Source organism: Psychrobacter sp. AT9 (assembly GCF_047272965.1).
Classification (GTDB): domain Bacteria; phylum Pseudomonadota; class Gammaproteobacteria; order Pseudomonadales; family Moraxellaceae; genus Psychrobacter; species Psychrobacter glaciei.
Map to the genome: position 1 here is coordinate 2479333 of NZ_JBKOTW010000001.1, position 115343 is coordinate 2594675.

At 45.3% G+C, this 115343-nt stretch carries 95 protein-coding genes and 6 tRNA genes (1 of these 101 running past the window's edge); 53 read left to right on the top strand and 48 right to left on the bottom strand.

The features are described 5' to 3' along the window. Window positions 1–285 precede the first annotated feature (285 nt). The 3 genes from frr to rimO form a co-directional block, all read right to left on the bottom strand. The gene (gene frr, locus ACMFL8_RS10345) at window positions 286–840 is read right to left on the bottom strand and encodes a ribosome recycling factor (protein ID WP_010200239.1); all 555 of its coding nucleotides are present in this window, start codon (window positions 838–840) and stop codon (window positions 286–288) included. A gap of 130 nt (window positions 841–970) precedes the next feature. Further along, window positions 971–1696 carry a UMP kinase gene (gene pyrH, locus ACMFL8_RS10350; RefSeq protein WP_010200240.1) on the bottom strand — a complete coding sequence of 242 codons (726 nt, stop codon included), beginning with the start codon at window positions 1694–1696 and terminating at the stop codon, window positions 971–973. Window positions 1697–1928: 232 nt separating this feature from the next. Continuing rightward, window positions 1929–3509, bottom strand: coding sequence for a 30S ribosomal protein S12 methylthiotransferase RimO (gene rimO, locus ACMFL8_RS10355; protein ID WP_413190906.1), 1581 nt, complete (start codon window positions 3507–3509; stop codon window positions 1929–1931). Between the two features lie 135 nt (window positions 3510–3644). On the opposite strand from rimO, the gene ACMFL8_RS10360 reads away from it, so the two are divergent. The 3 genes from ACMFL8_RS10360 (at window position 3645) to ACMFL8_RS10370 (ending at window position 7344) form a co-directional block, all read left to right on the top strand. After that, entirely contained in the window at window positions 3645–5048 is a 1404-nt protein-coding gene (locus tag ACMFL8_RS10360; RefSeq protein ID WP_413190907.1) for a two-component system sensor histidine kinase NtrB, read from the top strand. A 60-nt stretch (window positions 5049–5108) separates the two neighbouring features. After that, entirely contained in the window at window positions 5109–7040 is a 1932-nt protein-coding gene (locus ACMFL8_RS10365) for a sigma 54-interacting transcriptional regulator (protein ID WP_413190908.1), read from the top strand. Window positions 7041–7259: 219 nt separating this feature from the next. Next, window positions 7260–7344, top strand: a tRNA-Leu gene (locus ACMFL8_RS10370). 155 nt (window positions 7345–7499) lie between these two features. Here ACMFL8_RS10370 and ACMFL8_RS10375 read toward each other — a convergent pair. From ACMFL8_RS10375 to ACMFL8_RS10415, 9 genes are all read right to left on the bottom strand, one after another. Beyond that, window positions 7500–8639, bottom strand: coding sequence for a tyrosine-type recombinase/integrase (locus ACMFL8_RS10375; protein WP_413190909.1), 1140 nt, complete (start codon window positions 8637–8639; stop codon window positions 7500–7502). 187 nt (window positions 8640–8826) lie between these two features. Beyond that, window positions 8827–9465, bottom strand: a complete 639-nt coding sequence (locus tag ACMFL8_RS10380) for an AlpA family phage regulatory protein (RefSeq protein ID WP_413190910.1) — start codon at window positions 9463–9465, stop codon at window positions 8827–8829. Continuing rightward, on the bottom strand, window positions 9465–9665 hold the full coding sequence (locus ACMFL8_RS10385; protein WP_413190911.1) for a TraR/DksA C4-type zinc finger protein: 201 nt from the start codon (window positions 9663–9665) through the stop codon (window positions 9465–9467). The genes ACMFL8_RS10380 and ACMFL8_RS10385 overlap by 1 nt, the downstream gene beginning before the upstream one ends. Before the next feature lie 205 nt (window positions 9666–9870). Further along, window positions 9871–10083 (bottom strand): hypothetical protein, encoded by a 213-nt coding sequence (locus ACMFL8_RS10390; RefSeq protein WP_413190912.1) that lies wholly within the window; start codon window positions 10081–10083, stop codon window positions 9871–9873. Next, window positions 10080–10601: a hypothetical protein gene (locus ACMFL8_RS10395; RefSeq protein ID WP_413190913.1), complete on the bottom strand. Its 522-nt coding sequence runs from the start codon at window positions 10599–10601 to the stop codon at window positions 10080–10082. The genes ACMFL8_RS10390 and ACMFL8_RS10395 overlap by 4 nt, the downstream gene beginning before the upstream one ends. Next, a complete protein-coding gene (locus ACMFL8_RS10400) occupies window positions 10601–10954 on the bottom strand; it encodes a hypothetical protein (protein WP_413190914.1) in 354 nt (117 codons plus the stop codon). The genes ACMFL8_RS10395 and ACMFL8_RS10400 overlap by 1 nt, the downstream gene beginning before the upstream one ends. Then, window positions 10947–11843, bottom strand: coding sequence for a hypothetical protein (locus tag ACMFL8_RS10405; RefSeq protein ID WP_413190915.1), 897 nt, complete (start codon window positions 11841–11843; stop codon window positions 10947–10949). Before ACMFL8_RS10405 ends, ACMFL8_RS10400 begins: the two co-directional genes overlap by 8 nt. Beyond that, a complete protein-coding gene (locus ACMFL8_RS10410; RefSeq protein WP_413190916.1) occupies window positions 11840–12076 on the bottom strand; it encodes a hypothetical protein in 237 nt (78 codons plus the stop codon). Before ACMFL8_RS10410 ends, ACMFL8_RS10405 begins: the two co-directional genes overlap by 4 nt. A 100-nt stretch (window positions 12077–12176) precedes the next feature. Further along, window positions 12177–12905 carry an XRE family transcriptional regulator gene (locus ACMFL8_RS10415; RefSeq protein ID WP_413190917.1) on the bottom strand — a complete coding sequence of 243 codons (729 nt, stop codon included), beginning with the start codon at window positions 12903–12905 and terminating at the stop codon, window positions 12177–12179. A 127-nt stretch (window positions 12906–13032) separates the two neighbouring features. On the opposite strand from ACMFL8_RS10415, the gene ACMFL8_RS10420 reads away from it, so the two are divergent. From ACMFL8_RS10420 to ACMFL8_RS10490, 15 genes are all read left to right on the top strand, one after another. After that, entirely contained in the window at window positions 13033–13302 is a 270-nt protein-coding gene (locus ACMFL8_RS10420) for a transcriptional regulator (RefSeq protein ID WP_413190918.1), read from the top strand. Between the two features lie 41 nt (window positions 13303–13343). After that, complete coding sequence (locus ACMFL8_RS10425; protein ID WP_413190919.1) at window positions 13344–13847, top strand: phage regulatory CII family protein; 504 nt, start codon at window positions 13344–13346, stop codon at window positions 13845–13847. Next, window positions 13831–14025: a hypothetical protein gene (locus tag ACMFL8_RS10430; protein WP_413190920.1), complete on the top strand. Its 195-nt coding sequence runs from the start codon at window positions 13831–13833 to the stop codon at window positions 14023–14025. The genes ACMFL8_RS10425 and ACMFL8_RS10430 overlap by 17 nt, the downstream gene beginning before the upstream one ends. After that, entirely contained in the window at window positions 14015–15031 is a 1017-nt protein-coding gene (locus ACMFL8_RS10435; RefSeq protein WP_413190921.1) for a primase-helicase zinc-binding domain-containing protein, read from the top strand. The genes ACMFL8_RS10430 and ACMFL8_RS10435 overlap by 11 nt, the downstream gene beginning before the upstream one ends. Continuing rightward, on the top strand, window positions 15031–16734 hold the full coding sequence (locus ACMFL8_RS10440) for a DUF5906 domain-containing protein (protein WP_413190922.1): 1704 nt from the start codon (window positions 15031–15033) through the stop codon (window positions 16732–16734). Before ACMFL8_RS10435 ends, ACMFL8_RS10440 begins: the two co-directional genes overlap by 1 nt. A 352-nt stretch (window positions 16735–17086) precedes the next feature. Further along, on the top strand, window positions 17087–17488 hold the full coding sequence (locus ACMFL8_RS10445) for a hypothetical protein (RefSeq protein WP_413190923.1): 402 nt from the start codon (window positions 17087–17089) through the stop codon (window positions 17486–17488). Between the two features lie 128 nt (window positions 17489–17616). Continuing rightward, a complete protein-coding gene (locus ACMFL8_RS10450) occupies window positions 17617–18057 on the top strand; it encodes an HNH endonuclease (RefSeq protein ID WP_413190924.1) in 441 nt (146 codons plus the stop codon). A gap of 111 nt (window positions 18058–18168) precedes the next feature. After that, window positions 18169–18645 carry a phage terminase small subunit P27 family gene (locus ACMFL8_RS10455; protein WP_413190925.1) on the top strand — a complete coding sequence of 159 codons (477 nt, stop codon included), beginning with the start codon at window positions 18169–18171 and terminating at the stop codon, window positions 18643–18645. 5 nt (window positions 18646–18650) lie between these two features. Then, window positions 18651–20396, top strand: a complete 1746-nt coding sequence (locus tag ACMFL8_RS10460; protein WP_413190926.1) for a terminase large subunit — start codon at window positions 18651–18653, stop codon at window positions 20394–20396. 1 nt (window position 20397) lies between these two features. Continuing rightward, entirely contained in the window at window positions 20398–21633 is a 1236-nt protein-coding gene (locus ACMFL8_RS10465; RefSeq protein ID WP_413190927.1) for a phage portal protein, read from the top strand. Continuing rightward, complete coding sequence (locus ACMFL8_RS10470) at window positions 21626–22372, top strand: HK97 family phage prohead protease (RefSeq protein ID WP_413190928.1); 747 nt, start codon at window positions 21626–21628, stop codon at window positions 22370–22372. The genes ACMFL8_RS10465 and ACMFL8_RS10470 overlap by 8 nt, the downstream gene beginning before the upstream one ends. Before the next feature lie 78 nt (window positions 22373–22450). Then, a complete protein-coding gene (locus ACMFL8_RS10475; protein WP_413190929.1) occupies window positions 22451–23698 on the top strand; it encodes a phage major capsid protein in 1248 nt (415 codons plus the stop codon). Between the two features lie 94 nt (window positions 23699–23792). Further along, window positions 23793–24101 (top strand): head-tail connector protein, encoded by a 309-nt coding sequence (locus tag ACMFL8_RS10480; RefSeq protein ID WP_413190930.1) that lies wholly within the window; start codon window positions 23793–23795, stop codon window positions 24099–24101. A gap of 1 nt (window position 24102) precedes the next feature. Further along, window positions 24103–24441 carry a head-tail adaptor protein gene (locus ACMFL8_RS10485; RefSeq protein WP_413190931.1) on the top strand — a complete coding sequence of 113 codons (339 nt, stop codon included), beginning with the start codon at window positions 24103–24105 and terminating at the stop codon, window positions 24439–24441. Window positions 24442–24529: 88 nt separating this feature from the next. Continuing rightward, window positions 24530–24994 (top strand): Ltp family lipoprotein, encoded by a 465-nt coding sequence (locus ACMFL8_RS10490; RefSeq protein ID WP_413190932.1) that lies wholly within the window; start codon window positions 24530–24532, stop codon window positions 24992–24994. A 71-nt stretch (window positions 24995–25065) separates the two neighbouring features. On the opposite strand, the gene ACMFL8_RS10495 is transcribed toward ACMFL8_RS10490, so the two are convergent. Next, complete coding sequence (locus ACMFL8_RS10495; RefSeq protein ID WP_413190933.1) at window positions 25066–25383, bottom strand: Arc family DNA-binding protein; 318 nt, start codon at window positions 25381–25383, stop codon at window positions 25066–25068. 101 nt (window positions 25384–25484) lie between these two features. Between ACMFL8_RS10495 and ACMFL8_RS10500 the strand changes: the two genes are divergently transcribed. From ACMFL8_RS10500 to ACMFL8_RS10590, 19 genes are all read left to right on the top strand, one after another. Next, window positions 25485–25706 carry a hypothetical protein gene (locus tag ACMFL8_RS10500; protein ID WP_413190934.1) on the top strand — a complete coding sequence of 74 codons (222 nt, stop codon included), beginning with the start codon at window positions 25485–25487 and terminating at the stop codon, window positions 25704–25706. A 2-nt stretch (window positions 25707–25708) separates the two neighbouring features. Continuing rightward, window positions 25709–26668 (top strand): phage antirepressor N-terminal domain-containing protein, encoded by a 960-nt coding sequence (locus ACMFL8_RS10505; RefSeq protein ID WP_413190935.1) that lies wholly within the window; start codon window positions 25709–25711, stop codon window positions 26666–26668. Then, window positions 26655–26912 carry a hypothetical protein gene (locus ACMFL8_RS10510; protein WP_413190936.1) on the top strand — a complete coding sequence of 86 codons (258 nt, stop codon included), beginning with the start codon at window positions 26655–26657 and terminating at the stop codon, window positions 26910–26912. The genes ACMFL8_RS10505 and ACMFL8_RS10510 overlap by 14 nt, the downstream gene beginning before the upstream one ends. Window positions 26913–26979: 67 nt before the next feature. Continuing rightward, complete coding sequence (locus ACMFL8_RS10515; protein ID WP_413190937.1) at window positions 26980–27366, top strand: HK97-gp10 family putative phage morphogenesis protein; 387 nt, start codon at window positions 26980–26982, stop codon at window positions 27364–27366. A gap of 14 nt (window positions 27367–27380) precedes the next feature. Next, on the top strand, window positions 27381–27731 hold the full coding sequence (locus tag ACMFL8_RS10520; protein WP_413190938.1) for a hypothetical protein: 351 nt from the start codon (window positions 27381–27383) through the stop codon (window positions 27729–27731). A gap of 37 nt (window positions 27732–27768) precedes the next feature. Continuing rightward, window positions 27769–28203 carry a hypothetical protein gene (locus ACMFL8_RS10525; RefSeq protein WP_413190939.1) on the top strand — a complete coding sequence of 145 codons (435 nt, stop codon included), beginning with the start codon at window positions 27769–27771 and terminating at the stop codon, window positions 28201–28203. Between the two features lie 98 nt (window positions 28204–28301). Beyond that, window positions 28302–28658 carry a hypothetical protein gene (locus tag ACMFL8_RS10530; RefSeq protein WP_413190940.1) on the top strand — a complete coding sequence of 119 codons (357 nt, stop codon included), beginning with the start codon at window positions 28302–28304 and terminating at the stop codon, window positions 28656–28658. Window positions 28659–28699: 41 nt separating this feature from the next. Then, a complete protein-coding gene (locus ACMFL8_RS10535) occupies window positions 28700–29023 on the top strand; it encodes a hypothetical protein (RefSeq protein ID WP_413190941.1) in 324 nt (107 codons plus the stop codon). Window positions 29024–29032: 9 nt separating this feature from the next. Then, on the top strand, window positions 29033–32032 hold the full coding sequence (locus tag ACMFL8_RS10540; protein ID WP_413190942.1) for a phage tail tape measure protein: 3000 nt from the start codon (window positions 29033–29035) through the stop codon (window positions 32030–32032). Further along, window positions 32025–32363, top strand: coding sequence for a phage tail protein (locus ACMFL8_RS10545; protein ID WP_413190943.1), 339 nt, complete (start codon window positions 32025–32027; stop codon window positions 32361–32363). The genes ACMFL8_RS10540 and ACMFL8_RS10545 overlap by 8 nt, the downstream gene beginning before the upstream one ends. A gap of 8 nt (window positions 32364–32371) precedes the next feature. Then, a complete protein-coding gene (locus ACMFL8_RS10550; protein WP_413190944.1) occupies window positions 32372–33298 on the top strand; it encodes a hypothetical protein in 927 nt (308 codons plus the stop codon). Between the two features lie 6 nt (window positions 33299–33304). Beyond that, a complete protein-coding gene (locus tag ACMFL8_RS10555; protein ID WP_413191394.1) occupies window positions 33305–34105 on the top strand; it encodes a phage minor tail protein L in 801 nt (266 codons plus the stop codon). Window positions 34106–34108: 3 nt separating this feature from the next. Further along, window positions 34109–34849 (top strand): C40 family peptidase, encoded by a 741-nt coding sequence (locus tag ACMFL8_RS10560; protein WP_413190945.1) that lies wholly within the window; start codon window positions 34109–34111, stop codon window positions 34847–34849. Window positions 34850–34892: 43 nt separating this feature from the next. Then, a complete protein-coding gene (locus tag ACMFL8_RS10565; RefSeq protein WP_413190946.1) occupies window positions 34893–35483 on the top strand; it encodes a tail assembly protein in 591 nt (196 codons plus the stop codon). Continuing rightward, a complete protein-coding gene (locus ACMFL8_RS10570; protein ID WP_413190947.1) occupies window positions 35483–39445 on the top strand; it encodes a host specificity protein J in 3963 nt (1320 codons plus the stop codon). The genes ACMFL8_RS10565 and ACMFL8_RS10570 overlap by 1 nt, the downstream gene beginning before the upstream one ends. Before the next feature lie 234 nt (window positions 39446–39679). Further along, window positions 39680–40204, top strand: coding sequence for a hypothetical protein (locus ACMFL8_RS10575; RefSeq protein WP_413190948.1), 525 nt, complete (start codon window positions 39680–39682; stop codon window positions 40202–40204). After that, window positions 40204–40545 (top strand): hypothetical protein, encoded by a 342-nt coding sequence (locus tag ACMFL8_RS10580; RefSeq protein WP_413190949.1) that lies wholly within the window; start codon window positions 40204–40206, stop codon window positions 40543–40545. Before ACMFL8_RS10575 ends, ACMFL8_RS10580 begins: the two co-directional genes overlap by 1 nt. A gap of 63 nt (window positions 40546–40608) precedes the next feature. Next, window positions 40609–41103, top strand: a complete 495-nt coding sequence (locus ACMFL8_RS10585) for a glycoside hydrolase family 108 protein (RefSeq protein ID WP_413190950.1) — start codon at window positions 40609–40611, stop codon at window positions 41101–41103. A gap of 277 nt (window positions 41104–41380) precedes the next feature. Next, a complete protein-coding gene (locus ACMFL8_RS10590; RefSeq protein ID WP_413190951.1) occupies window positions 41381–42064 on the top strand; it encodes a hypothetical protein in 684 nt (227 codons plus the stop codon). A 418-nt stretch (window positions 42065–42482) separates the two neighbouring features. Here the strand turns inward: ACMFL8_RS10590 and ACMFL8_RS10595 are convergent, their stop codons facing one another. After that, the gene (locus tag ACMFL8_RS10595; protein ID WP_413190952.1) at window positions 42483–43478 is read right to left on the bottom strand and encodes a serine/threonine protein kinase; all 996 of its coding nucleotides are present in this window, start codon (window positions 43476–43478) and stop codon (window positions 42483–42485) included. Window positions 43479–43654: 176 nt separating this feature from the next. Between ACMFL8_RS10595 and ACMFL8_RS10600 the strand changes: the two genes are divergently transcribed. Next, a complete protein-coding gene (locus tag ACMFL8_RS10600) occupies window positions 43655–44626 on the top strand; it encodes an ATP-binding protein (RefSeq protein ID WP_194619061.1) in 972 nt (323 codons plus the stop codon). A gap of 7 nt (window positions 44627–44633) precedes the next feature. Here the strand turns inward: ACMFL8_RS10600 and ACMFL8_RS10605 are convergent, their stop codons facing one another. From ACMFL8_RS10605 to ACMFL8_RS10640, 8 genes are all read right to left on the bottom strand, one after another. Further along, window positions 44634–45752 (bottom strand): ribonuclease Z, encoded by a 1119-nt coding sequence (locus ACMFL8_RS10605; RefSeq protein ID WP_413190953.1) that lies wholly within the window; start codon window positions 45750–45752, stop codon window positions 44634–44636. A 43-nt stretch (window positions 45753–45795) separates the two neighbouring features. Then, the gene (locus ACMFL8_RS10610; RefSeq protein WP_010200262.1) at window positions 45796–46053 is read right to left on the bottom strand and encodes a hypothetical protein; all 258 of its coding nucleotides are present in this window, start codon (window positions 46051–46053) and stop codon (window positions 45796–45798) included. A gap of 92 nt (window positions 46054–46145) precedes the next feature. Continuing rightward, the gene (locus tag ACMFL8_RS10615) at window positions 46146–46814 is read right to left on the bottom strand and encodes a glutathione S-transferase (protein ID WP_189580454.1); all 669 of its coding nucleotides are present in this window, start codon (window positions 46812–46814) and stop codon (window positions 46146–46148) included. A gap of 362 nt (window positions 46815–47176) precedes the next feature. Further along, entirely contained in the window at window positions 47177–48247 is a 1071-nt protein-coding gene (rarD, locus tag ACMFL8_RS10620; RefSeq protein ID WP_413190954.1) for an EamA family transporter RarD, read from the bottom strand. 239 nt (window positions 48248–48486) lie between these two features. Continuing rightward, window positions 48487–49557 (bottom strand): EamA family transporter RarD, encoded by a 1071-nt coding sequence (gene rarD, locus ACMFL8_RS10625; RefSeq protein WP_413190955.1) that lies wholly within the window; start codon window positions 49555–49557, stop codon window positions 48487–48489. Between the two features lie 314 nt (window positions 49558–49871). Further along, a complete protein-coding gene (gene gyrA, locus ACMFL8_RS10630) occupies window positions 49872–52673 on the bottom strand; it encodes a DNA gyrase subunit A (RefSeq protein WP_413190956.1) in 2802 nt (933 codons plus the stop codon). 302 nt (window positions 52674–52975) lie between these two features. Beyond that, window positions 52976–53155 carry a hypothetical protein gene (locus tag ACMFL8_RS10635; protein WP_240215385.1) on the bottom strand — a complete coding sequence of 60 codons (180 nt, stop codon included), beginning with the start codon at window positions 53153–53155 and terminating at the stop codon, window positions 52976–52978. 112 nt (window positions 53156–53267) lie between these two features. Next, on the bottom strand, window positions 53268–54932 hold the full coding sequence (locus ACMFL8_RS10640; protein WP_413190957.1) for an alpha/beta hydrolase family protein: 1665 nt from the start codon (window positions 54930–54932) through the stop codon (window positions 53268–53270). 590 nt (window positions 54933–55522) lie between these two features. Between ACMFL8_RS10640 and ACMFL8_RS10645 the strand changes: the two genes are divergently transcribed. Next, complete coding sequence (locus ACMFL8_RS10645; RefSeq protein ID WP_413190958.1) at window positions 55523–56434, top strand: methyltransferase domain-containing protein; 912 nt, start codon at window positions 55523–55525, stop codon at window positions 56432–56434. Window positions 56435–56486: 52 nt separating this feature from the next. Here the strand turns inward: ACMFL8_RS10645 and ACMFL8_RS10650 are convergent, their stop codons facing one another. The 7 genes from ACMFL8_RS10650 to ACMFL8_RS10680 all read right to left on the bottom strand — a co-directional run bounded on the left by ACMFL8_RS10650 (window position 56487) and on the right by ACMFL8_RS10680 (window position 67097). Beyond that, window positions 56487–57827: an ABC transporter ATP-binding protein gene (locus ACMFL8_RS10650; protein ID WP_413190959.1), complete on the bottom strand. Its 1341-nt coding sequence runs from the start codon at window positions 57825–57827 to the stop codon at window positions 56487–56489. Window positions 57828–57975: 148 nt separating this feature from the next. Further along, entirely contained in the window at window positions 57976–59664 is a 1689-nt protein-coding gene (locus ACMFL8_RS10655; RefSeq protein WP_413190960.1) for an ABC transporter permease, read from the bottom strand. 188 nt (window positions 59665–59852) lie between these two features. Next, complete coding sequence (locus ACMFL8_RS10660; RefSeq protein WP_413190961.1) at window positions 59853–60977, bottom strand: extracellular solute-binding protein; 1125 nt, start codon at window positions 60975–60977, stop codon at window positions 59853–59855. 227 nt (window positions 60978–61204) lie between these two features. Further along, a complete protein-coding gene (locus ACMFL8_RS10665) occupies window positions 61205–61981 on the bottom strand; it encodes a 16S rRNA (uracil(1498)-N(3))-methyltransferase (protein WP_413190962.1) in 777 nt (258 codons plus the stop codon). Beyond that, entirely contained in the window at window positions 61978–63672 is a 1695-nt protein-coding gene (locus ACMFL8_RS10670; RefSeq protein WP_413190963.1) for a 3-deoxy-D-manno-octulosonic acid transferase, read from the bottom strand. The genes ACMFL8_RS10665 and ACMFL8_RS10670 overlap by 4 nt, the downstream gene beginning before the upstream one ends. Before the next feature lie 132 nt (window positions 63673–63804). Then, window positions 63805–65334 carry a tetratricopeptide repeat protein gene (locus ACMFL8_RS10675; protein ID WP_413190964.1) on the bottom strand — a complete coding sequence of 510 codons (1530 nt, stop codon included), beginning with the start codon at window positions 65332–65334 and terminating at the stop codon, window positions 63805–63807. Window positions 65335–65459: 125 nt separating this feature from the next. Continuing rightward, window positions 65460–67097 (bottom strand): cardiolipin synthase, encoded by a 1638-nt coding sequence (locus ACMFL8_RS10680; RefSeq protein WP_413190965.1) that lies wholly within the window; start codon window positions 67095–67097, stop codon window positions 65460–65462. 358 nt (window positions 67098–67455) lie between these two features. Here ACMFL8_RS10680 and ACMFL8_RS10685 point away from each other — a divergent pair. Continuing rightward, window positions 67456–67531 (top strand) — tRNA-Val (locus tag ACMFL8_RS10685). Window positions 67532–67586: 55 nt separating this feature from the next. Next, window positions 67587–67663, top strand: a tRNA-Asp gene (locus ACMFL8_RS10690). Window positions 67664–67859: 196 nt separating this feature from the next. On the opposite strand, the gene ACMFL8_RS10695 is transcribed toward ACMFL8_RS10690, so the two are convergent. Next, window positions 67860–68285: a PaaI family thioesterase gene (locus ACMFL8_RS10695; RefSeq protein ID WP_189580385.1), complete on the bottom strand. Its 426-nt coding sequence runs from the start codon at window positions 68283–68285 to the stop codon at window positions 67860–67862. 496 nt (window positions 68286–68781) lie between these two features. Here ACMFL8_RS10695 and ACMFL8_RS10700 point away from each other — a divergent pair, with 496 nt between their 5' ends. Continuing rightward, complete coding sequence (locus ACMFL8_RS10700) at window positions 68782–69525, top strand: siderophore-interacting protein (RefSeq protein ID WP_413190966.1); 744 nt, start codon at window positions 68782–68784, stop codon at window positions 69523–69525. 259 nt (window positions 69526–69784) lie between these two features. On the opposite strand, the gene ACMFL8_RS10705 is transcribed toward ACMFL8_RS10700, so the two are convergent. From ACMFL8_RS10705 to ACMFL8_RS10735, 7 genes are all read right to left on the bottom strand, one after another. After that, on the bottom strand, window positions 69785–71410 hold the full coding sequence (locus tag ACMFL8_RS10705) for a long-chain-fatty-acid--CoA ligase (protein WP_413190967.1): 1626 nt from the start codon (window positions 71408–71410) through the stop codon (window positions 69785–69787). A gap of 323 nt (window positions 71411–71733) precedes the next feature. Continuing rightward, window positions 71734–72879, bottom strand: a complete 1146-nt coding sequence (locus tag ACMFL8_RS10710) for a flavin monoamine oxidase family protein (protein ID WP_413190968.1) — start codon at window positions 72877–72879, stop codon at window positions 71734–71736. Window positions 72880–72905: 26 nt separating this feature from the next. After that, window positions 72906–73328 carry a tetratricopeptide repeat protein gene (locus ACMFL8_RS10715; protein WP_110924290.1) on the bottom strand — a complete coding sequence of 141 codons (423 nt, stop codon included), beginning with the start codon at window positions 73326–73328 and terminating at the stop codon, window positions 72906–72908. A gap of 253 nt (window positions 73329–73581) precedes the next feature. Next, window positions 73582–74040 carry an outer membrane protein assembly factor BamE gene (locus ACMFL8_RS10720; protein WP_413190969.1) on the bottom strand — a complete coding sequence of 153 codons (459 nt, stop codon included), beginning with the start codon at window positions 74038–74040 and terminating at the stop codon, window positions 73582–73584. Window positions 74041–74122: 82 nt separating this feature from the next. Beyond that, entirely contained in the window at window positions 74123–89632 is a 15510-nt protein-coding gene (locus tag ACMFL8_RS10725; protein ID WP_413190970.1) for an ESPR-type extended signal peptide-containing protein, read from the bottom strand. A 647-nt stretch (window positions 89633–90279) separates the two neighbouring features. Beyond that, window positions 90280–91152 (bottom strand): alpha/beta fold hydrolase, encoded by an 873-nt coding sequence (locus ACMFL8_RS10730; protein WP_413190971.1) that lies wholly within the window; start codon window positions 91150–91152, stop codon window positions 90280–90282. Window positions 91153–91159: 7 nt separating this feature from the next. Further along, entirely contained in the window at window positions 91160–91927 is a 768-nt protein-coding gene (locus ACMFL8_RS10735; protein ID WP_413190972.1) for a class II aldolase/adducin family protein, read from the bottom strand. 85 nt (window positions 91928–92012) lie between these two features. Between ACMFL8_RS10735 and ACMFL8_RS10740 the strand changes: the two genes are divergently transcribed. Continuing rightward, entirely contained in the window at window positions 92013–92702 is a 690-nt protein-coding gene (locus ACMFL8_RS10740; RefSeq protein ID WP_413190973.1) for a Crp/Fnr family transcriptional regulator, read from the top strand. Window position 92703: 1 nt separating this feature from the next. Continuing rightward, a complete protein-coding gene (locus ACMFL8_RS10745) occupies window positions 92704–93165 on the top strand; it encodes a sulfatase-like hydrolase/transferase (protein WP_413190974.1) in 462 nt (153 codons plus the stop codon). Window positions 93166–93301: 136 nt separating this feature from the next. Here ACMFL8_RS10745 and ACMFL8_RS10750 read toward each other — a convergent pair whose 3' ends face one another. The 7 genes from ACMFL8_RS10750 to ACMFL8_RS10780 form a co-directional block, all read right to left on the bottom strand. Further along, window positions 93302–93724, bottom strand: coding sequence for a tetratricopeptide repeat protein (locus tag ACMFL8_RS10750; protein WP_352311026.1), 423 nt, complete (start codon window positions 93722–93724; stop codon window positions 93302–93304). Between the two features lie 324 nt (window positions 93725–94048). Beyond that, window positions 94049–94537: a M48 family metallopeptidase gene (locus ACMFL8_RS10755; protein ID WP_240215372.1), complete on the bottom strand. Its 489-nt coding sequence runs from the start codon at window positions 94535–94537 to the stop codon at window positions 94049–94051. 196 nt (window positions 94538–94733) lie between these two features. Beyond that, window positions 94734–96779: a choline BCCT transporter BetT gene (gene betT / locus ACMFL8_RS10760; protein WP_194619092.1), complete on the bottom strand. Its 2046-nt coding sequence runs from the start codon at window positions 96777–96779 to the stop codon at window positions 94734–94736. A gap of 287 nt (window positions 96780–97066) precedes the next feature. Beyond that, a complete protein-coding gene (betA, locus tag ACMFL8_RS10765; RefSeq protein ID WP_413190975.1) occupies window positions 97067–98764 on the bottom strand; it encodes a choline dehydrogenase in 1698 nt (565 codons plus the stop codon). A gap of 126 nt (window positions 98765–98890) precedes the next feature. Beyond that, the gene (gene betB / locus ACMFL8_RS10770; RefSeq protein WP_413190976.1) at window positions 98891–100405 is read right to left on the bottom strand and encodes a betaine-aldehyde dehydrogenase; all 1515 of its coding nucleotides are present in this window, start codon (window positions 100403–100405) and stop codon (window positions 98891–98893) included. Window positions 100406–100626: 221 nt separating this feature from the next. Further along, window positions 100627–101202, bottom strand: a complete 576-nt coding sequence (locus ACMFL8_RS10775) for a TetR/AcrR family transcriptional regulator (protein WP_189580347.1) — start codon at window positions 101200–101202, stop codon at window positions 100627–100629. Between the two features lies 1 nt (window position 101203). Beyond that, complete coding sequence (locus ACMFL8_RS10780; RefSeq protein WP_010196452.1) at window positions 101204–101548, bottom strand: DMT family transporter; 345 nt, start codon at window positions 101546–101548, stop codon at window positions 101204–101206. Window positions 101549–102057: 509 nt separating this feature from the next. Between ACMFL8_RS10780 and ACMFL8_RS10785 the strand changes: the two genes are divergently transcribed. The 3 genes from ACMFL8_RS10785 to ACMFL8_RS10795 all read left to right on the top strand — a co-directional run bounded on the left by ACMFL8_RS10785 (window position 102058) and on the right by ACMFL8_RS10795 (window position 103738). Beyond that, window positions 102058–102133: transfer RNA gene (locus ACMFL8_RS10785), tRNA-Asn, on the top strand. 190 nt (window positions 102134–102323) lie between these two features. After that, complete coding sequence (locus tag ACMFL8_RS10790) at window positions 102324–102653, top strand: CopG family transcriptional regulator (RefSeq protein WP_352311015.1); 330 nt, start codon at window positions 102324–102326, stop codon at window positions 102651–102653. A 350-nt stretch (window positions 102654–103003) separates the two neighbouring features. Continuing rightward, the gene (locus ACMFL8_RS10795) at window positions 103004–103738 is read left to right on the top strand and encodes a hypothetical protein (RefSeq protein WP_413190977.1); all 735 of its coding nucleotides are present in this window, start codon (window positions 103004–103006) and stop codon (window positions 103736–103738) included. Window positions 103739–103830: 92 nt separating this feature from the next. Here ACMFL8_RS10795 and ACMFL8_RS10800 read toward each other — a convergent pair. The 4 genes from ACMFL8_RS10800 to ACMFL8_RS10815 all read right to left on the bottom strand — a co-directional run bounded on the left by ACMFL8_RS10800 (window position 103831) and on the right by ACMFL8_RS10815 (window position 107481). After that, window positions 103831–103921: transfer RNA gene (locus ACMFL8_RS10800), tRNA-Ser, on the bottom strand. An 83-nt stretch (window positions 103922–104004) separates the two neighbouring features. Beyond that, window positions 104005–104095, bottom strand: a tRNA-Ser gene (locus ACMFL8_RS10805). A 162-nt stretch (window positions 104096–104257) separates the two neighbouring features. Next, window positions 104258–105424 (bottom strand): type I glyceraldehyde-3-phosphate dehydrogenase, encoded by a 1167-nt coding sequence (locus ACMFL8_RS10810; RefSeq protein ID WP_413190978.1) that lies wholly within the window; start codon window positions 105422–105424, stop codon window positions 104258–104260. A 101-nt stretch (window positions 105425–105525) separates the two neighbouring features. Then, window positions 105526–107481, bottom strand: a complete 1956-nt coding sequence (locus ACMFL8_RS10815) for an AAA family ATPase (protein WP_413190979.1) — start codon at window positions 107479–107481, stop codon at window positions 105526–105528. Between the two features lie 377 nt (window positions 107482–107858). Between ACMFL8_RS10815 and ACMFL8_RS10820 the strand changes: the two genes are divergently transcribed. The 6 genes from ACMFL8_RS10820 to ACMFL8_RS10845 form a co-directional block, all read left to right on the top strand. Next, window positions 107859–109385, top strand: a complete 1527-nt coding sequence (locus ACMFL8_RS10820; RefSeq protein WP_210540193.1) for an aldehyde dehydrogenase family protein — start codon at window positions 107859–107861, stop codon at window positions 109383–109385. Window positions 109386–109522: 137 nt separating this feature from the next. After that, window positions 109523–109849 carry a DUF779 domain-containing protein gene (locus ACMFL8_RS10825; RefSeq protein WP_010196433.1) on the top strand — a complete coding sequence of 109 codons (327 nt, stop codon included), beginning with the start codon at window positions 109523–109525 and terminating at the stop codon, window positions 109847–109849. A gap of 204 nt (window positions 109850–110053) precedes the next feature. After that, window positions 110054–111697: a GMC family oxidoreductase gene (locus ACMFL8_RS10830; RefSeq protein ID WP_413190980.1), complete on the top strand. Its 1644-nt coding sequence runs from the start codon at window positions 110054–110056 to the stop codon at window positions 111695–111697. Between the two features lie 619 nt (window positions 111698–112316). Beyond that, a complete protein-coding gene (locus tag ACMFL8_RS10835; protein ID WP_194619103.1) occupies window positions 112317–113957 on the top strand; it encodes an ABC transporter substrate-binding protein in 1641 nt (546 codons plus the stop codon). A gap of 176 nt (window positions 113958–114133) precedes the next feature. Continuing rightward, the gene (locus ACMFL8_RS10840) at window positions 114134–115150 is read left to right on the top strand and encodes an ABC transporter permease (protein WP_189580197.1); all 1017 of its coding nucleotides are present in this window, start codon (window positions 114134–114136) and stop codon (window positions 115148–115150) included. 151 nt (window positions 115151–115301) lie between these two features. Continuing rightward, window positions 115302–115343: the start of an ABC transporter permease gene (locus tag ACMFL8_RS10845; protein ID WP_189580195.1), read on the top strand. The gene runs 873 nt beyond the window's last position; only the first 42 of its 915 coding nucleotides appear in the window; the start codon lies at window positions 115302–115304; the stop codon falls past the right edge of the window.

Sequence of the window (115343 nt, forward strand, 5' to 3'; positions counted from 1 at the left end):
CATTAAAAAAGCATAATGCCAGATATTCATAAACTTATCATAAACCAGTCTAGAGCTAATGAGGATTGGAAAACCATTTTTGTAAACTGTTAATGCCTATTTGCGAACTATTAAAGAAACGTTATAAAACTCTGTGCTTATGTCATCACAATCCATATAGAAATAGACAGCCAATAGTGATTGACCATTAGCTGTCTATTATTATGATATTGTCTGCATTAAAAAACTTAATTTTTAAGCGCTTGGTTTATTTTTTATTAATAAAAAATAAATCAAGGACAGTGCTTAAACGTCCATCAAATCGCTTTCTTTTTTGGTCAGACTTTTATCGATAGTTTCGATATATTTGTCAGTGATTTTTTGAATATCATCACTGGCGCGGCGCTCGTCATCTTCTGAGATTTCTTTTTCTTTGGCCAGTTCTTTGATGTCATTCATCATATCGCGGCGGATATTACGGATAGAGACTCGGCTATTCTCTGCTTCTCCACGCGCAAGCTTTTGCATATCGCGACGCGTTTCTTCGGTCAATGCTGGCATCGGTACACGAATCACATCAGCGGTCATTGGGTTCAGACCCAGATCTGCTTCACGAATGGCTTTATCAATCGCTTGTACCATAGTACGGTCAAACGGTTGAACAAGTAACGTACGTGAGTCTTCAACATTCACACTGGCTACCTGATTAAGTGCTGTATCAGAACCGTAATAGCTGACCATCACACCTGACAACATACCTGGATGCGCACGACCCGTACGAACTTTACTAAAAGTGCTCTCAAGCGCTTCCAATGTCTTTTGCATGCGTGCTTCGCCGTCTTGCTTAATCTCTTTGATCATCATGTATCCTTATTTATCGCTATCGACAAATCATTCATTGTTGTTAATTATTAAGGTATTAACTTTTAAACCAGTGAGCTACTTATTGCCATGGCTATGATAGTGCTAATGACCGCTGTATCATTATGAATTAATGAAAAACTCGTGTACCTTCATTTTCGCCCATAATGACATTCAATAAAGCATTAGGTTTGGTCATATCGAACACTTGTAGCGGCACGTTGTGCTCGCGGCATAAAGCAATCGCGGTCAAATCCATAACGCCAAGCTTTTGTTCTAATACTTCATCAAAAGTCAAACCGTCATATTTCACTGCGTCGTCATGTAAGCTTGGGTCTTTGTCATAAACCCCGTCTACTTTGGTGGCTTTTAGAATCAAGCCCGCTTCGATTTCAATACCACGTAGACAAGCAGCCGTATCAGTAGTAAAGAAAGGATTGCCCGTACCTGCGACAAAGATACATACTTCGCCATTTTTTAGGTAGCGAATGGCGTTGCGACTGCTATAGCTTTCGGTCACTTCGCCAATAGGCAAAGCTGACATCAAACGCGTTTTGATATTGCGACGCTCAAGGGCATCACGCATCGCCAGACCGTTCATGACCGTTGCTAGCATCCCCATCTGATCACCGGTGACGCGACCAACCAAGCCTTCTTTTTGTAACTGGGCACCGCGATATAAGTTACCACCGCCGACCACGATACCGACTTGTACCCCAAGCCCTCGCAAGTGCGCGATAGACAAGCTCATCTTATCGAGCACTTCAGTATCAATACCCATGTCTTTGCTACCGGCTAAGGCTTCACCAGAGAGTTTCAGCAAGATACGAGAGTAACGCGGGTTTTTGTCAGACATGAGGTCACCTTATTTCGTTAAACTATAGTTTCGTTAATTATAATTAAAATCATCGGTAAAACACAAATACAGTTAGCCTTTAAACTCGCTTATACCGCCATACTTGATGGCAGGCGTGTAAAAAGGCTAAATTGCTCTAATTGTAGCAAAAACTGCTTATCATTGGGCAATTTTCACTCACATATTATCGTAGTCATTTAACCTTTATAGCGGTCATTTAAATAGCACTCATCTAACCTTGGTAACTGGCAAACAAATCGTATTCGCTAGCATCATCAATCGTGACCGTGAGGAATTGCCCGACTTTGACTTGCGCATTGATATCATCAACATAGACATGACCGTCAATCTCAGGGGCGTCAGCATAGCTGCGGCAAATCGCAATCCCTTCTTCACTATCAATCTCATCGACCAATACCGTCAAGGTTTTACCGATTTTTTCTTGCAGCTTCTGTGCAGAGATGTCTTGCTGTAGCGCCATGAAACGCTCATATCGCTCTTGCTTAATCTCTTCAGGAACGTGGTCTGGCAAATCATTAGCCACTGCGCCTTCGACTTCTGAATAAGTAAAGGCACCCACGCGATCAAGGCGAGCCTCGACTAACCAATCAAGCAAGCATTGGAAATCTTCTTCTGTTTCACCGGGGAAACCAACCACAAAGGTCGAACGAATGACGATGTCTGGACAAATCTCACGCCACGCTTTGATACGCGCCAAGGTGTTTTCGCTGTGCGCTGGACGCTTCATTGCCTTTAGGATGCGATGGCTGGCATGCTGAAATGGAATATCAAGATAAGGCAGTAGTTTCTTCTCGCCCATCAACTCAACGACTTTGTCTACATGCGGATATGGGTAGACATAATGCAGACGCACCCAAATACCCAAATCGTTCAATGCTTGGCATAAGTCATAAAACTTCGACTTGAGCGGCATGCCATTCCAAAAACTGGTTCTATACTTCAAGTCCAGCCCATAAGCAGAGGTATCTTGTGAAATAATTAGCAGCTCTTTCACGCCAGCATTTTTTAGCGCCATGGCTTCATTCATGACATTATCAATCGGACGTGAGACCAAATCTCCACGCAAGCTTGGAATAATGCAGAAGGTACAACGATGATTACAGCCTTCCGATATTTTTAGATAAGCATAATGGCTTGGGGTTAATTTAATACCCGCTTCATTGATTAAATTTATCTTTGGGTCATAGTTTGCGTCCAAACTGCGGTTCGGCTTGGGTACATGCTGCGCCACTGCCGTAATCACTTCGTCATACGCATGCGCACCAGTCACGGCTAGCACGGCTGGGTGCATGGCACGGATTTTGTCCGCCTCTTTACCCAAGCAACCAGTGACGATCACTTTACCATTTTTGCTAATGGCTTCACCGATGGCGTCCAATGATTCTTGCACCGCAGATTCGATAAAACCGCAGGTATTGACCACGACGAGATCGGCACCTTCGTAATCACTGGCAACTTGATACCCATCGCGGCTCAATTCTGTAATAATACGCTCACTATCCACTAGTGCCTTTGGGCAGCCTAGTGATACAAAACCAATCTTTGGCGCGGCACTAACAGGCATCGTGGCAGTCGCATTGGCTGTCGTAACCTCACTGCTTTGCTCAACGCTACGGTTTTGATTGTGATTGGCTTTATGATGGTAAGGTTCACTGCTATCCGTCGAGCTTTGCGCAGGCGTTGCTGTCGGCTTGGCAGGATTAAAGAGGGTGGCAGTGTCTTTTGGGGCAATAGACGCTGACGAGGATGTTGCGATTGTCGTATTAATAGACTCGATAGAATTTTTGGGCATGGCTGACCTTGCTAGAGATAAATTGGCTGAGCGCATTGTACGTTTTTTTTGTGATAATCACCAGTTTTGCCGCGCTAGTGTATTGATTTATGGTTAAATATTACGTTCAGTATTATTCTTTATTAGGCACTGACAATGACAGCTGATTTTACAACCGCCAAACCGACTCCTGACTTAGCCTTTATATCACAGCATTTATTCACCGCTATCTTGTGGGTCAATGACGAGCTAGTCATTACGTGGCTAAATGCCCAAGCTGAACAACTACTAGCCATCAGCAGTGAACGATTACTCAATCAGTCAATATTGACCCTGCTCGCAACCGATGAATTAAAGCTCGATGAGCGCGCTGCGCTGGTTTTGAACCCTGACCAATTGGATAATCAAACCTGCGCCTTGACCGAGCGATTTCATCAAGCAAAGCAATATCAACAACCCTTTATCGATCATGATCACATCATCAAAACCCCACTCAATGGCAACTTACCGCTCTCAGTCGACTATAGCGTGACGCCTGTCATCTATGAGCAGCAACCTTACTTTATCATTGAGATGTGGGGTAAAGACCGTCAAAGCCGTATCTCAGAGGAGCAACGCCAACAGCAGCAATATAATGTTGCCCGTCATATGCTGCGTTCGGTTGCCCATGAAATCAAAAACCCATTGGCTGGTATTCGCGGCGCGGCACAATTATTACAGCGACAATTTATCAAATTCAGCGAGGCGACTGCTTTGCATAACGCTTTGTCTCCTGCTATTAGCGATATAAATTCTGGCGCAAGTTCAGCTCCGAATAGCGATAAACAGTTGCAAAAAACAGCGCAGAAGCTTCGCAGCTATACTGATATCATCATCTCAGAGACCGATCGCTTAACCCATCTTATCGGACAGTTTCTTGGCTCCAATCAGCTACCAAACTGGCAAATGCTTAACATTCATGAGCCACTTGAGCATGTTTTAACCTTAGTGCTCAATCAGTACCCCCAAGTTATACTGCAACGTGATTATGATTTGTCGTTACCCGAGTTATGCGCTGATAAAGATCAACTGATTCAAGTGTTTTTAAACCTAATTAACAATGCCTGTGAATCAATGACTGAGTTTGAGCAGACACTTCAACAAAACGCGCCAGCCAATGCTGATCAATTACCTTCAGATATTTTGCATAGCAATCTTGAGGTTGAGAAAACCTATCAACCAAAACTGCATATTCAAACGCGCGTTGCCTTCCAACATACGATTGGCAGCCAACAGCACAAACAAGCTTTGCAAGTTAGCATTACGGATAACGGCTCAGGGATAGATGCAGCGCTGATTGGGCAGATATTTTTCCCGATGGTGACCAGTCGTGCCGCTGGTACTGGTCTTGGCTTATCGATTGTGCAAGATATTATCAGCTGTCATCATGGTATGATTGACGTCAGCTCGAATCAAGCACAAAGCGCTAACCCAAATTCTAATCCCAGTTATAATTACAATAACAGTCAGACTCGTTTTACTCTGTACTTACCCTTTAAACAGCCCGCAATCGATGCGTAAAAATCATGGCTGAACCTATCAAACAACAACCCTGAATCACTTGCTCATTAGGCCTGATACATGACTGCATATAACGACAACCTTAAATCTAACAGCGACAATCAAGGCTCGAATGATAAAACATCTGGCAATCAAACATCTGACAGCCAAACACTTAATAACCAAGCACTTAACAATCAAACACTTAATAACCAAGCTATGAAAGTAACGGTCAATAATGCGCCTGCTGACAACCCTGCGACCTTATGGCTCATCGATGACGATGCAGCGCTGCGCTTGGTGTTGGCGGATACTTTTGAAGATGCTGGGTTGACGGTCATCAGCTTTACCCAAGCACAAGCAGCATGGACACGCCTCAATGATATCTTGCAGCAGCGCGAGTCAGCCACGCAGCTACCGGATGTGATATTGACCGATATTCGGATGCCTATGATGGACGGCTTGTCTTTTAGCGACTGGGTGCATAAGCACTTCCCTGCGTTGCCGATTGTCATCATGACAGCGCATTCAGACTTGACCTCTGCCATCAATAGCTATCAGACAGGAGCATTTGAATATCTGCCGAAGCCGTTTGACTTAGATGATGCAGTCGCTACGATTTATAAAGCGATTAATTTTCAACCAGACATGGTGAAAGCAGATCAACCAAATGAGTCGGATGCCAAAACAACTGCAAATAAATCACCTGAGACAGATACGAAATCCACTAGTAAAAATAAAGCCATTCATAACACTAAGACAGCCACCAAAGCCCATAAGACGACTAAAAACAAAGCTGAGATCAAAACTGATACACAAGCCAATGACAATCCCAGCGGCATCATTGGTCAGTCACAAGCGATGCAAACAGTGTTTCGTGCGATTGGACGATTGGCGCACTCACCTATTACCGTTTTGATTACCGGTGAATCAGGCACAGGGAAAGAGCTGGTCGCCAGTGCCCTGCATCAGCATTCACCGCGTCACCAGCAATCATTCATTGCCCTCAATATGGCCGCGATTCCGCACGATTTGATTGAGTCGGAGTTATTCGGTCACGAAAAAGGTGCGTTCACTGGTGCAACGACGACACGGCAAGGTCGTTTTGAGCAAGCTGATGGTGGTACGTTATTTTTGGATGAAATCGGTGACATGCCGTTTAGCACCCAAACGCGGCTGCTACGGGTATTGGCAAACGGTGAGTTCTTCCGTGTGGGCGGACAGCAACCGGTCAAAGTGGACGTGCGCATCATTGCTGCCACCCATCAAAACTTGGAAGAACTGGTCAAACTAGGTCGGTTCCGTGAGGATTTATTTTATCGTCTCAATGTCATTCGTCTACCGCTGCCACCACTACGGACGCGCCGCGAAGATATTCCTGCTTTAACCAGTTATTTTATGCAACGAGCTGCTAAGCAAATGAACACCGCCTTAAAACAGCTACAGCCTGCGGCGCTACAGATTATGCAAGCCTTTGACTGGCGCGGTAATGTGCGTCAACTTGAGAACGTCTGCCTATGGCTAACGGTCATGGCAACCGGAGATACAGTCATGGTTGATGACTTGCCGCCAGAGCTGCTTGAAGCGATGCCAGCAAACACAGAGTTGCAGCCACAACAAACGTCGTCCTCGTCTGAATTTGATCAGTACAACCAACAGCACAACGGTGATAGCTCACATAGCCCCAATATAGATAGCAATAATTTAAACAGCAACAATCTAAATAGCAGTAATCTAAATAGTCAAAATAATCAAACTCAAAATATCGCTAAAAATCCAAGTTGGCAGCAGGCATTGGCAGAGTGGGCCAAACAAGCGCTACAAACAGGCGAAACTGACATCTTGCAAACGGCAACGCCTGAGTTCGAACGAGTGTTACTTACAGCGGCACTCAATCATAGCGGTGGCAAAAAGATAGCGGCTGCCAACTTACTCGGCTGGGGACGTAATACGCTCACCCGTAAATTACAGCAGTTAGATATGTCAGCAGCAGAAACGCAGACCAAAGAGTAATAAAAGCGCAAAATCATTAAATTAATAATTCCAGTAAAATCAATTATTTATCATAGAAATCAGAAATAATCGTTAAATAATTAAAAATAATTGCAAAAAGGGCTTGTCAAACCATTCAAACTCTATATAATAGCCAACCACTGAGACGCACTACCGAATCAGTTAACTATCTATGTTGTGTTTGAGTTTAAACGCTAATAATGATAGAGTAACGAAAATGGGGCTGTGGCGGAATTGGTAGACGCACCAGATTTAGGTTCTGGCGCCGCAAGGTGTGAGAGTTCGAGTCTCTCCAGCCCCACCATTTTCGGATAGTGATAAAAGTTCTCAAACCTATACTAAACCTGCCTTCGGGCAGGTTTTTTTATTGTCTAAAATTTGATAAGTAAATAAGATAATCGTCTTTGTCGCAGTTTTGGCGCACTTTCTGCAATTCAACTACCGAGTAATCCTCGGTATTTAATCACCATAATCAAGCTTCATCATCTCAGCTTGCATACGCTCAGTATTAATCCACTTGGCATAAATTTTGGTGAACGTAATAATATCGTGGCCCATCTGATAAGCACCAGCAGAAACATCGATCATACTATTCAACATCGTCGTCGCATAAGTATGACGGCAATTATAAGCCGGTCGCACTCTTATACCAATTACTGGCAGTACTTCCTGAAACTTTTCAGACAATTTATCTGGTCGCGTCCACGGCTCATCGGTGTGTAAGCTGATAAATAGGCGTGACTGGTGACCAGTGAGTGCCTTGAGTCTATCGAGTACAGCCAAGATTTTATCATTCAGATAGATATTACGGATCTCATTGGTCTTAGTTGACAGCTGAACTTTACCACTGCTCAACGTCTTGCTTATTTTTGCTAGTCGATTGGTTATATCTATGTCGGCCCAGTCTATGGCCAATGATTCACCAGGGCGGCAACCTGTCCAGAATTGCCAGACAAAATATAAATACCAAATCTCTTTATCACCTGCCCAATGGCTTTGCATATAGTCAAGTATGGCCAAACGCTCATCAGGTAAAAAAGGATCGGGCTCATCCTTTTGAGTCTTCTTATTACGTATACGTTTAGTGGGCAACTCTTCAATAATTTCATCAATAAATGCTAAATCAAACACTCCGCGCAGTGGCGTGAGTGCGTCATTAGCAGTTTTAGCGCTGCTAAAGTCATTCTGTGCGAGTGCAGCGCGTACCATTGCTGGGGTTATATCTGCAATTGCCATAGATGCAAAAAAAGGCATCCACTTATTTTTGAGGATGCCTTTATATTTACGTCTAGTGCCTGTATTGCCGCTATCTAAGCTATCAAGATAAAGCTGTGCATAGTCTGCAAAAAGCGGTCTATCATCAGCTGCCGTCTCATCGATAATATTACAAGCCAATTCAACATCTGTTACCGTCAGATTTTCCCACTTTCTACGAGCCATCAAACTAGCTCGTAGCTTTCCCGCTTGGGCAATATTTTTTGGCGTCGCCGTGTACGGGAGGACGAAGTACTTGCGCCCTTCTCCCTTGACCGAGATATTAATTTCGACGCTTCCGTTTCGTACTCTAACGCCTTTTGGATACCCTGTTGGTCCAGCCATTCATTCCACCCGTTTAGACTAAAGTAAATCTTATTATTAACCCTTTTCCACACCTTGCCTTCTGGCCATTTATCTTTTGCCATATATAAGCGTTCGTGTGGTAGACCGATAAGTTTACCAAATTGGGGAAGCGTTACCCAGTCTAAAGGAACATTTGATTTGATAATTTCAATGACATCCATTTTAATTATTCTCCTTTTATTACTTTAATTGCTTCTATACAATCCTTTAAAGACAAGGGTGTATGCGCAGCATAAGGTGTTTTAGACTGACTAAACTTACCGTTAAGGCAAGGCTGATACTTCCAAATATACAAGCTTTCATATGCATCCAGCTCATCTGCTTCGCAACGGATTACCGACACAGCATCAAAACGCTTATCTCTTTCATGGGTGGAGATACGGCTTGCAACATCGATGCTTTGACCTATATAAACAATTTCTAACTTTCTTATTAAAAAATAAATACCAATAATTTTTTTGAAGCTAAAGCTGCTATCAATTATTTGTTTGGTGTCGGCAAGCATAAAGTCAGACTTCTGAACGAAAGTGCCTATATCCTCTATACCTTCAAACTCAATAACATTCTTAGATTCGGAAAAATGCTCTCTGGGTTTTATTTCAATCGGATCTATCCCATGGCTTTCAAACCACTCCCAAACTAATGCGTTATCCCATGCTGTTATGGTTTTAGATATGAGAGTAGGTTTAGGAAACCGCCCATCTTTAGACCATTTCCACAAGGTGCTTTTGGCAATTGGTAAGAATTTAACCAAATCACTCGCTCTTGTGAATCCGCTCCTAGGTAAAAAACTATCATCAACCATCACCGTCCCCTTTTCTCAAACACACTTTGGCAATCTACACAGAGCGTTACCCCACCCATTGATTGGCGTTTAGCGGAGATATCTTCGCCACATTCCATACATTCTGTCAGTGACGGTTTATCAAATTTTGGCGCTCGACTTAGGCAGTGAGCAAGTGTTAAATCAACATAGTCGTTTGCGCGATCAGCATCATCAGCCATAAATCACCCCATCTTCTCAACAGTCGCATTGATGGTCGTGTACGTTGACCCAGTGCGGTATTCGATTTTATTGCCACGGTCTACCAAGCGACATGCTCGGCCCACCAAGTGACGCCCTTCCCCACATGCGCTGACTATTTCCCAGCTTCGCATATTTACATCAAGCCATTTCAAGCCATAGTTGTTTGGCGAAAACGTGACTCGTTTAATCTGCTTTGACATTACTGCTCTCACTCTCTTCAATCTGTTTATCGATCCAATCGCGGATCTCTTTTAAGCGTTCTAACCCAAACTTTTTTATGATGTAATAATCATCGCGCTTTGGATCTCGTTGGTTCTGACGTTGCAGCTTGATAAATAATTCATTGTCTTTAACGAATAAATGCGCGCGACGGCTAAGAGATAATGTTTTACTCATTTCCGCAGCTCCTGCATTATCAAACTCTTAATCGTACCGGCTGCATATAGCTGACCATGCTTGCCGTAAACAGCAATGACATGATGATTCTTAGTGCCGTAGTGTCCTTTTTCTATTGACAGATACGCTTCGTGATGCGCTGCTTTTTTGTGCTTATCAGAGCGATTGCGTATCGCCCTGTTATAGCCATCTATTGATGAGCTAAGCAGCACGCTCAAGTCGGGCACGACCCCTTCCGTATCCCACAGCGGATAGGTCAATCGACGTTTAACGGCTGACGCAGCATTACGATGCTTATCAAACAAGATGACATCTAAATGCATATAGCGTCCCAGTAGATAATCATCATCAAAATTGATCACATCAATGCCGCGCTCAAGGGTGATGACGTCTGTAATGATGCCTTGCGCATTTAAGCAACGCTGTACACGCTCACAGGCGGTTGTCACACCGATATGCGGCGCACCGCATACGCTAATAAGCAATGTTTGCTTTGGTTTTTGATTGATTACAGGCATTACGCGACCTCGCTGTGTTGACTATTGGCAGCTACGATGTCAAGCAGCGGCTCAAGGTTGATGTTATGAGCATATGCCTTGCGTAAGTCAGCTTCTAAATGTACCAATGCTGCCCATTGCGGTGGATTGATGCGGCAACGACGCTGAGATACTTGCACGATGATTAGGCGCAATTGCTCAGCGACATCGAGCATAGTGTGCTGATCGCGTAATCGTGTCGGCTTGGCAATATGCGAGCACCACTGTTTATTCGCATCGCGCAAGGCGATACGGCTGACAGCGTTGCTGAGCTTGGCGTTTTGGATAAGTGATACGAGGATTGCGCTGGGCTTGATATTGGCGATATTACGCATAGCAAGCCTCCAACGCAGCCCGAAATGCTGGCAGCTGAGATTCGGTGATGGTACAAAATTCCAATGTCTTTAAATATTCGTTTGCTCGCTCTCCCGCCACGGTTTTAGCATGATTGCCTCGCGCGTATGGCACAAAGTACAAACCACCAAAATATCTTTTGTCTTGATTGTGGCCAGTAATGACAGCAAAATCCCCTTTAGGATTAGCGACAATATCCCACGGCATCAACTTATCACCGCCAATCGCATAATCATCTTCACTAAAGCGGTCCATGCTCTGCATGCGCTGTATAAGGCATTCAGATAGGTTTTTGATAAAGATAAGCTGCATATCAGCTTGGGTGATTTGCGGAACTGACTCAGATAGCCAGTCGCTTTGATCTATTGCGTCATCAATAGCTTGCACGCTTTCATCTAAGTCATTGCTTAGATAATCGACATCGTTGACGGTTTCACGGTCAATAGCACTGTTTTGCCAGTTGGTACTATCAAAAACGCCATCTATTTGACTGAAATCGCAACAATTGTCAATAAAATATCTTTTGCACGTACCCATAATTAGCTGTGATTTTTCATATCTATAATAAAAACCGCGACCATACATATCAACAGCTGCTGATTTTATATGATCGGGCTGCCCTTCAAATACCCACTGTCCCAGCTGCTTAAGCTCAGGCTGTGGCGCATCATTAGCAGCTGTATTTTGCATCGCAGCAAGCAGACCACCAGTGATGCTTCGCGGATGATTGCGCTCAGCTTGGCGATTGTATAGTTCGATAGCTGCACGCGTATGCGACATGTCATCTTTATGATCAGCAATTAACGCTTTCATCTCATCAGATGGCTGTATTTTGATGGTCAGCAGCTTTGTTTGTTTTGACTGGCTCACGCTGCACCTCCCATCACTAAAATAGCGATAAGGACAAATAATGCGAGCACGACGATACTAAGCACTTGACGATAGCCACGTACTTTGGTTTTTAGATGTTGTTTTGATTGAGTGAGTTGTTGCTCGGTGTTATGAAGCTGCTGGTTACGCTCGTTTAAAGCAGAGCTTAGACGCTCAAATTCTTTTTGAGCGCGTGGCGATTGCAGGATGTCTTGAGTGTTTGGATGTGACATGACGATATACCCGTTTTGTTGATTACGGGTATATAATTACAAATGTAAGTCGTAAGGTCAAGCAGTATTGTAATTATTTCTTAATTTAATAAGTGATTAATTACCATTTAGCTATAGTAGACCACCAGAAAACCCATCCAATGATGCGATACAGTTGTGAAAACTCATCCATACTATAGATTTCATCGTCATACATATCGTTTTCGCTGATCAACTTAACCTTACCGCCAGCTGCTCGTTGGATATATTTACACCGCAAGTCGCCACCAGACTCCAAAGCATAAATGCGATTGTCTTTTATTGGTTCGTTAGCCTTGCTGGTGTCAACGCCAATGGTCGCGCCATCTGTTATTAACCGCTCCATACTGTCACCAGCTACTTTCATAGTGATAGCGTCTTTTATATCAACCCCAGCCTTATGTAAGGTACGTTTGCTAAACCGCAACTTACGATTAGTATCTTCCACAATAGCTTTCCTTCCGCTTCCTGCTGACAATTCTACCTCCCTATAAAACGGCAAAGCTACTTCATCACCATTCAGTGGCGTTTCATCATCCCAAGGCTCAAACGTACCCACCTGTATTAAACCTGTGAGCTTGTCGTTAGCATCAGTGGCACTGCTAACGCCAGTAAGTAACCATGCGACATCGACACCGAGCGCTGTGGCAAGCTGAGGCGTATACTTGCTAGACTTACCATCGCGTCGCTCCAGATTGGCTATTACAGACTGATCTGCACCAATAGCATCCCCAAGTTGAGCTTGACTTAGCCCTCGCTTATCACGCATTGATTTAACGCGTTTCGCCAAGGTATTTAATTCCGTATCCATAAATAACCTCGCTCATTGTTTTTGTAATGATAATTACAACGGTAATATAAGTCTAATTACAAAACAGCTTGACCTATTCGATTACATTTGTAATAATAAATTCAAATATTAATCAGTAGGTATCTAAATGTGCCAATTAGAAAAATCCAATCCAATGCTAAACGCGCTCAATCGGGCAATCGAAGCGGTCGGCTCTCAGACAGATTTAGCTAAAAAAATAGGACTATCCAAAGCTTCCGGTATCAGTGTCATGGTGACTAGGGATAAAAAGGCGTCTGCTAAGTGGGTGGCAAAAATATCGCAAGCTACGGGTGTGCCATGCCATGAGTTACGTCCAGATATATTCCCCACCCCCGAACCAGCCAACGATCCAAGTAATCAACAATCGATAGCTTAACGCTAACGCCAAAATAAAAGAACGACAATAACGGGGGCAATATGTCGAAGCAAAAATACACAGCAGCAGAACGTGCCGAAAAGTGCGTACTAGATTTGGAAGCAGCAGTCTATCAAGCTGCAATGAAACCACGCGGCACGCTCGGCGGTATATGTGAGACATTTGGTCTGACTTACAACACAGCAGTGCTACAAGTCAATCCAAAGCGCACTTGTCACACATTGTCGCCATTACTTATTGAGCAAGTCTTAAGTGCAACTCAGTCATCTTTAATCATGGATGCTGTCTGTTGTGCTCACGGTAACGCTGGATGGTTTTTGCTGCCTGATGCGGATGATGAAAGCGAAATAATGACTGATATTGGTGAGTTAGCTCGTAAGTCAGCAGACGCATTGGCGACAATGCTACAAGCATATGCTGATCAAATTATTGAACCCGATGAGTTCAAAGCAATGGAAAAAGTTTCTGCTGCATTGATGAGGCAAGTCCAAATGATTATGGAACACGCTAAACGAAATATGGAGAGACATGATGGCAACGTTTAAGATTTCTGACCAAGCTTATCAAGGCATGATTATCGAAGTTGTTGAATATGGCGGTTGTTGGGCTTTCATGAATGATAATGAAACCATTTGCCAAAACGCAGATAACGTAGTTATCTCGATAATACAGCGTTTTGTAGATGACCAAATTGAACAAAAGGATGCTAATAATGACAGATAAACGCACTCCTTTAGATTTTGACGCCATACGAGCAGCAGCTGTCGGCAATTATGTCTCTACTATCTTTCCTGCCGCTGGCATTTCTTTTAGCAAACCAGCACATCAGCATCAAGCGTGCCCTATGTGTGGTGGCTCTAATAGATTTCGCTGCGATGACAAGCGCGGTGAAGGTACTTGGATATGCTCGCAGTGCGGCGCAGGTAATGGGTTCACACTGGTTAAGGAATTTACTGGGCTTGATGTCTATGAGACCAACAAGCTTATCGCAGGTGCTATCGGACTGGACGCAACGAGTGAAGTGACTGATGAGCAACGCGCTCAGTGGCAATCACAGCAAGTTGAGCGTGAAGCGGTTGAGAAAGCTGAAAAGCGTCAGGCTCGTATCGATGCCGCCAGTCGCGCCCAAAGCATGTGGGATAATGCTAAGCCTGCTGCTGACGACCATCCTTATTTACTACGCAAAGGTGTATCAGCTATCGGCTTGAGCCAAGATGCAAACGACAATCTGATTATACCGATGCATTACTATAATACTGATACCAAACAAACCACATTGGTCAACGTGCAGACGATTGCAGCGGATAGCGAAAAGCTGTTTTTGAAAGGCGGATTGGTCAGCGGCGCATATTTTACGATTGGCAGTTCAGTCATGTTTAGTGGTGGCGTGATATTGATATGTGAAGGTTACGCCACTGGCGCTACCATATTTGACGCAATGAGCTATAGCTTGCCTGTGATTGTCGCCTTTAACGCAAACAATCTTATTCCAGTCGCTCAGTCAATACGAGCTCAATACCCTGATCATCGCATTATTATCTGCGCGGATGACGACAGTGCAACTGCTATCAAGATGCGGGATAAAGACATTGCTGATGGCAAGGAGCCAAAATTACTCGTTGAATATAACGCAGGCATTCATAAGGCTCAGCAAGCCGCTATCAATGTCGCTGGTGAAGTAGTCACACCAAGCTTCGACACACTAGACATAGATAAGGATGCGGCGTAATGCAAGGCAAACAACATACAGATTTTAATGACCTCGCAGCAGCTGCGGGACTCAATGAAGTAGCACGCCAAATCAAGCATGCGCTAGCAAATCAGTCAATCGTGACCCAAGCTGCTAATGACGATCACAGCGCAGCTACATCGCCAACCGTACAGCACAATGGCAATATACCTGCTGATGTTGAGCGAGACATGCGCTTGGCTAATATGCTTAAGCGTTATGCTCAAATAATGGATATCGGCAAAGGCACCAATAAAGTATATGATCTCGAGCAAAAGATTGAGTATACAAAGACTCAATTTGTAAGCGAAGCTGGCAACAAAAAACTAGCAGACTTATGGTGGCTTGCAAAGCATAGCAAGATTAGCAAAGCAGAAGTCTCAAAAGACCGCGATGAGCTAATGGTAGTCGAAGCACAGTCGATGTTTGACCGTTACTTTCTCATTTATGGCACCAAAGAAGTTTGGGATGACGTTGAGCGTATTCGTTTGCCCGTCGATACCATCAAGCTTGCACGTCCTAATGAGTATGATATTTGGCTTAAGTCTGAGGCCCGCATCACGGTTAAGGCTGACAACATCTGGTTTGACCCGACTCGTACCAAAGTACCCAAGCACGACAAAGACATCGCTATCAATACATTTGATGGTCTCCCAATGAAACCTGTCGACAATATGACCGCTGACGATGCGCAAAAGCTATGCACGCCTATCATAGAGCTGCTATTGCATTTATGCGAAGGCGATCAGTCTATTTACGACTGGGTTGTTAGATGGCTTGCAATCCCATTACAGCGCCCAGGCACAAAGCTCGACACAGCTCTTATCTTTCATGGTGAGATACAAGGCGCTGGTAAATCGTTATTCTTTGACCGCATCATGACGCGCATATATGGCGACTACGGTGTGATATTGGGACAAGGTCAGCTTGAGTCACAGTACAATGATTGGGTATCAAACAAACTTTACGCACTGTTTGAAGAGATATTCAGTGGCTCTGATAGATACTCTCAAATGGGCATGGTTAAACAGCTCATCACTGGCAACACTATCTACATCAATCAAAAGTTTATGAGCGGTTGGAAGCAAGACAACTATGTCAATGCGATATTTTTATCAAACAACATGATGCCGCTATCATTAGAGCAGAATGACCGCCGCCATGTCGTCTGTTATCCAAAGAAAAAGATTCCCGAACCCTTATTAAAAGATGTCGCGAAAGCCTTAGATAACACAAATGATGACATGCTACGCGCGTTCTATACTTATCTTATGAAACTGGATCTTAATAGCCAAACGGCTCACTCTCCCGCAATCATGACCAGCAGCAAGCGCCAACTGATCAGACTCAGCCAACCAAACTGGGAGGTATTCTATGATGACTGGGTGAAAGGTGAGGCTGGCATCCCTTATTGCAGCTCTCTGACCGACGATCTATATGACTACTATCAGCATTGGTGTCGTAAGGGCGGCGAACGTGGTACCACCAAAACCAAATTAATGACATATATTGGTAGACGTGAGCACAAAGAGCGACTAAGATACCAAATGCAAGGCAGCGCGCGGCCTGTTCAATCGACAATTATTGCTATCGACATGCCAACGAACTACCCAACGCCTGATGCTGCTAACCAGCAAGCGTGGCTCGGTCTGCAAATTCAGCGCATGAAGAACGCTATTGGTCACAAACTTGACCCAAAATAGCCAACCATGTGCATAGTGTGCACCCCATGTGCATAGTCTGAAAACAAACTATGCACATCGCTAGACCATACACCGTAAGACTTAGAGTAACCCTGTGCATAGTGTGCAGGGTTTTTTCGTATGTGCGCGCGGGAAATAATTATTTATCTAATACAACTAAATATAAAACCTAAATATTTTTATTCCCATGCGTAGATATAACTATGCACACTATGCACACTATGAACATCATTCTTATAAGCCAGTAGTAGTAAGGGTTTCCGATGTGCATAGTTTAAAATCATACTATGCACATTTGACCTAACTATGCACACCACTCTATATTGGCTATAAATAACGGGGGATATTTATCATGAGACAAGAATACTTAAGAGCAGCTGCTGAAGCTTATGCAAACCTTAGCGATATCCAGTCAGACTGCTATCACTATCTGAACGATGGCTTTGATACAGTTATCCAAGCGCGACTATCAGCAGCCTACTCAGCTAAGCTTTCGACAGCAGTAGCACGCAAGCATATTGATAAGATAGTTTGCACCGCATTGGTAGAATGCCAGTACCCGATTAACGAAGTAACCGGCTATGCTTGGAGTGGTAACGAGCGAGCAGCATTTGCCAATATCCCCAAAGCCACATGGTCACGCAACCAGATGTCAGATCATATTGAATTTATACTAAATGATATGAACCTGAACGCAGCAGCTGCAAGGGCTAAGATACAATTACAAGTGCTTGGCTATTCAGAGGCTACTTGATTAATGGAACAGTTTCACTTAGTATTTCTCTTAATCGAAGTTCCTGCCTAATCACATGGCAGACTTAAACAAACATCACCAGTTAAGCTCGTTGCCCCCGCAGCGGGCTTTCTTTTTGGACAATCCTTATGCCATCGATGCCCACCACGCTTTGCAGCCACTCAGGTTGCAATGCGAATGCTGGCGCTAATGGTGTTTGTAGGATGCATAAGCCAAAACCAAAACGACAAGCATCGACCCAAATCAAGCAAGCAGAACCTGCCAAGCTTAAGCGTATTGACCACAGACTATCAGCCTCCCAACGTGGCTACGATGTTCGATGGCGCTCAGCTCGTTTACTATTTCTAAATGATAATCCGCTGTGCAAACATTGCGCGATGCAAGACATCACCAAAGGCGCTGATGTAGTCGATCACATCCTACCGCATCGCGGCAATCAAGAACTGTTTTGGGATCAGACAAACTGGCAACCCCTTTGCTACTCATGTCACTCAATCAAAACAACGACGATCGATAATAAATTATCTGATTATCAGGTTGCCCAGCTCAAGGCAGGGAGGGTGGGGTAAAAAGTAAACACGATACCCCACAGAGACCACCGCGCCAAGGAGAATCTTTGCATGGTCAAAACTCTTTAGGGGGTATACCCCCTCAAACAATAACTATTCTCAGGTGACACTATGTCTCGTCCACGTAAACCGACGCAGCTCAAAGTGTTGCAAGGTAGCCGTGTCCGTAGTGACCGTGAGGCTGCCAGCAATGCTGCACAACCAACAATAGCTATACCACCCTGCCCCGAATGGTTAGACGCAAAATCACGCAAGCAGTGGGACAAGATAGCCCCGCAATTGGTAGCCCTTGGCCTACTGTCAGTTATTGATGGTGACTTATTTGGCGCGTACGCAGAGACCTCCGCTCGCTATGGCGATGTATGCAGCAAGCTTGAGAATGTTGACACTTGGATTGGCAAAACGCCAAACGGATTTGAAGTCCAAACGGCACTGGTCAGCATCCGCAACACATTACAGAAACAGCTCATATCATTAGGCCGTGAGTTCGGCCTATCACCCGCTGCCCGCTCTAGTATCAAAGTCGATGTCTCACAGCCAGGTCTATTTGGTGACAACGAATTTGGAGAGTTTAACAAACAAGGTTAACCACTATGTCTGACGCTATTGCCTACGCTAATATCGCAGCGCAATATGCAACGGATGTAGTCGATGGCACCATCGATGCCTGTATCTATGTGCGTCAAGCGTGCCAACGTCACCTCACCGATCTCGAACGCGCAAAGAATGAATCTGCATTTGAGTTTGAATTTGACAGTGAACTGGCTGCAAAAGCTTGCCGATTCATAGAGCTGCTGCCACACGTCAAAGGTGAGCTGGCAAACAAACGCGAATTGATACTGCTTGAGCCTTGGCAAATATTCATCGTGACCAACTTGTTTGGCTGGGTAGACTTCGATGGCAAGCGCCGATATCGCTATGCTTATGTCGAAATACCTCGTAAAAATGCCAAGTCAACATTGGCTGCTGGTATCGGCTTATACCTATGTTTCGCTGACGGGGAGATGGGTGCGGAAGTTTACTCGGCTGCAACCACTCGCGACCAGGCACGTGTCGTCTTTGAGGTCGCTCAAGGCATGGTGCGAAAACGCCCAGATATGCAAAAAGCAATGGGTATAAGCGTCGCTGCACATGCAGTCAGCTCTATTACCACTGAATCTACGTTTAAAGCACTAAGCCGCGACTATGGCGGCAACTTGGACGGGCTCAATGTCCATGGCGCGATCATCGATGAGCTTCACGCTCATAAATCAAACGATACTTACGAGGTCATGGCGACCGGCATGGGGGCGCGTGAGCAGCCACTGTTATTTGCCATTACCACAGCAGGCTTTATCTTAGACGGTGTCTGCTATGAGCAACGCACGTTGGTTACCAAAGTACTGTCTGGCTTAGAGTCCCATGACCGCTACTTTGGCATTATTTATACCATCGATGATGCTGACGATTGGCGCGACCCAGCAAGCTGGCGCAAAGCCAATCCTAACTATGGCGTATCAGTACACAAAGAAGCTCTACAATCCGAATATCAACGGGCTGCCATCAGCCCTGACTCGCAAGCTGATTTTTTAACCAAGCATTTATGTGTTTGGGTAGCAGCTCGCAGCGGTTGGCTCAACATGCAAGACTGGGACGACGCTGCTGATAAGCTATTAGTCTCCGGTCTTTTTGATAAACACCCATGCTTTGGTGGGCTTGATTTGGCATCAAAAGTGGATCTGGCATCGCGCGTAAAATTGTTTGTCAGAAAAATAGACGATATATCTCACTATTACTTATTTGCAAACTTCTACATCAACCGTGCCCAATTGGACAACGCCAACAACCCAAATCAGAAACGTTTTATCGAATGGGAGCGACAAGGCTGGCTCACAGTCACTGACGGCAACATCACCGACTTTGAAAAGATTGAACGCGATATCATTCACGACTCATCAAAATACGACATGCAGGAAACGGGTTATGATCCTTTTAACGCAACATATTTGGCCATGCGTTTAAATGAGCAAGGTCTCAATATGGTCGAAGTGCCGCAGCGCGTTGCTTATCTAAGCGAGCCAATGAAACATTTACAAGCTCTCTTGACTTCAAAGCGGGTACATCACGATGGCAATCCAATCTTGCGCTGGTGTATGGGCAACGTCACTGTCAAAAAAGACGCAAACGATAACATATTCCCTCGCAAGGAATCAGACGCCAGTAAAATTGACGGCGCGGTCGCTGCTATCATTGCGACCAACCGCGCACAATACTACGATGAAACTGGCGACCTACCTAGCCAAGATTTTGAGACACAGCTTGGCGACTACTTAACCGATTTTGTAAGCTTCAGGGGATAACATGGCAATCATACAAACCGTCGCTGCATGGTTTGGTTACGCGCCGCGTGACCCCGTGGACGGCAATCAAAACGCTACTCGTACTGTCACTAAAACAGCCAAACCAGTCACCTTTGATACAGCAATGACCGTCACGGCGGTCTTCGCATCAATCAGATTGCTTGCTGAAACCATCGCTAGTATGCCTATTGATTTATATACAAAAGACAAAGATGGGTATTTAGACACCAAAGCAGATCATGACGTCATGAAACTGCTGAGATATAAACCCAATAAACGTCAAAACCGCATTGAGTTTATGGAACAACTGATGCTCAACTTGGTCAGTGACGGCAATGCATACGTCAGAATCACACGAATAGGTGACAAAAACTCTCGTATTCTTAGCTTAGATGTTATCAACTCTTCTAACATGACAGTCATTCTAAAAAATGATGAGCTTACATATCGGCATCAAGTCACCTCTGCATTCAGTCGAGACTTTAAAGAATCTGATATCTGGCATGTAAAGCTATTCGGTAATGGCATAAAAGGACTCTCACCGCTGCAACATGCCGCCAAAGCGGTCGCTGTGGCAGATGCATCAGACGATAAAATCACATCACTCATGCGCAATGGTGCTAAGCCAACGGGCGCATTAATGACAAAGGGCTCACCAACTGCCGAACAGCGCCAAGCACTTCGCGATGAAATGGGCGAATTAACCAGTGGCGATGAAACCTTTATGCCAGTGTTACCACTTGACATGAAGTTTGAAGCCATTAGTTTGACGCCTAGTGACATTGAATTATTAGCCACACGCAGATTTAGCTTGGAAGAGATTGCCCGTATGTTCGGTGTACCTAGTATTTTGATTAACGACAGCACGCAGTCTAGCAACTGGGGCAGCGGTATCTCAGCAATCATTGAAGCGTTTCATAAATTCAATTTGCGGCCCTACCTTGAGCGCCTTGAATTATCAATGCTAACGACACTGATTCCCCGCAAAGACTGGGACAAGTACCAGTTTGAAATTGACGCTGATGCTATTTTGCGATCAAGTCGTAAAGAGCGTGTTGAGATGTATAACACCGAGATCACATCCGGTCAGCGAACGCCCAACGAGGTACGACGCGCTGAAGGCTGGAAACCACAAGAAGGGGGCGACGAACTCTATATGCAGCTAGGCTTTGCGCCTCTTAATGTTGTCGCTAAACAATCTTCATTAGACCAAACTAAGGATATCAGCAATGAATAAACACTCACTGCAAACGCTGCACTGTCGCGATGGCCGCAGTGAGCTACTGCAATCTGTCAGTACACGCCGTATTCCAGTCATCGATACCAAGATACGCTTTGCCGAACCTGACAAAGACGGCGCTGCTACTTATACATTTGAAGGCTATGCAGTCAAATGGGATAGCATCAACTTACATGGTGAAAAGTTTGCCCGTGGCGCCTTCGCCGATATGATTAGTGCGTTCAACAATAGCGAAAAAACCGTGCATATGTATTACAACCACGGTTGGCGCAACATGTTTGATACGAATGCAGCTATGCGTGTTGGTCGATGGGTAGAATTTGAAGAGGATGATATCGGCTTACGTGTCAAAGGCGAACTCACCCAAGGTTTACCACTGGCCACTGCTGTTGCTGCAATGATGCGTCACCTTACGGTTGATGGCTTATCCATTTGTTTTTATAACCCAACTGAAATGGATTATGAAGAGCAAGACGGTCATATCTTAATCAAACGCGCAGATTTATTTGAAATCAGTGTCGTTGATGAGCCTAGTGACCGCAGTGCTCGTATCAACCGCCAAGCAGAAACAATCAATAACTTAGCTGATGAGCGTGACGCTTGCGACATGCTTACCAAGTTAGGGCTTGACCAAGCCGACGCAAGGCACTTTATTACCAAACTCGACAGCATCATGGGCACCAGCGCTGATGATACTAGCAAAGACAATGACCCCTTTGCATTTTTAGACAAATAACCCATCTTTTTTAACACCAATCAAACCCTAAACAATGCTACCAATCGGTAGCTATTTTTTTGCCTAAAGGAAAATATTATGCGTGATTTTAAAACTGCTGCAATCGCTGGCGCTATGTCTGGCATGGGTGTTATGACCCGTGATGCTGGCGGCACGTCTAAAGATGAATATGAAAAGCTCGCAGGTCAGCTTAAAACCCGCTTGGCCACACTCGATGAGCTGATTGAAAAAAAGCAAAAACTACTTGCTGAAAACAAAGACGATACTGAAACGCGCGATGCTATCGCTGAACTCCAAAAATCGGCTGAAAGCGTCAATGACTTATCAGCCCGCTTTGAAGAGTTTGAACAAAAGATGGTACGCGGTGTCCAAGACGGTGAACTTGATGCCAATAGCATCGGCGGCTTACTCTCACGTAATGAAAGCTTGTCGCAAGAGATTAAGGCAATCAAGCAGTCACGCGGTAAAGTTCAAATAGATGGCGTCTCGACCCGTAACACAGTAATGCTTGGTAGTATCAATACTGCGGGCAATATTAACGATTCAAAGATGGTCGCGGCTACTGAAAACCCACTGACCATCGTCAATATGATCAACTGGATACCAACCACCGTACCGCTTATCCCTTATGTACGCGAAAGCGCTGTTGATTTTATGGCGGATATCGTTGCTGAGGGCGAACTAAAGCCTGAATCAACACTTGAATTTGGTCCTGATTCACTAGAAATCGATGTTATCGCTCACTGGATACGTGTCAGTAACCAAGTACTAGCAGACGCCCCTGCATTGGCAGCTTATATCGAAGGCCGTATGTCTTATGGATTACGACTAAAACTTGAATATCTGGTCATCAATGGCGACACAAAAAGCTTCAAAGGCTTGATGAAAGTTGGTAACAGCCTAACTATCGTCGCCAATGACAACGCTATCGATACCATCAGTACTGCTAAAGCAAAAGCCTATGCCAATTTTCTACCACCTGAGACTGTCATTCTAAACCCGCAAGATTGGGCTGATATCGAACAAGTCAAAGGCAGCGATGGTCATTACATCTTTGGTTCGCCAGGCGCTGCTGTACAGCCTATCCTTTGGGGTCTCAAAGTCATGCAGTCACCAGCCATGCCAGTTGGCAAATTCTGGTCAGGCAATATCACGATGGCAACTGAAGGCTATATTCGCCAAGATGCTACTGTTGAATTGTCTACTGAAGATGGCGATAACTTCCGCAAAAACTTGGTAACTATCCGCGCTGAGATGCGTGCTGCCTTTGGTGTTGTCATGCCTGATGCCGCTGTGACTGGCGACCTAGTTAACGTCGGTCCATAAGATTAGATAATTATTATTTGAAACGCTTCTCCTAGCTGCTGGTAGCACGTCTACCAGCGGTCTTTTTTATCCTAACTCAATATAGGCATCATCTATGATCACTGCATCTATCACGCTTGAACAAGCCAAATCGCACCTGCGTGTCACACATGAGATAGATGATACGTATATTGCGGGGCTTATCCCTACATCATTTCAATTAATCGCTGATGAGCTTGATCGCGAGCTAACAGAGGATATCTGCTTAACACCATCTGGTCAATTGTCAGAATCATTAAGACACGCCGCGCTGCTTGTGATTGGTGATTTGTACCAAAACCGTGAGGCGCAACAAACTGAGCAGCTACACATGAACCACGCGCTCGATAGACTGCTGAATAAATATCGCAAGATGGGAGTATGACATGGCAAAGATCAGTCGAGGTCGGCTTAGTACACCAATTGGTGTCGTGCGAAAAATCACAACGAGAACCAACACTGGCGCCGTTAAGTCTACTAATAGCGTTATGTCACAGACTTGGTGTGAGCTACTACCCATCAGCACTCGGGACTTTGTAGAAGGTCATGCCGCTGGTTCGTCAGTAGATGCAAAAATACTCGTCGATATGGCAACAGACATTAAAGCAAGCGATGAGATACAGGTGTTAGATGGTAGTGGCTTCGTTTATGAAGTACTAGGGGTAATGCCCGTGCCAAAAGACAATAAAAAAATCGTAGTGTGTCGTACAAAAACAAACAGTTGATTATTTCTAGTTTGTTTCTGTGATTGATGGATTAATGTTGTTACTCGTAATATACTGACATATGTTTTTAACTGTTACAGGCATATTTATGAAAAAGATAATTAAGTGGATAGTTATTATTGTTATTGGGCTCTTTATAATTGGGCTTATCTTTGGTGCAGATGACGCCGAAACCACAACTGCTCAGACCGCAGTATCGGCTGAAACTGAAAATGCGGTGGTCGCAGAAGATAATGGCATGACTAATCAGCAGAAAAACGCAGTTAGATCAGCTAAAAACTACATCGGTCTTCAGGGTTTTTCGCGAGATGGTTTGATTAATCAATTATCATCTGATGCAGGCGATGGTTACAATATTGATGACGCTACTATTGCAGTTGATAGTTTGGGTATCGACTACAATGAGCAAGCAGGTAGGTCGGCTGAGAATTACTTATCACTTACAGGGTTTTCATGCGATGGTTTGGTAACTCAACTATCGTCGTCAGCAGGTGACAAATACACCAAAGAGCAAGCAGAATATGGCGCTAAGTTAGCAGGTGCTTGTGATTAAAATCCGTTAGTATTTTATTCAAAAAACCCACCAATCGGTGGGTTTTTTATTATCCAGTATTTGCCAAATCGCTAATCTTTAGGCACTGCATTATTATAATTCTTTTTGATGAAATCCATGTCCAATAGCTTTTTAACAGAGTCAGTAACTACTTGCTCGGCTTTTTCATGCGTATAACCTTCTTCTCTTAGTGTCTGGTACATAGCACTGATAATAAGCACGTTACTGCTGCTTGGGGTGGCGCTTTCTTCTTGCTTAAAAGTTTGCTCAACTCTGGCAACAATATCAGAACCCATAGAGCGGTTATGATTGTCAGCAGAAACACGGATTTTCTCCTTTAAGTCCTCTGGGATTCGAACTCTAAAGTCAGGTGGTCTTTTGTTTGTCATAGTAAACCTAAAAAAGTTGTTGACATGCCTCCATTGAAGGCATAATATACAAACACCTCCAACGGAGGCATTAACTAAAACTTATTTTATGGAAGGACAATATGGCTAATCGACAATCGTTACCAAATTTTAAAATGCGTTTTTATAGTGTTGAGCTCTACGATTGGGTTAAAGAGCAGTCGCAAATCAACTGTCGAACAATGACAGCTGAAATTAATTATCATATTCAGCAAGCTATGCAAAACGCAGGCACAAAAAAAGCAGACACCACCCGCCAAGATGAACCGTCTGCTTCTACCACATCTAATTCGGAAAGGAACTAAACATGACTATTATAGCAAAAGCCTCTACAGTAGGCAATAATATTAAAACTATCGACTTTAACGGCCAAACACTTCTTACTATCGAGATAGATGGCATTCACTATACTGCGATTAAGCCAATTGCTGAAAATATTGGCTTGGCATGGAACGCTCAATTCGAAAGAATTCAACGCGATGATGTTTTAAATTCAACTGTTCGTGTCATACGAATAGTTGCTGAAGATGGTAAAAAAAGAGAAATGATGTGTTTACCCATCGACTATCTAAACGGTTGGTTATTTGGTATTGATACCAAGCGTGTCAAACCCGAAGTTAAGGCACCACTCATTCAGTACAAAATGCAGTGCTATAAAGTCCTGCATGACTACTGGCACACTGGCTCTGCTGTCCATCCAAGCGTGAATGAAGATCTGCCATCTAGCGTCAAAGACCGTAATGGCTTAATCAAAACCGTCCACATGACGATGAAGCGACTCGACCTTGGATTCTCTGAAGCCTTTAACTTGGTGTTGCATCGATTTAATGTCGCTCATGTTGGCGACTTGACCCAATCACAAGTCGGTGAAGCGACAGAATACCTGCATCGGTTGATGTTCGCTGGTAGTGTAGATAAATTTCGTCAGTCTGACTATGAGCAAGTTGCTCTATCAGAAACAGATGAAGCGGATGTCGTCATCGAGCACGGCACTCCTACTACCATGGTCAATCAAACAATGGCATCTGGTAAATTCGTTGGTACTATCGATCATAACGGACGTATGGCCATGCGCGAGCTTGACGCTGAAGAAGTGATTATCACTGTTGATATGCTGCCGCATCTCATAGATAACCGGAAAATTAATATAAATGTGCTATCAAGGATTGTACTTAGTGCTAGTCATCAGCTCTATACAGCGACCTATTCTCAACGTCCACAGCAAGCTGTAGCTATAGCACAAGGGGGATATCATGACTCAATATAATATCAACAGTGTCAATACCCTGCATATCCACAATGCCAAGCCGACTCACCCCTACTTTGAGGTGAAGCCGCACAGTCAGATAGATAGAGCAGATGCTATCACAGCTTATCTGGACGGTACTATCGGTGTCGTACAAGAGCTAATCTCAAATGAGGAAAACCGCGAGCTGCATAGCTTGCTGTACTTAATCAATCTTAATCTAGATACCGTGCGCGATATGCTCAATCAACCAGTCGCCAAATAATTTATAACCCAATCAAAAAAGCCCCGTCATCCGATGGGGTTTTTATTGCCCAACATTAGGAGGTCTCATGAGCGCGGAGTTCCGAATAGAAGGACTGGACGAGCTCGACAAACAGTTTGATAGATTGGCTGATACCTCAAAAAAAAAGGTGATGCGAAAAGCACTGAACGCTGGTATCGCACCCATCAAAAAAGAAGCCAAGAGACTCGCGCCTGTCAATAAAGGCGTGCTAAAAAAATCGATTCGGTCCAAGCAAATGCGCTTTACCGCCAAACCTGCCGTTGGGTTATTCATAGGCGGTAAAGGCTTCTACTGGTATTTTTTAGAAAACGGTACCAGTAGCATCGCACCCACCCCATTTATCAGACCTGCCGCGGACAGCAAACACGAAGAAGGCGTCGAAAGGTTTAAAGACGTGCTCAAAGCCGAAATTGACAAGGTCATGATTGGATAAAAAAGGCGTAATAAATGAAAGCGAGTGAGGTTATCTATAGCACCCTAGGCGCGTTATTTGACAATAAAGTCTATCCGTTGGTCAGACCAAAGGGAGAAACAGGCACACCGTATCTGGTCTATACCGTGCTCAATGCCAATGCGACCAACGTCATAGCAGGCTATACAGGTCGAGAACTGGCTTATATGCAGCTAGATGTCTATCACAATGACTATGACGACTGTGAAGACACAACCAATCAAATGATCAATATCCTGAAAGATAACGTAAAGCCGTTTTACTACGACAGTCGTAAATACCTCCACGATGAGAAGTCTGGGTTATACAGACAAAGCATCGAGTGTCATATTTGGCAAACCAATTAAGCAACCCTACCCTACCACCAATAAGAGAGTGATGATTATGGCTATATCCGCTGATGAATTAGTAAATGTGCAGTTTAAATGGAGTATCGCGACTGATGACGTGCCTACTTTTAATCAAGTAGCGTTTTTGAACACCATGGAGATGCCCAAGCTGACTAAGGTCGTCGTCGATGTCACACCTACCGATGCAACCTCTACTGTCAATGCAGTACCTAACTTTCGAGAAACGTCAGAAATCCCCTTTACTTTGTATTACGTGCCAAGCGATCCACAGCACATGGAATTAAAAGCGGCCTATAACAACTCTACGGTCATCAAAAATAAGATTGAATTTATTGATCCTGCGGCCGCTAGTGAGGGCTATGTGTTCGACGGCATGATTAAAGAGTTCACTCTCATGGCAGAACAAAAAGACATGCTCAAAGTAGAAGGCGTGCTGGTCATTAGTTCTGAGATCAGCCAGACCCCTTAGTCAGTCAGGTCAGTCCTAAATCAACCCAAACCAAAGGCGTAGCGCACTGCCTAGCACTGCGCCTTTTCTTTATTTATATATCATAAGCGAGCAATCAAATGACCAAACAAGCCTCTAAAAAAATCCTAAGCAAAGCGGATTTTATGCAATTAAAAACCAGCGTAAAGCCGCTGACTATCCCTGAGCTGGGCGACGTATATATCAAGGTAATGACTGCTGCTGAGCGTGAAGGATTAGAGCACCAGATGCAGAAAGAGGTAGAGACCAATGGTGTTCGAGCGACTATCTTTGTCTATTCAGTCTGTGATGCCGATGGCGTTCTAGAATTCAACGATGCCGATATCGAGCTGGTCAAAGGGTTCCCATCTGCCATTGTCTCGAAAGTCTATGATTTCTCAAGCGCGCTAAATGCACTACAACCTGAGGCTACAGAGGACGCTGCAAAAAACTCATAGCCCACCCGCTACGCATATTTAAGTTCAAGCTGGCTGCTCATTTGGGTAAAACAGTCGAGTGGATAGACGGCAACATGAGCGCCCGTGAGCTGACTGAGTGGCAGGCTTTTAACTTATATGTAGAGCCGTTCGGTGGGGAGTTATTAGATATACATTTTGCCTCTCTGCGACATCAAAACTATGCAGGTAAAGAAAAGAAATTCATAAAAGATTTTATGTTGTATGACCATCGCCTGTTGACGCCTGCGCAAAAAGAGCAAGAAACGCAACGCGACAATAGATTGCAAACCCAAACGCAAGTCGCGGCACTAAGAGATTTCCTCGCATCGAAAGTCAACGAACAAAAAACTGCAAGTAAATCATAGGAGAATGTCATGGCTTCGGTACTGAGTAGAATCCAGGTAATCATGGAGGCAAATACTGCCAACTATAATAACGAGCTACGCAAAGCACGAAAAAACAGCAAATCAGCATTCAGTGATATTGGCAAGTTAGCAGGAAAAATGGCGCTAGGTGTTGGCGTTGCTGTCGCTGCTATGGGCGCTAAGACCTTGCAAACAGCAGGTAATTTCGAAGAAGCGATGGGGGCAATCAGCGCAGTATCAGGTGCCGTCGGTAAGGATTTTGACGACCTGCGCGAGAGAGCCAAGCAATTAGGATCAGAAACAGCCTATAGCGCTACTGAAGCTGCGAACGGCATGGAATTTTTGGCCAAAGCCGGATTAAACACTCAGCAAGTGCTGGCAACCATTCCGAATGCCTTGGCACTTGCATCAGCAGGCAGTATCGAACTGGCTATGTCAGCCGATATTTTATCCAACATCATGTCAGGTATGGGCATAGCAGCTGAGGAGTCGGGACGCGCAGCAGACGTATTAGCAAAAGCAGCTGCCAGCTCCAACGTAGATGTCGAAATGCTAGGTGAATCGATGAAGTATGTCGCACCTATCGCAAAACAATTGGGCATGAGTCTGGAAGAAACTACAGCCATCATCGGTGTAATGGGTAACGCTGGCATCCAAGCCTCGCAAGCTGGTACATCAATGCGAGCAATGTTTACTCGCTTTAATACGCACCAAAAAGCGAATGCTGCATTTATGGAGCTAGGTGTGTCACTAAAAGACGCCAACGGCGATATGCGCTCAATGATTGATGTGATGCAAGACCTATCCGTAGCCACGGATGGACTGCAAGCAGATAAAAAACTCGCTTACTTTAAAGATATGGCAGGTGTTGAGGCGATGAGTGCACTAGCTGTTGCCGTAGATGCAGCTGCTGATGGCAGCTTGCAAAACCTAACAACTACGCTAGAAAATGCCGCGGGCGCTGCCAAAAAGATGGCAGATATTCGTATGGAAGGCTTGAAAGGAGATGTCAAAGGTCTAGCTTCCGCTTGGGAGGGTTTTCAAATACAGCTCGCTGATAGCTCCGGCGCATTAACTGTTGGGTCATCATTAGTTAAAGCTCTGGCAAATGGGGTGCGGGATCTAACTAAAAACCTACCTGAAATTATTGCTAAAATGACCGCGTTTTTTCAAAGCGCGGAAGTTGCCGGAACTATCACCGCAACCATCGATGGGCTGAAGACGGCATGGGATATCTTAAAATCAGTCATCGTACGCACTGGCGAAATTATTGCCCCCGTTATCGGTTTTTTTATTGAGCATGAGGAATTAAGCAAATCGCTTGCTATCGCCATCGGCATCGTAGGCGGTGCTGTTTTGATTTATAACACAGCGATTGTCGTTGCTGCTGCTGCAACGGTAGCGTTCACTGCTGCGTTTGCATTACTAACCAGTCCTATCACCGCAACCATTTTGGTTATCACTGCCTTAGTTGCAGCGGGTGTTTATCTTTACCGCAATTGGGACGAGATAAAAGCGAAAGCGGCTGAAGTATGGGAAGGGATCAAAACAACGGTCGCAAATAAGATAGAAGCTACGAAGCAGGCGGTTATTGATAAGTGGAACACCTTAAAATCAATGACCGTCAATAAATTTAATGAGATAAAGAATAGCATCTCATCAGCATTGAATGCACTGCCCACAAAAATGCTGCAAATCGGCAAGCAAATTGTAGATGGTTTAATTAACGGTATAAAAGCAGGCGCAAGCAGTGTTGTCAGTGCTATCGGCAATATGGCATCAAGCGCAGTCGCCAAAGCTAAGAGCGTCCTTAATATCCGATCACCCTCTCGTGTCATGAAAACCGTTGGTGAGCAAACAGCAGAGGGCATGGCAGTCGGCATCAAAAAAGGTACTAAGACTGTTGTCGCCGAGGCTCAGCGGATGGCTGAGCAAGCCGCTAAAGCTGTTGAGGATGGTATTGATAGCTTTAGAAAACGCATCGCTTTGTTTGGCGACACCAGCGAACTGTCCTCTCTCATGTACGATATAAATGATGGCAAATTCAAGGGCGCTAGTCAGACTCGTATCAATGAATGGGTCAAACAAGCTGAGACGTTACAACAGTTAGAGTCTCAACTAAAGGCCACCAATGCACTAAAAGAAAGGTTTGATAAATGGCAAGATGAGCGCGATAAAATGCGTAGTAAGGCGACTGATTTAATATCTGGTAGAGCTGCTCAGTATCAAGCTGATAAAAAATCTATCGGTGTGGACTTCGACGGTTTAGACGTAAATGGCCCTCAAACCGAAGCTGAAAAGTTGCGTGCAGCCTATGAAAACAAGATGGCTATCGTTGATAAGTATGAGCAGACGCATACAGACAAACAAGCTCAAGCTGAGAAAGCGCGTTTGCGCTTGACTGAGCAATTTAACCAATCTACTAAAGATCTAGAACTGCAACGACAAGCAGCTAATTTAGGCAGCATCACCGCCCTATTTGGTATGGCATTGGGTGAAACCAGCAAAGGCTACAAAGGTATGTTTCTGATTCAAAAAGCCTTTGATTTCGCCAGTGCACAATCTGCCAGCTTCACTGCTATCGCCAAAGCATGGAGTTCAGCACCATTCCCTGCCAACATACCCGCCGTTGCAACCACTACGTTGCAGACAGGCATTATTCCCGCCGCCATTCAGTCACTAAACCCTAAAGGTTTTATGAAAGGAGGCTATACCGGTGACTACCCTACCAATCAAGCAGTTGGGCCCGTCCATGGTAAAGAGTTTGTTACGCACGCCGCAGCCACCACGAAGTATCGGTCAGAGCTTGAATCAATGAATAACGGCACATATGAACGGCCTACCTCAAGCTCTGGCAATATTAATGTAAATGTCACCGTGGCCAGTGATGGCCGGTCGTCAGTTGAATCCGATCAGCAAAGAGGACGTGAGTTTGGCACTGTGCTGGCGGCTGCTATAAAGCAACAATTAATCAAAGAAAAACGTCAAGGGGGCCTGTTATATGGTTGATACATTTCCGTGGCAAATGGATATGGGTGCTAGTGCCGACACTCAATATCGTGTTAATAAAACCCAGTTTGGCGACGGTTACTCACAACACTCATCGTTCGGTATCAATAACATAATCAAAAACTGGTCAGGCACCAAAACAGGTGACTGGGATACCGTCATCGCACCGATATTAGATTTTTTAGATGCGCATGCTGGTGTCAAATCATTCTTGTGGACTGACCCACACGGCAAGACCAAACAATACACTTGTGCTGGCGCATCGACGCCGCAGCGCAAAGGCAACTTTTGGCAGATCACGCTCAATTTTGAGCAGTTTATGAGCGTTTAGGAGATAGTATGACCATTCAAATTCCAAACCCCGGCACTGGCAACGGTGCAACAGGTGATAATGAGTTTGTGCTGTGGAGTAAAGTTAAAGATAACTTTGGCAATAGCAGTCATGCTGCGAGTCGGTTGGTGGGAACGCAAAACAGCAATGTCCCAGAATTTACCAGCTCTAGCGGAGTATCAGGACTCGGTTACGCAGGGGTAATGGCAACCTTTTCTGGTAATACTGATAATCCAACACTAAATCAAGTGCCTAGTTTTACTGGTATGCCATCTGGATTTTATTATTTTACTGGCAGTGCGGCTGGTGGTGCATCCGGCAAATTTTGTATGCACGCAGCGTTTGGTGCGACAAACTCGTCGGGGTTTAGATTGCTCAATGATTTTTATTCAAATCGCTACTACTATCAAGCAGCTAATAACGCGACGGGTGACTCATGGCGCACGCCAGTAGAGGCGTATCATAGCAATGCAACAATAATGTATACAACAACGACAGCAGCAGGTGCAAACGTTGTTGTGAGTAGCACTGGGCAACTAATGCGCTCAACATCATCCGAGCGTTACAAAGACATCTTAGCTAAAGTTGAGCTTGATGATGCTCGATATGCAGATGCCATGGCTTTAAAACCTATCGTTTATCGATCAACTGCAAATGCGGACAATCCCGACTATCACTACTACTCGTTCAGTGCTGAAGAGCTTGGTGCATACGATCCAGCATTTACGCTTTGGCGCGACACTGAGACAGTCACAGACGATGAAGGAAACACAACTGAGCAACCGCTTGCTGAGCGCGTCGCAGATGGTATCAATCTAAATGCTATCGTCGCTTTTTTACATGCAACAAATATCAAGCAAGGCAAGTTGATTGCTGAGCAGGCAGAGGCAATCGTGACACTTACTAAGCGCATCGATGATATAACCGTCGAATAAGGATACATCATGCTCGAATCAGACCTACAAAAACTGTCAGTCACAGGGCTTGTAACACTGTACGAATTAGATGCAACCTTGTTAGGCGCTGGCATCATGCGTTGGCATGGCCACGTAAGTTTTGAGGACTGGCAGTACTTATTTAAGTTTGCCAGTCAATCAGAGTTTGTAAACAGCGGTTATAAGGTGAGCAATACTGGCACAGAGGATATCGTTAGGCGTGACTTAATCTGGCAAGGGAAAGTTTATTCGCCCATGCCGATACAGTCTGACGGTTTAGAGATGCGCGGCGATGGTCGAGCATCAACACCAAGCCTTGCGTTAGCTAACAATATTAACGGTCTGCAAGGTGCTGTTAGTGCGATGTGCTTACAGTTTGATGATTTTGCAGGGGCAAAGCTGACCGTCATCAATACACTGGCCAAATATTTGGACGCTGTGAATTTCACTGAGGGAAATCCACAAGCTGCTAATGAGTACCGCAAGCAGTTATGGTATGTCGAGCAAAAGACCAGCGAGAACGCAAGTGCGGTGACGTTTGAGCTGTCAAACCCTGTGGACTTTGAGGGCGCACGCATACCGAGCCGTGAGATCACATCATATTGCCATTGGGCAGTACATGGGCGCTATCGCGGTGAGGAATGTGGCTATACAGGTACAACTATGTTTACTGAAGATGGCACGCCTACTGATGATCCGTCAAAAGATAAATGCGGTGGCAGACTAAGCGATTGCCGCCTGCGCTTTGGTGACAATAACCCGCTACCAATGGGCGGCTTCCCTAGCTCATCACTCATATCAGGATAAGCCATGCTAACCAAGTCTATAAAAGCTGCGATTATCGCTCATGCGTCTGCTGAGTATCCGCGTGAGTCCTGCGGTGTCATCGTTGGCAAAGAATACATCTCTTGCACCAATATAGCAGCAAGTAATGCTCAATTTGAAATATGTCCAATAGACCTGGTTGGAGCATCCAAAGAGGGCAAGATTAGAGCCTACGTTCATAGTCACCCAGACGGTAATGTACAGCCGTCAATGCCTGACAGAGTACAAATGAATCTACACGGTTTGCCATGGATTATTACCAACGGTGTTGAGGTGGCACTACACAAGCCCGATAGCTATCAAGCCCCGTTATTAGGCCGTGAGTATCATCATGGACTGATGGATTGCTATACACTGGTCAAAGACTACTATCAGCGTGAGCTTGGTATTACGCTTGGTGACTATCAACGCGATGATGTTTGGTGGGAGTTAGCAGACAACGAGCCTCTATATATTGATAACTTTAGGAATGAAGGCTTTATTGAGGTCGATACAATTCAAAAGTACGATTTGATACTGTGCCGTCTTGGACGTACTGAGCATGTCAATCACGCGCTAGTCTTTATCGGTGATGGTTCGCTATCAAGTGAGCACACAGACGACGTTATAGGTGATAGTTTAGTTTTACATCACCCTTATAATCGTGAGTCTCTACGAGAAATATATGGTGAGCAATGGCAGCGTAGAACAGCCGTTATAATAAGGCATAAATCACTAATCAAATAACACAAGTCGCTTAAATTAGCGGCTTTTTTTATAGGCGCAATTTATGAAAACCATCCATCTGCACGGTGTACTTGCTGATAAATTTGGTGAGTTTTTCAAGCTCGATGTCATGTCAGCAGCTGAAGCAACACACGCAATTGCCTCTCAAATCCCTGAATTTAAAATGTTTATGCTAAAAGCTGAACAAGACGGTATGCGCTTTGCCGTGTTTTTAGATGAGCAGACTGAGCAAGGAAATATTGGTGAAAAAGAGTTAGGTAATGCTACGTCTGCAAACATTATTCATATTGTGCCAAAGATCATGGGTGCAGGTGGTGATGCGTTTGGCTGGTTGCAAGTTGTCGTTGGCGCCGCATTGGTGGTTGTTGGATTGGGTTTAACACCATTTACAGGTGGTACGTCATTAGCAATGGTTGGCGCAGGTGTCGGCTTAATGCTTGGCGGCGCAGCATCACTGCTTATGCCAACGCCAGAGCTTGGCAATCAAGATGAGGACGGCAACCGCGCAAACTATGGATTTGGCGGTGCTGTGACAACGGTAGCACAAGGCAATCCAGTGCCTATATTGTACGGTGAGCGTTACATCGGCGGCTTCATTTGCTCGGCAGGCATCTACACAGAGGACAATCAATAATGACAGCTATCGCAATCAAAGGCGCAAAATCAGGTTCAAGCAAGCAGCGCAAGCCGTCAATCGCAAAGGACTCAGTAGCAAGCACCAGTACCGCAAAACTATTATACGGATTAGCCGAGGGTGAGGTTTGGGGCTTGGTTGATGGCGGTAAATCAATTCGTCTGGATGGCACGCCACTGGTTGACGATGCGGGCAATTCAAACTTTGAAAGTGTGACTTGGGATTTTCGCTCTGGCACCAATGAGCAGGAATACATCAAAGGCTTTCCTGATGTGTCTAATGAAACACCAATCAATGTCGAGCTACGCAGCTCACAGCCGTGGATTAAAGCATTCACTGACACGCAACTGAGCGCATTACGAATCCGTTTTAAATGGAATCGTTTGTCAAAAACCGACCCCGATAATGGTGATGTCAAAGGCTATAAAATACAATACGCTATTGATCTACAGACCAATGGCGGTGCCTATGTTGAGGTGCTCAATACCAAAATAGAGGATAAAACAAGCGTAGGTTATGAGCGCACACACCGTATTGATTTGCCAAAATCTACAACAGGGTGGCAGATACGTGTCAGACGCTTGACAGCTAATGACCCTAGTGAATACGTGCAAGATGAAATGTATATCGATGCTGTTGCTGAGGTTATCGACGTTAAGCTACGCTACCCAAACACCGCTTTGCTAGGCTTGCAGTACAATGCTGAAACCTTTAGCAGTATCGCGAAGCTAGAAGCTCATGTGCGCGGTTCAATTATCCGTGTGCCTAGTAACTATGATGCGGTTGCTCGCACTTATACCGGTATTTGGGACGGTACGTTTAAAGACGCTTATACCAATAACCCTGCATGGGTTTACTTTGATTTGTGTACGCAATGGCGCTACGGCTTAGGCGAGCGTCTTGATATCACAATGATTGATAAGTGGTCATTGTATGCACTTGGCCAATATTGCGATCAGAGGGTGTCAGATGGCCAAGGCGATTTAGAGCCTCGCTTTACTTGTAACGTCTATCTGCAAAAACAAGCTGATGCTTACCAAGTCCTATCGAATATCGCCGGTATATTCCGCGCCATGTCTTATTGGAATGGTGAGCGCGTCGTACTGGATGCAGACGTACCGCAAGACCCTGTATATACATTCTCCCGCGCTAATGTCATCGACGGTAATTTTGAATATACCGGCACAAGAGCGCGTGACCGGCACACATTAGCCAAAGTCGCTTGGGATAATCCGCTTAATGGTTTTGAGACCGAATATGAGTATATTCGTGACGAAAAAGCGATGGCCAAATTTGGCGTTAAAGTGCTCGATTTATCTGCGTTTGGTTGTACCAGTCAAGCACAGGCGCAGCGTGCAGGACTTTGGGCTTTAAAGACTGAGCAGCTAGAGACACGCCAGGTGTCATTTGGTGTCGGCTTAGATGGATTTATCCCAGCTGTCGGTAACATTATTAATGTATCAGATGAGTTGTTTGCAGGGCGTGCTAACGGTGGCCGTGTATCTGCTGTCAGCGATGCTCAATATGTTGTAACCGTTGATCGTGACGTAGAGGTCAATGTCGGTGATGTGCTTATCGTTAATGGCGGTGGTGGTCAATCTGAGCGTCGTAACATTAAGACAGTTAATGGCCGTAAACTGACAGTAACAGCACCATTTACAGCAGCAGAAAGTGAGAACGTCTGGGCAATTGAATCACCTGATTTAAAGCTGATGCGTTTTCGTGTCATGTCGATTGCTAAAAATGATGAAACGACATTTGCAATTACAGCAATACAGCATGAACCGCAAAAGTATGATGCGATTGATTATGGCACAGATGTTCAGCCGACTAACATTACTATCGTCAATCCTGATGTGGTCGATGCACCTAGTAACGTTACAATCACCAGTCGTCACCGTGTCGTGCAAGGCCAAACAATCACAACGCTTGTTATCGGTTGGTCGCAAGTTAAAGATGCCGTTGCTTATGATGTGGAATGGCGCAAAGATGATGGCTCATGGGTCAAAGTGCCGCGCACTGGCAATGTCTCGGTTGAGATTGAAGGCGTCTACAGTGGTAACTATATGGCGCGTGTGCGCTCAGTATCACCGTTTGATGTGCAATCACAGCCTAAAACGTCAACATTAACAGCTATCGTCGGCAAAGTTGGTTTACCACCTACTATCTTAGGCTTGGTGGCCACAGGTGTATTGTTCGGCATGGAAATCAAATGGGGCTTTGGTGTAGGTTCAGGCGATGCCGCTTATACCGAGATTGAAACTGGCAGCGCACCCAATACGAACGTCAAATTATTAGGTCAGTACAGCTACCCAACAAACACGCATACGGTCACAGGTTTGCAAGGCAACTTGTCACAGTCTTATCGTGCGCGTTTGGTTGATAAGCTAGGCTTTAAGTCTGCATGGTCAGCATGGGTGACGGGCACAACTGATGCAAGTGCCGATAAAGTCATGGACTTGATACAAGGTCAGATTGACGAGTCTTCACTCAACGCCAGTCTTACCAGTAAAATCGGTAAAATTAGCGAGAATGAGGACGCAATTAGTCAAGAGTCAGCAGACCGCATCCAAGCCATTATCGACACTAAGAAAAAAGCAGATGATGCACAACTGGCAGCGACCAATGCAGCTCAGTTGGCAGGTAACAAAGGTGAAGTGATTTACCAATGGCAAACACCATCCGCTGCTAGGCAGCTTCCACAAAATTTATGGATTGATACGACAGGAGGCAAGAACACCCCGAAACGTTGGGATGGTAGCGTATGGGTTGCGGTCACTGATAAAGCAGCTATTGATGCTCAACAAGCAGCAAATGCCGCCCAGCAAACTGCTAACGATGCGCTAGGCAAGGCCAATACTGCTAACAATAGTGTCATCACGATACTGGACGAGCAGGCCGAGATTAATAACGAGCTTGGCTTACAGTATGAGACGCTGACAGGTGTTATAGCAGACTACAAACCGCAATATGCAGATGCAACGCAGTATGCAAATGCCAGCCGGTCAACACAATGGACGTATGCAAAAACAGTTGCGCGTGATAACTACGCAACCAATGAGCGTATCACCAATTTGCAGTCAGAAGTTGCAGATAGTAATGCTCAAATTGTCGAAAATCTCACAACAGTCGCTACAGCTACGAGTGCAAACGCATCAAAAGTCACAACAATTGAGGCAACTGTTGGCGCAAATACCGCGTCACTGCAAGAAACAAAGCAAGTTTTGGATGGTGTTAAGGGTGAATACACTCTCAAGCTAGACGTTGATGGTAAGGTTGCAGGGTATGGACTTGTCAATAATGCTGGTCAGCCATCCGCTTTTGATATACGAGCTGATAGGTTTTCAGTATCAGCACCAGTCGGGAAGCCAAATGATGTAAATGGCTCAAGCCCTTGGATGGTTTTAACAACACCACAAGTCATCGATGGCGTAACTGTACCAGCAGGCGCTTATGCTCGTAACTTTTATGCGCCTCGTGCGTCTATCGACACTCTGCAAGTTAAAGATGGGGCTATTAAATCAGCTCAGATTGATATCCTTGCTGTAGATACATTGCATATTAAAGGTCAGGCTGTGAGCGTAACAGCGGTCACAGATAAAACTATTGTTGGAACTGGAGCAAACGGCAATCCTTTTGTACCTGACGGCTCAACAGTTGAAACAGAGAAAGTATATCTAAACTCAGGCGGTAACTCGGTCTTCGTAGAAATAAGCTTATTTGGTGTGAAATTTATAGGTACGGCAAATAAGAGAGTAGATATAGATTTTCTAATAGATGGTTTGTATTACAAAGGCTATATAACAAGCTCAGATCAGTCAGCAATGACAGCTACTTATACTGCTATGTGCACCACAACATCAAACAAGCTGCAAGGTTTTTCTGTGGAAATGAAAACGGCTGCTGGGTCTCGTATAGAAATAGCAGCATACGCCATAAAGGCGCAAACGCTGAAAAAATAAAGGAGTTCGCTTTGGCAGCAATCACTATATATATAGTAGATGATAGTAACCGTTACTCCCACGGTAGATCTGGTGACATAGATACTATTATGGAGACGGTTGAACTACTGAAAGAGAAGTACACATTGCAGCGCCCACCAGATACTTTGATACCGTGGTACTGGGTAGACAACAAATGGACAACCGAACCCGCCAACTAAGGCGGTTTTTTATTATCTGAAATTTGGAGGACGCATGGACATCAAGCAAACACTATTGAAAATGTTTTTGTTCAATAAGTGGTTATGCAGATCGGAATCAGCAAGAAACACGAGTAAGTTACTTATTAAATTAAAGCGTTATCTAGCAATCAGCATTACATTTGCGGAGCTGGTCAATGCGATATTTATACTTAGTTTCAGCGCTGTATTCATCTACAACAAGTCCATTAGTGACGATGGAATGACATTGCCAAGTTATCGAGTATTTGACGAAGTATCAATTTGGTGGTTTATCACTTTTCTTACTCTTGGCTTTATGCAAGTAATCTCTATGCTCGTACCATCGCTCAGAGCTGTCAAATCAAGCGGTCTTTGTATGATAGCGTCATCTTTATCGTGGGGCGTAATTACAGGCGCTTATTACGCATCTCAAAACGGAATGATAACACCAGCAACAGCCATCATCGGCACATGGTCGGCAGCTATGTTTTTTATGGGCAATAAAATCATCAAGCGGGCTATTTTAAAAGAGCGAGTCACTATTAATAAGGAGATGTAATGAGCTTAGTATCGGAGGTTATAACCTCATTCACTCCACAAGTTTTCTTCGGTATGTTTGGCGGTTTTGTTGGCGGTATTTATGGCATCAACAAAAAAGGCTATGACGTAAAAGTATCATTGATCCTAATTTTTACAGCGGTTGTAGCAGGTAGCGCAATCTCTGAGGTTTTACAAAAGAAATTCGGTTTGACTTACCTGTTGCCGCTTTGTCTGATCTCAATTCCAGCAGGTGCATTTTCTGGCTATTTAATGGTCGCACTAGACATTGTGAGTCCAAAGTTTGCGGCTCAAGTAGCGGACAAAATCGGCGAAAAAGTATTTGAAAACATAGACAAATAATGATCAATATTAATTATATCCCCAATTTCGGGGCTTTTTTACGTCTAAAATAAGGTAAAACGCATGAGTATTTACGACATGATTTTTGATAGATTGATGGATCACGAAGGTGGCTATGTCAACCATCCAAACGACCCCGGCGGGGAGACAATGTACGGTGTTACCAAACGAGTCGCTCAAGCGCACGGCTATCATGGCGATATGCGAAAGCTGCCCAAATCACTTGCCAAGCAGATTACTGAGAAGTCATACTATAAAGCAGTGAAGGGTGATGAGTTGAATCGATTGATTGCCTGGCAATTGACAGATGCAGCTTATAACCACGGCAACCGTCAGGCGGTCAAGCTTTTGCAGCGAGCGGTTGGTGTAAGTGACGATGGTTTGATTGGCCCACGCACATTGGCAGCCGTTGCAGCTATGGACAAGAATGATGTGGTGTTATTATTCAATGCTGAGCGCCTAGAGTTCTTTACTAACTTGAGAATTTGGCAGACTTTTGGTAAAGGATGGGCGAGACGAGTAGCGGGCAACTTGCGATTTGCAGCATCGGATAATTAAAAAAGACGGAGTGGTAAGCTTGATAAAAACCCAGTGACTCAAGTCGCCGGGTTATTTTTTTGATAAGCACTAATATATCTAACTAATGTTGTTCAGGTTTTAATTCTTATAAATTTCACAATACCAGTAATAATTCTTCGCTCTAGCTTGAGAGCTAGAGCGAAGCTTGGCTTATGATTAATAAACACTTGATTAGCTTCCTATGTTTAGCCTATATTCAAAAGTATATGGTAACTTTATAACAGCAATTGCTTTCAATAAGGTTATTAAATTTTCTATGAATGAAGGAGTTGATAGGATGGGAAAGATATGTTTTCTTTGTGATTATAATGGACCTGTTTACAAATTTTTTAGCAAAGAAAGGTATGCAGATTCTCTTGTTTCCGGCAATGTACATTTAGGTACGTTGAATAAATATAGAATTGATGAAGATGATGAGCAAGGAGACGTTGGCGAAGGCTGTCAAACATATTTTTCTGGAAATTTAGCAGGTGGAAGTAACGATCCGGAATTTGTAGAAAAAGCGAGACGAGCTAATATTGGCATTGGTGTTGGCTGCATTAATATAAAAGTTGAAAATTGCGCTAGTACGGAATTTTTGGAAGACGCATATGCCTTTTGCACTAGTACGGAATACTCGCCTGAGAATATGAGCAAAGCAATCGGTCAGGATTATTGTGTTAAAATAAAAGACCCAAGAAAATTTTTTGAGGCTGTTTCAAAGAAACTTAACTCCATATCTGCTATACGTAAAGCTGAAATGGGGAAAGTCATATATTCAGATAGACATTATACTGGATTAGAAGAACCTTCTGGACCAATCGGCTTTGTTAAACCTGTATTTCCATATGGAAAACAAAAGGAGTTTAGGTTTTTGTGGCATATGCAAAGCGTGGATAAGCTAGAATCTTTCCGAATAAGTTGTCCTGAAATAAGTAAATTATGCGAACGAATTTCATAATGAGGAATCTTTGACATGATTCTTGACAGCCTATGGTCATACGCTATCATATACAATCACATTGCATAACCGTAAGTCATTGATATTATTAATAGTGAATTTGATAGCATGTGATAGTATTTGATGTAATCGGGTTCAACTCCCGCCATCGCCGCGAACCATATTACCCTCGATACAAAGTTTAAATCATGACGCAGTTTTTGACGCAGTTTGTATACAGTCAGTTTAAATCAATCAAAACTGTTTAATTCAAGTGTATGATTTAATTGTATTTATTTTTGACTGTCTTATATTAACCTATATCAAAAAGAGTTCGAGTCTCTCCAGCCCCACCATTTTCGGATAGTACATCTTAGACCAAATATCAAAACCTGCTTTTTAGCAGGTTTTTTTGTGTCTGGAATTTGGCTATCTATTATCACAAACGCTCTAAACCCTCCAACACCTCTTCCATACTACGATACCGTCTCTCTACCCGCTTCGCCAATGCCTTATCGACCATACATTGGTAACGACTATATTCTGATGACAGCTTTGGAATAGGCTGTTGGCAATGCTGAATCGCCCACGCTTTTAATTTATCATTGCTGTTAGCACTTACCTGAAACGGTCGCACGCCCATTAATATCTCAACCATCATTATGCCAAATGCATAGATATCACTTTTCACCGTTGCACCCTGACCTTGCCAGCGCTCAGGTGCGAGATAGGAAGGTGTACCAGCAGGATTTTCCACACTTATTGCGTTGCAGCGCTGCGCTAAGGCAAAATCGGTCAACAGTAAATCAGGCATTACACTGCTATTATCCGCACTATTTGGCAACAAACCATCTAGCAAAATATTGCTGGGCTTAATATCATTATGTAGCCAGCTAGCCTGATGCAAATTGGCTATCAAGTATGCGGATTGCACTAAGAAATGATGCTTTTGTTGCACCGTCAATGAATACTGATTTCGATCACTCAACTGTCCTGCCAAGCTACCATTAGAGTAATAAGGCATGACTAATATTACCAGCTGTTGTAACTGCTCCAGTACTTGAACGTTTACGCAATGATGCGCCAATAGCGGCGGTGCGATAGCGATAGCATTATCTTTGATTTTCAATGAAGTATTTACAGCAGCTAAAACGTCTGCTTCATGAGTTAAATCGAAAGCGATAGGATAAGCGGCATCACTCAACTGCCATTTAATCATTACGCTACCAAATTGCGGATGCTGGGCGCGGGTTAAGCCTTGATAATAAGTATTTTCAATATTTTGCGTATGCTCATGATTTTGCTGAGTAATACGCTGGTGAACGACTTCGCTAAAATGCAGTGTGGTCAGTGATTGCGTAATAATGGGTAATAGCTGCTGAGATTGCGCCTGTAACGCTTGCTTAATAGAAAGATTACTGGCACTATTTTCCATGGTGTTTTTCTCATAATAGGGTGAGATTACTGCCTGCCTGTTCGTATCATTTCCAAAAATAATAATAACGCGAATAATTTTTACCAGTACTACGCTCAGTAGGTGCCAAAAGTTTAGCCACGTTAATGATATTTTTGGGTATGGTATTAAAGACAACCTTAAATACTTGAGCCACTATGTCACAACCAATCATCCCAACCACGCCCTCTAATCAGCCTACTTATGCCCTACCTCAACCGTTGTTAGATTTGCTCAGTCAGTACTTGCAAGAGCAGGTGACACCGACGATTGAAATCGATCCACGCCAGCTTGCTTATCGCTGGGTTGGTGGACGCACTGGTAATTTAGAGCCTTTGTCGGTCAATCTGTTTTTGAGCTTAGATGACTTGCATGGTATCGATACGCAAAAGTCTAAACTGGTACAAAACACGCGCCAGTTCCTAAAAGGCTACCCTGCCAATCACGTGCTGATGACGGGTACACGCGGTGCCGGTAAATCATCATTGATTCGCGCCTTGCTACAAGCCCATCATAGTGAAGGCTTGCGTATTATTGAAGTTGCTCGCGATGATCTGCAAATATTAGATAAGATTCGCGCTGCCATTAATGCCCTACCAGCAGATTGTAATTGCCGCTACATCGTATACTGTGATGATCTCGCGTTTGACGGTCAAGATGAAAGCTATCGTACGCTAAAGAGCGTGCTTGATGGCTCGCTAGACTCTGAGCAAGACAAGCTACTGGTCTATGCCACCAGTAATCGCCGTCGCCTGCTACCGCAAATGATGAAAGACAATGTCAATATCTACAATGGTCAGACGGATGAAGTCAATCCTTATGAGGCTATTGATGAGACCGTGTCATTGTCAGATAGATTCGGTTTATCACTCACTTTCCATCCTATGGATCAGCAGACTTATCTGCATATCGTTCAGCATTATCTGAATTTAGAGCAGCAGAAAATCTCAGCTGATATGGATAGCGATGCTAAGAATGTTTTGGAAAGTCAGACCATGCCTGACAAGATCAAAAAGGACGCGCTACGTTGGGCCTCTGAACGTGGTGGTCGCTCAGGACGAGTTGCTTACCAGTTCAGTCGATACTGGAGCGGTATAACGCAATTGGAAATTGCAGACGGTAAGCGCTAAGCCATATCTAATCACTGCGTGCAGAGCCTAGATACTGCACGCGATCCTCCTCTTGACTGCCCTCTTGATTACCTGCCAAGTCAACTGCACCATCGACCATATATTGGTCAAAATCTGCGGCCAACCAGAGATTACCTTGATATACACTTTGCGCGTCTAAGCGAATATGCCCCATGTTTGCCGTACTGCTATCTGGGTTATCAAAGCTTTGATAACGCGCGCTAAAATGGGTCAAAATCAAATTCTTAAGCCCGATATCTTGAGCAAATTTGCCCACCAATTGCGCACTACTATGCATGGGGTCAAAGTCTGGATTTTTGGCTTGAATCTTAGTCAACACCTCATGCGTATAAGTGGCTTCATGCACCAGAAAATCAGTATCGACCAACGCAGAGGTGAGACAAGCTGGCGTATCGTTATCTCCCGCTACCACTATCCGTGTGCGCTTAGCGTCATTATTGACATAATCTGCTGAGCGCAGCTCACGACCATCTTCGGTCATGACATCTGTACCTTGCTGCAGTTTGCCCCACAGTGCACTTGCTGGAATGCCGTCTGCGGTCAACTTATCCGTATTAAGCGTGCGCTGACTGATAGTCTGAGTGATACCAAAACCATGAGAGGCGACGCGATGTGATAGCAGTGTGATATCAATATCAAGCTGATGCTGGCTGTCTAAACTGATACTTACCTGACTGTTACTCCCACTATCTGGAGACAATAACTCTTCAATCGCCATAAAATTGATGGCAAAGGGCAAATACAACTCTGTGGGGGCGGTAATAGCTTCAAGCAATGTAGCGATGGCTTTTGGTGCGATAAGCATCAACGGTTCGCGGCGTCCAGACATAGCCGCACTCGCCAGCAATCCTGGCAAACCATAGCAATGATCGCCATGCACATGGGTAATACAAATGGCAGTTAATTGATGTAAGGAGAGCTTGGTGTGCAGCAATTGCTGCTGCGTACCTTCACCGCAATCAATCAATATCCACGGACGCGATTTTTTAGGCTGCTGACTAGCACTCGATGAATAAGGATTCAAGCATTCGATCGCTAAGGCAGTGACATTGCGCTGTTTGGTTGGCACCCCTGCTGAAGTACCTAAAAAAGTCAGTTTGAGCATGATTTAGCACTCATAGTACAAAACTATTAATGAATGATACGGCTTATGATAGTTGGCATATCATGGTTCGGTCGCCTGCTACCATCTGTCCACCATTGGCAGTACACTCATTGACCATATTGGACTCATAAGACTTCCAACCACCATAAAAACTCGCTACACATAGCAGCACGACCAGCAGTTTTTGTGACCACGCTTTGATAGACACCTGCTGGCTATTGATTTCTTGACGAGCAAGCGATGGGTTAGTATTGACATCGGTATCGATGCTTTTGTTATCAGATTTATTCAGGTCAGACATTACTTTATCCTAAAAAGGTTTTGTCTATACATAAACAAAACCTTTTATCAAAATATTAAATCAAGCGCTTATACATGTGTAAACGCCAGCAACTAGAACTTAAGACGACCGCCCTTTTCTTCTGCGCTCTTAAAGGCATCACGTTCTTCACAGCGTTTTAGCCAATTTAAAATATTGGTATATTTATTCTTATCTAAGCCCGGACCAGCATTGGCACCTACTACCGCTAGATGCATTTGAATGTCGGCGGCGCTAAAATCTTCACCAGCGAACCAATGATTGTCCTGTAGATGCTGCTCCATCATGTCGAGTATTTTGTTTAAGCTGTTAGCAATCATGCTTTTTTCGACTTTTGCTTTGATGCCCTTGCTAACAGGTTTAATCAACATCGGCGATTGCTCAACCACTTTGGTGAACACCAATCGCATGATGAGCGGTGGCATCACAGACGCTTCAGCGAAATGCAACCAAAACGTATAAGCTTCCCACGCTGCTTCATTGTCATCGGCAGGTTTGAACTGATGGGCTTTATCATAATGCTTGAGTAGATATTCGATGATAAACCCTGACTCAATCAGCGGGCGACCATCCACTTCCAATATCGGTGCATGACCGATCGGATGTATGGCTTTTAGACTCTCAGGCGCGCGGTAAGCTTTATTGCGCTCATAGCACGTCAGTTGATAATCAGCTTTGAGCTCTTCTAATAACCATAAAATACGAAACGAGCGTGAGTTTGCTAAATGATGAAGGTGTAACATAAACCATCCTAGTAATAAGTAATTGTGAGTCCGCTATACTATTTTAGGGTGTGTCCTCATTCTGAACATGGTGATAAAAATGAGATAAATTGCAGCCAAACGAGGAAAGTAGCACAGATAATATCGAGATATTAACCAGCTATTTGACACAGTTTGGCAAGATTTAGCCATTTTTGACCCATTTAAGTATTTTCGTTCAGCTTGAGGACACGCCCTAGATATCATGTGCCAAATTAGGTCGAGTGTGATACTGCTGCTACTGATAATAGCGTACTTAACGCGGCTTTGACACCACAACTGTGTAGAGTAGTTACGAAAAACAATGCCTGCCAAGTCAACTTTGGTTTTACAACAACCCCTAATTATTTGGCATGGAGCACTTCTATTTTTCGCGTCATTTTGTCTATTTTTTGCTGATACTTCTTAATCTTACGAAAACGATGCGCGGCCAACACGCCTTTAATACGGCGATTTTCTAGGCGACGGCGTGGTGGAAAGCTGCCCACTTGTGGCTCATTGTAGCCATGTAAGCGGTCATCACGTTTGCGTCCCAAGTAACCCAGCGCGCTATCAGCAATCATAATAAGCAATGCCACAAAAATCATGCTGTACATCAGCATGGATCCACCATCATGTAAGTTACGATCCAAAATCGCAATCGAAAATACGAACAAAAATATCGGCTCAAGGTAGCACAACGTTCCAAACAACGAGACTGGCAATTTCTGACTCGCTATCATTGTCAATGACATGGCAGCGGTACTAATAATGCCAAGTAAAGGCAACAGATACCACAGTTTATGGTTGGTTATCGCTACTTCAAAGCCACCATTCATATACAGCGCAACCAATACGACTGGCAATAGCAACACAAGATCTGAGATAAGACCAGTGATGGGTGGTACGGCTAGATAGCGACGCAGTAGGTAATACGGCGGGTAACCCAAGCAGACAAACAACGTCGCCCAAGAGATAGCACCATATTCAAAGATATCATAAGCGATACCAAGACCCGCACATACAATGGCAGCCCACTGAAGTAAGCTCATATCCTCATTATAAAAAAATCGACCAACAACGATCATAATCATTGGATATAAAAAGTAACCCAACGTCACTTCAAGCCCCAAACCATTCACTGGCGCCCACATAAATATCCAGATTTGTGCGCCCAAAATTGGGGTGGGCAATATAAATAAAAACCACTCTTTGGCGTTTTTTAATGTTTTTAGATAGTCAAAAATATGCTGCCATTGTTTTAATATACTTACCAATAGCACCAAACTAAAAAACATCGTTAGCACACGCCACGAAGCGACCTGCGTACCTGATAGCGGTTGCAGCAGCAAGCTGAATAAGAACAGCAGAGAGTATAAGAAATTTGCAGCCACAGCAGTGATCGTACCCTGCGAGGTTTGGTTAGTAGTCAGCATCACAGCAGCCTTTAGAGATTGGGGCACATCCTTGGCAATTTTAAAAAAAACAAAAGCCTCAGACGAGAACGTCTGAGGCTTTTGCATATAAGGTCGTCGCGCAATCCAAGATCAACGCTTTTGATATGTCGTGCTTATATCATGGGCTGCATTATGTCAAAGTCAGAATAGATAAGCAATACTGCCTTTCATTTAGTATATCAACTTCTTCGTTGAGTAAGTTTAATGACTCTAAGTGCTTATTTTAAATCAAGTTGCTCAATTTTTTGCTGTATTTTATTCATCTTTTTTTGGTAACGACGTATCTTGCGAAAACGATGCGCTTTTAGTACGCCATCGATACGCTGATTGATAAAATGGCGTCGCGGTGGGAAACCGCCCACTTGTGGCTCTATATAACCATAAAGATGATCGTTACGACGACGAACCATATAGCCTGTGGCACTATCAACCATCATGACCAGTAGCGCAAGTGTAATCATGCCATACATAAAGAGCGAGCCGCCTTCATCAAGGTTTTGACTCAGAACCGTAATGGATAACACAAACAACAGCATCGGTTCTATATAGCTTAACGCGCCAAACAATGACACGGGCAGCTTACTACTCGCAATCATCGTCAGTGACATCGCAAGCGCGCTAAAGGCACCAAGCAGCGGCAACAGATACCAAAACTTCATCTCTTGTGCCGCAACGTCAAAACCACCAGTCACATAAAGTATGATGAGCACTACTGGCATTAGCAGAGTCAAATCAAACAACAGCCCCGTCACTGGTGGCACAGCAAGTGTACGACGCAACAGATAGTAAGGTGGATAGCCCAAGCACACAAACAGCGTCACCCAAGATACCGAACCATACTGAAAAATATCGTAACCGATGCCTAATGCTGCAAATAGTGCGGCTGCCCACTGTAGGACGCTCATATGCTCATGGTAAAAAAATCGACCAAGCACAATCATCACAAGCGGCAATAAAAAATAACCCAGCGTGACGTCCAGACCAAACCCATTAACGGGCGCCCACATAAACAACCAAATCTGTCCACCCAAAATCGGTGCGGGCAATATAAATATCAACCATTCTTTCAGTGTCTTTAGCGTTTTTATATAATCAAAGACATGCTGCCACTGCTTGGTCAAACTAAGCAATATTACCAAACTTAATAGCATCATAAGGACACGCCATGATGCTACCTGTGTCCCCGTTAAGGGCAACATAAACAGCCCAAATACAAACATCATCGAAAATAAAAAGCTCGATGATACCGATGCGACAGTTCCCTGAAAAGTTTGATTGGTCGTAAGCATAACAACAGCCTTAAAAATAGAACCTTATTTACATTATTGAGAAAAATGAGAATCAAAAAATAAAAACCTCCGACGATAACGTCAGAGGCTTTTTTTAGAACAATCATATAAGACTAGGGCGTGTCATCATTTAGATTGTGAGGCTTAAAATGAGGAAAATTGCAGTCAAACAAGAAAGAAATTGCCGTAAATATGAACATATTGACAAGATTTCTGACGATGTTTGGCAAAATTTAACCATTTTATGACCACTAAATGTATCAATGTGCTAATTGATGACACGCCCTAGATCACAAAGCTAACTACTGAGACATTTATTCGCCGTCTAACTCATCATTATTTGCAATATCGATAGCATCATCAACTTCAGTTGTGGCTGTGTTGCCAGTTGCCGCATCGATGTCTATTTGCTCTTGGCCCTCTACATGCAACGTACCATCTTCTCTCATAGCATCAACTAGCTCATCATCGCTTTCTTCGTGCTCGACACGTGCCATAGCAACCAGTTTTTCATCTTTTGACAGACGAATCAGCGTGACACCTTGCGTATTACGACCAGAGCTAGCGACATGCTCAACTGGCGTACGCACCAACGTCCCTTTGTCAGATATCAAAATAATATCATCGGTAGAGTCAACCTTGGTGGCTCGTACTAACGCACCATTACGCTCACTGGTCTTAATCGCGATTACACCGCCACCACCACGATTTTGGGTATTGAACTCATCGATAAAGGTACGTTTACCAAAGCCTTTTTCACAAGCAATTAGGATTTCGCGGACATCATCTTCGATAACGACTAACGACTTAATGAATTCATCAGCAGCCAGACGCATACCACGGACACCTTTCGCAGTACGACCCATCGCGCGAGCATCATTTTCATCAAAACGAATGGCTTTGCCACTGGAAGCAAACAACATCACTTCTTGGCTACCATTGGTGATACGAGCACTGACTAATTTATCGCCCTCTTCTAATCCAACAGCAATCAAGCCGTTTGATCGAATATTGGCAAACTGCTTAAGCTCTACCCGTTTCACTGTACCATTAGCAGTTGCAAAGAATACAAAAGGTGGCTCTGCTTGATTGCTATCTTCTGATAACTCATCATCACCATCTATTGAGGTGTCTGTTAATGATGTGTCACCTTTTACCGGTAGCTCTTCTACTATCTTTGGAATAGGCAAGATAGTTGTCACGGTTTCATCAGGATTTAACCCAATTAAATTCACTAATGGACGACCACGGGCACCGCGACTGGCAATCGGTACTTCAAAGCCGCGTAGGCTAAAGACACGTCCACTATCAGTGAAGCACAATACTGTAGAATGCGTTGAGGTCACTACTAAATGATCAATCACATCGTCTTCTTTCATCGCAGTCGCAGATTTGCCTTTACCACCACGTTTTTGCGCGACATAATCATCAATTGGCTGGGTTTTTGCATAACCAGTACGAGAAACGGTCATGACTACGGTTTGCTCTGGGATAAGATCTTCACGGTTAAAGTCCATACGTGAATCAATAATATCAGTGCGGCGCTCATCACCGAAGTTCTCACGAATCTCAATCATCTCATTAGAGATAATGGTCATTAGCTTGTCAAAATCGCCAAGGATAGACTCTAAATGGGCGATTTCACGCAGTAAATCTTGGTACTCTTCGGTCAGTTTGTCTTGCTCAAGACCCGTTAGACGATGCAGTTGCATATCTAAAATAGCATTGACCTGTTCAAGCGATAAGCGATAATGCTCATTACCCTCAATCAGACCAAACGGTGCTTTTGGATCTTCGCCTTCGATGAAGTCAGGACGTACTGATTGACTGCCAGCAGCGGTTAGCATCGCCACGACACTACCTGAACCCCATGTGTTGTTTAGTAAGCTCTCACGTGCCAAGCCGCGGTTTGCAGACGCCTTAATCGCAGCGATAATTTCATCAATATTCGCCAGTGCAACGGTCAAGCCTTCGAGCAGATGACCACGGACACGGGCTTTGTTTAGCTCATAAATGGTCCGGCGCGTCACCACTTCTTGACGATGACGTACAAAAGCAGCGATTAATTGACGTAAGGTCAATAATTTTGGCTGACCATTATCGAGCGCCACCATATTGATACTAAAGCTAGACTCAAGCGGTGTTTGGAGGAATAAATTATTGACGATAACTTCAGCCGTCTCGCCGCGACGCAAATCAATGGCGATACGCATGCCGTCTTTATCAGACTCATCACGAATCTCAGTAATACCTTCGATTTTTTTGTCACGTACCAGCTCAGCGATACGCTCAATGAGCTTCGCTTTATTGGTCTGATAAGGTACTTCGGTAAATACAATGCGCTCACGATCACGGTTAACGCCCGTATCGCTCATCGCTTCAATGATATAGCGGCCACGTATGTGCAAGCGGCCTTTACCCGTGCGATAAGCATCCAAAATACCTGCACGACCGTAGATGATACCGCCCGTAGGAAAGTCAGGACCGGAGATATGGGTCATCAGCTCTTCAGCTGATATTTGCGGATTTTCGGCATATGCCAAGCACGCATTAATAACTTCGGTCAGGTTATGCGGTGCCATATTGGTCGCCATGCCGACTGCAATACCAGTCGCACCATTGACCAACAAGTTAGGCACACGCGCCGGCAACACGCTTGGCATGCGCTCAGAGCCATCGTAGTTGTCTTCCCAGTCGACAGTGTCTTTGTCGAGATCAGCCAGCATCTGATGGGTCAGCTTGGTCATACGTACTTCGGTATAACGCATAGCCGCCGGTGGATCATCGTCAATCGAGCCAAAGTTACCTTGACCATCAACCATCGGGTAACGCAAACTAAAGTCCTGCGCCATCCGTACAATCGCATCATAGACCGCACTATCGCCATGCGGGTGATATTTACCGATGACATCACCGACCACACGCGCCGACTTCTTATAGGCTTTATTGTAGTCATTAGACAGCACGTGCATCGCATACATCACACGGCGATGCACTGGTTTGAACCCATCACGCACATCAGGCAGCGCGCGCGAGACGATCACGCTCATCGCATAATCCAAATAGGATTGCTTTAATTCATCCACGATGGCAATAGGACTGATCGAGTCGCTCATATACACTCCTTCACTCACATAATTTCTCTAAGGGTTGCACGCCTTAAAAAGGTTTAAGCTGATACAAAAATATAGCTGCACAAATGCGCAACTATGATTGTTATATAAACGCTAAAAAACACCTCAAAACGTGCAAAACCATAGGAAAATGGCGATACGGTTTTTGTTAAAAGTAATGTTGAATAAAAGAAGCTATTTTAGCACAAATTTGTTGATTTAGGGGGTTCTGACTGTCATTAAAATCAAGCAAAACAGCTCATTAGCGCAGGTTTTTAGATCCAGCAATATCCGCCGAAATATCTTTAATGACATACTCGCTTAGACTGGCTAATTTTGCCATTTTTACAGACGAATTTACCATCTTTTGAACAATGGGAAACGCCGCCCATCTTACCAGAGCAAGGCGTATTTTTTGCTTGTGCTTGACTCATAGGCAACCATACAAAGGTGAGCGCTAGCAAAGATAACATTATTGACTTCATTGTTTTATCCTCCTAAAAAGCAATTGTTTTATACATAAAAAAAACTGCACCCAATGGGATGCAGTTTTTTGACATCATTCATCTGTAAATAACTTATTGCCGCTTGGTCATATTAAGTTCGATTGGCACTGGCACTGGCACTGAAGTCTTGATTAAAGAATTCACGAGTGGCGTCAGTACAAGCACTAGCGACTAAACCACCATGATAGCTAGATAAGAGGCCAGCTCCAGCAGCGTCGACATTATTATTAAATCGCGACTGAATATTATCAATAGTATTGGTCATTAGCCAAGGGTTTGCTAATGCTGATTGACCTAAAGGCAATAACGTTGGAATGCCACGACCCGCTTCATTTTCGTTGTCGACATCGAGAACAGTGACATTTAGATTGGCTTGTTGCAGCTGAGCCGTCATTGCACCTGTATTTAAATCATAATATACCGTTGGATCACGATGACCACCACATAACAATGTTGGCATCTTTGGTACATATCCTCGTAAATCGTTGTCTTTTAGGGCTTTACGAAGCTCGTTCTGTGGAGAAGCGGCTGGTATTCCAGCTGGTGTTGTTGCTGTCAAACCATCAGGATTTGCAAGCACATCTGTCACATAAGCGGCACGAAAGTCCGTCTTAATGAGATAGTTATCAGGAGAAAATCCTAAAAATGCAAAAGGTAGTGTACTAAAAGGTAGCTGATCAAGTACTGCATTGCCAGTAGATTTTGACTGGAACAGCGCAAATCCAGGCAGTTTATTATCCTCGACTAATTGCTCAAAACTTGAGTCACTTGGAAGGATAGTATTGGCATACTGGTCAGTGAAAATCTCATTAACATTATCATAAATACTTGGATACTTTTTCTGTAATCCTGTCGTTAATAATGGCGCAAATCGCGTTGCACCGAGGTTAACGCTCCCTGTAAAGATAGCATCACCAAAGGCGGCTAGAGCATAAGGGCCTGATAAAGGCGCAATGGCTGTCACTGGTTTGTTTTGTGCTTCTAGCGCTCTAGCAGTAGCCATAGCAACATGACCGCCCTGCGAATATCCTGAAATATATAGCTCGCCTGAATCATCGATATTGGCGTAATTGGTATTTTTCTCTCGTTTTTGTGCATCGATAACGATACGCGAGCTATTCAACGCATCAATCATATCAGTAGATTGCTGCTCAGCAACTAAGTACGGATGGTAATCAAGCTCTGAATCATCATAGCCAGCATAGTTAGGGGCTACGACGATATAGCCTTGCGCGGCAAAGTTTGCTGCTATCAAGGTGGCTTCACCCGAGCCTGAATTTTGAGGATTGCCAACTTGGCTAAAGTCATAGCTTTTATCGGTAGTCGTACCATGAGCATATAATAATACTGGACGATCACCCGAACAGTCTGCACCCTCACCACTAGGCAGCATTAAAGCAGCAGTTGCATTGGTAACCTCGCCTGCTGACCCTACCGTTTGATAGGTGACTTTCTCTACTTTAATATCACACTTAGCATCAGGCGTACCAGCATTTTCCAATCCAGGAATACCATCTATTTGAGCAGTACTGAAAGCACTAATTGTCTCAACGCTAGTAGGAAAAATGACGGATGCTGTGTCGTTATCATCGTCGTCATCTCCACAACCGGTGAGTAGTAAAGCACTGGCAACGGCTACTGACAATAAGCAGCGTGACATCGTTGGTGTTTTGGTAGTGATAGACATGGATTGATAAGTAGGGGCAGATGAAGGGGCAGATAATTTGCCGCTGGTATCCGTGGTGGATTTGATCATGGTTGCTGTCCTTAGCAATGGTAAATCAGACGTTTGCTGAAATTTTTTGGCAGTAAATGCCGTTTAGTTTGGCAGCTTTTTTCATCAATGATTTGTATTAAGCACTTTTTAGCAAAACTTGCTCAATAGTTATTGTTTCTTAAACCTTAGGGTCTGTTGAACATTCAAATATGGTACTGGCAGTGGCTATTTTTTAGACAATACGCAGTGAAATTTTTGACGCCTAGTCGTTCTAGGGTAGACAATTTCGCCATGTATTGGCAAAAAATAGCCCTGCCCCTGCTTGTATACTTGGGGCTGATGCTAAAATCACTCCAAACGTTGTTGTAAACCTAGCTAAGGTCTCGACATTATCGTCGGTTTACGCCTAGTTTGATGCGATTTTAGCGATCAGCAGTTCTAATATTTGAATGTTCAACAGACCCCACTATTTATACCGTAAAATTTTATGAAAAGCTACTGGAAAACATGCGCTGAGTGGCGTCTTTTACCTTATGCAGAAAATTTTGTTGCCGTTAAAGCAGTTCTAGCTTAGCTTTAGTCTTTGTTGTACGATGTTCCAAATTTAACCCTAATACAGATATCACCCTATGCAAACCAGCAGTCAAAGCACGAAAGAAACCAACAGCCAATCGACAGATCTAACAAAAGAAACGGCGATGCAAGACGAGACGCGCACTGATCGTAGCTTTGACACGATTGCCGATTATTTTGAAAAAAAGGTCTACGGTGGTCTTAAAGGCGACATTCGACTGGCAGTATTGCGCCGTGATATCTTTGCCTATACAGCGCAGATGAGTAAAGAGCTTGGGCGACCTTTACGAGTTTTAGATGTGGGTGCAGGACTTGCACAGATTGCGATTGAGCTTGCGGCTCAAGGGCATAGCGTGGTCATCAATGACATCTCTGCCAATATGTTAGAGAAAGCAAAAGCGAGCGCCGCAGAAATCGATAGGAATCTAGATATACGCTGGTATGTGTGCCCTTATCAAGAGATAGAGGATAAGTTAGCAATCGATGAGTTGCAGAATAAAGACAGTATGGCTAAGAATGCTGAGAAAACAGCTAAGTTTGATTTGATAATGTCGCATGCCCTACTCGAATGGCTCGCAGAACCAGCAGCGATTATGGACTTTTGTGATCGGCTATTGGCTGAGCATGGCGCGCTGTCATTGTGCTTTTATAATCCAGCGAGCTTTGACTATCGTAATCTGATTATGGGTAATTTTAATCTGCTCGATAACACGGATTATAAGGCTGACACTAAAAAAAGCCTGACGCCTAATTATCCGGTCGCCAAAGAAGAAGTCGAGTCTTGGCTCACCACACATCATTACCAAACCATTCTAACCAGTGGCTTGCGCGTGTTTCATGATTATGCACCGCTCAAGCGCGGTGGTCATAATGATCCTGATGCAGTCATACGTATGGAGCTGCGCTACTCACAACGAGAGCCGTATAAATGGCTGGGTCGCTATCTGCATATAATGGCAACTCGTTAAGTTGAATACGCTGAATGATGACGAGCGTTTAAATCATAATTTGCTAAAGCGACTATCTGGCTTCTGCCACGCGCTCGGACCGATCATACTCTGACCAAGTCGTCGCATTGATGTCTTTTTCATCAAAAACAACAACGTGCTCAAGTATCGGCAAAATCCCAATTTGCGAGCCAATTTCATGATTATGATGGCTAGCGACCAAGGATAAAACTGTCTGCCCATCATCGAGTTGCAAGCGATACAGATAATTGGCACCGCGAAAGACGCGCCCAATCACCAAGGCGGTCTGCGTACTATCATCATCATGGATTATATCGTCAGGGCGCACGAGCACCTTAATCGGAGTGCCATTGGGATAATCGTACTCACAATATTGCGGCTGCCCTGACTCATCATAAACTTCCATGCGACGGTAAATATCACCTAACGCGGTCTCGACGTGACCTTCTTTGATAATGCCATCTATCATCGCACCTTCACCGACAAACTCGGCGACAAACGGACTGATTGGCTCATGATATAGCTCGCTTGGTGTCGCCCATTGTACCAATCGGCCTTTATCCATCACGCCTACTTTATCTGCCAGCGCAAAAGCCTCATTTTGATCATGAGTCACCAAAATAGCGGTGGTATTGGTACGTTTGAGAATATCACGGACATTCATCGCCAATGACTCACGCAGTACCACATCCAAATTAGAAAACGGCTCATCGAGTAGCAAGAGTTTGGGATTGGGCGCTAACGCTCGTGCCAAAGCAACGCGTTGTTGCTGTCCACCTGAGAGCTCATTGGGACGTTTGTCAGCATGCTCCGTCAATTCAACGAGGCTTAGCATCTCAGCCACGCGGGCTTTTTTGTCAGCCGCTGACCATTTATTAAGACCAAAAGCGATGTTTTTTGCCACGCTTAAATGCCCGAATAACGCATAGTCTTGAAACACCATACCCATGCCACGTTTGGCTGGCGCAACGGCGAACGAGGTCGTCGGCGTCTGTTCTGTCAAGCGTTGGTTATTTAAGCCAATCGTGCCGCGACGACTTTGCTCCAATCCCGCAATGGCTCGCAATGCCGTGGTCTTGCCGCAACCGCTATAACCCAAAAAGCAGCCAATCTCACCTTGTTGTAAGCTTAGCGATAGTCCATTAACGATGATGGTATCGTCATAACCGACGATTAAATCTTGCACACTAAAGTAAGGATTGGTGGCGATATTTGTCTCAGTATGTGCGGTAAAGTTAGCATCGTGCTTATCGATATTATTATCCTGCATTTGGTAGACTTCATCTCTTGATACTGGTGATTTTTTTACATTATCAGCGTGCACTTCCACTTTAGCCGTCGCCGACTTAGGATTGGCTGGGTCTGTTGAGTCTTTAATCAAGTCAGTATACATAGATGGTACCAGTAAGCGATTAATGAATAAAACCAATAAATAAAACGGTAAAAATTATGGTGCTAATGAAGGCTTAAGCGCGAACAACTCTGTCTTTAACTTCTTAAATAATAAACGGCAATGTCTTAAATAATAAACTGTTTTCAACTTATCCCTGCTTATCACTTTGGCGCAGCAATATCCAAACGGGAATAAGACCGACCAACACAATCAGCAAACTTGGCAATGCTGCCCTGCCCCACATGCCTTCGCTGGTCATCTCAAATACCCGCACTGCTAGCGTATCCCAGCCTTGTCGCCGTGTCATCAAGGTGATCGGCATCTCTTTCATCACTTCGACAAAGCCCATCAATAAGGCCGTTAGCACCCCAGGGCTGAGTACGGGCAACATCACTTGCCGCCAACGCTGATAAGGGCTGTCACTCAATAATTTAGCAGCCGCTTCCTGATTGACAGTCAGTCGCTGTAACTGCCGATCGACTGGCTGAAAGCTTACGGTCATAAAGCGCGTCGATAAGGCAAGGAGCATCACGATCACACTACCCGACAGCACTTGCTCTGAGGTCACACCGAACGCAATCAGCTGATTGTCTATCCAAGCAATTGGAATAAATATGCCAACAGCCAGTACTGTACCCGGTACGACATAGCCTAGATTGGCTAAAGTCGTCATGAGCTTGGTTGATTTATCAGGATATTGGCGCTTGATCCACGCAATGATGATGGCTAAAAAAGCAATGAAAATGGTGGTCATGCTCGCAATCATAAGACTGTTGGTAACAAAATCAATATAACGGGCGTCAAAATCTTGGCGAAAATTCAACGCGGTCCAATAGATCAACTGCAAGAACGGTATTAGGAAAGCCAGCAAAAACACCAGTGTACATAGGAATGTCATGGCCAGCTTAGCAGACGCGCTGGCTTCAAAACGCTGATTGCTGCCTTGGGTAACTATATTACCGCGTTTGGCTTGCCAATACTGCTCAAACAATACGACGATAAATACCACACCGATTAATAAAGCGGCTAATTGTGCGGCAGTCGTTAGACTAAAAAAGCCAAACCAAGCCTTGTAAATAGCCGTTGTAAAAGTGTCTACATTGAAGACCGAAACCGCACCAAAGTCCGCAAGCGTTTCCATACTGGCGAGTAACAAGCCGCCAATTATCCACGGCAACGCTTGCGGTAATGCCAAGCGAAAAAACACGCGACTGCGGCTTAAACCAAGCATTTGACCCGCTTCAATCGCCCGCCTGCCTTGTGACAAAAAGGCCTGACGCGCTAGCAAATAAACGTAGGGATAAAATGCCAATGACAATACCAAACCTGCGCCCCAGACATTGCGTACTGACGGAATGGCTGTATCGATGCCTAACTCTCGTAAACCTGTCTGTAGCGGTCCACTAAAATCAACAATACCGACGGTAACAAATGCCAGCACGTAAGCCGGTATCGCGAGCGGTAGCATCAGCGCCCACGAAAAAAAGCGCTGTCCGGGAAAGCGATACATGCTGGTGATCCAAGCAAGTGCGGTGCCGATACTGCCAGAGATAACCGTCACCATCACCAATAAAATCGCGGTATTCTTGAGGACTTGCGGCAGCACATACTCGCGCATGTGCGTCCAGATGTCTGCCACTGGCTGCGTCCATGACAGCAGGACGATGAGAATTGGTACCAGCATAAACAACGAAATCAGTCCTAAGACTGATTTTGAGAGGATACGTTTGCGAACAGCATGGTCTTGACTAACAGCCAAACTACTATGGTCACTGCCATTGTTATGGTCGTTGGCTGTCCTGTCTTGACGAACAGACGCATTTGGCGTTGTTATCATATAATTATTACCATGTCATACGCATAGAGATCCCGATCTAATTCGCCTATCGCACACCCAAAAACACCATTTTCTCTGCCAAACTTGCTCAGCTTACTGTTCCGCTTACTGTTCCGCTTACTAAGAGTCATACTGACATTTATCTTATGGCTACTGTCATTTTTTGGGCGTGGTTGGCTTGTGATACTCTATTTATAACCTGCTTTGTCCATCATTTGAATCGCTTGGGTTTGACGCTCACCAAACTTTTGCACGTTGATATCATCTTTTTTGAATTCGCCCCACGATCTGAGCATATCTGACTCATCAACGCCTTCTTTGACTGGATATTCTTTATCAGAGCTGGCATAGAGACCTTGGGCTTTATCCGAAGACAACCATTCCATTAATTTGAGGGCGCCATCAGGATTGTCTGATCCTGTCACCACACCTGCTCCAGAAATATTCACGTGGGTACCAGTAGTGCCTTGGTTTGCCCAAAAGACTTTGACAGGAAAATCAGGCTGCTCATCGAGCAAGCGACCATAGTAGTAGCTGTTAGACAAGCCCACTTCACACTGACCGGCAGCGATAGCTTTTAGCATGCTAGTGTCATCACTAAAGACGTCAGTGGCTAAATTATCTACCCAACCACGAATGACGGCTTCGGTTTTTTCTTCGCCTAAGTTTTCAATCATACTGGCAACCAATGACTGGTTGTATACAGAGTTTGAGGTACGCAAACAAAGCTTGCCTTTCCATTTTGGATCCGCCAAATCTGCATAAGTGGATAACTGGTCGGCGCTGACTTTACTTGGGTCATACATGATAGTACGGGCACGTAATGACAGACCTGTCCACTGACCTTTTGGATCACGATATTTTGCAGGGACATTGGCTTCTAATACCGTCGATGCCACTGGCTGGAGCAATCCTTGTTCTGTAGCTTGCCACAAATTACCCGCATCTACAGTCAATAGCATATCCGCTGGCGTATTTTGACCTTCCGCTTGCAAGCGTGCCATCAATGGACCACTTTTATCAGTGACCAGTTCAATTTTGATACCTGTCTCTTCTGTATAGCGGTCTAGCAAAGGCTTGATCAGCTGCTCGTTACGTGATGAGTAGATCGTAATCGTTTGTCCTTCAGCACTCGTCGCGCCATCGTTAGCCACTTCTTGCTCGCTACTAGCTGGCGCCGCTTCAGCATCAACGCTTTCTTCTGGCGTAGAGGAATTACTACAACCCGCAAGCCCTAGCATCATGCCAAATACGGCAACAGGTAAAGTGAGCTTGGTAGAAGGTAAATTTGCGCTGAAAGCTTTCAATGACATGGTTTTCCCCATAATGGTGCTACGGATAAGTGAGAGATAAAAAAAACATTACTCATTAAGAGTAATAAGAGCATATTAGTTGAAAACAACATACTAATAGAAATGAGATTAATTATCAATACATTTATTTAACTGGATAAACTGGTGTTTGTTTGGCTAAATCATTGCTTTTAAAATACAATTTCAAAAGCAATGATTTAGCCAAATAGTGTTCGCTCAACACTTTTTTATAACAACCATTGCCCCAAAATTACATTGACTGCCGCTTCAGTACGCAATATGCGTGGACCTATATGTACTGGCTGACAGCCTTGACTGGCAAGCAGCTCAATCTCATAGTCGATCCAGCCCCCTTCTGCGCCGATACAAACGAGACTGGGCAAGGAGGTGCTATTAGCTGAGTTGGTTTCTACGAACGATGGCGCAGTTTGCTCTTGCTTTGCTAGCACTTGCTGCTGCACATATTGCGAAAATGACAGATCGCTGTAAGGGTGCGCGACAATAGCGCGGTTGGTGATTAGACTTGCCAGCTCATCCTCGACAAAGGGTTTAAAACGCTTTTGCAAAGTAATGCGCGGGGCAACAGTATCCACTCCTTGTTGTAAGCCTTCTAATACGAACTCATCGAGGCGACTCAACATCGGACTTTGCCAATAGCTCTTTTGCGTGCGATAGCTATTGATAAGGATAATATCGCGCACGCCAAGCGCCGTCATATCCATTATCAAGCGGCGCAGCACTTTTGGACGTGGTAATGCCAAGATGACCGTCAGATTTAACTTAGCAGGTGGCACAACTGACAATTGAACATCACCTAGCTGAATACGGTGAGCAGCAATCTCCTCAATCATCGCCGTACCAAGATTGCCACCGAGTTGCCCAATTTTAAGCGTATCTCCCACTGTTGCGGTCAACACGTCATTGATATGGTTAATTTGCGATAGATGATTGATTGTCGCAGAATTTTGCGAAAAGTTTTCGGCAGGCAGTAATAGACAATTCATAGAGTCTCTTGGTTTGAGTGTTGCTCAATCACCTTTTCGATCATGGCAAATTGACGCGTTAATACTGCTTGCTGCTGTACGGTCATCTGCTCGCCAGCTTGCCCTGCCTGTTTGGCTAATAGCGGATGGCTAAGCCAGGACTGTAGCTGATCATAAATGAGCGCCGTATCGTTAGCAGCCAATGAGGACTTACTGCGCGAGGATTTTTGCTTACCCTTCATATCTAGACTACTGATATCTGAGCGACTGATATCTGAATGGTCGATATTTTCATTATTGGTAGCAACATCATTGGCAGCAACATCCTCTATCGTCGTTGGCTTTATCGTAATTGGACGGTAAAACGCATTATTTGGCTGATATAACGCGCCCACACTCGCCAGCTTATCGACCACACTTTGACACGATTGGGTTTGGCGTCCCATTAGCACCGGTGTTGCCACACTCGCTGGCTCAACCGGATTATGTCCGCCCACATCGACCAACGAACCGCCCACCAACGCCACATCGGCGAGCGTATACCATGTCATCAGCTCGCCCATACTATCTGCTAAATAGACTTGCGTGTCCGCATTGATTATTTCTTCGTTACTGCGCCGTGCCATCATCAACGTGCTGTTTTGGATAAGCGTCGCCACTTCATCAAAGCGTTCAGGATGTCTGGGCACGATAATCAATAGCGTATCCGCCAGCGCTGGGTTGGACAATAGCTGCTCTTGTAATGACAGAGCGATGCTTTCCTCGCCATTATGGGTGCTGGCCGCGACCCAAATAGGACGATCCGCTATTCCCAACTCGACGGCAATACCGCTCTTTTGCTTTTGTATAGTGGCACGCTCATGTTCTTTCTTAGCAGCGTTGCTATCAGTCGCTTGTTCATCATCAATTTTGCTATCAATCGTTTCATTATTAAGCACTGGGCTATTAATGACCCACTTGAGTGAGCCCGCCACCCGAATTTGCGCACTATGAGCGCCCAGCTGACGAAAGCGTTTGGCAGACTCGTTGTCTTGCGCAATAATTAACGTCAGGTTTTTCATCATACTGGCGCTGACAGCAGCGATTTTTTGATAGCTTGTAAATGAACTGGCTGATAGACGACCATTGACTAAGATGCTCGGAATACGATGCTCGGACAGCTTGGTTAAAATATTTGCCCACAGCTCGGTCTCTACAAACAAGGCCGCGACTGGCTGCACGTGCGCTAAAAACGTTTCAATAACAGCGGGGCTATCTACAGGTACATAGCTATGGCTAAGCCGACCCTGAGCAATGTCAGCAGCGAAACGGCTGGCACCGCGAGCGAAACCCGTCTGCGTGGTATTGGTCAGCCAAATCTGATAACCATGCGCCAATAGCATGTCTAGCAACGGCGCTACTGTATTGGTCTCACCTAAAGACACCGCGTGGCACCAGATAACGTTATTATTCATCTCAGCTTTATGGTTTATTTCAGCTTTGATATCAGCTGTTGGCGCTGCAGGATAGTGCTTGCCAAAACGCTGCGCCACTTCTTGCTGATAGTTATCGCGCTTGTGTGAGCGTCGCCAAACCTGTAGGCGATATAGCGGCTTGAGTAAGCCAATGATACATTGATAATAAAAGGGTGGCTGATACACCGCTGGACTGGACAACGCGGTAGATGAAGACGCGGTGGTAGAGGGTTTGGATGGCGTAGGAGAAGATGGCATAGAACAGCCCAGATTAGTAATGAATCAGATAATACCATTCTCAAAAAAACTGATGGTAAAAAACGCGACAATTCTACCTGAATTTTCTGCTTAATAATAAGCTTTTACGCAGTATGAGCTAACAAAAATCGTTTAGACAATAATTAATATTAACACCGCCACTACTAGCACTACCGCCAGTAACAGCTGATAGCGCTTAATACTGTGTTGCTCTTGCTTTTGTGTCGTTATCAACGTTTGCGCTTGCTGCCACTGTGCCACCAAACTGGCCGCTTCCACGTGACCGTTTTGGGCAGCTTGCTCTAACCAATATTTACCGTTATTAATATCTTGCAAGACACCAACCCCTTGGTAATACATCTTACTGAGTAAGCGCTGCGCTCGGCTGTCGTCTTTGCTAGCGGCTTGCTTAACCCATTCAACACCTGCCTCTATACCAGCATTTTTATCAATCACCAAGCCTTCACCGAGTAGCTCATACATCGCCAAACGCAGCATAGCAGCGGTATTCCCAACATGCGCGGCCTCTTGTAGTTTCAACAACGCTTGCTTTTTTGCCGCCAAATGACTCTCTGAAAAGTTGATTTGCGCACGCGGTTTAGATTGCTTGGCAACATGCTGTTCAAACTGATCCAAGACTTTGCGGGCTTGCTGATACTCAGCATTGCCTGCAGTTTGCGGTCGTTCAATCTCATCTAACTCTATGAGTAATTGGCTAAAAATCTCTGGGGTTGGTGAGGGTTTGACAGAAGTAGCTAACTTAGTTTGCGTTAATGCCGGTTCCAATTTAGACAGCTCAGGCTTTATCTCACCTTGTTGTTCATTCGATAAGTCTTTATTTGCCAGTGGATCGGCTATCATTTGCGAAATAGTAGCTTCATTCAAAGCAGCTCTATTCAGATCATCTGCTGATGTGGTGGTTGTATTCTGCTTTATCAAAGAGTCTACGCTAGTGCCCACTGTCTGAGAATTAGATTCTATGTTACTTGAGCCTAAATCTACTTGAGGAGCCATGCGAGCAGCCACGTTAGATTTATTGTCTTGAGTGATAATGGTAGACACGTAATCATTATTAGCGACTGGCAGTCTGGCACTAACCGCTTGATACAAGCCACTAGCAACTTGACCACCTTGTACGGCAACAAAAGGTCTATCGACATGACCGAACAAGCGCAAACCTATCGGTTCTAGGGCAAAAAATATTGGTAAGCTGGCACTGTCATTAATATTGGCATTGGCATTAATATTGGCACTATTATTCTCACTATATAACACTGCCATATGCTGATAAAAATCATCGGTACTCAGCGACCATATTGGATAACGTTTACGCAGCTCGAATTGACCATACCAATGCGCTGTGGCTTGCCATTGCTGCGCCAATACTTGGCCGGCATAAAATGCCAAAAACATCATAAGATTACGATAGCGTTCATCCGTTAACAGCGCATCTTCATCCCAGTTACCCGTTTTAATCAGATCACGGCGTATCTGCGATAGCAAAGTATCTACCCGCTGTAAGCTCGATAGCGACTCATCCAAAGTGCAATCACGCAACTCCGCTTCATAGGCAATACCACCTGCGATAGGGCGTCCCGCTAAGAAATCTTGCCAATAGCCTGCGGCGATATAATCCAGTGGTGTTAGAGGCGATGCAGACATAAGACCAGCGTGTCCTTTTACAGTTAAGTAGGTAATGAATAGGATGAAATCGTTATGATGGCGACAGTAAGACAATGTGTAGATAGTTTACCTTAGCCTAAAATTCAAATAGCTACAATAAACCGCTACAATAAAGGACTAAACAAGCGTACCACATTATCAAACAAACGCTCATAGCCTGCGCGCTGCTGCCATTCTGCTAACGTTAAAAAATGACAGCTTTGTAGATAAGTCTCTTGACAGTTAGCAATTTGAGCGACCATTTCAGGGGTATAAATCGCCAAGCTGACTTCCATATTGAGATAAAAACTGCGCATATCAATATTTACCGTACCAAACAGACAATAATCATCATCGATCACCACGGTTTTAGCATGTAGCAGCCCGCCCTTAAATAAGGCAATAGTGACGCCCGCCTGCAATAACTCTTCATAATACGCTTGTGACGCATGCTGCACTAAAAACGAATCGACCTTTTCGGGAACGATAATCGTCACCTCTACCCCGCGCTTAGCCGCTATCGTCAGCGCACTTGATAGCGCCTCATCGGGTACGAAGTATGGCGTGGTAATACAAATGCGTTTATTGGCGCGATGAATAACCGTCACCAAGGTATTATAAATAACATGCGCTGTTACCTGCGGTGCCGAAGGTATCAACTGCGCGATCACGCCTTCTATTACAGGCATCTGTGGTATGACTATCGACATTGAGCCAGTATGTAGCGGCTCATCAGCATCGATACTATCACCCAAAAATTTTACCCGACTGTTGATGTCATTGATAGTCGGATCCATCACATATAGCTTACGGGTATAGTTATTGATTCGCTGGTTGAGCTCGTCTAGATTGTTGTTATTTTCAGCGCCGATATCGGTGACCACAACTTTTGCCATCGCCGTCGCTATACTGATGGTACGGTGGCTCACACTGCGTATCGCCACATCGATCCATTGTCCGACATTTTTATTTTTTTTAAAAAACTTAGGATCGACCAAGTTAAAGCTACCGATATAACCAATGTATTCATCAATGACTACCATTTTTCGGTGATTACGCAGATCTGAACGTTTAAATAAGGTCTTGAACAAACCTACTGGTAACGACTGATGAACAAAGGCACCTGCTTGCTCTAATATTCGATGCTCATTGCTATTAAAAAACCTAAAACTACCAACACTATCAGCCAATATATGACACTCAACCCCGCGCTGTACGGCAGCGACCAACGCCTCTATCACCTCTACTACCTGCCCCTTCGGATAGATGATATAAAACTCCATCAAGATGATACTCTTTGCTGACTCAATATCATCGATCAAACGCTTAAATATAGCACTGGGCGCGGTTAGTAGCTGCATCTGGTGATCGGGAAACACCCCGAACCCTGTCCAGCGCGTCCCTATTTGGCTGACACCGCGATAGTTATCAGGCAACAAATCTTGCCCTTTATCAAAGACCAAATGCTCCCGCTTTGCCATCTCATTCATCAGCAGGCTGGCTTGATCCATGCGTTCACGATAGCGACGTCCGATCATTGGCTCACCGAGCAGTATGTAGGCAATTAATCCTACGACAGGCAAGGTATAGAGCACAGCAACCCAAGCGATCGATACGCCAATATTGCGCTGTACCGATACAATTCGTAATGTCATGAGTATCATGAGCACGACATGTAATATCAGCCCCAATTCTGCAAAGTCACCCAATGACCATGTCGTAAAGTACTTTTCAATAGCAAAAGTGTCTATACCTGCCTCCATCAACCAATCAGTCAATTAATACAAATCAAATTATCCAATACCTGCACGTGCCACAAAGCATTATCAGTATAGTAGCTTTTGGCGCACACACAATAGGTAACTATGTACCCACCATATGGGCTGAACAAGTCTTAATGTCGCTGACGTAAAAGAAAGATAATCATTAATTTATAAAAAATATGAAATAACGTTTGACAGGCATATGTAAATCTATATAATACACACCCACAGCAAGGGGACTTAATTGAGTTCTATGTTGTTAGAATTTTTATTAATTTAGAGTGTGACAACTTTAAATGTTGGAATTTCTATAAGATTCCTTTTAAGGAATTTTAACTTGCGAAGCTAACGCTTCTCAGGGTGATTAGCTCAGTTGGTAGAGCGTCTGCCTTACACGCAGAATGTCGGCGGTTCGAATCCGTCATCACCCACCACTCTTTTAGCAAAGTGGGCTCTATTTATATGAGTAAGATGCTAAAAACGACCTAAGCAGCGGTAGTTCAGTTGGTTAGAATGCCGGCCTGTCACGCCGGAGGTCGCGGGTTCGAGTCCCGTCCGCTGCGCCATATTTAAAACGAATTTAAACTGTAAAGTTTAAGCAGGTTTCGCCTCAAGTATTAGTTTACTTGAGGTTTTTTTGTGTCTGTTAATTTATCTAAGCCTTTGATTTATCTATGGTTTATCTCTTGGATTTACCACTTGCCTTAGTCAGAAACTCAGTCAATAACATGGTTAAATAATATAGCCACATAATATAGATTGCTATAAGGTCGTCTGTCTCGGTTGTGGTGGTACAGAATAAGTGCCAACCACATGGGCGACCAAGTCGCTAGAGCCTTCTGAGTAAAGCGAAACCTCGCCCACGATTAATGTGCGCCCTACTTTCATTAACGTGCACTCGGCGATGATACGGGCATCTGCTGAGGGTTTACGCAAAAAGTTGATGGTTAAGCTCGTTGTCACAGTCAACGGTACAATACCGATTTTTCCCAATATTGCCACATAGATGGCCACATCAGCGACACTCATCAATACTGGCCCAGAGACCGTGCCCCCAGGTCGCAGCTCATTGATACCTATCTCGTGCGATAAGGTCGAACCCTTCTCATCTACTGACTCGACCCTACATTTGGTTTGCGGAAACTCCGCCTCTATAAAAGCGACGATTTCTTGTTTGCTTGCAGACATACCTACTCCTTGGTTTTAAGTGTGCTTACTGCCGACGTTTAGCCTTTCTCATTTAAGAGACGCTAATCAAAAACAGTTGCCTGATTATCTCCATCATCATTTATAGCATAATTCACATTATAAGCCGTATCTATATTAGGGCCTGTTGCCTTTAAGAACATCAAAACTTCATCTGCTTCATCTGCTATCTAATAGCACTTTTACTCAAGTATGAGAAGAAAATGATCAAGACCAACGACCAAACACTTACAACCCAATTGACATAAGTACCAATTAGCGTAATATACACATGTTAATGATTATCATTATTATTTAAACCTTAGCCATCGAACTTTTTATATTCAGTGTTGTTTTAAAAAGCATGCTACCAATAAAAATCAACAAGCAAGCAATGCTCTGATTCTAAAGGGCTTTCAAATCATCAAAAGTTGTTTAAATTATAATCATCATACTTTTTGATATACAACCAATCAGTTAAATGAAGGAAAGTATTAATATGGCAAAACCCACCCCAAGAATGCTAGAGGTTGTTCGCAGTAAATGCCTCACTCCACATATGTGCCGCGTCACACTTGGTGGTGCTGGACTGACTGATTTTCCAGTAGACCAAGAAAGTGCTTATATCAAACTGATGTTTCCTCAAGGTGAGGAGACTCGACCATTAGTGCGCACTTATACCGTTAGCGTTCAACGAGATGAAGAAATAGATGTCGATTTTGCTTTGCATGAGACAGAAGGCCCTGCTTCAACATGGGCACGCAACGCCCAAGTGGGTGAGCAAATATTGATAGGCGGCCCTGGACCAAAGAAGCTTATCAATAATGAGGCTGATTGGTTTTTATTGATCGGCGACATGACCGCTCTACCTGCCATTACCGTCAATCTTGCTCAGCTACCTGCTGACGCACACGGCTATGCAGTCCTTGAGATTACCACCGAAGCAGATAAGCAACTACTCAAAAAACCCGACAACGTCGACATTCATTGGGTGATAAATGCACATCCAAATGCACAAAGCAGCCCATTACTTGATCGTGTTAAAACGCTTACTTGGTTGACAGGACGACCTGCGGTGTGGGCGGCATGTGAATTCCATAGTATGCGTGCCCTGCGTCACTACTTTAAAGTAGATCGTTCAATACCAAAAACGCATTTATACATATCCAGTTATTGGAAAGTCGATAGCACAGAAGATCAGCATAAAGTTGTAAAGCAAAAGGATGCAGAGAGCGTATTATAATTTCGGTGTGCCAGCACGTATGAGCGAAACTGACATCGAAACTAATATCGAAACTAAAAAAGTCCGCTTATAGGCGGACTTTTTCGTCAAAAATATGATTAAGAATATCTATGTAACCTTGAACGAACCTCGAATCAATTAACCCCGATGCTATAGTTGGCTCAAGACCATTCAGGTACAAGGAAGGCAAGTTAAAGCACTACAAACAGTAGACTAAATGAGCCTGCCACCGTACCTGATTTATAGTGGATTGACTATATTAGTCAAGCAAGACATCACCATGCTCATCACGTAAGTTATTCTTCATCATTTTCCCTGCGCCGTTGAGCACGATATTATCTACAAAGACGACTTTATCAGGTATTTGCCAACTGGCCACTTTACCTTTATAGAACTCAAGAATCTGCGCTTCATCTACTGCCGAGTCCGCTTCTTTGACGACAATTAAGACTGGACGCTCGCCCCATTGCTTATGAGTCGCCGCAATCGCTGCGGCCATCTTAACCTCTGGATGCTCCACAGCGATATTTTCTAATTCTACAGAAGATATCCACTCGCCCCCTGATTTGATCAAATCTTTTGAGCGGTCACGGATATTCATATAGCCGTCAGCATCAATCGTGGCGATATCACCGGTATCAAACCAGCCATCTGCAGTGATGGTATCTTTATTTTCAGTAAAATAATCATCAATGACCCAATGCCCACGAATCTGTAAGCGCCCTTGTGACTCGCCATCTTCGGCGACTGGCTTGTCTTTTTGCTCCGTATCCATCAGACGTATCTTGACACCATAAGGAGGGCGACCTTGCGATTTACGCAGCTCGTTAATCTCTTCTTTACTGAGCGACTTGTGCTTGGCTTTTATCTGATTCATCGTGCCAAGTGGACTGGTCTCCGTCATGCCCCAACCATGTATCGCATCGCAGTTAAAGTCCTCTCTAAAGGTTTTGATGACTGATGGCGGACATGCTGCACCACCGACGATCGTACGCGTCATACTGTCCAGCTTACTGCCTCTGTTTTTGGCAGCGGTTAGCAGACTTTGCCAAATAGTTGGTACGCCCAAAGCCACAGTCACTTTATAATCATCAATCACAGACACTAAGCTGTCACCATCAAGATTTGGACCGGGTAGTATCAAAGAGCAGCCAGTCAGGGCAGCGGCATAAGGCGTGCCCCACGCGTTGACATGGAACATCGGCACTACTGGTAGCAAGACATCTTGGGCAGACAACGAGGACACATCGGGCATACACAAAGCCATCGCATGCAGAACTGAGGAACGATGAGAGTACAAGATACCTTTGGGATTGCCTGTCGTTCCTGAGGTATAACAGAGTGAGCTTGCAAGCTTTTCATCAAACTGCGGCCAGTCAAAATCAGGGCTATTATCTGCCAGCAACTCATCAAAGAACAGAGCATTCGGTAACTGCTCCAAGACTTTTTCGTCTCTATCACCCAAATAAATAAAGTGCTTAATGCCTTTGATGTGCTCTTTGATAGCGGTAATTAGTGGCAAAAAAGTAATGTCAAAGAATAAAGCTTGATCCTCCGCATCGTTAATGATGTAGGCAAGCTGTTCGGGGAATAAACGGGGATTAATAGTATGGCAAATCATACCGCTACCCGAGATTGCGTACCACGCTTCTAGGTGACGGCGATTGTTCCATGCCAAGGTGGCGATGCGCTCTGATGACTTAAGTCCCAGTGCTTGTAGCGCGTTTGCCAAACGTTTTGAGTTATTGGAGACGGTCAACCAATCACTCTTGGTCATCTCGCCATTGACTTCTTTTGACAAGATAGCGGTATCACCATGATATTGGGCGGCGTGCTCAATGAGGCTGCTAATGAGCAGCGGCTGATACATCATTTTTCCTAACATCTGAATATCCTTATATTGATTTTAGTGCTCGTCCGTGGGCATATTTTATATATGGAGCCTCATCAGTATACGTCAGTCTGAACATTTAGAAAAATTAATTTCGTCTGATAGAAATAAAGAATATATCTTTTTTTCTTAATTAAGTAGCCGTTGTAGATGTCCTTATCAGTCTCTTTATTAACACTTTCGAGACTGCCTACTACGTGTTCGTTAATCGGATGAACACGCTTATTTACACTTATATTTGCCCGTTATTTTCTAGAAATATACTGTCTCAACTTATGTTAAACCAGACATATTAGAAAACGAAAGCCTGCACCTGTTTACGATCCAGACTGCACTACAACATTAGGCAAACCTTGTACCGCTCTGTTTGCCGCGTCAATAGCACCAGCGACATAGCCAGGGAACGCCTCTGACCATTCGCTACCGCAACCAGTTAGACAGTTCTGCCACTCGCCTGTCTTTGGTTTTGATGGCGGGGCTACAGCATGCTGACCTGCGCCACTGGCATCAGCAGGCATCGCCGTAAATGGATCTTGCGCCCAGTCTTTGATATATTCAGCAGTTGGTGTGTTTGCCTGTGTACCGAAAAGCCGCACCATCTGCGCACGGCAATGCGCTTTTAGCGCCATCTCCGAAACATTTTGGCGCACTTGCGCAGGGACGCCAAAGAAACCAAACACAGCGCCTTTGCCTTCTATTAAAGAAGCATCGTGAATCTCAGTAAGCGGCCCTATCGCGCTGCGTGCTGCACCTGAAAGACCGTTATCTCGCCAAAAGGGCGAATCATAAACGGCCACATACTTGGCATGTGGTGCCATCCAAGTGTCGGTCTCTTGCCACTCTATCGCTAAATCTTGCGGTAAAGCAGGTTCGAATACGATATTACTAACCGCCAACCGCGGTGGTAGCGCAAGTAATACATGCTGCGCTCGCAACGTAGTCGCATACCTAAAGCTATCTTCGCTCTCTATTTCGATATGCTGACCAGTCTTGGTTAAACGCTTTACGATTTGACCGGTTATGACACGCTTGGCATCTAAGCGCGCGTATAAAGCATCAGTTAGAGCCGTCATTCCACCCACGAGGCGCATAGATGGTGGCGAGCTCTGATAGCCTTGCGTGCGGATAGGCATCTCATTGGCAGCACGCTCAACCATCATGTCGCCTTCTTCGAACTGAGCGAAACGTGTCAAATCTAATGCCTCAATCAAATCACTTAATTGCGACTGATACTCTGGCCAAAACCAAGACGGCCCTAAATCAAAGCCATCGTTTGATTTTTCATGATCAACACTTTGACTGCTAGCACTCAAGTCTACTGATGACTTGGCAACAGTGATACGCCCGCCCAATCTATCACGAGCTTCTATCAGTATATAATCGATGCCTTTTTGTTCTAATAAAAATGCCGCATACAGACCGCTTAGGCCACCGCCAACAATCACAATAGGTACGTCTTGCATATAAAATCATTCCTGCTTAATTGAAACTACTCACCCAACAACTTAGTCAGCATCTCATCTATCTCAACTTTAAACTCTTTATCTTCGATTTTATTTGCCGTGATTTTGGCATTTTGTAGACTTTGAATAGCCGCTTCTTTGTTACCTGTCTCAAGCTGTAACACCGCCATAGAAAAAGCAATCGACGACAGATGATCTTTTGAATTGATCGCCGTAGCTTTGGCTAGTGCTTTGTCATAAATGACCAGTGCTTCGTCCAAATCTTCTGTAAAGTCAGCCAACGTCTCCCACTGCTCTGGATGATCTTTGTCTGTGTTTTCGTTATCAGTACAGACGGCTTTTAGCTCAGCATAAAACGCATCAAATTTTTCTTGATTACCGATACGGTCAGCCTCTAGTAATTCTTCTGCCAATTTATAAATAGATTTATATATTTTGGTATTAATCATTGCTTACAACCTTTTTATAAGACTCATTAAATAGCCTTTGTCAAAAATGATAACAGACCTGAGACTGGTAAATAAAACTGACACTCAGCTCTCGTTCTATATACATGGATGTTTGTAGAATGAGCGTCAAAATAACACAATATCTGGTAAAGCTCAGTATTATACCTGTCTTATCCTGCCTAATTCTGAACCAAAAAAAGCAAGACACAAAATGCCTTGCTTGCTTCACTACTTTTTATGACTGTGATGAGCGCTAGAACTGTGAGTACTTGGCACAAGAAGCTGGTTGCCAATAAAACTGCGTGGCAAAAAACTCATCGTCGCGCATTCTACCTTCATAGCTATCATCAAAGATAACTTTATATTGACACGTCTCTACATTGTTATTGGCATCATAAAACTTGAGAATATAATCCCATTCACGAGCGTTAAACCCTTCGCTGAAATGAGGCGTACCAATCAGCTTATAGATTTCATCTTTGGTAGTACCTACACCGATTTTAGCAATATCGTCACGATTGACAATAGTGCCTCCTTTTTGCCATGCCTTGTTTGGATCAGGAAATACTAAATCATTAGAATCAACAGAGCCATGCTGAGCGCCAGGGGTCAAATGCCAAGTTGGCATTATGTTTTTTTGGGTACAGCCAGTGACTGTAAATAGCAACGCGGTTGTTGCTAATAAGCCGTAACGATATACAGATTTTTTCATTATCTATCCCTTAATATACTTTATGAGTAAGTTGGCAACGCCTATTTATAGATAAACGCTGCCATAAAATAATGTGGCTATCTTAGAAATGGAAGCCTGCACCAACTGCGCCGCCTGCATTTCCTTGAGTATCTGCTGTACCATTTACCTTGATTACCCAGCGACCATTGTCAGATACTTTTGATAAACCAATGGCAACTGCGCTTTGACCATTATAGGTCGCGATACCACCACCTACCATTGACTTACCAGGGATATAAGCTTGTGGTAGTGAAGACATTGCCATGGCAGCAGAGATACCAGCATTAGCATCGTCTTCTACTTCATTAATCTTATAACCCAACTCGTTAACACTGTTACTCAGCTTGCCATCTAGAGCGCTTAATTGACCGAAATTGACTGCATCATTGACCTCGACACCGTCAGCGACACCAGTGATCGTCTTACTACCTGCGTTAATGCCTTCAGTTGTCATGCTTGGACCGTTAGCTATCGTTACGCCATTTGTATTGACTGTGGTATTGCCAGTCGTCACCGTATCTGCAGTAACACTGTCTACGCTGATATTGCCACTCAAATCGAACTTGATACCGCTATCAGTCGTAGTAGTGGTGATGTTATCACTACCTTCAAAGCTAACGGCAGTGCTATCCCCTATTGATTTATCGACATTAGTTCCAGTGTCAGCACTAAAGCTTAATCCAGTATCCAGTCTATCGGTATTGGCTTGAATATCTTCATTAGCCTGAGCATTACCGTTATTTACAGCAGCAATCGCATCGTTAAGATTGTTTGCTCCCGTACCACCAATATTACTGGCTGTCAGGTTACCGTCAGCATCGAGTGCAGCGTCACCACCGATAATACCAGCAACATCATTGCCTAAGTCAAACAGCTGACCACCATTGATAGCATCGGTACTGCCTGCATTGATAGCGCCACCATTTACATTGGTGATGGTAGTGCCAGCAGCACCGCCACCTAGCGTAATGCTGCCTTTATTAACAGTATCGTCTGGGTTTGTGTCGTATTGAACGGTACCTGCTGTTAAATCTGCTAAGCCATCAGATACTGCATCAACTTGGCCTTTGGTTGCAGCATCTGTTGCTAATACACCATCAGCTACGTTGGTAATAACGGTGCCACCCGCGTTGAAGCCAGCTGCGGTCACACTTGGACCTGTCGGTGCACCTGCGCCATCAATGAAGCTGATGCCGCCTTGATTGACTGAGATGCCGTTGTTGCCAGCCGCATCAGTTGCGCTAAAGCCTTCTGCGCCATAGTTGCTGGTGTTCGTGCCGTCAGTGACGCTGGTGCCTGCACCCGTTAAGGTGGTGACATTGCCTGCGTCGTCGTCGATGATGTTGCCTGTGGCAGTGCTTACGTTGGTGTTGCCTGCACCGTCATCTAAGGTTGAGCCGATAGCGGTGTAGTCAGCGCTGTTGCCAGCTGTGTCTACAACATTGGTGCCGCCTGTGGTGATGGTGGTTGCGTTGCCTGCACCGTCATCAATAGCAACGCCTGCGTTGTTGACCACAGTGTCACCCGTGGTGACGCTGCCGTTAACGCCTAGGTCAATGTTCTCAGCAAGGTCGTAGTTGATACCGTTGTCAACATCGTTGGTTACGACAAGGTTGCCATCAGTGTTAGTGAAGTCAACAGTCTCGCCCAATTGAACGTTGTCATCAGCACCACCTGCAGCACTGACGTTAAAGCCTAGGTTCGACTGTGCTTGGATGTCAGCAATGTCGCCTGTGTTGATGGTGGTACGGCCGTCTAGGTTGCCAAGTGCATCTCCAACGTTGTCGAAGGCTGCAGTGGTATTTGTGTTGGTACCGTTATCTAAGGTGTAAGTTGGTGCGGTCACTTCTCCTGTCGCAGGGTCAAAGGCTGATCCACCACCTAAGTTAGCTGCTATAGAGTCCGCTGCTGTGTTCAACTGACTGCCGTTGATGGCGTCGGTTGAGCCATCAGCCAAACTGCCATCTGATACGCTGGTAATAACCGTGTCACCCGCATCGATACCTGTGGCTGTGATGCTAGGACCGACTGGCGTGTCTGTGGCATCTAAGAAGGTAATGCCTGCTTGATTAAAGACAGTACTGGTGGTGCCGTCCGTTGCGGTGAAGCCTTCTGCGCCATAGTTGCTGGTGTTCGTGCCGTCAGTGACGCTGGTGCCTGTGGCTGAGGTAATGGTTACATTGTCTGAGTCATCGAATATTACATTTCCTTGTGCACCACTGAGGTTAACGTTACCTGAATCGTCGAGTATCGCATTACCAATGGCACCACTTAAGTTAGCATTTCCTGAATCGTCAAATATCGCATTACCGATGGCAGCGCTGGCATTGGTGTTGCCTGAGTCATCCGTTAAGACTGTACTAGCAGCGCCGTAGTTACCAGTGTTGCCATTGCCGTCAGTGACGTTTGTGCCTGCACCCGTTAAGGTGGTGACATTACCTGCGTCGTCATCGATGATGTTGCCTGTGGCAGTGCTTACGTTGGTGTTGCCTGCACCGTCATCTAAGGTTGAGCCGATAGCGGTGTAGTCAGCGCTGTTGCCGGCTGTGTCTACAACATTGGTGCCGCCTGTGGTGATGGTGGTTGCGTTGCCTGCACCGTCATCAATAGCAACGCCTGCGTTGTTGACCACAGTGTCACCCGTGGTGACGCTGCCGTTAACGCCTAGGTCAATGTTCTCAGCAAGGTCGTAGTTGATACCGTTGTCAACATCGTTGGTTACGACAAGGTTGCCATCAGTGTTAGTGAAGTCAACAGTCTCGCCCAATTGAACGTTGTCATCAGCACCACCTGCAGCACTGACGTTAAAGCCTAGGTTCGACTGTGCTTGGATGTCAGCAATGTCGCCTGTGTTGATGGTGGTACGGCCGTCTAGGTTGCCAAGTGCATCTCCAACGTTGTCGAAGGCTGCAGTGGTATTTGTGTTGGTACCGTTATCTAAGGTGTAAGTTGGTGCGGTCACTTCTCCTGTCGCAGGGTCAAAGGCTGATCCACCACCTAAGTTAGCCGCTATAGAATCCGCTGCTGTGTTCAACTGAGAGCCGTTGATGGCGTCGGTTGAGCCATCAGCCAAACTGCCATCTGATACGCTTGTAATAACCGTGTCACCCGCATCGATACCTGTGGCTGTGATGCTAGGACCAACTGGTGTGTCTGTGGCATCTAAGAAGGTAATGCCTGCTTGATTAAAGACGGTACTGGTGGTGCCGTCCGTTGCGGTAAAGCCTTCTGCGCCATAGTTGCTGGTGTTGACACCGTCAGTGACGTTGGTGCCTGCACCCGTTAAGGTGGTGACATTGCCTGCGTCGTCGTCGATGATGTTGCCTGTGGCAGTGCTTACGTTGGTGTTGCCTGCACCGTCATCTAAGGTTGAGCCGATAGCGGTGTAGTCAGCGCTGTTGCCAGCTGTGTCTACAACATTGGTGCCGCCTGTGGTGATGGTGGTTGCGTTGCCTGCACCGTCATCAATAGCAACCCCTGCGTTGTTGACCACAGTGTCACCCGTGGTGACGCTGCCGTTAACGCCTAGGTCAACTGCTTCTGCCAGTTGGATGCTTAGACCGTCTGTACCATTGGCAACCACGCCGATGTTACCAGCGGTTAAGGTGGCGGTTGATCCGCCTGTGATGTCTAGTGTTGAACCTAGTGGACGGTTGACATCTGTACCACTGTCGCCTGCGAAGTTAAGACCAGCTGCTGTGACGCCATTGATTGCTGTATTTACGTCACCAGCATTAACGCCGTTGGTTGCATTGGCCGCGTCGGTCACGTCGCCGCCGCTTGCTACGTTGGTAATGACCGTGTTGCCTGCATTGAAGCCAGCTGCGGTCACACTTGGACCTGTCGGTGCGCCTGCGCCATCAATGAAGCTGATGCCGCCTTGATTGACTGAGATGCCGTTGTTGCCAGCTGCGTCCGTTGCGCTAAAGCCTTCTGCGCCATAGTTGCTGGTGTTCGTGCCGTCAGTGACGCTGGTGCCTGCACCCGTTAAGGTGGTGACATTGCCTGCGTCGTCGTCGATGATGTTGCCTGTGGCAGTGCTTACGTTGGTGTTGCCTGCACCGTCATCTAAGGTTGAGCCGATAGCGGTGTAGTCAGCGCTGTTGCCAGCTGTGTCTACAACATTGGTGCCGCCTGTGGTGATGGTGGTTGCGTTGCCTGCACCGTCATCAATAGCAACCCCTGCGTTGTTGACCACAGTGTCACCCGTGGTGACGCTGCCGTTAACGCCTAGGTCAACTGCTTCTGCCAGTTGGATGCTTAGACCGTCTGTACCATTGGCAACCACGCCGATGTTACCAGCGGTTAAGGTGGCGGTTGATCCGCCTGTGATGTCTAGTGTTGAACCTAGTGGACGGTTGACATCTGTACCACTGTCGCCTGCGAAGTTAAGACCAGCTGCTGTGACGCCATTGATTGCTGTATTTACGTCACCAGCATTAACGCCGTTGGTTGCATTGGCCGCGTCGGTCACGTCGCCGCCGCTTGCTACGTTGGTAATGACCGTGTTGCCTGCATTGAAGCCAGCTGCGGTCACACTTGGACCTGTCGGTGCGCCTGCGCCATCAATGAAGCTGATGCCGCCTTGATTGACTGAGATGCCGTTGTTGCCAGCTGCGTCCGTTGCGCTAAAGCCTTCTGCGCCATAGTTGCTGGTGTTCGTGCCGTCAGTGACGCTGGTGCCTGCACCCGTTAAGGTGGTGACATTGCCTGCGTCGTCGTCGATGATGTTGCCTGTGGCAGTGCTTACGTTGGTGTTGCCTGCACCGTCATCTAAGGTTGAGCCGATAGCGGTGTAGTCAGCGCTGTTGCCAGCTGTGTCTACAACATTGGTGCCGCCTGTGGTGATGGTGGTTGCGTTGCCTGCACCGTCATCAATAGCAACCCCTGCGTTGTTGACCACAGTGTCACCCGTGGTGACGCTGCCGTTAACGCCTAGGTCAACTGCTTCTGCCAGTTGGATGCTTAGACCGTCTGTACCATTGGCAACCACGCCGATGTTACCAGCGGTTAAGGTGGCGGTTGATCCGCCTGTGATGTCTAGTGTTGAACCTAGTGGACGGTTGACATCTGTACCACTGTCGCCTGCGAAGTTAAGACCAGCTGCTGTGACGCCATTGATTGCTGTATTTACGTCACCAGCATTAACGCCGTTGGTTGCATTGGCCGCGTCGGTCACGTCGCCGCCGCTTGCTACGTTGGTAATGACCGTGTTGCCTGCATTGAAGCCAGCTGCGGTCACACTTGGACCTGTCGGTGCACCTGCGCCATCAATGAAGCTGATGCCGCCTTGATTGACTGAGATGCCGTTGTTGCCAGCCGCATCCGTTGCGCTAAAGCCTTCTGCGCCATAGTTGCTGGTGTTCGTGCCGTCAGTGACGTTGGTGCCTGCACCCGTTAAGGTGGTGACATTGCCTGCGTCGTCGTCGATGATGTTGCCTGTGGCAGTGCTTACGTTGGTGTTGCCTGCACCGTCATCTAAGGTTGAGCCGATAGCGGTGTAGTCAGCGCTGTTGCCAGCTGTGTCTACAACATTGGTGCCGCCTGTGGTGATGGTGGTTGCGTTGCCTGCACCGTCATCAATAGCAACCCCTGCGTTGTTGACCACAGTGTCACCCGTGGTGACGCTGCCGTTAACGCCTAGGTCAACTGCTTCTGCCAGTTGGATGCTTAGACCGTCTGTACCATTGGCAACCACGCCGATGTTACCAGCGGTTAAGGTGGCGGTTGATCCGCCTGTGATGTCTAGTGTTGAACCTAGTGGACGGTTGACATCTGTACCACTGTCGCCTGCGAAGTTAAGACCAGCTGCTGTGACGCCATTGATTGCTGTATTTACGTCACCAGCATTAACGCCGTTGGTTGCATTGGCCGCGTCGGTCACGTCGCCGCCGCTTGCTACGTTGGTAATGACCGTGTTGCCTGCATTGAAGCCAGCTGCGGTCACACTTGGACCTGTCGGTGCACCTGCGCCATCAATGAAGCTGATGCCGCCTTGATTGACTGAGATGCCGTTGTTGCCAGCCGCGTCCGTTGCGCTAAAGCCTTCTGCGCCATAGTTGCTGGTGTTAACACCGTCAGTGACGCTGGTGCCTGCACCCGTTAAGGTGGTGACATTGCCTGCGTCGTCGTCGATGATGTTGCCTGTGGCAGTGCTTACGTTGGTGTTGCCTGCACCGTCATCAATAGCAACCCCCGCATTGTTGACCACAGTGTCACCCGTGGTGACGCTGCCGTTAACGCCTAGGTCAATGTTCTCAGCAAGGTCGTAGTTGATACCGTTGTCAACATCGTTGGTTACGACAAGGTTGCCATCAGTGTTAGTGAAGTCAACAGTCTCGCCCAATTGAACGTTGTCATCAGCACCACCTGCAGCACTGACGTTAAAGCCTAGGTTCGACTGTGCTTGGATGTCAGCAATGTCGCCTGTGTTGATGGTGGTACGGCCATCTAGGTTGCCAAGTGCATCTCCAACGTTGTCGAAGGCTGCAGTGGTATTTGTGTTGGTACCGTTATCTAAGGTATAAGTTGGTGCGGTCACTTCTCCTGTCGCAGGGTCAAAGGCTGATCCACCACCTAAGTTAGCCGCTATAGAATCCGCTGCTGTGTTCAACTGACTGCCGTTGATGGCGTCGGTTGAGCCATCAGCCAAACTGCCATCTGATACGCTTGTAATAACCGTGTCACCCGCATCGATACCTGTGGCTGTGATGCTAGGACCAACTGGTGTGTCTGTGGCATCTAAGAAGGTAATGCCTGCTTGATTAAAGACGGTACTGGTGGTGCCGTCCGTTGCGCTAAAGCCTTCTGCGCCATAGTTGCTGGTGTTCGTGCCGTCAGTGACGCTAGTGCCTGCACCCGTTAAGGTGGTGACATTGCCTGCGTCGTCGTCGATGATGTTGCCTGTGGCAGTGCTTACGTTGGTGTTGCCTGCACCGTCATCAATAGCAACCCCTGCATTGTTGACCACAGTGTCACCCGTGGTGACGCTGCCGTTAACGCCTAGGTCAACTGCTTCTGCCAGTTGGATGCTTAGACCGTCTGTACCATTGGCAACCACGCCGATGTTACCAGCGGTTAAGGTGGCGGTTGATCCGCCTGTGATGTCTAGTGTTGAACCTAGTGGACGGTTGACATCTGTACCACTGTCGCCTGCGAAGTTAAGACCAGCTGCTGTGACGCCATTGATTGCTGTATTTACGTCACCAGCATTAACGCCGTTGGTTGCATTGGCCGCGTCGGTCACGTCGCCGCCGCTTGCTACGTTGGTAATGACCGTGTTGCCTGCATTGAAGCCAGCTGCGGTCACACTTGGACCTGTCGGTGCGCCTGCGCCATCAATGAAGCTGATGCCGCCTTGATTGACTGAGATGCCGTTGTTGCCAGCTGCGTCCGTTGCGCTAAAGCCTTCTGCGCCATAGTTGCTGGTGTTCGTGCCGTCAGTGACGCTGGTGCCTGCACCCGTTAAGGTGGTGACATTGCCTGCGTCGTCGTCGATGATGTTGCCTGTGGCAGTGCTTACGTTGGTGTTGCCTGCACCGTCATCAATAGCAACCCCTGCATTGTTGACCACAGTGTCACCCGTGGTGACGCTGCCGTTAACGCCTAGGTCAATGTTCTCAGCAAGGTCGTAGTTGATACCGTTGTCAACATCGTTGGTTACGACAAGGTTGCCATCAGTGTTAGTGAAGTCAACAGTCTCGCCCAATTGAACGTTGTCATCAGCACCACCTGCAGCACTGACGTTAAAGCCTAGGTTCGACTGTGCTTGGATGTCAGCAATGTCGCCTGTGTTGATGGTGGTACGGCCATCTAGGTTGCCAAGTGCATCTCCAACGTTGTCGAAGGCTGCAGTGGTATTTGTGTTGGTACCGTTATCTAAGGTGTACGTCGGTGCGGTCACTTCTCCTGTCGCAGGGTCAAAGGCTGATCCACCACCTAAGTTAGCCGCTATAGAATCCGCTGCTGTGTTCAACTGACTGCCGTTGATGGCGTCGGTTGAGCCATCAGCCAAACTGCCATCTGATACGCTTGTAATAACCGTGTCACGTGCATCGATACCTGTGGCTGTGATGCTAGGACCAACTGGTGTGTCTGTGGCATCTAAGAAGGTAATGCCTGCTTGGTTAAAGACGGTACTGGTGGTGCCGTCCGTTGCGGTGAAGCCTTCTGCGCCATAGTTGCTGGTGTTAACACCGTCAGTGACGCTGGTGCCTGCACCCGTTAAGGTGGTGACATTGCCTGCGTCGTCGTCGATGATGTTGCCTGTGGCAGTGCTTACGTTGGTGTTGCCTGCACCGTCATCTAAGGTTGAGCCGATAGCGGTGTAGTCAGCGCTGTTGCCAGCTGTGTCTACAACATTGGTGCCGCCTGTGGTGATGGTGGTTGCGTTGCCTGCACCGTCATCAATAGCAACCCCTGCGTTGTTGACCACAGTGTCACCCGTGGTGACGCTGCCGTTAACGCCTAGGTCAACTGCTTCTGCCAGTTGGATGCTTAGACCGTCTGTACCATTGGCAACCACGCCGATGTTACCAGCGGTTAAGGTGGCGGTTGATCCGCCTGTGATGTCTAGTGTTGAACCTAGTGGACGGTTGACATCTGTACCACTGTCGCCTGCGAAGTTAAGACCAGCTGCTGTGACGCCATTGATTGCTGTATTTACGTCACCAGCATTAACGCCGTTGGTTGCATTGGCCGCGTCGGTCACGTCGCCGCCGCTTGCTACGTTGGTAATGACCGTGTTGCCTGCATTGAAGCCAGCTGCGGTCACACTTGGACCTGTCGGTGCACCTGCGCCATCAATGAAGCTGATGCCGCCTTGATTGACTGAGATGCCGTTGTTGCCAGCCGCGTCCGTTGCGCTAAAGCCTTCTGCGCCATAGTTGCTGGTGTTAACACCGTCAGTGACGCTGGTGCCTGCACCCGTTAAGGTGGTGACATTGCCTGCGTCGTCGTCGATGATGTTGCCTGTGGCAGTGCTTACGTTGGTGTTGCCTGCACCGTCATCTAAGGTTGAGCCGATAGCGGTGTAGTCAGCGCTGTTGCCAGCTGTGTCTACAACATTGGTGCCGCCTGTGGTGATGGTGGTTGCGTTGCCTGCACCGTCATCAATAGCAACCCCTGCGTTGTTGACCACAGTGTCACCCGTGGTGACGCTGCCGTTAACGCCTAGGTCAACTGCTTCTGCCAGTTGGATGCTTAGACCGTCTGTACCATTGGCAACCACGCCGATGTTACCAGCGGTTAAGGTGGCGGTTGATCCGCCTGTGATGTCTAGTGTTGAACCTAGTGGACGGTTGACATCTGTACCACTGTCGCCTGCGAAGTTAAGACCAGCTGCTGTGACGCCATTGATTGCTGTATTTACGTCACCAGCATTAACGCCGTTGGTTGCATTGGCCGCGTCGGTCACGTCGCCGCCGCTTGCTACGTTGGTAATGACCGTGTTGCCTGCATTGAAGCCAGCTGCGGTCACACTTGGACCTGTCGGTGCGCCTGCGCCATCAATGAAGCTGATGCCGCCTTGATTGACTGAGATGCCGTTGTTGCCAGCTGCGTCCGTTGCGCTAAAGCCTTCTGCGCCATAGTTGCTGGTGTTCGTGCCGTCAGTGACGCTGGTGCCTGCACCCGTTAAGGTGGTGACATTGCCTGCGTCGTCGTCGATGATGTTGCCTGTGGCAGTGCTTACGTTGGTGTTGCCTGCACCGTCATCAATAGCAACCCCCGCATTGTTGACCACAGTGTCACCCGTGGTGACGCTGCCGTTAACGCCTAGGTCAATGTTCTCAGCAAGGTCGTAGTTGATACCGTTGTCAACATCGTTGGTTACGACAAGGTTGCCATCAGTGTTAGTGAAGTCAACAGTCTCGCCCAATTGAACGTTGTCATCAGCACCACCTGCAGCACTGACGTTAAAGCCTAGGTTCGACTGTGCTTGGATGTCAGCAATGTCGCCTGTGTTGATGGTGGTACGGCCATCTAGGTTGCCAAGTGCATCTCCAACGTTGTCGAAGGCTGCAGTGGTATTTGTGTTGGTACCGTTATCTAAGGTATAAGTTGGTGCGGTCACTTCTCCTGTCGCAGGGTCAAAGGCTGATCCACCACCTAAGTTAGCCGCTATAGAATCCGCTGCTGTGTTCAACTGACTGCCGTTGATGGCGTCGGTTGAGCCATCAGCCAAACTGCCATCTGATACGCTTGTAATAACCGTGTCACCCGCATCGATACCTGTGGCTGTGATGCTAGGACCAACTGGTGTGTCTGTGGCATCTAAGAAGGTAATGCCTGCTTGATTAAAGACGGTACTGGTGGTGCCGTCCGTTGCGCTAAAGCCTTCTGCGCCATAGTTGCTGGTGTTCGTGCCGTCAGTGACGCTAGTGCCTGCACCCGTTAAGGTGGTGACATTGCCTGCGTCGTCGTCGATGATGTTGCCTGTGGCAGTGCTTACGTTGGTGTTGCCTGCACCGTCATCAATAGCAACCCCTGCATTGTTGACCACAGTGTCACCCGTGGTGACGCTGCCGTTAACGCCTAGGTCAACTGCTTCTGCCAGTTGGATGCTTAGACCGTCTGTACCATTGGCAACCACGCCGATGTTACCAGCGGTTAAGGTGGCGGTTGATCCGCCTGTGATGTCTAGTGTTGAACCTAGTGGACGGTTGACATCTGTACCACTGTCGCCTGCGAAGTTAAGACCAGCTGCTGTGACGCCATTGATTGCTGTATTTACGTCACCAGCATTAACGCCGTTGGTTGCATTGGCCGCGTCGGTCACGTCGCCGCCGCTTGCTACGTTGGTAATGACCGTGTTGCCTGCATTGAAGCCAGCTGCGGTCACACTTGGACCTGTCGGTGCGCCTGCGCCATCAATGAAGCTGATGCCGCCTTGATTGACTGAGATGCCGTTGTTGCCAGCTGCGTCCGTTGCGCTAAAGCCTTCTGCGCCATAGTTGCTGGTGTTCGTGCCGTCAGTGACGCTGGTGCCTGCACCCGTTAAGGTGGTGACATTGCCTGCGTCGTCGTCGATGATGTTGCCTGTGGCAGTGCTTACGTTGGTGTTGCCTGCACCGTCATCAATAGCAACCCCTGCATTGTTGACCACAGTGTCACCCGTGGTGACGCTGCCGTTAACGCCTAGGTCAACTGCTTCTGCCAGTTGGATGCTTAGACCGTCTGTACCATTGGCAACCACGCCGATGTTACCAGCGGTTAAGGTGGCGGTTGATCCGCCTGTGATGTCTAGTGTTGAACCTAGTGGACGGTTGACATCTGTACCACTGTCGCCTGCGAAGTTAAGACCAGCTGCTGTGACGCCATTGATTGCTGTATTTACGTCACCAGCATTAACGCCGTTGGTTGCATTGGCCGCGTCGGTCACGTCACCGCCGCTTGCGACGCTGGTAATAACCGTGTCACCTGCATCGATACCTGTGGCTGTGATGCTAGGACCAACTGGTGCACCTGCGCCATCAATGAAGCTGATGCCGCCTTGATTGACTGAGATGCCGTTGTTGCCAGCTGCGTCCGTTGCGGTGAAGCCTTCTGCGCCATAGTTGCTGGTGTTAACACCGTCAGTGACGCTAGTGCCTGCACCCGTTAAGGTGGTGACATTGCCTGCGTCGTCGTCGATGATGTTGCCTGTGGCAGTGCTTACGTTGGTGTTGCCTGCACCGTCATCAATAGCAACCCCTGCATTGTTGACCACAGTGTCACCCGTGGTGACGCTGCCGTTAACGCCTAGGTCAATGTTCTCAGCAAGGTCGTAGTTGATACCGTTGTCAACATCGTTGGTTACGACAAGGTTGCCATCAGTGTTAGTGAAGTCAACAGTCTCGCCCAATTGAACGTTGTCATCAGCACCACCTGCAGCACTGACGTTAAAGCCTAGGTTCGACTGTGCTTGGATGTCAGCAATGTCGCCTGTGTTGATGGTGGTACGGCCGTCTAGGTTGCCAAGTGCATCTCCAACGTTGTCGAAGGCTGCAGTGGTATTTGTGTTGGTACCGTTATCTAAGGTGTAAGTTGGTGCGGTCACTTCTCCTGTCGCAGGGTCAAAGGCTGATCCACCACCTAAGTTAGCTGCTATAGAGTCCGCTGCTGTGTTCAACTGACTGCCATTGATGGCGTCGGTTGAGCTGTCAGCTAGACTGCCGCTTGCGACGCTGGTAATAACCGTGTCACCTGCATCGATACCTGTGGCTGTGATGCTAGGACCAACTGGTGCACCTGCGCCATCAATGAAGCTGATGCCGCCTTGATTGACTGAGATGCCGTTGTTGCCAGCTGCGTCCGTTGCGGTGAAGCCTTCTGCGCCATAGTTGCTGGTGTTAACACCGTCAGTGACGCTAGTGCCTGCACCCGTTAAGGTGGTGACATTGCCTGCGTCGTCGTCGATGATGTTGCCTGTGGCAGTGCTTACGTTGGTGTTGCCTGCACCGTCATCAATAGCAACCCCTGCGTTGTTGACCACAGTGTCACCAGTAGTGACGCTGCCGTTAACGCCTAGGTCAATGTTCTCAGCAAGGTCGTAGTTGATACCGTTGTCAACATCGTTGGTTACGACAAGGTTGCCATCAGTGTTAGTGAAGTCAACAGTCTCGCCCAATTGAACGTTGTCATCAGCACCACCTGCAGCACTGACGTTAAAGCCTAGGTTCGACTGTGCTTGGATGTCAGCAATGTCGCCTGTGTTGATGGTGGTACGGCCGTCTAGGTTGCCAAGTGCATCTCCAACGTTGTCGAAGGCTGCAGTGGTATTTGTGTTGGTACCGTTATCTAAGGTGTAAGTTGGTGCGGTCACTTCTCCTGTCGCAGGGTCAAAGGCTGATCCACCACCTAAGTTAGCCGCTATAGAATCCGCTGCTGTGTTCAACTGACTGCCATTGATGGCGTCGGTTGAGCCGTCAGCTAGACTGCCATCTGATACGCTTGTAATAACCGTGTCACCCGCATCGATACCTGTGGCTGTGATGCTAGGACCAACTGGTGTGTCTGTGGCATCTAAGAAGGTAATGCCTGCTTGATTAAAGACGGTACTGGTGGTGCCGTCCGTTGCGGTGAAGCCTTCTGCGCCATAGTTGCTGGTGTTAACACCGTCAGTGACGCTGGTGCCTGCACCCGTTAAGGTGGTGACATTGCCTGCGTCGTCGTCGATGATGTTGCCTGTGGCAGTGCTTACGTTGGTGTTGCCTGCACCGTCATCAATAGCAACCCCTGCATTGTTGACCACAGTGTCACCAGTGGTAACGCTGCCGTTGATGCCTAGGTCAATGTTCTCAGCAAGGTCGTAGTTGATACCGTTGTCAACATCGTTGGTTACGACAAGGTTGCCATCAGTGTTAGTGAAGTCAACAGTCTCGCCCAATTGAACGTTGTCATCGGCACCACCTGCAGCACTGATGTTAAAGCCTATATTCGACTGTGTTTGAATGTTAGCGATGTCACTTGTGTTGGTTGCGGTACGGCCATCTAGGTTGCCTAATGCGTCACCAACGTTATCGAAGTCTGCAGTGGTATTTGTGTTGGCACCATTATCTAAGGTGTAAGTTGGTGCGGTGTAGGTATCAGTTGCTGCATCATAAGCGGCATTGCCACCTAAGGCAGCTAAGTTACCAGTTGAGCGAGTGGTGTTGTCATCAACCGTAGTACTCAACCCTTCCAATTGGCTGACGTTGACAGCATCGGTATCAGCGCCGCCTGCAGCAACGTTGGTTAGCCGACGTTCACTGCCTGCATCACCGATACTGACAACATTACTGCCTACTGCTGTTCCTACGACGGTTGCTCCTGTCGGAACAAAGCTTGCGACGGTAGACTCAGCCACAGTAGTATTATTACCGATACCTACTGCCCCATCCAGCCCTGCTGCAATACTGATGTTATTACCAATAGCAAATGCATTGTCAGCATCGATGGTATTATCGTTACCTAGTGAGTAGCTACCTGTCCCCGTGATAGTGCTAGGATCACCAATAGCACCTGAGTTATTGCCTGAGACGATGTTGCCTGTACCTATACTGATAGTAGACGAACCTGTAGCCTGACTGCCTGAGCCTATTGCCACAGAGTTAACATCGCCTGCATTGGAATTGGTCCCAATTGCAATACTGTTGACGCCTGCTGCTGCAACGTTAGAACTGGTACCTAACGCAATACCATTAGTTGCCCCTGTTCCAACCGTCGCGGTACCACCTGCGGCGATACTAAAATCTGCCAAAGCGTATGACTGACGTCCAATGGCAACCGAGCTGTTACCAGTTGATCGGTTAGATGTTCCTAAAGCTACTGACGAAGTATCGCTAGCCAAGTTACCAACACCCAAGCCTACTCCATAACTACCACTTGTAAGGTTACCTTGACCAAGTGCAATACCATGAAAATCACTGGTTACTTGGTTATTATTACCCATTGAAACACCGCCACCCAAACCCGTCGAGTTTGAATTACCAATAGCAACTGACTTAGCCGTATTTACCGTCGTACCAGTAGGGTATGCAAAAACAGGATCAACCGCACCTCTTCGATCACCAATTTGCTGATTTGTTACATTATTGGTAGCATTAACAGTGTTTTGGCTACCCATCGCTACTGAATCAGGAGCATCGTTGGCAATCGTGGAGTTTTGACCCAAAGCAACACTATTGACACCGTTAGCTTCAGCATTTAGACCAATAGCAACTGCTTGATCAGCGGTAGCTTTTGCACCACCACCAAAAGCGATCGTATTATCAGCAGTGGCTCTGGTAGCGTCTGCTTCGTTATAGCCATAACCACCATAGCCCAAAGGATCATTATTTAAGTCTGTAGCACCAATAGCGATACTACGATAACCGGAAGCATTGGAGGAGTGACCAATGGCCGTAGAGCCATCTCCAGTAGCGGAAGAAACCACACCACTCGCTTGTGAGAATCGACCTGTTGCTGCAGACTGTAGCCCTGTAGCGATAGCGCCATCAGCAGTAGCAACAGCCGCTACGCCTAAAGCGACAGAAGACCCACCAATAGCTCTTGCCTGACTACCATAAGCCGTTGATAAATTACCAGTAGCAGCTGCATTGCTACCGACTACGGTTGAAGAACTAACAGTATCTGAGTTTGCACTAGAGTAAAGAACGCCGCCAGGGTTACTAGCTCCAGGATTATTTGGGTCTCCTGCATCACCATTATTAGGGTTTCCTGCATCGAGAAGATTGAAATCCCTATCACCTGTGCTTGTATTACAACCGATCGCGATTGAGTTTGGAGTAACTGCATTGGCTGCATTATCAGTATTAACGACTCCGTCAACTGGTATTCCTGTACAGACAGATATCGCTGTACCATCTCCTACTCCCCCAAGTGTCCCTGTTTCAGCTAGTACCTGCGTTGACAGCGTGAGCCCTGTCGCGGCCAGTGCCACCGTGAGACTACTCAAGCGCAGCAATCGTGCCCCTGTCGATACAGCGGCTGATGCGCTAGAAGTAGAGCTTACAGCGGAGTTGGAAGACTTGCCACGGCTCTTTGCATATTCTGCAACTGCAGTAAAGCATCCCAGTGATTTATTCCAAATAACTTTATAATTACGGTTCATAATAAATATTCCTTTATCTATGAAGAGAACTGATGTAAGACGACAAGATCTAAATGTATTTACTGCAAAAAAGGCAACCTTGCTCTAGGCTTGAAACTGGTATTTTTTATGTTGAAAAAATTCAGATATATCATTAACAAATTGTATACCCATGTTTATTATTCTATTACAAAGAAAAAAATAATCAATAACTAAAAATACTATATATAAACTTTGTGTAATTATTATTAATTTAATCACAACAAAAACATTGCTATGATGCAATTATTACGATAATTTATGTAAATAAATACAATATTTACCCTTAAAAATATTTGCATAATATATATTTGTAACACACCATTCGGCATCTAAAAAACTCTAGCCGTTTTTTGATTTCAGGCCTTTGTATACAAGACAATCGAGTACATAAAAATAAAATATATGCAAAAAATACTGATGTATAAATACGTGTATTTAAAATATTTATACGACTAAATTCATATAACTTACCTATAGTATTTTTTAATACTTACTCTTTGGCTCATTGCTGCTTTTATCAGTTGCTATGGTTTTATTATCGATCATGATGAACAAAAAAAGCAGGGCATCGATTGATGCCCTGCTTTTTTATAGGTGCTTTATTGCTTAGATTACATTGTTATTGCTTAGTTGATATTATCCCTAAATCGCAAGTAAACAGCGGTAATAGCCCCAGCATCTTCGACTTGCGGATAGTGACCTAACATAGGCATTTCCGTCGCGTTAGCATTTGGTATCAACTTACGATAATGGTCAATCATATGCTGACCTGAGATAGGGTCTTTTGCACCAGCGATCAGTTTTACAGGTATAGTACTATTGATAATGGCACCTACCCAACGCTCGCGGTATTGCTGACGTTGAGGGATGTAATTAATCAATCTGTGCATCACTTTTAACCCCTGATTGTGTGTCAGCAGTTGCCATAGGGCATCGATGACATCAGGAGTTGGCTGTGTATTGGGCCCAAATACTTGCTGCAAGCTGGTCGTGAATTTCTGCTTGTTGATGAATTTTGATACCAAAGGTCCAAGTGGCGATAGTAGCAGTTTTTGTATCAAGATAGGTTTGTGCATTTCAGGAAAAAGTCCACCGTTTAAAAAGCAAACACTGGTAATATGCATGTAGTTATTGCCTTCTACTTGCCTCGCTAGCAGCTCTTGCGCCACTGTGTCACCATAATCATGCGCCAATATATGGTAATCACTGACATCAAGCTTATCCAAAAGACACTCGTAGATATCTGCTTGTTGGCGAATTAAATAACAGGCGTTTTTGGGTTTGTCTGAAAAACCAAACCCAAGCATATCGAGAGTAACCACATAATAGCGTTTAGTGAGTGCATTCCACATGCCCTCCCAGTCCCAACTGGCACTAGGATAACCATGAATCAATAGCAACACGGGTGCGCGTTTGTCTCCGGCATAACGCGTAAAAATTTGATGCCCATGAATCGATTCATATTGTCCCTGCTGCTCCCACTCACTCAAGGTGATCATTGCTCACTTACTCCTCAAATGATGGGTCGGTGCGGCGTAGTTTTCTTAGCAATGCAGGCCATGCGATGTCGCCATTTGCGCCTTTGGTGACTTGTTCTGATGCAGCTTTGATACCCGCCAGTATTTGTGCTGGTATTGGGGTCAGTACGCTGCCACCGCTTTGCGCTTTGATTTGAATCTCGCAGGCTCTTTGCATGAGGTACATATATAAGAATGCATTTGCCACGGTATCAGCACAGGTAAGCAGACCATGGTTGCGCAGAATCATAAAGTGCGCATCACCTAAGTCGTCAACCAAGCGGACTTTTTCTTCTGGGTTTAGGGCGACACCTTCATAGTTGTGATAGGCCAAATTAGAGAGTGGAAATAATGACTGCTGCGAGATAGGCAGTAGGCCTTGCTCTTGGGTCGCGATCGCGACACCATCGTTTGTGTGCAAATGGATGACGCAATGAGCATCATGGCGGGCTTCATGTACAGCACTATGAATGATAAATCCAGCTGGATTGACGTTGTATTCTGATGGCGATATTTTTTCGCCCGCTTTGTTGACTTTGACTAAGCTAGAAGCGGTGATTTCCTCGAATAGCATGCCATAAGGATTGATTAAAAATTCATCCTCAGTGCCTGGTACACGGGCAGAGATATGCGTAAATACCAAGTCGTCCCAGCCATAGGAGGCAATGATTCGATAGCAAGCAGCAAGATCGACTCGCATTTGCCACTCTTGTTCGCTCACATTATGGTGTACACTCGATGTTGAATCAGTTTGCATGGTGTCATCCTTTACTGTCTTAAATATCCTGAATGATCACTCTATACCATTTTATAAAACCAAATCTGTCAAAAACATTACACTTATGAATATCAATTATATTTTGAATAACGACCCATGGTTTACACAATTGCTAGCCGATGTGCAACCACTGTTGGCACGTGCTGCTGTGCTAAAAGTATACCAAAAAGGTCAAATGATTCATGCTATCGGTGACAACGAGGATGCCGCCCTACATTTTATTGTGTCAGGTACCATTAGAGTATGTAATGTGAGCGTTAGTGGACATGCCATGACACTGGCACACCTATCGAGTGGTGAATGGTTTGGTGAGATATCTATCATCGATGACAACCCACGTACCCATGATGCGTGGACCATCAACAAAGTTACTCTGATTTCTATCCCTAGAAGTATGGTGGTTCAGACGGCGCAACAGCATCCTATTCTATACAAGCATCTCGCACTCATTACTTGTGCACGCATTCGCAGAGCGTTTGAGTGGATTGATGATGCCACCTCATTAAACACCTCAGCACGACTGGCTAGCATGCTCATTGGGCTCATTAGTAATTATGGCGAGCAGGTGGGTGGCGATATCAAAATAGACTTACGCTTATCACAAGAAGAGCTTGGCTTTATGCTGGGTACCACCAGACAAACCATTAATAAAATCATTCAATCGTGGCAAAAACAGGGCACTATCGATATGCACTATGGTTTTATCACCATAAAGAACAAACCTCAGTTGTTGGCAATGATGAACCCTGCATAAGATGGGCAGTTACGGCCTCGCCTACTATCAGCGCTACCCTAAAGCATTTAAAGAATACAAATCTGTCTGTATGACCAACGAGCGGTCTAAATGTGATGCGCAGTCAGTAATAAATGGCGACGATACTGCCATTCGCTATACTGACTACTTTTTAAGTACCATGATCGATACTTTGAAACCTTATGAACAAGGTTATGATGTAGTGATGATATATATTAGTGATCATGGCGAGAGCTTGGGTGAAAATGATATTTATCTGCACGGTCTGCCATATAAGTTTGAACCAGATATCCAAAAACACATACCTGCAATTATTTGGTCGCCAGATAGTAATAATATCGATGCAAACAGTCTTTCTACTATGATCCGCCAGCCTGTGTCACACGATTTCATTACACCGGCGTTGCTTAGCTTTTTTGGTATCACAACTGACGAAGTCAAATCAGCGCCAACTTTTTTTTAAAACTAATCATTAAAGCTTTAAGTAACTCATTAACATCACGTTTAATCCTCATATCGCCTGCTTCAAACTGAGCGAAACGTGGTGAAGTTATTGATAGGTCTATCTTGCATATAAAATCATTCCTGCTTAATTGAAACTACTCACCCAACAACTTAGTCAGCATTTCATCTATCTCAACCTTAAACTCTTTATCCTCAATCTTATTTGCCGTGATTTTGGCATTTTGTAGACTTTGAATAGCCGCTTCTTTGTTACCTGTCTCAAGCTGTAGCACCGCCATAGAAAAAGCAATCGACGACAGATGATCTTTCGAATTGATCGCCGTGGCTTTGGTTAGTGCTTTGTCATAAATGACCAGTGCTTCGTCCAAATCTTCTGTAAAATCAGCAAGCGTTTCCCACTGCTCTGGATGATCTTTGTCTGTATTTTCGTTATCAGTACAGATGGCTTTTAGCTCAGCATAAAACGCATCAAATTTTTCTTGATTACCGATACGGTCAGCCTCTAGTAACTCTTCTGCCAATTTATAAATAGATTTATATATTTTGGTATTAATCATTGCTTACAACCTTTTATTGACTTGGGGTATAGATTATTTGGTTAGGATTATAACGTAATTCTAGGGCGTGTCCTCATTTTAAAAATGGTGATAAAAATGAGATAAATTGCAGTCAAACAAGGAAAATAGCGCAGATAATATCGGGATATTAACCAGCTATTTAACGATGTTTGGCAAAATTTAGCCATTTTTAGCCCGTTTAGATATGATCAATTGAATTGAGGACACGCCCTAGCGGCTCAGATGATTGCCACAGAAAAGGACACGATATTTATGTGGCTGTTATTAAGATTACTATGAACCTTATTAATGTTGCTATTAATGCTACAACTCTCGCCAGTGCAACCAAAGCCGTGTATCTAACTCAAACTGGTGATATTCAGGCTCCATATGGCAGCATAATTGATAAAATGCTTTGTTGTGCTCATGCTCTTTAAAATGCGCCAACTCATGCACGACGATCATGCGCAAAAACTCAGGCGGTGCTTCTTGAAATAAGCTCGCCACGGTGATGCTATTGTGCGATTTCAGCTTACTGCCCTGTACGCGAGACTGAGTGGTATGAATACCCAGCGCATGTTTTAAGACTTTTAATTTGCTGCTATAACTGACATTCGATAACGGGCCAACTTTGCGCATATACTGGTTTTTAATGTCATTGATATATTGATAAAGCACCTTATCGCTTTGCACCTGATGCTGAGTGGGATACTTTTTTTCTAGATAAGCGCCCAGTTTACCTTCGCTAATGAGTAACGCGGCTTGGGTTTGAATTTGCTCAGAATAATGAGCGATGTACTTTAATGTGGTCACAAATTTATCCTTTGCTGAATCGTTACCACGTATCGACGCGGTCTAAATGAATTTTACCTTATATTGGTGCGCTTTATTAGAGCGTGTCATCATTTAGGTTGTGAGGCATAAATAAACCCCATAAGCTGTATTCAACTTATGGGGTTATTTCTTACAATATTTTTACTTAAATATTCAGAACGTATTTGTAAATCAATTAACGCTCTAAATGTAGATACTGCAAATGACGCTCGTACTGATTTAAGATATCGACCAATACTTGCTCTTTGGAGTAGCCAACCAAGTCATACTCTTGCGAGCCTTCGCTCAAGAACACTTCCGCACGATAATAGTACTCTGCGTTCTTAGTTGACGTGCTCAATGTAAAGTTAGGACGCTCAGCTTTAATCAAGTTAACTTCATAAATAAAGTCGTCTTCATCGCCATGTCCAACTCGCAATTTGAGACCATCTATTTGACCGCTACTCTCGTCCATACCCTCATCTATATCTTGTCCGATATGTTCAGGGTTACGGATATCCAAAGAGGTTTTTAGACCACCTGCGGCAAACTCTTTTTCAACTTCCGTCATGGCAGGTCTGACCACATTTTGTAAAAACCGTTCAACTTGTGCATGTTTAGGGAAGCTAACAATACGTTGCAAGCGAGCTTTCCAGCTCTTACCGCTATCTAGCACGTTAGCCGTACCAATCGTACTGGCTTTGCGCTTATTGCCCTCTTCTTTTAATGATCTCCACATCGCCACCATATAGAGCACAAGGATAAGTGAGAATGGCAAACCTGCAATCACAGATACTGACTGTAATGAGGCAAAACCACCAGCAAACAATAAGCCTAAGGTAATAAGACCGGTTGCCGCTGCCCAAAACAGGCGCAACCAAACTGGTGCGTCGGTATCATTGGTCATTCCTCTTGAGCTTAGGTTCGCCAATACTAAAGCGCCTGAGTCAGCTGAGGTCACAAAGAATACTAACCCGATCACAACACCTGCAAATGATAGCACTTCACTGTAAGGAAAATACTCAAACAAGGCAAACATGCCCATTGCCGCATCATTGACTGCGATTTCACCAAGTTCAGTGGCACCATTGGCAACCAAATCTATCGCTGAATTACCAAAGATAGAGAACCAAGCAAAGATGAAACCAAGTGGGATAAACATCACACCAAATACGAACTCACGCAGGGTACGACCACGGCTAATACGCGCAATAAACAGACCTACGAACGGTGCCCAAGCGACCCACCATGCCCAGAAAAATATCGTCCAGCCTGACTTCCAGTCAGCGCCAGCTTGACCATCATAAGCATAAACATCAAAGGTTTTGAAAACGATGGTTTGGAAGTATTGACCAATATTTTGGGTAAAGGTATTCAGCAAATAAACCGTGTTACCCATCACTAATATCGCGATTAATAGCAATATCGAAGACAGCATGTTGAATTCGGATAAACGGCGGACACCTCTTTCTACACCAGTCATCGCAGAGATCGCCGCGGCAGCGACCACACCTATGATGATAAAGGTTTGAACCATTTTGCTAGATTCAATCCCAAACACATGAGTCAAACCCGCATTGGCTTGCAATACACCAATACCCAAACTGGTCGCGATACCCATCAAGGTACAAACCACACCAAAGGTATCGATACCATCACCAAGCCAGCCTTTAATTAAGCGCTCGCCAAAGATAGGCGTCAGTGGTGAACGTAACGCGAGTGGCATGTTTTTACGGTAAGCAAAGTACGCCAATGCCATCCCGATTAAGGCATAAATGCCCCAGCCATGTAGACCCCAATGTAAAAAGGTCTGCGCAAGTGCTTCACGCATAGCCGCCTCACTGGCAGGCTCGAGCCCCGTATGCGGCGTCAGGTAATGCATCAACGGCTCAGACGCACCAAAGAACAATAAATCAATGCCGATACCAGCGGAGAACAGCATCGCGGCCCACGCTAAAAAGGGAAATTGCGCTTTTTCGTGATCTTGACCAAGCTTGATATCGCCATACTTAGAAAAGCCAACAAACAAGGCAAATATACTATAAGCGGCAACCACCAGCATGTAATACCAGCCAAAGCTCTCTGATACCCATGCCATACTTGAACTTAATAATGCCTCACTATAATCTGGAAACGCAATCGTCCAGATTATCAATAAAATAGAAATAATAGCTGAGCCTAAAAAAACCGTCTTATTTAGAGTCAGGGGTTTCGTCGCATCCTTTGATGGCGAGCTGTACATAAAAGACCTCAATAGGTAAATTAAACAGGGTCTGATATTGCTTTGTCCGTCATAACTTTATGACTGATAACCGCGTGACATACAAATAACTGCATGACGCACAAAGCAGTACCAATAAATAAAAATTTGTTGCTCAAGTAATGACCACTTCCATAATGGCTACTTCAGTAATTACTTAAACAACAAGGTAAGTCATTAAAAAATCAATTTTAATGGTGTTCGTTTTCTAAAACAGTAGCACGGATAAAAAAGACCTTTATAAAAAGGCCTTCTTATTAATATTTAATTTAAACAGAGCCATAAGCACGCATCGGCTCAGCTCTCAATGGCGCACCATTGGCAGTAAAATAATCTACCGTCGAGCGTGGCAGCTGTACGCCGCGCATTTTATCAACGATTTTTTCTGCCAACATAATAGTCGTCGCGTTGAGATTACCACTGATGATATTTGGCATGATAGACGCATCAACGACGCGCAAGCCATCGATACCATGTACTAACCCTTCACCATTGACGACCGAATCGTTGTCTTCGCCCATCGCACAGGTACAAGAGGGATGATAAGCCGTCTCGCTGTGATTACGGACATATTCGTCCAACTGCGCATCAGTCACTAGATCATCCGTTGGTGCAATCGAGCGACCACGATAAGGGTCTAGCGCTGGCTGATGCATAATCTCACGAGTGATGCGCATGGCAGCACGGAACTCTTGCCAATCTTGATCATGAGACATATAGTTAAACAAGATACTCGGATGCGCACTTGGGTCTTTAGAGGTCAGCTTGACACGACCGCGACTTGGCGAGCGTAATGAGCCCACGTGTGCTTGGAAGCTATGAGACTTCACGGCACTGCGACCATCATAACGTACAGCCAATGGCAAGAAATGGTACTGAATATTAGGATGCGTGAACTTCTCATCGGTACGAATAAATCCGCCACCTTCGAACTGATTTGACGCGCCAAGACCCGTACCATTGAATAACCACTCCGCGCCGATGGCGGGCTTGTTCCACCATTTATTGGCAGGTGCAATCGACACTGGCAGCTTACATTCATACTGCATATACAGCTCTAAATGATCTTGCAGATTATTACCAACGCCTGGTAAATCTATAATCTCATTAACACCTAGATCTTTTAGCCATTGACCAGGGCCAATACCAGAGCGCTGCAATAATTGTGGCGAAGCAATCGCGCCCGATGAGACAATCACTTCACGAGAGGCATGAAAGTTCTTAGTTTGACCTTGATGCTCGACTTTGACACCGATAGCACGCTTACCATCAAACAAAATCACATCGGTCAATGCACCTGTCAAAATCGTGATATTGCTGCGCGGCTTAGCACGGTCAAGATAACCACGAGCCGTTGAAGCGCGGCGACCATTGGGCGTCACAAAACGATCCATTGGCCCGAAGCCTTCTTGCTGATAACCGTTTAAATCGTCGGTACTTGGATAGCCAGCTTGCACGCCAGCTTCAATCATCGCTTGAAACAGTGGATTGACCCCAGGTTTTGAGGTGGTCATCTCAACAGGACCACCCACACCATGATAGTCATTCTCGCCAGCATCGCGGTTTTCTAACTTTTTAAAATAAGGCAGGCAGTCCAGATACGTCCAATCTTCTAAGCCTTTAATCTCAGACCAATCATCAAAATCTAGTGCATTACCACGGATATAACACATACCGTTAATCAATGACGAGCCGCCAAGTCCTTTACCGCGACCGCAGTCCATTACACGATTATTCATATTCGGTTCAGGATCTGTCTTGTAGCCCCAGTTATAAGTCGTTCCTTGCAACGGCATGGCGAGCGCTGCTGGCATCTGCGTACGAAAATCTAAGCGATGGTCTGGACGACCCGCTTCTAGCAGCAGCACCTTAATGTTGGCATCTTCGGTCAAACGCGTGGCTAGCACATTGCCTGCTGATCCTGCACCAACGATAATGTAGTCATACTCAGGTGTGGTCGATGTCATAAAACGCTCCATAATATTGAAAAATAAATCATTTACTATCAGTAAAGTCGAACAAAGAACAAATTAGCTCTAATGAACTACTTTACTGATTAAAAAACTGATCAAAAACTTTCTCAATAAGATTGATTAAAAGACAGATTCAAATGCGCCCAACTCTACTTGGATAGATTTGGTCTGCGTATAATGCTCAAGGGCTTCAATACCGTTTTCGCGGCCAACACCTGAATGCTTGTAACCGCCGACTGGCATTTGAGCGGCTGATTCGCCCCATGTATTTAACCAGCAGATACCCGCTTCAATTTGAGCAATGACTCGATGTGCTCGGGTCAAATCAGCAGTCACGACGCCAGCTGCCAATCCATAATCGGTATCATTGGCACGGCGAATGACTTCTTCTTCGGTCTCATAAGTCAATATCGACATCACTGGGCCAAAGATTTCTTCACGTACGATAGTCATTTCATCAGTACAGTCAGTGAATACCGTTGGGGCCACGAATGCGCCATTTGCCAATTCGCCTGTCGTCACACGGTCACCACCTGTTAGCAAGCGTGCGCCACTGGCTTTACCTTGCTTGATATAACCAAGCACTCTTTCCATATGCGGGAAGCTGACTAGTGGGCCCATGTTGATGTTTTCATCCATTGGATCACCTAACTTAATACGCTCAACACGCGTTAAGATAGCCTGCTCAAACTTAGCTTGCATCGCTTTAGGAATGAACACGCGCGTACCATTGGTACATACCTGACCACTGCTATAGAAGTTCGCCATCATTGCGATGTCCGCAGCTGTATCGATGTCCGCATCATCAAAGATAATTAATGGCGATTTACCACCCAGCTCTAATGTCACATCTTTAAGAGACGATGATGCCGCGCTCGACATGACTTTTTTACCCGTCGGTACGCCACCGGTAAACGATACTTTGGCGATATCAGGATGCTGAGTTAATGCCTCACCCACTTTATAATTGCCTTGCACGACGTTGAACACGCCATCTGGCAAGCCTGCTTCTGTCAAAATTTCTGCCAGTTTCAATGCAGTTAACGGTGTCACTTCTGACGGCTTGAAGATCATCGCGTTACCAGCAGCTAGTGCTGGTGCTGCCTTCCACATCGCGATTTGAATCGGATAGTTCCATGCACCAATACCAGCGACTACGCCAAGTGGCTCGCGGCGAGTGTAGACAAAGCTAGTATCACGCAATGGGATCTGACGACCTTCAATCATCGGTGCCAGACCCGCATAATATTCAACGACATCCGCACCGGTGACGATATCGACATACTTGGTTTCAGAGTACGCTTTACCTGTGTCTTTGGTTTCGAGCAATGCCAGTACGTCATTGCGCTCGCGTAATATCTCAACGGCCTTTGATAGGATTCGACCACGCTCAACCGCTGTCAATGCTGCCCAAACTTTTTGACCTTTTTGTGCTGCTTTAACAGCCTCATCAATTTGCTCATTGGTCGTTTGTTGGATGGTCGCCAGCACTTCACCCGTCGCTGGATTGATATCTTCAAAAGTCGTCAGCGTTTCATCTACCGCCAAGTAACGGCCGTTAATATAAGCCGTTTGAATTTGTTCTAAGTCGATAATGTCTGTTAAGTTATTTGAGTTTGTATTAGTAGCTGTCATGCAGTGCTCCTATTGACGACTGGCAAAGGCCTTATGAACAAGCTAGTACCGAATAATGTCATCATGGTTTAAGTTTTAAAAATAAAAGTTATATCGTTATGTGATTAAAAGTCGTTGTGTGACTAAAATTTGTTATATGGCTAAAAATCGTTATGTACTTATCAATTGTTCTTTAATAAATTATTTGAGCGCAGCGTTTTAATAAACGTGCTGCACCATCTTTATGCATCGAAGCCACGTTGTGTCATTTTTATCAAGCGATCACGTAATGACTGTTTGTCTACTATGTCAATGCCGGAAAAATCTGAGAGCCAAATCCCATCAGCGACCAAACGTGCCATACATAAGGTCTCGGTATTATCAGTTGGCTCATGCTTTTTCAATTGCTGATTTGACCACTCAGCCCATAATTCGCGCAGCTCACTATCGCCTAGCATCAAGACATACAACGTTGCTTGGCTATGAAATTCTGCCTGTCCTTTTTCGCCTAGGCTAATCGTGGCATCGATATAAGCGCGGGTAAAAGAGCCATAGCGCACGGGGTCTTTAGCCATTGCTGTATCTACTTCTGCCTCAAACTTCGCCATCGCATCATGAAACACTTCCAAAATAAGCGCGTTTTTAGTGGCGAAATGATGCATAACGCCACCTTTAGTTACCCCAACGGCATCAGCGACTGCTTGAAAGGTCACTTTAGACAACCCTTGCTCTAGCGTTATTCGTGCTGCCTGATCGAGTAGTGCCCGACGCACAACTTCTGGCTGTTTTTTACGTTTGTAAGCGTTTTCCACTTCCATATCAATGCACCACAGAATTAGAGAATAAGTTCATCACCATCACACCGCCCACAATCATAGCGATACCAACTGCTGCTGCTGTATCGAGGCTTTGCTTAAAAAACACCAAGCCCACGAGTGATGTCAGTACGATTCCGAGTCCGCCCCACAGCGCGTAGGCAATACCAAGCGGTATGGTTTTAAGGGTCTGCGTCAACAAATAAAACGAGATGACATAAAGCAAACCCATAATGAGCGTCGGTACCAAACGCGTAAACTGCTCTGACTTCATCAAGAAGGTAGTGCCGATCACTTCACAAATGATGGCAATGGCTAAATATCCATAAGCAATAGTGGTAGGACTCATATTTGGAACACCCATAACAATTTATGGCACATAGCGACAAAGCACCGTATACAAAAGAAACCATACGGTCGGTATTCTATAGAAATAAACTAGCAATGTGAAGGTAATTTTACAATTTTATATTTCTAGGAGATGTGCAAATTCTCTTAGTATTCAAAAAGATAGGCAATTCATCTAATCAAATATGATTGTAAAGACTGATAACTAACACTGATAAACCTTTGTTCTAGGCATTTATCAAAAGCACTCAAAACTTTCTATAAGGCATAATGATTAACGTGTGTCTTAGTCATTTGATAAATATTTCGGATGCAGAAGTTCATCAAAACAGCCCGTTTAATAAAGGATTACGGGTTATTTTTGATAAGTTACGACAATATTTATTATTAATGTCATAATAAGGTTGACAGCCTCGAACGACTTGGCTAAAATGTGCCCCACATAACGCAAACAAGATAAGTAATCGCTTTGATATAAAGCATGAATAATCTGCTGTTATGACCATCTATTCTCCAATAGCTCAGTTGGTAGAGCAACGGACTGTTAATCCGTGTGTCCCTGGTTCGAGCCCAGGTTGGAGAGCCATATACTAAAGACCTTCATCATAATTTGATGGAGGTTTTTTTATTGTTGCCCTTTTTATATTTACTTCTAATAATATTAGCACAGCTGCGGTGTTCTTTTAGACATTTTTGTTGTATGGTAAGGTTAGTCTTGATTGGGTTTGTTTTTGTTTGAGTGCTTTGCTCCTACTCACTAAAAGTAATGGTTTATTATGATACCTGTACGTATAAAAAATAAGTTTTCTGATCATCCGCAAAAAATCATGCGGCCAGTCAGCATTCGTCTGTCTGAAGAAATGATTTCGCTATTAGAAGCGACTTCGTCTGAGTTAGGTTTCAAACGTATTCAAGGTCTTATACGCTTGTATATTCGCCAAGGTCTCGATCGTGACCATCAGGATTACACCCTAGCCCATGATGAAGTGTTTATCGAAACCCTCCGTAAGCGCGGTGTGAGCCAACATATCATCGATGAGGCTATTGTGCTAACGCACAATAACAATATTACTCATCCTTTGTCTGAGCTACAGAACAACGATTAGTAGCACTGCCATTAAATGCCATTAGAAGAGTACATTTAAAAAGTCACTGGTCGGTCGTATAAAACCTCACAATGATTTTTATTAGAAAAGACCAAGTTTGCTACAGCGAACTTGGTCTTTTTTTGTCTGTTATAAAGATTAAAGCATTATTGATATTTTTTAAATCCGCTTCTCGTTATGTGCTTCCCTTTCGTACTTAAAGTCACTCGTCTTTTTTAGCGCTCTATTAAATTTGCTACCGTATTTAGCCATAATTAAACACAAGTTGTCATTAAACGAGGTATATTAATAAAATAATCGCGACTATTTATTGGGTTTCAACATAATAAAGATTTACAAGGAGGTGTACGATGACGAGCTTACATCAGCGTTTCAACAAAACTTTGTTTTCAACCATGACGGTAGCAATGCTAGTAATTGCGACTGGCTGCTCATCGCCGCAGACTGACCCAAGTAAAACAACCATACCGACAGATTCAGACCAATGGCAAAAGAAATTGGGGCAAACTTTTGAGCAATTATCCCAGCCCGATCAACAAGTACTTAGCCGATATATGCTGCGAATGAAGCTCAGTGACGCATACGAATCTGGTGCGATGCCGCGTACCACCATCAAGCAAGCCCTTGTGCAACAGCGTGAATATGAACGCTTGCACCCAAACAACCCTACCGGTAAAAAAAGCCCTATTGTCAGCAGTCAGCCAACTTATAGTGCCAATGCACAGAATTACCCTGTCGCTCTATTACCAGTCAAGACCAGCGACGACGATAGCTTAAACCAAGTAAAACTACAGTTTATGCTATCAAATCACGGTCAGGCAGCCATCAAAAGCTTTAAAGGAACACTGACCATGCAAGACACTAAGCTGGCGCAAGGCAAAAGCTTTAACGTACCACTAACCCAGTTTAATCCCTCTATCAAACCAGAACAGTCTGGCAAAATCATCATTGAAAGTAGTATTGAGGACATTAACGTCATGCGTGCCATTAAGAACACCAAAGACATGACTGTTATGATCAGTAAAGGCACATTGATATTGGAGAATGGGCAAGAAATTGAGTTCGATGAGTCGCTGATAAAATAAAAGCAGTCATTCAGATAATTGATAAAAGTGGTGTTATAAAATTCATCATAAAAAAAGCCCCAATCATTGCTGATTGGGGCTTTTTTCGAATTTGGAGGAGACGGAGAGATTCGAACTCTCGAAGGGCTACAAACCCTTGTCGGTTTTCAAGACCGGTGCATTCAACCACTCTGCCACGTCTCCATTGGTGGATCATTATAACGATATAAAATAAAAATGCAACAAAAAAAGCCGCAATCATTAATAATAATTGCGGCTTTCGAATTTGGAGGAGACGGAGAGATTCGAACTCTCGAAGGGCTACAAACCCTTGTCGGTTTTCAAGACCGGTGCATTCAACCACTCTGCCACGTCTCCATTGGTGCAATATTATAGCGATATAACATGAGAATGCAAGCAATTAATTGAACGAATTTAAATTATTTTGATGCTATCGTTGATTCAGTTTAGAAGAGAGTTAAGGCAACTGAGTGCAGAGGTATAAGTCATACTTCAAGCGAGGTTAACGCTGCCACTCCTTTATATAGAATTAACGATAGGTTTTTTATGAGATGCCAGATGCAAACACATATCTAGCAGTCTATTGGCATAGCCCCATTCGTTGTCATACCATGCAAAAACCTTGTATTGCCCGCCCACTTGCATCAGCTGTTGCCCATCAATAATCAGCGATTCAGTTTGATGGATAAAATCGCTGGAGACCAGTGGTTCTTCGGTATAAGCCATGATGTCATGCAAATGTGCCTGACTGGCCGATTTGAGTACCTCACGAATTGATTCAATACTAACATCTGGTGTATCAAACACAAAAGTGACATCAATCGCTGCCACATCGATGGTTGGCACGCGTATCGAATGTCCATTTATCTTGCCCACCATCGCTGGTAGCACACGCTCTGTCGCAGCGATACTGCTAGAGGTGGTGGGAATAATGTTGTAGCCGGACGCGCGCGCCCGTCTTGGATCACGGTGCGCCTGATCTAGCACGGTCTGATCAGCGGTGACCGCATGAATCTCCGTCATCATGGCAGACGTCACGCCAAACGCCTTATCAAGGGTGTCAATCAATGGAACCAAAGCCTGCGTGGTACAAGAGACACTCGATATAATCGGTAGCTCAAGCGTCAACGCCTCCGTATTCACACCCATAACGATACAGGCATCCACATCATCGAATGGTGCAGCACCGATAATCACTTGCTGCGCGCCAGCGTCGATATGTAGCGTCGCTTGCTCATAAGAGCGAAAGTGTCCAGTACATTCTAGCACCACATCGACACCCAGCGCCTGCCAAGGTAGGTTTTGTGGATCAGGCTCTGATAGCATATTGATGCAGTAAGTCAGATTGTTCTTGGTCAGGCAAAGCTGGGTTTTGCTGGTGTCGTCGGCTCCACTCTCTACAAGCTCAGCATTGACGCCCAGTCTGCTGAGGCGACCGTGCGTGCTGTCAAATTTTAACAAATGAAGGAGTATGTCCGCTGGCGCTAAATCATTAATCGCCACCACATGAATGGCACGGCCTAACACTTCAAAGCGCTCTAACAAGGCGCGAAGTACATTGCGCCCTATACGTCCAAACCCATTGATAGCAACCCTCAGTGGCTGCGCGTGCTCACCAGTGGTACGATAGCTCGCTGCTATCGGGTCAGAGGTCAATTGATAAGTGGCGCTAGAAAAATCAGGCATAACAAGTTATCGCTATTTTATAAAGGGCGGTAGGATCGGCGCGCTGTCACCTTGAACGTACTTTGCTTTGATGGCTGCTGCCTATCAAAGCTTAATAGACGTTATGGCGTGATAAAAATCAGCGCTAAGCGAATGGTGTTGTAGTCAATACTTTGTTTAAGATGATCAAATATCGGACGCAGTTTGATACTACCATCATCATTAAAGTCGTTTGGATTATTGGCAACCTTGATGGCGACATAAGCATTTCCAACGGCTGTCATCACTTCATCCTCTGGGCGCAGATGGTCACAGGCGAGGCTTGGGTCTTGTGCCTTTAGATCGCCAATATGACGCATGATGGTTGATTGTGACAGCTGGCGCGCTTGCGAGATTTCTGCAATGGTCAAGCTCTCTTCTAACAACACTCTGGTCGCAAGTAAGGTGCTGTCTGACTTATCAGAGACCTGATTGCCAAGCTTCTGTTTTTTATCGAGCTTCGCATGCTGTTGTTCGCGGCGCTTTTTTTGTAGAGTGGCATAGGCATCAATCACCGACTTACTCAATGTACCCCCTGACTTCAAGGTGAACTTCTCATGTGCCTGCTGCATGCTCTCTTCATCTAGCATCGCATAATTGGCATCGGCTTCGTCAGACAGTACCAAAAACCGCTTGTCTGCCCCGCGTGCCAACGGGTCAAGTTGCAAGCTCATGTCATTCATACCCAGCAGTTGCAAGCCAGACAGCGATTTGAGTCGTGACAGTGCCACATAGCCCTGCCCAAGCTCAAAGGTACGTGATAAGTCAATTTCAGCCGCATCGAGGGTCATGCCTTGCGATTTGTGAATCGTAATCGCCCATGCTAGACAGAGCGGCACTTGCTCATAGCTTGCCAGCACATCACCGGTTTCATCTTCGATCATCCATTCTTCAGGCTCGGCGATGACTTCACGGCCTGAGTTAAGCCTAACCACCGGCATTTTTTGCGTGGTTGGTTTTTTGGTCTTTGGTTTTTCTTTATCTTTTTTGGCAGCACTCTTTTTACCTTTAGCGGTATTTTCGACAGCATCATCTTCATTGGCATTGTCTTCATTAGTCTCGTCACTACTATTATCTTCGATTAACGCCTCACTGCTGTCCTTGCTCTCATCGATTTTAACAGCAGCAAAACCAATCAGCTCGCCCATCGTACCGTTAGAGACGCCAAGCTCGGCATTGTTTTTGATAAACATCACCTTTGCGCCCACTTTGAGAATCAGCTCATCTTGGGTACGTACCGTCTTCTTTAGGGTCTCAACCAGCTTACTGTCGCCTGTCGCAGTCGCCTCAAAGCGCATCATCTCTCCATCTAACGCGGCCAGCTCTTTGTCATTAATTTTATTGACGTTGAGATTATGTGTATAGAGACGAGTGCGCTTGATATCGACGCTTTGATCATAGGTGGCTTCTAACGCAGCAATCGCCTCAAAAGTCACTTCCTGACGACGGATTTGGTTAAGAATATCGTCTAAATCAAGCCCGCCATTTGCCGCGTCGCTGACCTGCCGATGCTGCTCAGACAAGTAGCAGATGTGGAACTTAGCATCGAGCCAAGCTTCCGACATAAAAGCAAACTTTTCACGATTGCTCTCACCTTTACTACCAATCGGTGGTAACTGAAAAAAGTCGCCTGCCACCACTACCTGAATACCACCAAACGCTTTGTCATTTTTGCGTACATGTTTGAGTACTTGGCTGACCAAATTGATCTGCTTGGCGTGCAGCATCGATATCTCATCGATGACCAATACCGCAGTATCTTTTAAGCGGTCTGCTAAAAATTGCTTACGCGCTAAATTGCTCAAGTCGCGATCAGACAACTCATCTTTGATACCAATACCCGACCAACTATGAATCGTCGTACCATTCATGTGCGTTGCGGCAATGCCCGTACTCGCGGTGACGGCAACCGGCACACGTCGCGCACGAAGATAGTCGATGTACTGGTTGAGAGTATAAGTTTTACCTGAACCTGCTGAGCCAGTCAAAAAGACATTTTGACCTGTTTTTAGGATATCAAGAGCAGAAGATTGACGCATAGATCCAAACCAATTAAATGAATAGTAATAAGAAGAAGAGCATAAAAAATAAAGTATAGAAAAAGAAAGTTGCCATGTCTAAGTAAAGAATCCTAGCAAGCCGAGATAGCAAGCCAAAATAGATGGCAACAATTATAACAGCTGCATTCGCTTTGCGAACCACTTTAACCGTCACATATCACATAACTTAAAGTTATGTGATACAAAATATATCATTATAAAAAGTCATTATCGTTCCGCACCAAAGCTCAGTACGATAGGGTGATAACTTGTTCAGGAAGACCAAGTATTTATCTTCATGTGACTATACGCTTCACCTGACTATACTTTAAGTAACCCTATTTTAAATAGCCATAATACACAACAAGGAGTGGTTAATGTTATACGCTTATCCCAATACTGAAAACAGTCCCGTCCAGTTCCGCGAAAAATACGACAACTTTATCAATGGTGAATGGGTAGCCCCCATCGATGGCGAATATTTTGACAACTCAAGTCCAATCGATGGTAAAACCTTCTGTCAAATCGCACGCTCTAAAGAAGCAGATGTTGAAGCTGCCCTAGATGCCGCTCATGCAGCAAAAGACGCGTGGGGCAAAACCAGCGTTACTGAACGCTCTAATATGTTGCTCAAACTTGCCGATGGTATCGAAGCCAATTTAGAGGCTATCGCTATTGCCGAGAGCTATGAGAATGGCAAACCCGTACGTGAAACCCTCGCCGCAGATATTCCAATCGCCATCGACCATTTGCGTTACTTCGCTGGTGTGATTCGCGCACAAGAAGGCGGCATTAGCCAAATTGATGAAGATACGGTCGCTTATCATTTTCATGAGCCACTTGGCGTCGTCGGTCAAATCATCCCTTGGAACTTCCCTATTCTAATGGCGATCTGGAAAATTGCGCCTGCACTTGCAGCGGGTAACTGCGTCGTCCTAAAGCCTGCCGAGCAAACTCCTGCTTCTGTCTTATTTATGCTTGACATAATAGGCGCAGCGGACATTCTGCCTAAAGGTGTACTGAACGTCATTAATGGCTTTGGTGTAGAAGCTGGTAAACCAATTGCTTCAAACCCACGTATCGATAAAGTGTCCTTTACGGGTGAGACCACCACTGGTCGCTTAATCATGCAATACGCCAGTGAAAATATCATTCCCGTAACGCTAGAGCTGGGCGGTAAAAGTCCAAACATCTTCTTTGCCGATATCATGGATGAAGACGATGACTTCTTAGACAAAGCCGTCGAAGGTCTGGTCATGTTTGCGCTGAACCAAGGCGAAGTTTGTACTTGCCCATCACGCGCGCTCGTACACGAAAGCATCTATGATGAATTTATGAAACGCTGTATCGCCCGCGTTAAAGCCATCAAAATGGGCAACCCGCTTGATACCGATACCATGATTGGTGCTCAAGCCAGCTCAGATCAGTTAGAGAAAATCCTATCTTATCTTGATATCGGTAAAAAAGAAGGTGCCAAAGTCTTAGTCGGTGGCGAACTTGCCAAACATGATGGCGACATGGCAAACGGTTATTATGTGCAGCCAACCATCTTTGAAGGCACCAATGACATGCGCGTGTTCCAAGAAGAAATCTTTGGTCCTGTGCTTGCTGTCACTACCTTTAAAGACGATGAAGAAGCGATGGCGCTCGCCAATGATACCTTATATGGCCTAGGTGCTGGTGTCTGGACACGTAACGGCACTCGTGCATATCGTTTCGGTCGTGGCATCAAAGCCGGTCGCGTTTGGACGAATTGCTATCACCTTTATCCTGCGCATTCAGCATTTGGCGGTTATAAGCAGTCTGGTATTGGTCGTGAAAACCATCTAATGATGCTCGATCATTATCAGCAGACCAAAAACATGCTGGTTTCATACAGTCCTAAAGCGATGGGTTTCTTTTAAATCAGTCTTTGGTTGTTTTCTAAATAAATCAATGCAATCTGTCGCAAGGTAGGTTGCATTTTTGCTTTAATGAAGTCTCGATAAGAGTGAAAAGTGTCGATAAGAATGAGCCATTCATAAGTTACAAGGAGTTAGTTATGAAAGTCACGGCGACAGAATCCTGCAAAGCATTAATTGAATTACTAAAGTCTAAGCATGGCGAGCTGATGTTCCATCAATCGGGTGGCTGCTGTGATGGCAGCTCGCCCATGTGCTATCCATTGGGCGAATTTAAAGTGGGCGGACAAGACGTCCTCGTCAGTGAGCTGGTTGGTTGTCCATTTTATATGGGCAAAGCACAATATAACCTATGGCAACATACCGATCTAACCATTGATGTCGTCAATGGACGCGGTGCCAGCTTTTCGCTAGAAATACCTGAAGGTAAACGCTTTATCGTACGCTCAGAAGTCTGTACGGTATAAGGGCGTTCGGTACAAAATCAGTCAGCATAAACTCTAAACGATGAGCTTAATATCCTTAAGACAGTCTGTTCTATAGTGCTTACGCAAATAGATACCGCAGAGTCATTTTTATTTTATTATTTCAGCAAAATAATAGATATTGTAAAGCGTACCCTACTTTAATGTGCGCGTTTTAATTAGCATGGATGCTATAAGGAATATGAAATGGAATTTGACAAAAATTTTGATTACGTCATCGTTGGTGGCGGTTCAGCAGGCTGTGTGCTCGCCAGCCGTCTCACAGAAAACCCAGATATCAGTGTTTGCTTATTAGAGTACGGTGGTGACGGCAAAGACTTGGCAGTTCGTGTCCCTGCTGGACTGATTTTAATGGTACCGGGCAAGCCACTAAAATTAAACAATTGGTGCTTTCATACCACCCCTCAAGAACACCTTAATAACCGACGCGGCTTTCAACCGCGCGGTCAATGTTTGGGTGGCTCCTCCGCTATCAATGCCATGATTTATACCCGTGGCAGTGCGCTTGATTATGAACGCTGGGTCGAGCAAGGTTGCACAGGCTGGGGTTTTGATGATGTACTGCCCTACTTTATTAAAGCAGAAAACAATATCCATGGTAGCGACGAGCTGCATGGTGATAGTGGACCACTCCATGTCAGTGATTTACTAAGTCCACGCGATATCTCAAAAGCCTTTGTAGAAGCTGCCATTGCCAATGGTTTAGATAAAAATGATGACTTTAACGGCAAAAAACAAGACGGTGCAGGTCTCTATCAAGTCACCCATTTCCACGGAGAAAAACAAGGGCAACGCTGCTCTGCCGCAGCCGCCTATCTGCATCCCGTCCAAAATCGCCCGAACTTAACGGTCATTACTCATGCGCAAGCCAACCGTGTCATTATTAAAGACAATCAAGCCGTCGGGGTGGCGTACGAAAAAGACGGTGTCGAGCATAGTGTGATGGCGCACCAAGAGGTCATACTATCAGGCGGTGCCTTTGGCTCCCCTAAAGTCTTGATGCTATCGGGCATTGGTCCTGCTGAACACTTGCAGTCTCATGGCATCGAGGTGGTGGTAGATGCACCCGACGTTGGCGGTAACTTACAAGATCATTTAGACGTCGTTTTTGATTACGAGGTCAATACGACTGATGTCATCGGTCTTGGTATGGCGACTATTTCAACCTTGACCAAAAGCATTCGTCAATGGCGAAAAGATGGCACAGGTCTGTTATCTACCAATTATGCAGAAGCAGGCGCGTTCTTTAGTGTCGGTGACGACCCAAAAGAATGGCCAAATACTCAGCTGCATTTTGTCATCTCTCGCGTAATTGAACACGGACGTGATCTTAGACGTGGTTTTGCCGTTTCTTGTCATACCTGTTATCTACGCCCTGAAAGCCGCGGTACCGTCAGGCTTGACTCTGCCAATCCCTCAGACGCGGTATTGATTGATCCAAACTATCTCTCTGACCCCAAAGATGTAGAGTATATGGTGGCAGGCGCTGAGCGTACGCGAGCCATTATGCAAGAATCGTCAATGGCCAAATATATTACCGAAGACTACCCTGCCCCTTATATCGAAAAAGACGGCATGCTTGGCTATATTCGCAACAAGTCGGACACTATCTACCATCCGGTGGGCACTTGCCGCATGGGCTCAGATGAGAGCTCAGTGGTTGACTTAGAGTTAAAGGTACGCGGTGTGCGTGGATTACGCGTGATTGATGCCTCAGTAATGCCAACGCTGATTAGTGCCAACACCAATGCGCCAACGATTATGATTGCTGAGAAAATGGCCGATCTTATCAAAGCCAAACATGAAAATGTTGAGCAAGCTATTTCATAAGATACAGATTCATAAAATACAGAAGGATGAGCACCTTATGATGGGTGCTCTTTTTTAAAAATCTTATCTACTAAAACTTTATATTCAAAAAAATGAGAATAAGCCGATTGTATAAAAATATGGCTCATGTTTTTTCGTCGCTATTTTTAGGACTTATTTAGACTATTCTATATTAGCAGTCTGTTGAATATTCAAATACAGACCCTCGTAATCTATCTTCTAGCTTTAGAATACCTAAAAAATCGACAAGCTGCGTTAGATCGCTAAATTCAGTGGCTATTAGGGTACTAGGGCTTGTCCTTGTTTTTAAAATGAGGACAAGCCCTAATACATTCGGAAATAAAGATATTAAAACGGTACATTTTCTATCAAAACTATCTTAGAGATGGCTTGCGTTACTACTGTTTAAAAGAGTATATTTAAACGACTTATTTATATTGGTATTTTTTGCAATCTGAATTCAGGTAAATACAACCTCATTCATTTTTTATTTTGTATACTGAAAATATCATATAAATACTATTCTAAAGGGAATTAGAAGCTCGTCAGTTATATTTACGTTTCGAAAGCGAAACTATAACTATATTGGCGGCTATTTATCATTACATAGGATGTAATAATGCAGAACTCACTCTTCAAACTTACGATGTTGACGACGCTTGCCTTGGGTATTAGTGCTTGTAGTGGAGACAACAAAACCACCGATGACTCTGCTGCCAGCTCAGATGCCAAAGCAGCTAAAACGTTGCTCTATTGCTCAGAAGGTAGCCCCGCTGGTTTCGATCCGGCACAGTATACGTCAGGCACTGATTTTGATGCGAGCGCCTTCCCCATCTACAACGGCTTGGTAGAATTCAAAAGAGCGGGTACCGAAATTCAACCAGGACTGGCTGAAAGCTGGGATGTCAGCGAAGATGGTAAGACGTACACCTTCAATCTGCGTAAAGGCGTCAAATTTGGTAAGACTGATTACTTTACTGCTACCCGAGATTTTAATGCAGATGACATTCTCTTCACCCTAGAACGCATAACCAACCCAGACTTTGACTTTAACAAGGCCTATCCTGCTGAATTCCCATATTCTGTCGGCATGGGACTGCCTGATATCATCTCCAATATCGAAAAGGTTGATGATTATACTGTCAAAATTACGCTCAGCGAGACCAATGCACCGTTTTTGCAGAACCTAGCGATGCCCTTTGCTTATATCAACTCTGCTGAATACGCCAACAAACTAATGGCTGATGGCAATGCGGCTGATATTAATACCAAACCAGTTGGTACTGGACCTTTCGTCTTTACTTCCTATCAAAAAGATGCGCAAATTCGTTATACCAAGAATCCAGATTATTGGAACAAAGACGACATCCATATCGACAATCTGGTCTTCGTTATCACCAAAGATTCAGCGGTTCGTGCCCAAAAAGTGCAAGCGGGCGAGTGTCATGTATCTGCTTACCCAAAACCTGCCGAAATTGAATCTGTCAAAAAATCAGGCAAAGCCACGGTCCTTGATCAGCCTGGCTTCAACGTCGGCTACGTCGGCTACAACGTGGAAAAACCTAAGCTGAGTGATCTGAAAGTCCGTCAAGCATTAGATATGGCAATTAATAAAGACGCTATTATCAATGCGGTCTATCAGAGCGAAGGTCTCAAAGCGACCAATCCTATGCCGCCAACGCAGTGGGGCTACGACAAATCCCTCAAAGATGCGCCTTATGACGTTGAAAAAGCAAAAGCCCTTATCAAAGAAGCGGGGGCAGACAATCTGGCTATCAATCTATGGTATATGCCAGTTCAACGACCTTACAACCCTAATGCCAAGCTAATGGCTGAAATGCTCCAAGCAGATTGGGCTAAGATTGGTGTTGATACCAATCTTGTGACTTATGAATGGGGTGAGTATCTAAAGCGCGCTGCTAAAGGTGAGCCCGATGTTATTCTAGCGGGTTGGACGGGTGACAATGGTGATCCTGACAATTGGCTTGGTTCATTATTGTCTTGTGACGCTGTCGGCGGAAACAACTATTCGCGCTGGTGTAATAAAGACTTTGATAATTTAGTGACCAATGCCCGTCAGATCAACAATCAAGACGAACGCATCAATGAGTATGAGCAAGCGCAGCAGATATTCAAAGAGCAGCTACCTTGGACGACGATGGCACATTCAGTCGTGACGGTATTCACCGCACCAAACGTAGTTGATTATAAGATTAGCCCGCTTGGCTCAATACGTTTCGATGGTGTGAAAGTCGAATAATCTTAACTGATTAATTTCGGTACGACATATACGATTGATTCATTTATATTCGGCTGGGTCAGATACTCTGCTCCAGCCGAACTCATATGAGTTAAGCGCTTCGTTAAGCGTTCTGTCACCGACACTCTCATCACTACCAATACTCTAATCATTGAACCACAACTATTGAGCAGCCCATGCTACTTTATATTCTGCGTCGTATTGCCATTCTCATTCCTGTCTATCTTGGCTTAACGCTATCAACCTTTACTCTGATTCGTCTCGTACCTGGAGATGCCGTCGAGATTATGATGGGTGAGCGTATGGTTGATCCAGAGCTACATGCTCGCGCCCTAGAAAGGCTAGGATTAGACAAACCTCTCATCGTCCAATATTGGGATTACTTGACCGGTATCTTAACAGGTGATTTTGGTGAGTCCTTCCGTACTCGAACCCCCGTATTACAAGATTTCTTTGCCCATTTTGTACCCACTTTAGAGCTAGCATTGTGCGCCATCGTCATTGCTAGCGTCATCGGTGTGAGCTTAGGTATCTTTGCCGCCCTACGCCGTGGTACTTGGATTGATTACACATTAATGTCAGGGGCGCTGGCAGGGTACTCTATGCCCATCTATTTATTAGGCCCTATCCTGACAGGTATATTTGCCCACTACTTAGGTCTACTGCCCGTTGCTGGGGTGATATCTGTGGCGCAGTTTTTAGATGTCCAGCCATTGTATGGATCATGGCTGCTCGGCTCGCTAAGCTCGGGAGAACCTGGCGCATTTTGGAATGTGGTCAAGCACTTTATCTTACCTTCCATTGCTTTATCGACCATTCCCTTAGCGATGATCGCGCGGATGACACGCTCTGCGATGCTAGAGGTATTGGATGAAGATTATGTGCGTACGGCACGAGCCAAAGGCTTATCACCACGGCGAGTGATACTGATACACGTGATGCGCAATGCCTTGATTACCGTAGTCACTGTCGTTGGTTTACAGATGGCAACGTTATTGGCTGGCGCTATTATTACCGAGACTATCTTTAGTTGGCCAGGTGTTGGTAATTGGCTACTTGATGGGTTCTTTACCCGTGATTATCCTATTGTGCAAAACGGTATTTTATTGGTCGCCACCGCCTTGATTTTAGTCAGTTTATTTATTGATATTTTGTATGGTCTGATCAATCCGCGTATTCGACATACTTCTTAATTTCACATTGATAAATACTCATATTATAAATAGTGGCTATTGTTGTTTGTATGGTTTTGAGTGATTTTTTAGCAAATGCTTAATACTTATTAAGGCTAAAACACTAAAACTTTAAATATTAGCAAAGCACTGGTCACTGTAGGAAATGCTCATGAAGCCTTCTGTTCTCCCCTCTGATGTTGACCTTACAGCC

What these genes read in the sequence shown, in the direction of transcription:
- frr (WP_010200239.1), bottom strand. Translation starts at nt 840, where the DNA reads ATGATCAAAGAGATTAAGCAAGACGGCGAAGCACGCATGCAAAAGACA.
- pyrH (WP_010200240.1), bottom strand. Translation starts at nt 1,696, where the DNA reads ATGTCTGACAAAAACCCGCGTTACTCTCGTATCTTGCTGAAACTCTCT.
- rimO (WP_413190906.1), bottom strand. Translation starts at nt 3,509, where the DNA reads ATGCCCAAAAATTCTATCGAGTCTATTAATACGACAATCGCAACATCC.
- ACMFL8_RS10360 (WP_413190907.1), top strand. Translation starts at nt 3,645, where the DNA reads ATGACAGCTGATTTTACAACCGCCAAACCGACTCCTGACTTAGCCTTT.
- ACMFL8_RS10365 (WP_413190908.1), top strand. Translation starts at nt 5,109, where the DNA reads ATGACTGCATATAACGACAACCTTAAATCTAACAGCGACAATCAAGGC.
- ACMFL8_RS10375 (WP_413190909.1), bottom strand. Translation starts at nt 8,639, where the DNA reads ATGGCTGGACCAACAGGGTATCCAAAAGGCGTTAGAGTACGAAACGGA.
- ACMFL8_RS10380 (WP_413190910.1), bottom strand. Translation starts at nt 9,465, where the DNA reads ATGGTTGATGATAGTTTTTTACCTAGGAGCGGATTCACAAGAGCGAGT.
- ACMFL8_RS10385 (WP_413190911.1), bottom strand. Translation starts at nt 9,665, where the DNA reads ATGGCTGATGATGCTGATCGCGCAAACGACTATGTTGATTTAACACTT.
- ACMFL8_RS10390 (WP_413190912.1), bottom strand. Translation starts at nt 10,083, where the DNA reads ATGAGTAAAACATTATCTCTTAGCCGTCGCGCGCATTTATTCGTTAAA.
- ACMFL8_RS10395 (WP_413190913.1), bottom strand. Translation starts at nt 10,601, where the DNA reads ATGCCTGTAATCAATCAAAAACCAAAGCAAACATTGCTTATTAGCGTA.
- ACMFL8_RS10400 (WP_413190914.1), bottom strand. Translation starts at nt 10,954, where the DNA reads ATGCGTAATATCGCCAATATCAAGCCCAGCGCAATCCTCGTATCACTT.
- ACMFL8_RS10410 (WP_413190916.1), bottom strand. Translation starts at nt 12,076, where the DNA reads ATGTCACATCCAAACACTCAAGACATCCTGCAATCGCCACGCGCTCAA.
- ACMFL8_RS10415 (WP_413190917.1), bottom strand. Translation starts at nt 12,905, where the DNA reads ATGGATACGGAATTAAATACCTTGGCGAAACGCGTTAAATCAATGCGT.
- ACMFL8_RS10420 (WP_413190918.1), top strand. Translation starts at nt 13,033, where the DNA reads ATGTGCCAATTAGAAAAATCCAATCCAATGCTAAACGCGCTCAATCGG.
- ACMFL8_RS10425 (WP_413190919.1), top strand. Translation starts at nt 13,344, where the DNA reads ATGTCGAAGCAAAAATACACAGCAGCAGAACGTGCCGAAAAGTGCGTA.
- ACMFL8_RS10430 (WP_413190920.1), top strand. Translation starts at nt 13,831, where the DNA reads ATGATGGCAACGTTTAAGATTTCTGACCAAGCTTATCAAGGCATGATT.
- ACMFL8_RS10435 (WP_413190921.1), top strand. Translation starts at nt 14,015, where the DNA reads ATGACAGATAAACGCACTCCTTTAGATTTTGACGCCATACGAGCAGCA.
- ACMFL8_RS10440 (WP_413190922.1), top strand. Translation starts at nt 15,031, where the DNA reads ATGCAAGGCAAACAACATACAGATTTTAATGACCTCGCAGCAGCTGCG.
- ACMFL8_RS10445 (WP_413190923.1), top strand. Translation starts at nt 17,087, where the DNA reads ATGAGACAAGAATACTTAAGAGCAGCTGCTGAAGCTTATGCAAACCTT.
- ACMFL8_RS10450 (WP_413190924.1), top strand. Translation starts at nt 17,617, where the DNA reads ATGCCATCGATGCCCACCACGCTTTGCAGCCACTCAGGTTGCAATGCG.
- ACMFL8_RS10455 (WP_413190925.1), top strand. Translation starts at nt 18,169, where the DNA reads ATGTCTCGTCCACGTAAACCGACGCAGCTCAAAGTGTTGCAAGGTAGC.
- ACMFL8_RS10460 (WP_413190926.1), top strand. Translation starts at nt 18,651, where the DNA reads ATGTCTGACGCTATTGCCTACGCTAATATCGCAGCGCAATATGCAACG.
- ACMFL8_RS10465 (WP_413190927.1), top strand. Translation starts at nt 20,398, where the DNA reads ATGGCAATCATACAAACCGTCGCTGCATGGTTTGGTTACGCGCCGCGT.
- ACMFL8_RS10470 (WP_413190928.1), top strand. Translation starts at nt 21,626, where the DNA reads ATGAATAAACACTCACTGCAAACGCTGCACTGTCGCGATGGCCGCAGT.
- ACMFL8_RS10475 (WP_413190929.1), top strand. Translation starts at nt 22,451, where the DNA reads ATGCGTGATTTTAAAACTGCTGCAATCGCTGGCGCTATGTCTGGCATG.
- ACMFL8_RS10480 (WP_413190930.1), top strand. Translation starts at nt 23,793, where the DNA reads ATGATCACTGCATCTATCACGCTTGAACAAGCCAAATCGCACCTGCGT.
- ACMFL8_RS10485 (WP_413190931.1), top strand. Translation starts at nt 24,103, where the DNA reads ATGGCAAAGATCAGTCGAGGTCGGCTTAGTACACCAATTGGTGTCGTG.
- ACMFL8_RS10490 (WP_413190932.1), top strand. Translation starts at nt 24,530, where the DNA reads ATGAAAAAGATAATTAAGTGGATAGTTATTATTGTTATTGGGCTCTTT.
- ACMFL8_RS10495 (WP_413190933.1), bottom strand. Translation starts at nt 25,383, where the DNA reads ATGACAAACAAAAGACCACCTGACTTTAGAGTTCGAATCCCAGAGGAC.
- ACMFL8_RS10500 (WP_413190934.1), top strand. Translation starts at nt 25,485, where the DNA reads ATGGCTAATCGACAATCGTTACCAAATTTTAAAATGCGTTTTTATAGT.
- ACMFL8_RS10505 (WP_413190935.1), top strand. Translation starts at nt 25,709, where the DNA reads ATGACTATTATAGCAAAAGCCTCTACAGTAGGCAATAATATTAAAACT.
- ACMFL8_RS10510 (WP_413190936.1), top strand. Translation starts at nt 26,655, where the DNA reads ATGACTCAATATAATATCAACAGTGTCAATACCCTGCATATCCACAAT.
- ACMFL8_RS10515 (WP_413190937.1), top strand. Translation starts at nt 26,980, where the DNA reads ATGAGCGCGGAGTTCCGAATAGAAGGACTGGACGAGCTCGACAAACAG.
- ACMFL8_RS10520 (WP_413190938.1), top strand. Translation starts at nt 27,381, where the DNA reads ATGAAAGCGAGTGAGGTTATCTATAGCACCCTAGGCGCGTTATTTGAC.
- ACMFL8_RS10525 (WP_413190939.1), top strand. Translation starts at nt 27,769, where the DNA reads ATGGCTATATCCGCTGATGAATTAGTAAATGTGCAGTTTAAATGGAGT.
- ACMFL8_RS10530 (WP_413190940.1), top strand. Translation starts at nt 28,302, where the DNA reads ATGACCAAACAAGCCTCTAAAAAAATCCTAAGCAAAGCGGATTTTATG.
- ACMFL8_RS10540 (WP_413190942.1), top strand. Translation starts at nt 29,033, where the DNA reads ATGGCTTCGGTACTGAGTAGAATCCAGGTAATCATGGAGGCAAATACT.
- ACMFL8_RS10545 (WP_413190943.1), top strand. Translation starts at nt 32,025, where the DNA reads ATGGTTGATACATTTCCGTGGCAAATGGATATGGGTGCTAGTGCCGAC.
- ACMFL8_RS10550 (WP_413190944.1), top strand. Translation starts at nt 32,372, where the DNA reads ATGACCATTCAAATTCCAAACCCCGGCACTGGCAACGGTGCAACAGGT.
- ACMFL8_RS10560 (WP_413190945.1), top strand. Translation starts at nt 34,109, where the DNA reads ATGCTAACCAAGTCTATAAAAGCTGCGATTATCGCTCATGCGTCTGCT.
- ACMFL8_RS10565 (WP_413190946.1), top strand. Translation starts at nt 34,893, where the DNA reads ATGAAAACCATCCATCTGCACGGTGTACTTGCTGATAAATTTGGTGAG.
- ACMFL8_RS10570 (WP_413190947.1), top strand. Translation starts at nt 35,483, where the DNA reads ATGACAGCTATCGCAATCAAAGGCGCAAAATCAGGTTCAAGCAAGCAG.
- ACMFL8_RS10575 (WP_413190948.1), top strand. Translation starts at nt 39,680, where the DNA reads ATGGACATCAAGCAAACACTATTGAAAATGTTTTTGTTCAATAAGTGG.
- ACMFL8_RS10580 (WP_413190949.1), top strand. Translation starts at nt 40,204, where the DNA reads ATGAGCTTAGTATCGGAGGTTATAACCTCATTCACTCCACAAGTTTTC.
- ACMFL8_RS10585 (WP_413190950.1), top strand. Translation starts at nt 40,609, where the DNA reads ATGAGTATTTACGACATGATTTTTGATAGATTGATGGATCACGAAGGT.
- ACMFL8_RS10590 (WP_413190951.1), top strand. Translation starts at nt 41,381, where the DNA reads ATGAATGAAGGAGTTGATAGGATGGGAAAGATATGTTTTCTTTGTGAT.
- ACMFL8_RS10595 (WP_413190952.1), bottom strand. Translation starts at nt 43,478, where the DNA reads ATGGAAAATAGTGCCAGTAATCTTTCTATTAAGCAAGCGTTACAGGCG.
- ACMFL8_RS10600 (WP_194619061.1), top strand. Translation starts at nt 43,655, where the DNA reads ATGTCACAACCAATCATCCCAACCACGCCCTCTAATCAGCCTACTTAT.
- ACMFL8_RS10605 (WP_413190953.1), bottom strand. Translation starts at nt 45,752, where the DNA reads ATGCTCAAACTGACTTTTTTAGGTACTTCAGCAGGGGTGCCAACCAAA.
- ACMFL8_RS10610 (WP_010200262.1), bottom strand. Translation starts at nt 46,053, where the DNA reads ATGTCTGACCTGAATAAATCTGATAACAAAAGCATCGATACCGATGTC.
- ACMFL8_RS10615 (WP_189580454.1), bottom strand. Translation starts at nt 46,814, where the DNA reads ATGTTACACCTTCATCATTTAGCAAACTCACGCTCGTTTCGTATTTTA.
- rarD (WP_413190954.1), bottom strand. Translation starts at nt 48,247, where the DNA reads ATGCTGACTACTAACCAAACCTCGCAGGGTACGATCACTGCTGTGGCT.
- rarD (WP_413190955.1), bottom strand. Translation starts at nt 49,557, where the DNA reads ATGCTTACGACCAATCAAACTTTTCAGGGAACTGTCGCATCGGTATCA.
- gyrA (WP_413190956.1), bottom strand. Translation starts at nt 52,673, where the DNA reads ATGAGCGACTCGATCAGTCCTATTGCCATCGTGGATGAATTAAAGCAA.
- ACMFL8_RS10635 (WP_240215385.1), bottom strand. Translation starts at nt 53,155, where the DNA reads ATGAAGTCAATAATGTTATCTTTGCTAGCGCTCACCTTTGTATGGTTG.
- ACMFL8_RS10640 (WP_413190957.1), bottom strand. Translation starts at nt 54,932, where the DNA reads ATGATCAAATCCACCACGGATACCAGCGGCAAATTATCTGCCCCTTCA.
- ACMFL8_RS10645 (WP_413190958.1), top strand. Translation starts at nt 55,523, where the DNA reads ATGCAAACCAGCAGTCAAAGCACGAAAGAAACCAACAGCCAATCGACA.
- ACMFL8_RS10650 (WP_413190959.1), bottom strand. Translation starts at nt 57,827, where the DNA reads ATGTATACTGACTTGATTAAAGACTCAACAGACCCAGCCAATCCTAAG.
- ACMFL8_RS10655 (WP_413190960.1), bottom strand. Translation starts at nt 59,664, where the DNA reads ATGATAACAACGCCAAATGCGTCTGTTCGTCAAGACAGGACAGCCAAC.
- ACMFL8_RS10660 (WP_413190961.1), bottom strand. Translation starts at nt 60,977, where the DNA reads ATGTCATTGAAAGCTTTCAGCGCAAATTTACCTTCTACCAAGCTCACT.
- ACMFL8_RS10665 (WP_413190962.1), bottom strand. Translation starts at nt 61,981, where the DNA reads ATGAATTGTCTATTACTGCCTGCCGAAAACTTTTCGCAAAATTCTGCG.
- ACMFL8_RS10670 (WP_413190963.1), bottom strand. Translation starts at nt 63,672, where the DNA reads ATGCCATCTTCTCCTACGCCATCCAAACCCTCTACCACCGCGTCTTCA.
- ACMFL8_RS10675 (WP_413190964.1), bottom strand. Translation starts at nt 65,334, where the DNA reads ATGTCTGCATCGCCTCTAACACCACTGGATTATATCGCCGCAGGCTAT.
- ACMFL8_RS10680 (WP_413190965.1), bottom strand. Translation starts at nt 67,097, where the DNA reads ATGGAGGCAGGTATAGACACTTTTGCTATTGAAAAGTACTTTACGACA.
- ACMFL8_RS10695 (WP_189580385.1), bottom strand. Translation starts at nt 68,285, where the DNA reads ATGTCTGCAAGCAAACAAGAAATCGTCGCTTTTATAGAGGCGGAGTTT.
- ACMFL8_RS10700 (WP_413190966.1), top strand. Translation starts at nt 68,782, where the DNA reads ATGGCAAAACCCACCCCAAGAATGCTAGAGGTTGTTCGCAGTAAATGC.
- ACMFL8_RS10705 (WP_413190967.1), bottom strand. Translation starts at nt 71,410, where the DNA reads ATGTTAGGAAAAATGATGTATCAGCCGCTGCTCATTAGCAGCCTCATT.
- ACMFL8_RS10710 (WP_413190968.1), bottom strand. Translation starts at nt 72,879, where the DNA reads ATGCAAGACGTACCTATTGTGATTGTTGGCGGTGGCCTAAGCGGTCTG.
- ACMFL8_RS10715 (WP_110924290.1), bottom strand. Translation starts at nt 73,328, where the DNA reads ATGATTAATACCAAAATATATAAATCTATTTATAAATTGGCAGAAGAA.
- ACMFL8_RS10720 (WP_413190969.1), bottom strand. Translation starts at nt 74,040, where the DNA reads ATGAAAAAATCTGTATATCGTTACGGCTTATTAGCAACAACCGCGTTG.
- ACMFL8_RS10725 (WP_413190970.1), bottom strand. Translation starts at nt 89,632, where the DNA reads ATGAACCGTAATTATAAAGTTATTTGGAATAAATCACTGGGATGCTTT.
- ACMFL8_RS10730 (WP_413190971.1), bottom strand. Translation starts at nt 91,152, where the DNA reads ATGATCACCTTGAGTGAGTGGGAGCAGCAGGGACAATATGAATCGATT.
- ACMFL8_RS10735 (WP_413190972.1), bottom strand. Translation starts at nt 91,927, where the DNA reads ATGCAAACTGATTCAACATCGAGTGTACACCATAATGTGAGCGAACAA.
- ACMFL8_RS10740 (WP_413190973.1), top strand. Translation starts at nt 92,013, where the DNA reads ATGAATATCAATTATATTTTGAATAACGACCCATGGTTTACACAATTG.
- ACMFL8_RS10745 (WP_413190974.1), top strand. Translation starts at nt 92,704, where the DNA reads ATGGGCAGTTACGGCCTCGCCTACTATCAGCGCTACCCTAAAGCATTT.
- ACMFL8_RS10750 (WP_352311026.1), bottom strand. Translation starts at nt 93,724, where the DNA reads ATGATTAATACCAAAATATATAAATCTATTTATAAATTGGCAGAAGAG.
- betT (WP_194619092.1), bottom strand. Translation starts at nt 96,779, where the DNA reads ATGTACAGCTCGCCATCAAAGGATGCGACGAAACCCCTGACTCTAAAT.
- betA (WP_413190975.1), bottom strand. Translation starts at nt 98,764, where the DNA reads ATGACATCGACCACACCTGAGTATGACTACATTATCGTTGGTGCAGGA.
- betB (WP_413190976.1), bottom strand. Translation starts at nt 100,405, where the DNA reads ATGACAGCTACTAATACAAACTCAAATAACTTAACAGACATTATCGAC.
- ACMFL8_RS10775 (WP_189580347.1), bottom strand. Translation starts at nt 101,202, where the DNA reads ATGGAAGTGGAAAACGCTTACAAACGTAAAAAACAGCCAGAAGTTGTG.
- ACMFL8_RS10780 (WP_010196452.1), bottom strand. Translation starts at nt 101,548, where the DNA reads ATGAGTCCTACCACTATTGCTTATGGATATTTAGCCATTGCCATCATT.
- ACMFL8_RS10790 (WP_352311015.1), top strand. Translation starts at nt 102,324, where the DNA reads ATGATACCTGTACGTATAAAAAATAAGTTTTCTGATCATCCGCAAAAA.
- ACMFL8_RS10795 (WP_413190977.1), top strand. Translation starts at nt 103,004, where the DNA reads ATGACGAGCTTACATCAGCGTTTCAACAAAACTTTGTTTTCAACCATG.
- ACMFL8_RS10810 (WP_413190978.1), bottom strand. Translation starts at nt 105,424, where the DNA reads ATGCCTGATTTTTCTAGCGCCACTTATCAATTGACCTCTGACCCGATA.
- ACMFL8_RS10815 (WP_413190979.1), bottom strand. Translation starts at nt 107,481, where the DNA reads ATGCGTCAATCTTCTGCTCTTGATATCCTAAAAACAGGTCAAAATGTC.
- ACMFL8_RS10820 (WP_210540193.1), top strand. Translation starts at nt 107,859, where the DNA reads ATGTTATACGCTTATCCCAATACTGAAAACAGTCCCGTCCAGTTCCGC.
- ACMFL8_RS10825 (WP_010196433.1), top strand. Translation starts at nt 109,523, where the DNA reads ATGAAAGTCACGGCGACAGAATCCTGCAAAGCATTAATTGAATTACTA.
- ACMFL8_RS10830 (WP_413190980.1), top strand. Translation starts at nt 110,054, where the DNA reads ATGGAATTTGACAAAAATTTTGATTACGTCATCGTTGGTGGCGGTTCA.
- ACMFL8_RS10835 (WP_194619103.1), top strand. Translation starts at nt 112,317, where the DNA reads ATGCAGAACTCACTCTTCAAACTTACGATGTTGACGACGCTTGCCTTG.
- ACMFL8_RS10840 (WP_189580197.1), top strand. Translation starts at nt 114,134, where the DNA reads ATGCTACTTTATATTCTGCGTCGTATTGCCATTCTCATTCCTGTCTAT.